Below are 110,889 nucleotides of genomic sequence, written 5' to 3'. Positions count from 1 at the left end.
CGAGCACGTACACTTTCCCCTCGTCGTGGTAGTCGGGGCGGCCCGCCCGGCCGAGCATCTGCTCGAACTCCTGCACTGAGAGCCACTCGATCCCCATCGCGAGCGTGTCGAAGATCACCTGCGAGGCGGGGAAGTCGACGCCCGCGGCGAGCGCTGCGGTGGTGACGACGGCCGCGAGTTCCTGGTTCCCGAACTTGCGCTCGACGGTCTTGCGGCGCTTGTAGTCGAGGCCGGCGTGGTATGGCGCGGAGTCGTACTCCAGCTTCCGGGATATCTCGTGACAGCGCCTGCGAGAGTTGGTGAAGATGATCGTCTGCCCCCGGTACCCCTTCGACGACTTCGTATCGAACTCGCGTTTGACGAGCTTCTTTTCGATCTCGACTTTCTCACGCTCGTCGGCGAAGGTGACGTGGCGCTCGATGGGCACGGGGCGCTCCTCGAACTCGATGAGCGTCGCGCGGAGGCGCTCGGCGAGGAACTCGGGGTTGCCGACGGTCGCCGAGAGGTACACCCACTGCGCCGAGGAGTTGCGGTTCTCGGAGTAGTGCTTGAGCCGCGAGATCATTCCGTCGAGGCGGTGGCCACGCCCCTCCTCTTTCAGCGTGTGGACCTCGTCGATCACGACGGTGCCGATGTCACCCATGTCCTTGCCGGTGCGCAGCGCGTGGTCGATCCCCTCGTAGGTGCCGACGATCACGTCCGCGTTCGGGTCGAAGCGATTGCCGTCGTCGTTGATCCGGGAGGCGCCAACCCGGATGGTCACGTCGAGCACGTCGCCGTAGCGGTCCTCGAAGTCCTCGTGCTTCTGGTTGGCGAGCGCGACGAGGGGAACGAGAAACAGCAGCTTCCCCGTCCCGTTGAGCGCGTTGTTGACGCCAGCGAGTTCGCCCACGAGCGTCTTCCCGGTCGCCGTCGCGCTCACGACGAGCTGGTCGTCGCCGTCGAACAGGCCGTTCTCGACCGAGAGGCTCTGCACCGGCAGCAGCTCGTCGAAGCGGCCCTCGACGTGTTCTTGAAGCGCGGGGTGGAGGCTCAGTTCGTCCGTCCGGACGGCGTCGATCTCGTCGGTCGTCGCCGAGATGGTGTCGAACTTCGTGAGATCGGGGTCGAGGTTCCCCTGCAGCAGGTTCGTGATGCGGCCCAGGTCCTGTACCTCGAAGAGGAGGTCTTCGAGGCGCTCTTGGGCGTTTCCGGTGAACTGCCCCTTGTAGGAGAGTTCGCGTTCGAGTTCGCGTGTCGCGCAGTCGGGGCAGATCCAGTCGCGGTCGGCCTTCACCGCCGTGTCGGAGGTGATCGGGGAGTAGCGCCCGGCGTTGGCGCAGTAGCGGCAGGTGCGCACCTGCTTGGCGTCGAGTTGGTACGCCGAGAGCATCTCCGTGAGCCGGTCGCGAGCGCGTGCGCCGGTCTGTTCTGAGATGCGGATGCGCCGCGCGCTGCGCGCGAGGTCGACGAACTGGTCCGGCTGGCGGGGCTCCTCGCCGCCCTTCTGTTTGACGCGGAAGCGACGCGGGCGCGGGCCGGCGTCGGCTTCCTTGAGTTCGAGGACGCCCTGAAGGACGCGCGAGTCGTCGCGCTCGACGACGACGGTGAACTCGTCGGCGGCGTCGCGTTCGTGGAGGAACAGGGTGTCGACCTGCGGGAGTTGCTCGGACACGGTGATCGCTTGGTGTGGGGTAGGCGGATGCGGTATTTCAGGGATTCGGCTTCCGTGTGGGGGCGTGCGTCGTGATCGCTGTCGGGGCTGTTGTCGAGCAGTCGACGAGCCGTCGAGGGATCGGACGGGGACGAAGAACGGCCTACTGCTCGTCGATGACGCGGATCGTGTCGTCGCCGTGGGGAACCACACAAATGAACGCAGCCGGCCTGTCGCCGTCGTTGCGGTACCAGTGTGGCACGCCCGCGGGGATGAGCAGCGCGTCGCCCGCCGCCACCGTGTGCTCCTCACCATCGAGCCCCACGGTGTACTCGCCGGCGAGCACGTACTGCTCGTGTTCGACCTCGTTGGTGTGGTTCGGGACGTGCGCGTCGGGCGCGAGTTCGAACCGCCGCATCGCGAAGTGCGGCGCGCCGTCGGCGTCGTCGATGAGCACGCCCTTCGACATTCCCCCGCCCGCGTCGACCTCGCTCATCGCGAGGGCGTCGCCGCGCTTCACCACGGGCTCAGTTGTCGGTCCGTCCGCCGTCGCATCGGTCTCGCTCATGGCTGCCGGTTTCGCGCGGTAGACGATAAAGCTCGGCGACCGGGTTTATACGCCATGGGGAACTACTCCGAGGTATGCGAGGAATCCGTGTCGGACGGGTCGCCGGTATCCCGATCCAGTTGAACTGGACGTTCCTCCTCATCCTCCCGCTGTTCGCGTACCTCATCGGGAGCCAAGTGGGGGAGTTCGCCGGGATCGTTGGCGATACGTTCGGCGTCGCCATCCCCGCGGCCGCGCTGACCGGCGGGAGTCTCCCGTGGGTGCTCGGTACGGCCGCGGCCGTCGGACTGTTTGTCTCCGTTCTCCTCCACGAGTTCGGTCACTCGCTCACCGCGATGCACTACGGCTACGAGATCGAGTCGATCACGCTGTGGCTGTTCGGGGGCGTCGCCTCCTTCGAGGAGATGCCCGAGGACTGGAAACAGGAGTTCACCGTCGCGATCATGGGCCCGGCGGTCTCGGTCGCGCTCGGCATCGTCGCCTACGCCGTGCTCGTCGGCGTTAGCCTTCCGCCGACGGTCGCGTTCGTCGTCGGCTACCTCGCGTTGATGAACCTCGTGCTCGCGGCGTTCAACATGCTGCCCGGCTTCCCCATGGACGGGGGACGGGTCCTCCGCGCGCTGCTGGCCCGCAAGCGCCCCCACGCCCGCGCCACCCAGATCGCCGCCGAGGTCGGGAAGGTGTTCGCGTTCCTGCTCGGGCTGTTCGGCCTGTTCGGCGGCAACTGGCTCACCGTCGGGCTCGCCTTCTTCATCTACATCGCCGCCTCCAGCGAGGCCCAGCAGACCACGATGCGCGCCGCCTTCGAGGGCGTCTCCGTCGACGACATCATGACGCCGCGCGAGAATCTCCACACTGTCTCCCCCGACGACAGCGTCGCCGAGTTGATGGAGCGGATGTTCCGCGAGCGCCACACCGGCTACCCGGTCTTAAAGAACGGAACTCTCGTCGGGATGGTCACCCTCGAGGATGCCCAAGGCGTCCGCGAGGTCGAGCGCGACGCCTACACCGTCGAGGACGTGATGGAAAACGACATCGCGAGCGTGACGCGCGAGGCGGACGCGGTGACGGCACTCGAGACGATGCAACAGCGTAGCGTCGGCCGGCTCGTCGTCGTCGACGGCGACGGGGCGCTGGTCGGCCTCATCTCCAGAACTGACCTCATGACCGCGTTCAACATTATCCAACAGGGCGGGCGTGAGTCACTCGGTATCGGCGGCGACGCCGGCATCCTCCCCGACGTGGGCGGGCGGAGCGTGTGAGCGGCGTGGTCGCTCGCCCCAGTGTCACCCATTCCCGCGGTCGCTTCCCCCGATTCGCTGGGGAACGGGAGTCCTCAAACGGAGGGAACATGAGGGTCGCTCCGATCGCTCCGCGGCTAGCTTGGCCAGCGTTCGTCTGCTGATCGAACCGGAGTCGGCCACGCGTCGACAAGTAAGAAATTTGAAACAGTCCAGGTGCGAGAATTGAACCCGCGTCTCAGCCTCCACAAGGCTGAAGGATAGTCCACTACCCCAACCCGGACACGCACCCGTAGGTAGCCCGGTGTGAGTGAAATACGTTACGACTCCGCGAGTGTGCCTGCGTGGGACACACACGCACTGTGTGACGGCGGTCGAGCGACGACGGACCGCCGGCAAGGCGCTGGGTGATTCACAGCGGATCGGCGGGTGGGTCGCCCCCTCCAGCGACCGTCGCGCTTTTCTCGGCCCCGCGACTACGATCGGGTAGCAGTGGCCATCACGGACAAGATCTATCTAAAGAACCACCGGCAGATCGCCTCCCAGCTCGACGCCAACATCCCGAAGAGCGCGTTCGCCGGGGCGACGCTGGACCTGGTGTTCTCGGGCGACGGGCTCGCCGAACTCGACGAGGCGACCCGCGATCGCGTGTTGGAGTTCGCCGAGGACTTCCTCGACTGCGGCTGCGACGACGCCCCGTACTGCGGGCACCCCGAGCGGAAGTTCGTTCGCTACCTTCTGGAGTTGCGCGCGCAGGGGCTCGGCCCCGACGCCATCGTCGACGTGATGGGCGACGACTACATGCTGTACGCCTACCCCGGCGACGTGCTCTCGTTTCTCGACAGCGCCGTGCGCACGCTGGAGGCGACGGAGTCGCTCGCGGCCGTCGAGGGCGACGAGGAGGCGAGAGAACGGGCGCGCGAGGCGCGGGACGCGCTGGCTCGGTAGGCGGCTGACCGGGCCGTTCCACCGATCCGCGGCCGCAGACCCGAATCCGGACAGCCGACCCGCAGACGGGGCGCGTCGGCGAAAGCGGTCGGAGCCGCTGCCCTGACGAACTCCATGGTAGCGACTTCCTACCGATCGAATCGAAAGACTGCATCGACTTAATGCGCCTAAATTCACATTTGTAAGTCATACATTTTACTCTCGGGAGAGCCATAGCAGTGGGTATGTCCGACGGTGAAACCGGAGACGACGAGCGCGGCGACGAACTCTCGGGGTGGTCCCTTCCCCCGAGCGCCCTCGTCGTCGACCGGGTCGCGGCGGCGGAAGGAACGGAGCCCGTGGACCTTCGGGCGCGCCTGTACGACGTCGTCGATCCGGAGGCGCTCGACAGGATCGTCGAGCGGGGGGCGCCGGAGCTGACGGTGGAGTTCCGGTTCAACGGCTACCGCGTGACCGTCGACGGCGACGGAACCGTCCTCGCGTCCGATGCGGCACGAGAGTAGCCGGGAGCGACCGAGGCGCGCGCGTTACCCGAGCTGGTAGGGCTCGTCGTCGTTGCGCTCGCGGTCCCCGTCGAGTTCCTCTAAGAACACCACGTCCTCGCCGTCGTCCGCTTCGGCCAGCCTGTCCTGCAGGTACGTGACGAACGCCTTGTACTCGTCCAGCTGCTCGCGGAGGTGCTCGGCCTCCAGCTCCAGGCGCTCGTGCTCGCGCACGAAGCTCTTGGGTACCTCCACCGTCGGCGGAAACGACTCGCCGTCGGCGTCGGTCTCCTCCACCCGGTTCTCGGGGACGACCTCTACTTGTCCGTCGTGGGCGACGAGGGTGTCCACGTAGTCGCGGAACACCGCCGACAGCGACAGGTCGCGCTCGTCGGCGATCTCGCGCAGCGCCTCGAAGGCGTCCTCGTTGACGCGGAACGAGACCGTCTTGTTCTTGCTCCCCATTGCCGGCTACTCGCTCGCGCCGCCACTTAATCGTTCGTCAGACGTTCGCACGGCGCTCGCGCCGACCGACCGCGAAAACGGAGGTCTGAGGACGGCTTACGCGGGGGCTTCGCCCTCGCCCTCGAGTTCGTCGGCGTCGTCGAGCGACTGCAGCGCCGCGACGGCGGCGTCGCGGTACTCCTCGACGGGCAGGTCGTACTGCTCGCGGGCCATCCGCGCGTACTCGTTGCCCTCGTCGTCGAACGCTTCGATCCGGTCGAGCGTGCGCGCCGCGGTCTCGGCGACCCAGCGGTCGCGCGTGGCGGCGCCGACGGTCGTGATCGATTCGGGGCGAACGGAGACGTTCACGCTGCCGTCGTCCGTCTCGTAGGTGCGCGGCTTGCCGACGACGGCGACGTACGCGGGCGGCTCCAGTTCCCGGAGGGCGCTGGCAGCCTCGGGCTGGTACTGCCCGGCGTATGTGAAGAACGTGCCCGTCGGGTCGACGATGCGCCCGCGCCAGTACTCGCTGTCCTCGCCGACGTCCTCCTTCTCGGTGAGGGTGCCCACGACGAACACGCGGTTGGCGCGTTCGCCCGTCGGGAGGAGCAGGTACAGCGGCGCCCGCTCGTCGTCGGACTCCTTGAACGTGTAGCTGGCGTCGTTGTACTCGGCCGCGAACACACGGCGTGCGACCTCTCGGGATGGAACGGACTGGCTCATTACAGGGACCTCGCGCGGATCAGCAGCGATTCAGCATCGACCGTGTCGTCGGTGCCGGACAGTTCCTCGAACTCGTCGGCCAGCACGTACCGGCCCAGCGTCGGGCCGCGCACGCGGTAGTAGCGCCCGACAATCCGGTCGGCCATCTCCTCGCCCACGACGGTCGTGTCGAGGGCATCCTGTGCCATCTCCTTGGCCTCGTCGAGACCGATGCCGGTCAGCTCGGCGGTCGCCTCCTCGTTGAAGATGACCTCCTGGACGGCGTCGCCGTCGTCAAGCACCGCCTTGATTCGGAGGTCGAACTCGCCGTCGACCTGGCCGTGCTCGCTGCAGCGGCCGTTCTGCAGGACGCGCGTGCAGTCGTCCTCGGGACAGCGTTTGATGAGGCCCGAGCCCGACTGGATGTCGACGAGGGCGCCTTCGACCTCGTCGCTGTCGTCGCCGACCTCGATCTCCTCGTCGAGTTCGGTGATCGTGGTCGTCCGGTTGAGCTTCACCGAGTAGTTGCCCTGGTACTCGTCGGTGACGACGTTCGAGAGCGCGTAGCTCGTGCCCTCCTCCAGTTCTTCGAGTTCGCTCGTCGAAAAGGAGACGAACTTGATCGTTCCCGATTCGTCGCCGAGCAGGCCCACCTGTGCGATGGAGTCGTGGTTGGGGTCCCACAGGTCGGCCACCTTCACGCGAAGGTCGACCCACTGCTCGTCCTCATCGATGTCGCCGACGAGCGCCTGCTCGGCGCCGCCGGAGCCGATCTCGTCGCGCTCCAGCCCCGCCTCGTCGAGGTAGGAGTTGACGACGCTCCGGCGCGCCTCGTCGACGGGGACGCTGTATTCGTTCACCAGGGACGCGAGGCGCTCCTCGACGTCCTCGACGGTGAGGTCCAGATGGTCTGAAAACTGCTCGTGTATCTCTTCCGCGTGGGTTTGCAGGTCTGCCATGGTTCTCCTGCCTCCGGGTATGTGTTCAGTGGGAGGCGTACGATGATTGGTTCGGGATCGTATTTAGTATTCCGTCACCGCGGTGGAAGTGGAGCCGCGAGACGGCTCGGGGTCGTCAGCCGAGCGGCCGACGCGGCGGATCCGCGACGAGCGTCGCGGCGGGCGTCGCCCGTGCGGGCGACGGCGACTGAGATCGCACGCCGGGGATCGCACGCGCCGGCAACGGACTGATAGTCGGGGGCGCCGGAGGTGAGGGCATGGGACTGGGCGACAGGCTCCGGCGAGTGGTCCGCCAGCAGGCGCGCAAGGCCGGCCGCGAGTACGCCCGCGGCAAGCGCGCCTACCGCGAGGGCCGCGAGTGGGGCGAGAACCACGCCGACGAGTTCGACCTCCCGACCGACGAGGAGGACCGCGCGCGGATCGTCTGTCGCCGCCACGCCGAGAAGCGCCGGGCGGCCGTGAACGCCGATGGGGAGCCGGCGTGCTTCGAGGCCGGTCATCCCGACTGCGAGGGCTGTGCCGAGGACGTGGGGGATGGGCGGGTCCAGACGTGGTGAGCGCGGTCGGATGAGCGGAGCGAACGAGACCGCAAAAGCGAACGGGGAGTGCGGGGCGCGAGCGAAACGAGCGCCCCGAGCAGTCGAGCGAGGAGCGAAGCGACCCGCGAGACGGCGACGCGACCCGTGAGCAAGGCGGGACGCGACCGCAGGGAGGCCTCGGCCCCGCGGCGGCGAGGTCTGCGTGCCGAGCCGCCCAAACCAGGCCCACACCGAGCGAACGGTCCGAGCGGTTGGGTGGACGGACAGGCAGACGACCGGACGGACCGCCGGCGGCGATCGCTTTTCACCGTCGGCCTCGTCTCGCCGGTATGAACCGCCCCGTCGTCGCCGTGATCCTCGCCGGCGGCACCGGCTCGCGTCTCTACCCCGCTTCCCGCAGCGACCGCCCGAAGCAGTTTCTCGCGCTGGGGGGCGACGACGACCGGAGCCTCCTGGCCAGAACCGCCGCCCGTACGGGCTTCGCGGACGCGACGCTGGTCGCCACGCGCCCGGAGTTCGCCGCCGAGGTGCCCGAGCACGCCCCCGACGCCGAGGTGGTGGTCGAACCGGTGGGCAGGGACACCGGCCCCGCGGCGCTGTACGCGACCCACCGCGCACGCGAGGCGGTCGACGGCGACCCGGTCGTCGTCGTCCTCCCCGCCGACCACCACGTCCCCGACGCCGACGCCTTCGAGGCGACGATGGCGCGCGGGGCGCGCGTCGCCGGCGACACCGGCCGGCTGGTCGCCTTCGGCGTCGAGCCGACCCGCCCCGCCACCGGGTACGGATACATCGAACCCGGCGAGGAGCGGGGCGGGACCGGATCCGCGCCCGCCTACCGCGACCTCGCCGCGTTCCACGAGAAGCCCGACGCCGACACCGCCGCTGAGTACCTCGACGAAGGCCACTATTGGAACGCGGGTATCTTCGCGTGGACGCCCGCGGCGCTGTTCCGGGAGGCGCGCGGCACGCCGCTCGGGCCGCTCGCGGATGCGCTCGATGGCGACGATCCTGACCCCGAGGCGGGGTTCTGGGCGGTCGAGCCCGTCAGCGTCGACTACGCGGTGATGGAGCGGGCCGCCCGCGCGGCGGTCGTCCCCGCCGACTTCGCGTGGGACGACCTCGGGTCGTGGGACGCGCTGGAGCGCGTGCTCGACGCCGGCGACCCCGATGGCGACGGGACCGACGCCGCGGACAACGCCGTCGCCGGCGACGCCGAGGTGCTCTCCGTCGACGCCGCGGACAACGTCGTCGCCGGCGACGACAAACACGTCTCGCTGGTCGGCGTCGAGGGGCTGTGCGTCGTCGCCTACGACGACCGCGTGCTCGTCGTCCCGAAGGAGGAGGCGCAGCGCGTACGCGACGCCGTCGACCGGCTGAAGGAGGCCGGGGAGTTCTGAGAGCTGCGACCGCGCGGCCGCTGACGGGGCTTACGAGCGCAGGCGCCCGCCGTCGACCGGCAGCGCCGCGCCGTTGACGAACGACGCGCGCTCAGAGGAGAGGAACGCGACCACGTCGCCCAGTTCCGTCGGGTCGCCGATGCGGTTCAGGGGGATGTCGCTGGCCCAGTCTTCGACGCCCTCATCGTAGCTGTCGTATTCGCCGCGGGCGAGCGCGTCCTCGACCAGTTCCTCGATCCGGGCGGTCTCGTGTGCGCCGGGAAGGACCGCGTTCGCGCGCACCTCGGGCGCCCACTCCCGGGAGATTGTCTTCACGAGACCGATGACTGTCCGGCGGACGGCGTTCGAGAGCACGAGGCCGTCGATGGCCTCGCGGACCGACGTGGAGGTGATGCACGTCACGGTGCCCGCGTCGCTGTCGGCCAGGTGCGGACGGGCCTCGCGAAGCGTCCAGACGGCGCTCATCACGAGCGTGTCGAAGGCGCCGTACCACTGCTCGTCGGTCGCGTCGTCGAAGGCGCCCGGCGGGACGCCGCCCGCGCTGGTGACGACGTGGTCGAGCCCTCCGAACTCGTCGACGGTCGCCTCGACGAGCGCCGCCACGTCGTCGCGATCGGTCACGTCGGCTTCGACCGCGAGCACCTCGCCCGGCTCCGCTCCGAGTGCCGCCTCGGCCTCATCGAGTCGCTCGGGCGTCCGACCGCATATCACCACGTTCGCTCCCGCTGCGGCCAGGGACGCCGCCGAGGCGAAGCCGAGGCCGCTCGAGCTGGCCGTCACCAGCGCGGTGTTGCCGTCGAGTCGTAGGTCCATATCGGTCGCTGCGAGCGTGAGCTACAAAAAGCCGCGAGAGACGGCAAGGAGGCGACGGGATTCGCGCGCTTACTCGATGTCAGCATGCTCGGAGCGCCGGACGCGAACGGCACCGGTGCTGGTGATTCCGACGAGGATCGGGTCGACCACCTTCCGGCCCTGGACGGCGTCGCCGGCGTCGTCGCTCACGAGCTTCATTAGGTCCGGGGCGGTGTGGTTCACCTTCACGTCCGCAGCGTCGCACGCGTCGTACACCCGGTCTGGCACGTCGTAGAGGTCGGTCTCGGCGGCGATCTCGATCCGCACTGGCGCCGACAGCGCCTCGGCGAACGCGACCGTCTCGCGCGCCTTCTCGACGTTGTCGCGGGCGGACGACTCGACGCTGGAGACATTGGCGCGCGACGTACCCAGCAGGTCCGCGATGTCCGCCTGCCGCACGTCGCGCTCGCGCAGCGCGAGCACCTCCGCCTGTCGGCGGGTGAGAACGCTCTGGTCGGCATCGAACCCGGCGCGGTCGAGCAGCTCGGCGACATCGACCGCGTCGACGCTCCCCTCGTTAGCCATACCGTGAACTCGGACCCGAGCGCACAAAAAGCATAGTACGGACTGTCCGGCCGCGACGCCCGGGGCGGGTCGGTCCTACGAGCCCCAGAAGTTGTCGCGCGATCCGAGGCGTTCGCCCCGCTTCGCTTCCGTCTCCTCTTCGATCTCGGGGTTCTCGCCCTCGCCGTCTGCGTCCTCGTCGTCGCCCTCCGGTTCGTCGGGGAGCCGCTCGACGACGCGCTTCGCTTTCGCGTGGTTCTGCTTCACGCGGTCGATGCGGACGACCGCCCGCGCGGGCGGGAGCAGCCCGTCGACCATGACGATGAAGCCGTCCTCGGTGCGGCCGACGCCGGCGCCGCTCTCGTGAATGTCGTCGACCTCGACGACGACCTCCTCGCCGGGTTTCACCGGCTGCTGTTTCAGGTCCGAGATGGGCATGTTGTACTCGTTGCACCACTCGGCGCCGCCGCGGTCGCCGTAGTGCTGACAGCCCATGCCCTGGATCCGCTCGGAGAACCGGGGGCAGTCATCCGCAAGTGGACAGTCCGCCATGCGGAGCGGTACCTTCGGCACGGTCTAAACGCTTCCGTCTGGCCAGACACCGTCGCGCACGGCGAATGCGGTCGCTCCCGGAGCGACGAGGGGCTTTTGCTCGACCCCGTCGTACCGACACCGTGAACCGCCGAACCCCGGAACTCGCGCTGCTCACCGGTCTCCTCTTGGCCGCGCCCGTCGGCGCGTTCGCCCTGTGGGCGACCAGCGACCTGTCGCGGTCGCTGCTCACCGGCGTCGGCCTCCTGTATCCGTTCGCGGTGTACGCGGTCCACCACGACGACGACCCGACGGCGGTGCTTCCGCCGCGAGCGGTCGCCGCCGCCGGCACGCTCGTCGGCGGCCTCGTCGTCGCCGACGCGGTCGCGACCGCGGCGCTCGGGAGCGGGGTCGCGACGCTCCGCGGGGTCTTCTTCGGCCTGCTGGTCGCCGCGCCGGCGTGGGCGTACGCCGTCGGGTACGCGCCACGCCGATCGCTTCCGAACGGCCGAGCGCTCCTCCTCGCCGGCGTCGTCGCCGGGGCGGCGCTGCTTGTCGCCGGCCTGTTCTTGGAGACGCCGTTCGGCGCGGCGGCCGCGCTCGTGCTGTGGATCGCCGGCGCGCTCGCCGCCCGCAGTGCCGGGTTCGCCGCGAGCGCGGACGCGCGGCTTGGGGCCGTCGCTGCCGGCGTCGTCCTCGGCGTCGCCATCCTGTTCGCCGCGCTGCTCGTCGGGTCGGTGTCGTCCGCGGCCGTCCTCTCGGCGGTGGCGCTCGCGCTCGCGCCGGCGGTGTACTACGGGGTCACCGTCGAGACGGCGTCGTTCGAGTGACCGTCGCTCGACCCCAATCGACCGGGGCCGCCGCAGTCGGCGCCTCCGGGGCGATCAGAGGAACTCCGCGACCTCGGAGTACCACATGTCGTGGTGGTCGACGCGGTTGACGCGGTCGGCGATGTCGACCGCCAGCGCGTGCCAGCAGCGCTCGCTCGGGTCGGAGGTGTCGAGGTTGTAGGTGGCGTCCCGGCAGTCGCAGCCGCCGTCCTCGACGACGTGTTCGTCGCGGTAGCCGACGACGACGGTGAAATCGCGGTAGCGCTTCACCCGTCCCTCGGCGACGGCCTCGATTGCCCGACTGCCGCGGTCGCCGTGGACGGTGATGATCTCGGCGACCACGGGCGGGCGGAGTTCGCCGGCGGCCGCGAGCGCCGCCCGCCAGTCCTCGGCCGCCAGGTCCGCGAGTTCACCGGGGGTGAACTCGCCGCCCGTCCCGGTCGCGTCGTCCGTCGGTCCCGTGCCGGCGTCGGCCGCCGTGGCGTCCGTGTCGGCCGAACCGGCGGCTGACGGTGTCGCGTCCGGCTCGCCGCCGCCGTCCCCGCGGGTCACGTCGCGGCCGTTCGCGTGGCCGCGGCAAAACGCTTCGGTCCCGGGCGGTCCCGAGCGGTCCGAGTCGCCGCCGGCGACCGGTCACGCACCGATTCCACGCCAGTTAACCACGCGGGCGGCGCACGTCCGGCAACGATGGAGGTCACGGAGGGCGGCGTCACCGTCGAGGTCGAAGGCGCGCGCGACGGCGCGAGCGAGGGCCGCGCCGACGAGGTGTTCTACAACCCCGAGATGGAGTTGAACCGCGACGTGACCGTCGCCGTGCTGCGGGCCTACGCCGAGCGCGAATCGCGCGCGGAGACGTACCTCGACGCGATGGCGGCCTCGGGCGTCCGCGCCGCGCGCGCGGCCGCCGAGGGGTACGACGCCACCGCCGCCGACGTGGACGACGACGCCGTCGCGCTCGCCGGGCGCAACCTCGCGCCCTACGGCGGCGAGGCGCTCCAGCGCGACGCGAACGCGCTGCTGCACGAGGGGTTCTTCGACGTGGTCGACGTGGACCCGTACGGCTCGCCGATGCCGTTCGCCGACGCCGCCGTCGCGGGCACGCGGAACCTCCTGTGCGTCACCGCGACCGACACCGCGCCGCTGTGCGGCGCCCACTTCGACTCGGGCGTCCGCCGCTACGACACGGTTCCTCGAAACACCGAGTACCACCCCGAGATGGGGCTTCGCGTGCTGATCGGCGCGCTCGTGCGCCGGGCGGCCAGCCGCGACAAGGCCGCCGTCCCGATCTGTTCGCACGTCTCGCGCCACTACGCGCGCACCTATCTCGAGTTGGAGGCGAACGCCACCGACGCGACGGCGACGCTGGAGGAACTGGGCTTCGTCCACCACTGCGAGGACTGCCTCGAACGCGATCACGAGTTCGGCCGGCTGCCCGACGTGCCCGAGGACTGCCCGCACTGCGGGTCCAATCGGGTCCTCACCGCGGGGCCGATCTGGCTCGGGCCGGTCGCGGACGCCGGCTTCACCGAGCGCGTCGCCGACGAGGTGACCGACGACATGGGCGAGGCGGCGCGCGCGCGGTCGATGTTGCAGACGGTCGCGGCGGAGCTGGACACGCCGACGCACTACGACCAGCACCGCCTCTGCAAGCAGTGGACCCGCCCCGCGGTCGGCATGGACGAGTTCGTCGCGGCGCTTCGCGAGGCCGGCTTCGCGGCCTCCCACGCGCACTACTCCGGGACCGCGTTCAAGAGCGACGCGACGGTCGCCGAGATGCGCGAGGCGACTGCCGAACTGGGGTGAGCGACGGTCGGCCACGGGGAAGCGCCGACGATATCCGGGCGACGCTGCCGTCGCACCCGTGGGATCCGACCGGGGGCTTTTCTCGCCCTCGCGCGAACGGGGCGGTGTGGTGTCACGACGCCGTTCCGCGATGGACGCGGTCGGACGCGCAGTCGCCGCCGCGAGGCGAGTCGCCCGCGTGACCAGCGACCAGAACGTGACCTTTCTCGCCGCCGGCGTGGCGTACTACGCGTTCGTGTCGGTGCTCCCGGCGGCGGTGTTGGCGCTCGTCGTCGCCGTCGCCGTCGGCGGCGATCGGCTCGCGACGGCGGTCCTCGAGGCGAGCGCGGGCGTGCTGACCGAGACGGGCCAGCAGGTGGTGATCGACGCGCTCGTCGCCGGCGCCGGGCAGGGGTCGGTGACGCTCATCAGCCTGCCGCTGACGCTGTGGGGCGCGCTGAAGGTGCTCCGCGGGCTCGACATTGCATTCTCGACCGTCTACGGCGCCGAGGGACCGGATGGGCTGCTCGATCAGATCCGGAACGCGCTGCTGGTCGTCGCCAGCGTCGGCGGCGGCCTGCTCGCGGTGGTCGCGGTCGCGGGCGTCGTCGCCGCGCTTGACGTCGGCGTCGTCGCCGAACTCGCGGGGCTGATCGCGCTCCCGGTCGTGCTGACGACGGCGTTCCTGCCGATGTACTACGTGTTCCCGGGCACGGATGTGACCGTCCGGGAGGCGCTTCCGGGCGCCGTCTTCGCGGGGGGCGGGTGGACGCTCCTCGGGGCCGGGTTCCAGGCGTACGTCGACCTCCAGGCCGCCGGCGACGGCGGACAGGCGGCGGTGTACGGCACACTCGGGGGGATCCTGCTGTTCGTGACGTTCCTCTACTTCGGCGCGACGCTCGTGCTCGTCGGCGCCGTCGTCAACGTCGTCCTCGGGGCCGACGAGCCTGGCGGTGACCCCGCCGACGACGGAGACGATCCGACCGAATCCACGGGAGAGACCGGCAACATAAAGGGACGGACACGCGTGCGAAGGGACGAATGAGCGGCGAGACCGCGAACGCCGAGACGGAAGCCGGCGACGAGGAGGACGACGGCCGTCCGGCGCCGGACATCGGGGAGTTAGACGAGCGCGTCGCCGAGCTCCGCGCGGACCTCGACGCGATTGACGATCGGACCGTCCGGAAGCCGGCCCTGGAGGCCGAGCTGAAGCGGTACGTCCGCAGCCGGATGCGCCGCGGCCACGCCCGGGGGTGGGGGCCGTACCTCGTGTTGCTGTACGGCACCGTGATGACGCTCGGCGCGTTCTACTTCCTCGAAGGGTGGGTGGCGATCGCCGCGATGCTCGTGCTGTTCCTCTCGACGCTGGGACTGTACACGCTGTTCGTGCTCGTGGGCGTCGGGCTGAACCTCGTGTCGGTTCCCGGACGCGCGATCGACGCCGTCCGGGACCGGCGATGAGGTGAGCGGATGGTCCGCACCATCACCGCCGGTGGGGCCGCGCTGCCCGACTGGGTGGTCGCGGTCGCGGCCCTCCTCACGCAGTTGGGCGACGCGTGGTTCCTCTACCTCGGGCTCGCGCTGTTGTACTGGATCGCCGACGATCGGCTGGCGGCGAACCCCCGTCGCGTCGGCGCGACGGTCGTCGCCGTCGGCCTCGGTGCGCTCGCGGTCACCGTCGGCCTCAAGAGCCTGTTCGCGCTCCCCCGGCCGCCCGGCGCCGGCGAGGCGACCCTCCCGCCGTGGCTCCCCGACCTGCTCAGCGGCGTCTACGTCGACGCAGCCACCGGGGACGGGTTCGGCTTCCCCTCCGGCCACGCGATCGGTGCGACGATGGTGTACGGCGCCCTCGCGACGTTCCTCGACGTGGGGGCGCGCCGGCAGCGCCTCCGGGTCGCCGGGCTCCTTATCAGCGTCATCGCGCTCACCAGGCTCGCGCTCGGCGTGCACTACCTCGCGGATGTCGTCGCCGGCGTCGCCGTCGGCGTCGCGGGGCTGTGGCTGTTCGGACGGGTCGCACGCTCCGGGTTCCGGCCGAACCCCGACCGGGCGTTCTTCCTCGCGGCCGTCCTCGGTGCGGCGGCGGCCGCGATCGCCGCCGCGGGCGGTCACGGCGGCGAGGTGCTCGAAGCGGTGATCGCGCTGGGCGGCGGACTCGGCGGGTACGCCGTCTGGCGGATCCGCGGCACGGAGCCGGCGCCCGTCGGCGTCCCCGGAGTCGTCGGCGGACTCGCGGTCGTCGCCGCGGTGTTCGGCTCGGCGTCCCTCGTGGCCTCGGCCGGGCTCCCGTACGTCTTCGGCGTCGTCCCTGACACGACGCCGTTCCGCCTGCTCGCGGTCGCGCCGCTGTCGTTCGCGGGCGTCGCGCTCGTCGTCGTGTGGCCGACGATCGTGGACCGCGCTCGGACGGCGCGAGGGGACGAGGCGGAGGAATCGTCGGTCGGGGATCTCATTACCGAGGCCGAACCGGACGGCGAATCACCCGGGTCGGAGCGGTCCGACTGAGTGATTCGACTGAGCGGGCTGGAAAGACGGCCATCAAAAAAAAAAGAACGCGGGCTATCGTCGGGGCCTCAAAACTTCTCGAGGTAGCGGTCGAGTTCCCACTGGGAGACGTCGATGCGGAACTCGTCGTACTCCTCGGTCTTCGCCTGGATGAACTTCTCGGTGACGTGCTCGCCGAGCGCGTCCTGGACGACCTCGTCCGTTTCGAGCGCGTCAACCGCCTCGCCGAGATTCGAAGGGAGCGTGCCGATGCCGTGCTCCTCGCGCTTGGCCTCGTCGAACTCGTAGATGTTCTCGCGGACCGGGTCGGGGCACTCCATGCCCTCCTCGATGCCGTCGAGGCCGGCGTGGATGAGCGCGGCGAACGCAAGGTACGGGTTACACGAGGGGTCGGGGAAGCGCGCCTCGATCCGGGAGGCGGCCGGTACGCGCGCGGCCGGCTTGCGGATGAGCGCCGAGCGGTTGCGGTCGGACCAGGCGACGTAGACGGGCGCCTCGTAGCCGGGCACCAGCCGCTTGTAGGAGTTCACCGTCGGGTTCGTCACGGCCGCGATGGCGGGTGCGTGTTCGAGGATGCCGGCGGTGAACTGCTTGGCCTCCTCGCTCAGGTCGAACTCGTCGTCGCCGTCGTGGAACGCGTTCTCGCCGTCCTCGGTGAACAGCGAGATGTGGGTGTGCATCCCCGAGCCGTTGATCTTCGGGATCGGCTTGGGCATGAACGTCGCGTGGAGGTCGTGCTGGGCCGCGATGGCGCGCACGACCGTGCGGAAGGTGCCGACGTTGTCGGCGGTCGTGAGGGCGTCGTCGTACTCGAAGTTGATCTCGTGTTGACCCTCTGCGACCTCGTGGTGGGACGCCTCGATCTCGAAGCCCATGTCCTCCAGCCCGTAGATGATGTCCCGGCGCACGTCCTGTGCGAGGTCCTTCGGTGCGAGGTCGAAGTAGCCGCCGGCGTCGTTGGTCTTCGTCGTCGCGCGACCGTCCTCGTCCTCCTCAAACAGGAAGAACTCCGGCTCGGGGGCGGCGTTGACCTCGTACCCCATGTCCGCGGCGCGCTCCAGCGCGTCCTTCAGGACGCGGCGGGGGTCGCCCTCGAACGGCTCGCCCGTCGAGGTGTTGATCACGTCGCAGATGAGACGCGCTGCGCCGCCCTCGTCGCCCTCGCGGGTCCGCCACGGGAGCACCGCGAACGTCTCGGGGTCGGGCTTGAGGCGCATGTCGGACTCCTGAATCCGTACGAAACCGTCGATCGAGGAGCCGTCGAAGTAGATACCCTCGGTGAACGCCTTCTCCGCCTGCGTCGCCGGGACGGAGACGTTCTTCACCGTCCCCAGAATGTCCGTGAACTGGAGGCGGAGGAAGTCGATCCCCTTCTCGTCGATCTCGTCGATAACGTCCTGTTCGACGGCGCTCAGCCCGCCGTCCGGCTTGGTATGTCCGTCCGTCATGTTGTGACGTTTGACTCGATACACTCCCGGTATATAGGAGTTGACGGTCGGTGCTATTTTCCCCTTCGAAGCTTCTCGGGTGGACATCCGTCAAATTCTAATGGGTGGCGACCGTCGCCGACTGTAATGACGTACGAAAATCTCGACGCGAGGCTGGTGAATGCGCTCTTGGGCAACGGTCGCGCCAGCCTCCGCTCGCTGGGGGAGGATCTGGACGTGTCGGTGACGACAATCTCGAATCACCTCCGAGATCTGGAGGACGCGGGCGTCATCGACGGGTACACGCCGCGGGTCAACTACGACCGGCTCGGCTACGACGTGACCGCGATCGTCCAGTTGAAAGTCGAGGGGAGCGCGCTGCCTGACATCGTCGACCGCCTGCGCGAGCAAAAGCAGATGGTGTCCGTCTACGAGGTCACCGGCGACTACGACGTTATCGCGATCGGGAAGTTCCGCGACACCGACGAGATGAACGAGGGGATCAAGGGGCTGCTCGCCGACCAAGACATCCGCGAGACGAACACCTCCGTCGTGCTCAACACGGTCGTCGAGAACGCCCAGTTCGACCTCGACGTCGAGGAGTAAACCGTCGTTCGCGGCGGTCGCTAACGCGGAGCGAGTGAAAACTGGCGTCGAACCGGTCGAACGCCGGGGTCAGACGATGAACTCGGTCACGTTTTCCATGTCCGTCCGACAGAACGGACAGCGGTATCGGGTCGAGAAGCCGCCGGACTGCGCCGTCGTCTTCGCCTCGAGTTCGTGCATTCCGATCTGACGGCCGCAGTCGGGACAGTTCACCTTGGGCACACCTGAGTGACACGGTCACACACGGATAAATCCCGGTACCGCGCCGAGGAGAGAAATCTATTAGTACACGTACTTCCGTGAAGGTTGTCGATTCGACGTTCTGCGGCGTCGTGAATGCCATCGTGGCGAGGGGATGTGACTAGTTCTCACAAACTCGCTCTCGGCGGCTCCGGACCTGACCCCATGAGTTCCGGTGGAACCTGCGTGGCGAACCGCGTCCGGAGCGGCACGCTCGGTTCGGGGCACTCGCCCCGTTCGCGTCCCGCCTGCTCGGTGAGCGGCTCGGGCCACACGACCTCCCTTCGATCGACCGTGCACACCTCGCCGCCGTCCGTCCGAGCCCTCGTTCACTCCCCCTCGCCGTCCTCGAACGTGAACGTCCCGTCACGCTGCACCACCTCGCCGTCCAGTTCGATCACGGAGTCCTCGCTCATGTCGACGATCATGTCGACGTGCTCGGCGGATTCGTTGACCTCGTTGCCCTCGCCGACCGTCTCGGGGTACGCCGAACCGACGGCCATGTGGACGGTGTCGCCCATCTTCTCGTCGAACAGCATGTTGTACGTGAAGCGGTCGATGGCGCGGTTCATGCCGATGCCGAGCTCGCCGAGGTAGCGCGCGTTCTCGTCGGTGTTGAACACGCCCTCGAGAACCTCCTCGTTGCGCTCGGCGGAGAACTCCTCGACGCGGCCGTCCTCGAAGGTGAGGCGCACGCCCTCGATCTCGCGGCCCTGCCGGTACAGCGGGAGGTCGAAATACACCTCGCCGTTCACGCTATCTTTGACCGGCGCGGTGAACACCTCGCCGCCGGGGAGGTTCGCCTTCCCGTCGTCGTTGAGCGCGGTGTTGCCCGCGACCGACATCGTGAGGTCGGTCTCCTCGCCGGACTTGATGCGGACCTCCTCCGCGTCGTCGATCAACTCGACCATCTGCTGTTGGAACTTCGCCTGCGCCTCCCAGTCGATGCTGACGGCGTCGTACACGAAGTTCTCGTACTCCTCGGTGCTCATGCCCGCCAGTTGGGCGTGCCCGCTCGTCGGGAACTGCGTGAGACACCACGTCTTCGAGAGCCGCTCCGTCTGGACCGGCCGGCGCGCGCGGTTGTAGTCGGCGGTCGTCTCGGGATCCACGTCCGCCTTCTCGGAGACGTTGCCGCCGCTACGGGCGATGACGAAGGCGTCGGCCGCCTCGTAGAGGGCCAGCTCGTGCTCGGGCAGCTCGAAGTCGTCTTCGCGCGCGCGGAGGTACGCGCGGGCGGCGCGCTGGGAGTTGTTCAGGTAGACGGGGTTCGCGCCGATGTCGCCGGCGTACTCGTGGAGGGCGACAGCCAGGTCCTCGGCCTCGGCGGGGAGCTGGATGACGAGGTCGTCGCCCGCCTCCAGTTCGATGGAGTGGTCGACGATGGTCTCTGCGTGTTCGCGGATGCGCGGGTCCATGTGCGCCGCTTGGCCGGCGGGCGAGTAGGAGTTTCGGTCGCGGGCGGAAGAGGAGTTTCGGTCGCGCCGGGGCGACCGCGAGCGTCGGGCCCGAGCGGGCCGGGAGCGCCGAGCTACGGCCCGCCGTACCCCTGCTCTGTCGCCCACTCGCGGAGCTCGGCGTACACGTCGTCGCGGTCGTCACGGTCGCCCGACGCCAACACGCGGTAGCGTTCGGCCTCGCGATCCTCAACGACGGCGTACGACCGCGTCTCGGTCGTGATCAACAGCGCCGGCACGACCTCGGTCCCGGACCGCTGAGCGATCACCTCGTGGTGCGCCTCGACGATCCGGTCGGCGTCGGTGAGGCTCCGCACCGCCGCGGCGCCCATCGGGTACGGGAGCGCGTCGATCAGCGACATCGAGGCGGGGACTCAGGCCTCCAGCTTCCGCCGGAGGACGTCCGGCGCGTCGTCGAGCGCGTCGTCGAGCGCGTCCACGTCGGGGCCGCCGCCCTGGGCGAAGTCGGGGGGGCCGCCGCCGCCGCCGCCGACGCGGCCGGCGAGCTCGCCGACGACCTCGCCGGCGTTGACGCCGACGCCGTCGGGGACGCCGACGACGAACGTCGCGGCGCCGTCCGCGCCGGAGCCGAGCACGGCGATCCGGCCGTCCTCGACGTGGGCGTTGGCGGTGGCGCGAAGCTCGTCGGTGTCGGCGTCTATCCGCTGGACGACCGCGACGGCGTCGCCGATCTCGACCTCCTCGCCGTCCGCGGCGGCGCGAAGCTCCGCGAGTTCCTCCTTCAGGCGGTCGATTGTCTTGCCGCGCTGTTTCCACTCGCTGAAGAAGCGCTCGGCCGTCTCGGGCACCTCCTGCGGGTCGACCGAGAGTACGTCCGCGGCGTCGTACAGGGCGTCCTCCGTGCGGTGGGTCGCGTCGAGGGCGGCCTCGCCGGCGGCGAACACGAGCCGTTCGACGCCGTCCTGTACCGGCTCGGTCTTCAGCAGCTTGATCGCGCCGATGTCGCCCGTCCGGGAGACGTGCGTGCCGCCGCACGCCTGCACGTCGTCGCCGACGCGGACGAGCCGGATCTGTTCGCCCGGTGGGATCCCGCCCTGATAGAGGTCGAAGCCGTGCTCGGACTCGGCCTCGTGGCGGTCGGGCCACTCCTGTTTGACTGGGACGTTCCGACGGACGAGCTCGTTGGCGACCGCCTCGATCGCCTTCACCTGCTCGCGGGTGACGCGGTCGTAGTGGGTCACGTCGAGGCGGGACGACTGGAGGCCCTTCTGGGCGCCCGCCTGCCGCACGTGGTCGCCGAGCACCTGCCGGGCGGCGTAGCCGACGATGTGGGTCGCGGTGTGGTGGCGCATCAGCCGACGGCGGCGCTCGCCGTCGACCTGCCCGGTGACGAACTCGCCTTTCCCGGGGTCCTCGTCGGTGCGGTGGAGCACCACGTCGCCGCGGATCTGCACGTCCTCGACCTCGACGGTGGTGTCGTCGGTGGAGAGCGTCCCGCGGTCCGCGGGCTGGCCGCCGCCCTCCGGGTAGAACATCGTCTGGTCGAGCACCACGTCGTAGCCGTCCGCACGTTCGAACACGTCGAGGACGACCGCCTCGAACTCCGTGCGCTCCTGGTCGTCGTAGTAGAGCCGCTCGGTCGCCGGGAGGTCCGCGAGGCGCTCGTCGGCGTCGTCCTCGCGGTCGAACGCCTGTGCGGAGTCGTGCCGGGAGGCGACGAGCCCGTAGAAGTCGTCGGGCACCTCAACGGTCGCGCCGCGCTCTGCGGCGATGTCCTCGACCATGTCCGGCTGGATGCCGTGAGAGTCGTACAGCTCGATCAGCTCTTCAACGGGGATGGGCTCACCGGTGCCGGCGTACTCGTCGGCCAGCGCCTCCACCTTTCGACCGCCGCGGTCGAGCGTCTCGCGGTACTTCTCGACCTCGGTGCGGACCATGTCGCGGATCGTGTCGCGGTTCTCGTAGCCGAGGCGGTCGGCCTGCATGTCGACCAGCTCGTCGAGCGGGGCGTCGACCCCGACCTCGTCCACGAGGCGCTTGGTGCGGCGCAGCACCATCCGCGCGAGGTAGCCCGTGCCGACGTTCGAGGGGACGATCTCGTCGCCGAACATGTACGCGAGCGTCCGGCAGTGGTCGGCGATGGCGTAGATGTTCTCAAGCGGCTCCAGCAGGTCGGTCAGTTCGTCAGTGTCGACGTCGAGTTTGTCCGCGATGTTGTCGCGGGCGGCCTCGATGTCCTCGGCCTCGTCGATGTCGAGGTGACCCGCCAGCGTGGAGGCGCGGCGGACGAGGTCTGCCTCCTCGTCGGTGAGGTCGATCCCGGCGTTGTCCTTCAGGAACTCGATGGTGTCGGGGTAGATGGCCTCGTAGACGGTCGGGGTGCCCTGGCTCATCCAGGTCCACCGCTCCAGCCCGTACCCCGTGTCCACGATGTACGTGTCCATCTCGGAGTAGGTGTTGCCGTCCTTCAGCTCGTAGTCGCCGTCCGGGCTCTGCTCCAGCGACATGAACACGAGCGTGGCCAGCTCCGCGCCCTTGTAGATGACCTCGATGGCGGGACCGGCGTTGCCGCCGCCGACCCACGGGTCCTCGATGTACGTGATCTCCGAGAGGTCCGCCCCCATCTCCTCGAACAGGCCGTCACAGAGCCGGACGGTCTCGTCCTTCCAGTACACCTCCCCGGAGTAGGCGTACTCGTCGCCGACCTCCTCTTTGGCGTTGAACGCGTGGTGGGCCATCATCTCGAAGGCCATCGTGTGGCGGCCGGTTTTCCCCACGTTGTCGATGTCCTGCATCCGGATGCACGGCTGGCTGATGGTCAGGGGGTTCGCCGGCGGCGGCGTCTCCCCGGAGGTGACCAGCGGCTGGAAGTCGTAGATGGACGCCTGGGTGAGCAGCACGTCGTCGCGCCAGCGGTTCGCCGCGACCGGGTACGGCTCGACGCGCTCGTGGTCGTGCGCCTCGAAGTACGAGAGGAACGCCTCGCGCATCTCCTCAAGCGAGTACGCCTCGTCGAACCCGGGCTCCCCGATGAACGAGTAGTCCTCACAGGGCGGCTCCCCGCACAGCGTCCGCTCCTCGTCGCGGGTCCAGAAGTGGTCCCCGCAGGAGGAACACTCCCGTCGGGAGAACCCCTCCTCCTCGAAGTAGTCGAGGCGGTACTCCGCGGTAAGATCGCTCATTACCACGTTGTGCCCCGTCGTCGCGCAAAAGGGTTCCGGGCCGCGTTCGACGCACGTCGGGTCCCCGTTACTCTTAAACCGAGAACCGACAACACTGAGTAACTATGTCGGGGTCCGTCGCGGAGCCGTCGCCCTCGGTCCTCCTCGTCGCCGATGACGGGGTGTCGATTTCCGAGGAGTTCACCGTGGCGCTGGGCGACTCCGTCGACGGCGACACCGAGACGACGACCCCCGCTGGGCTCGAACGGGCGCTCGACGGCCGAGACCGCCCGGGCGCGGTCGTGCTTGTGGACGGCCCGCAGGTACCCGCGGCCGCCCGCGAGGCGCTCGATGTCGCGACCCTGCCGGTCGTCGCCTACGCCGACCGGGAGCCGACCGAGGCGTACGTCGACGGGTACGTCGATCGGGGGAGCGATGCCGAACGCCTCGCCGCCGAGATCGAACGGGCCAGGGACGGGGAGACGAGACGGCAGCTCCGCGCGGCCCGCCGTCGCGTGACGCGGCTCCACGAGGCGACCGCGGAGATCGCCGCCGTCGACAGCGTCGACGGATTGTTCGAGCTGACGGTCGCCATCGCCGGTCGCGTGCTCTCGTTTGACCACTGCGCGATCGGCATCGAGGAGGACGGCGAGCTCGTCGCACACGAGCGGTCGACCGACTGGCTCCCGGCCCAGGTCCCGATCGAGGGGACGCTCGCCGGGCGGGCGTACCGACGCGGCCAGACGATGTACGTCGCCGACGTGGAGGCCGAGGAGCTGTCGAACTCCGAGGCGACCGGGTCGAGCATCACCGTCCCGTTCGGCGACGACGCCGTCTTCCAGGCGGTCGCGCGTCGCCCCCACGCCTTCGACGAGACCGATCGGGAGCTTGCGGAGCTGCTCGCCATGCACGTGGGGCAGTCGTACCGACGACTGCGCGCGCAGGCGGACCTGACCCGCCGCGAGCGCGTGATGACCGAGCTCCACGAGGCGGCCCCGCGGCTCGTCGACGCCGAGCGCGAGACAGAGCTGTTCGAGCTGACCGTCGAGATCGCCGAGCGCGTGCTCTCGTTCGACCGCTCGGCCGTGTACGCCGCCGAGTCCGACCGGTTCCGCCGGTGTGCGGCCTCCGACGACGACCTGCCCGCCGAGCTCCCGCGCGAGTTCGGCGCGATGGCGGTCACCCACGACGAGGGGCGGTCGATCCTCGTCGACGACATGATCGGCCACCCGGTCGCACAGTCCCACGACGGAGAGTCCCGGTCGCTCATCTCCGTGCCGTTCGCCGGTAACGCGGTCTTCCAAGCGGTCAAGAACGAGCCGGGCGGGTTCGACGAGGGCGATCTGGAGTTCGCGGAACTCCTCGTCTCGTACGCGACGGTGACCCGCGAGCGGATCCGTTCGGAGGCGGCGCTCCGGGCGGCCCGCGAGACGACAGAGCGGCTCCACGTCGCCGCGACCGACCTCGCGGCCGCCGAGTCCGAGGAGCAGCTCCTCGACCGGGCGGTCGAGGCCGCCAGGGACGTGCTCTCGTTCGACAAATCAACGATGTCGCTGCGCGAGGGAGAGATGCTCGTGCCGGTCATCGACTCCGACGGCAGCCTCCCGAACGGCTCGCGACCGATGGATCTCGACGAAGGGATCGCCGGCAAGACGTACCGGACGGGCGAGTCGATCCTGATCGAGGACGTGGCCGACCGCGACGACGCCGTGCCCGTCCGCCGGGAGTACCGGTCCGCGGTGTCGGTCCCGATCGGGGACCTCGGGGTGTTCCAGGCGGTCGCCACCGAGCCCGGCGCGTTCGACCGCGACGACCTCACCAACGCGGAACTCCTGATGGCACACGTCGCGGTCTCGCTCGTCCGAGTCCGCGCAGAGGCCGATCTCCGCGCCGAGCGCGACCGCCTGTCGGCGCTGTTCGAGAACGTCCCCGACGCGGCGCTGTCGTTCGAACTCGTCGACGGCGAGCCGATCATCGTGGCGATCAACAGCGCGTTCGAGGAGACGTTCGGCCTCGGTGAGGAGGTGCTCGGGGAGTGCGTCGACGACCACATCGTCCCCGAGGAGGCCGAGCCGGAGGCCGCCGAGTTCAACGACCGCCTCGCGAACGGCGAGAGCATCAGACAGGAGGTCCGACGCGAGACGGCCGACGGGCTCCGCGACTTCCTCATGTACGTCGTGCCGCTGGAGCTGGACGCCGAGAACCTCGGCGGCTACGCCATCTACTCGGACATCACCGAGCGGCGCGAGCGCGAGCGGACGCTCCAGCGACAGAACGAGCGCCTCGACGAGTTCGCGAGCGTCGTCTCCCACGACCTCCGCAACCCCCTGTCCGTCGCCGAGGGGTACCTCGAACTGGCCCGAGAGACGGGCGACACCGACCACCTCGACACCGTCGCCGACGCGGTCGAGCGCATGCGCGACCTCGTCGACGACCTCCTGCGGCTCGCCCGCGAGGGTCGGGTCGTCGGCGACACGGAGCGGGTGGATGCGGCGGCGGCCGCCCGCGCGGCGTGGAGAGGCGTCGACACGGGCGACGCGACGCTCACCGTCGAGGATGACCTCGCCGTCGAGGCCGACGAGGAACGCCTGCGCGAGCTGTTCGAGAACCTCTTTCGCAACAGCGTCGAGCACGCCGGCAGCGCGCCGACGGTTCGCGTCGAGTCGGCGGCGACCGGGTTCGCCGTCACCGACGACGGCCCCGGGATCGACCCCGAACGCCGCGAGGAGGTGTTCGACGTCGGCGTCTCCAGCGTCGAGAACGGCACCGGCTTCGGCCTCGCCATCGTCCGTCGCATCGCCGAGGCGCACGGCTGGTCGGTGTCGGTGACTGCCGGCGACGACGGGGGGGCGCGGTTCGAGTTCGTGACCAGGTGACCGCCAGACTGGACCCCGGCGAAACCGGGAGGCGACTCAGGCCTCGTCGACGACCGACGCGATGCGGTCGAGCGCCTCCGCCACGTCGTCGCCGTCCACGTCGAGGTGGGTGCACAGCCGGCAGGTGTACTCGCCGAAGGCGCTGAACGAGACCCCGGCGTCCTTACACGCGGCCGACAGCTCCTCGCCGGTCATCCCGGCGGCCTCGCTGTCGACCATCACGATGTTCGTGTCCGGCGCGGGCGCTGACAGCCCCTCGATCTCGTTCAGGCCCTCAGCGAGGCGGGCGGCGTTGGCGTGGTCCTCGGCGAGCCGGTCGACGTTCTCCAGCGCGAGCAGCCCCGGCGCGGCGATCATCCCTGCCTGCCGCATCGCCCCGCCGAACAGCTTCCGAACCCGGCGGGCGCGCCGGATGAAGTCGGCGTCGCCCGCGAGCATCGACCCGACGGGCGCGCCGAGCCCCTTCGAGAGGCAGAACATGACGCTGTCGACGTGCTCGGTCATCTCCGCGGGCTCAGTGTCGAGAGCGACGCAGGCGTTGCAGAAACGCGCACCGTCGAGGTGGACCGGGACGCCGAGGTCGTGGGCGGCCGCCGCCGCCTCGTCGAGGTGGTCCGTCGGAACGGCGACCCCGCCGCGGGAGTTGTGCGTGTTCTCCAGGCACAGCAGGCCCGTGCCCGGGCGGTGGAGGTCCTCCTCGACGTATCCGTCGCGCACCTGCTCGGGCGTCGGGACGCAGCGGTCGCCGCAGTCGAGGATGCGCGGCTGGACCCCCGAGAGCTGCGGGATACCGCCCAGCTCCCACTTGTACACGTGCGCCTGCTCGTCGCACAGCAGCTCCTGCCCGCGGTCGGTGTGCATGCGGACCGCGATCTGGTTGCCCATCGTCCCCGAGGGGACGTACAGCGCCGCCTCCATCCCGACGAGGTCGGCCGCGCCCGCCTCCAACTCGTTGACCGTCGGGTCATCTGCGTACACGTCGTCGCCGACGGCGGCGTCGCGGGCGGCGTCGCGCATCTCGTCGCTGGGGCGGGTTACCGTGTCCGACCGGAGGTCGATCGTCGTCATGTGCGTCGGGTCGCTCTCGCCGGGGAAATACGGTCCGGTCACCGGCGATGGCGGCGATCCGACTCACGGCGGAACGCCGCCGCCGAGCCCGTCCCGGCCGTCGGCGACGCCGAGCGCACGGCTGGGAGCGACCACCGGGATTGACACCCCGCGACGGCGAACGATAGCGCGTGCCCTACGCAGCGAACGGAAGCGTGGACCTGTACTACGAAGTCGACGGCGAGGGCGGCGACCGCGAGGTCGACGCCGTCGCCCTCTGCGGGGAGATCGGCTACGGCCCGTGGCAGTGGGGGTGGCAACACGCCACGGTCGCCGGCCCGTATCGGGTGATCGTCCCCGCGACTCGCGGCACCGGGGACTCCGACGCGCCGCCGGGACCGTACACCGTCGGGCGACTCGCCGCGGATCTGGACACCGTGCTCGCCGACGCGGGGGTCCGGTCGGCGCACGTCGTCGGGGTCGGGCTGGGCGGGATGGTCGCGCTCCACGCGGCGCTGCACTCCGGGCGGGTCCGGAAGCTCGCGCTCGTCGGCACCCCGGCGTACGGCGGGGGAGTGAACCCCGACCCGCTGTGGGCCGACCCCGCCGATCCCGAGGCGCTGGAGTCGTCGCTGCGGGCCGCCGTCACCGACGAGTTCCTCGACTACCAGCCCGACATCGTCTCGCAGATCGTCGAGTGGCGCGCCGCCGAGGACGCCGACCGCGAGGCGTGGAAGGCCGCCCGCGCGGCCGTCCGCGAGTTCGACATCGCCGATCGGCTGTATGAGGTGTCGAACGAGGCGCTCGTGATCCACGGGCGCGAGGATGCCGTCTGTCCGCGCGCGAAGGGGAAAGAGCTCGCCGAGGGGTTACCCCGGGGGGAGTTCGTTGAGGTCGACGGCGCGGGCCACCTCGCGAACGTGGAGGCGAGCCGCGAGGTCAACGACCGGATCTTGGAGTTCTTCGACGACGACGCGTGAGACGACCGCCCCCGACCCGCCCGCGTCGCCGGCGGAACTCGGTGGGGGCGCAAACCCTTTGACCGCGAGCGACCCAGTGACGCCAATGACACGGCCCCGGCTCGCGCTGCTCAACGCGGCCCACGACGGCGCCAACACCGCCCGGAACTTCCGGCGGGAACTCGACGCCGACCTCGTCGAGTTCGACGCGAACGCACAGCAGCTACCGGATCACTTCGAGTTCGACAACGACGAGGGACCCTCGTCGAGCCGAACGGCGTCGCCGTTCGATGGCGTAGTGATCACCGGATCGCGCTCTTCTGTCTACTGGGACGAGGAATGGATCCCGCCGCTGATCGAGTGGACCGCCGAGGCCGCCGAGCGCTGCCTGCCGATCCTCGGCGTCTGTTACGGCCACCAGGTGCTCGCGGAGGCGCTCGGCGGTCGCGTCGGCGGCATGGACGACTTCGAGATCGGCTACAACGAGGTCACCCACCGCGGCGACGACGAGCTGTTCGCCGGCGTCGACGAGGCGTTCACCGTCTTCACGACCCACGGCGACGCAGTCGTCGAGCTGCCGCCGGGGGCGGAGCTGCTCGCGGAGAACGAGTACGGCGTCCACGCGTTCCGGAAGGGCCGCTGTTGGGGCGTGCAGTTCCACCCCGAGTACGACCTGGAGACCGCAGAGAGCGTCACCGAGGGCAAGCGCGAGCGCATCGGCGACGAGCGCGTCGACGAGGTGCTCGCGGCGATCTCGCCCGAGCGCTACGAGGCCGCCTGCGAGGCCAAGACGCTGTTCGAAAACTTCACCGCCTACTGCCGTCGCGTCCGCGACGACGGCGTCGACGGCGATGCTGGCGACAGTGCCGCAAGGACCGTGACAGGAGGCGAAGCGGGACGCTGACTCCCCTCTCCGGCGCGAGCGGTCGAAACCACTATCCCCCCGACTGTCGCATCCGCGGGCATGAGCGTAGTCGACACGCTGGTCTCGGCGGTGGCGGCAAATCCCGTGCTGACCGCGATCCTCGTCGTGCTGCTGGCGCTGGTGTTCGGCGGCTACCTGTATCTGCGGAAGATCGTCGTCAGCGTGGCCGAGGGGTACGACGAAGGGCGACGGTGAGCGCCCCGCGGCCGCGCGACCCGACGGTCGGCCGGCACAGAACCCAACAACGACTTAGCTCCGGGGGGTGACGCCCGGGTATGGTCGCAGCCGGCACCCTCGCCACGCTCCTCGTCGCCGCGCTCGCCTCGCTGTTCATGGCCTGGGCCATCGGCGCCGGGTCCTCGGGATCGACCCCGTTCGCGCCGGCCGTCGGCGCCAACGCCATCTCGGTGATGCGCGCCGGGCTGATCGTCGGAGTGCTCGGCTTCTTCGGCGCCGTCCTCCAGGGCGCGAACGTCACCGAGGCGGTCGGTACCTCGCTCATCGTCGGCGCTCCGATCACCGCGACGGCCGCCATCGTCAGCCTCGTCACCGCCGCCGTCCTCGTCGCAATCGGCGTCTTCGCCGGCTACCCGATCGCCACCGCCTTCACCGTCACCGGCGCGGTCGTCGGCGTCGGTCTCGCGCTCGGCGGCGACCCCGCGTGGGCCAAATACCGCGAGATCGTGGCGCTGTGGGTCGCCGTCCCGTTCGTCGGCGGGTCGATCGCGTACGGCACCGCGCGGCTCCTTCGGGCCGAGCGCGTCCCCGAACGCGTCGCCGTCCCGACGCTGGCCGGCCTCGTCGCCGCGATCGTCGCCAACATCGGTTTCACCGTCCTCGGCCCGCCGGGCGTCCAGCGGTCGCTCGCGGGCGCTGTTGCCGCCGCTCTCCCCGCGGTCGTCGTCGCCGGCGTCGACACCGGCCGGATCGCCGTCACTGTCGCGTTCGCGGTCGTCGTCGCCCTCGCGCTGTTTCGCGACATGACGCTCGACGAGGCGCGCGGGCAGCGGCGCTTCCTGCTCGCGCTCGGCGGACTCGTCGCTTTCTCCGCGGGCGGGTCGCAGGTCGGCCTCGCCATCGGCCCGCTCGTCCCCCTGCTCGGCGGCGAGGGCGCGAGCGTCCAGATCCCGCTGCTCGCCGTGCTCGTGGGCGGTGGCCTCGGGCTGCTCGCGGGGTCGTGGACCGGCGCACCGCGGATGATCAAAGCGCTCGCGCAGGACTACTCCTCGCTGGGGCCGCGCCGCTCGATCGCGGCGCTCATCCCCAGCTTCGCAATCGCCCAGACCGCCGTCGCGTTCGGCATCCCCGTCTCGTTCAACGAGATCATCGTGAGCGCGATCATCGGATCGGGGTACGCCGCCGGCGGCGCGGGCGTGAGCACGCGGAAGATGGCCTACACCGTGCTGGCGTGGATCGGCTCGCTGGCGCTGGCGCTGGCGGTCGGGTACGGCGCGTTCACCGCGGTCGATGCGGTGGTGTGAGCGCGGACGGCACGCGGGACGAAAAGTCGGAGTGACGGAACGGACGAACGAATCGGACAATCGGACGGGCCGCGAACGGAACGGCGCCGGCGCGCTCAGTTCTCGACTTCGGCTTCGTCGCTCTCCTCATCGTCCGTCTCGTAGTACTCGTCGGTGACGGTGACGCGGGCGCGCATGATCCGCGTGTTGTCGACCTCCTCGATCCGGATCTTCACACCCTCGTAGTCGATCTCCTCGCCCTCCTCGACGAGGCGGCCCGCGCGGTTGAACACGAAGCCGGCGAGCGTCTCGAACTCCTGGCCCTCGGGGAGGTCGATCTCCAGCACCTCGTTCACCTCGTCGATGTTGACCTCGCCGCGCACGAGGACGGTGTCGTCGTCGACGAACTCGAACGGCTCCTCCTCGTCACCCTCGAGGATCTCGCCGACGATCTCCTCGACCATGTCCTCCAGCGTGAGGATTCCCTCGGTGGTCCCGAACTCGTCGATGACGACGACCATCTGCATCCGCGACTCTTGCATCTCTTCGAGCAGCTCGTCGGCGTTCTTCGACTCGGGGACGTGCAGGGTGGGCTGGACGACGCCCGCGAGGTCGGTCTCGCCCTCGCCGTAGTAGCGGGCGCGGACCAGATCCCGGATGTTCACGACGCCGATGATGTTGTCGAGGTTCCCCTCGTAGACGGGGACGCGCTCGTGGTCGGCCTGCACGCACGTCTCGATGGCCTCGTCGACGGAGGCATCCTTCGGCACCGCGTTCACGTCGAGTCGTGGGGTCATCACCTCCTTGGCGATGGTCTGGTTGAACCGGAAGATGCGGTCGAGCATCTCGCGCTCCTCCTCCTCGATGACTCCCTCTCGCTCCCCGGTCTGGATCATATTCTGGATCTCATCGCGGGTGACGTAGGAGGTCTCGATGGCCGACCGGCCGCCGGTGACCTTGTTGACGACGCGCGTGAGGTAGTCGAAGGTGACGACCAGCGGGAGCAGCAGGTACTCGGACAACTGGAGCGGCCGGGCGATCCGCAGCGCCCACGACTCGGTGTTCTCGACAGCGTAGCTCTTGGGCGCGGACTCCCCGAACAGGAGCACGAGCGAGGTGATCCCGAACGTGGAGATGAGGACGGCGACGCCCGCGCTCTCGACGTAGACGCCGACGAGGGCCGTCGCCAGCGACGACATCGCGATGTTGACGAGGTTGTTCCCGACGAGGATCGTCACCAGCAGCCGGTGCGGGTCGGACTTCAGTTCGGCGACGGCGTCGGCGCCGCGGCGTCCCTCCTCGACGAGGTGGTCGATCCGGTGGGCGGCCAGCGAGAACATAGCGATCTCCGAGGAGGAGAAGAACGCCGAGAGAGCGATAAGGACGGCGATAGCTGCGACGCCACCGATCGTGACGGTGGCGTCATTGATCGGCACCACGTTCGTGAGCCCGCCGAACTGCGCGGGTGCGACTACTGGAGCGTGTACCGGCGACAAACCCATGAGATACGGGGGCTTGACCGTCCCCCGAATTAAGCGTTGTCCTCGGCTGACTCGACCCCGTCGATCGTTCCGGGTTCGGATCGCGTCGCCGCCCTGTCGCCTCGAATTCCGCGGGCGAAGGGATTACCAGATCCGCGGTCCTACTGCCAGGTATGTCAGCGCCCGACATCACCCTGTACCGGCTCCAGGCGTGCCCCTACTGCGAGCGCGTCGTTCGGAAGCTACAGCAGTACGGCCTGGAGTACGAGTCGCGATTCGTCGAACCGATGCACTCCGACCGGAACGCAGTTGCTCGACTCACGGGCAAACGCTCGGTTCCCGCCATCCGCGACGAGAACACGGGCGTCACGATGTCCGAGTCCGGCAACATCGTCGAGTACCTCGACAACTCGTACGGTCAAAGCGGTACCGCTGGGGGGGCCTGAATGGTCGACTTCGACGTCGTCGACCTCCCCGAGGCGGACCACGTCGCCGAGGGCGAGCGGGCGCCCGAGTTCACCCGACCGCTCGTGGGCGCGGAGTACTGGACCGACACCGCGCTGTCGGATCTCGATGGGCCGGTCGCGCTCGTGTTCTTCCCAATGGACGGCGCGTTCCCCGCGACGTACGTCTGGAACGAGATCCGCGACCGCGAGTGGGGGGTCGACGAGGATCTCACCGTCGTCGGCGTGTCGATTTCGACGCCGTACGAGCACAAGACGTTCGTCGAGGAACGGGGAATAAGATACGAACTGTTCTCGGACCCGTCGGCCGAGATCGGCGACCGCTACGGCGCCGTCCAGGACCTCGATGGGATGACCGGCGTCCGAGAGCACCGCCCGGCCGTCTTCCTGCTCGACGAGGACCGCACCGTCGAGTACGCGTGGGTTGCCGACCAGTGGCCCGACTTCCCCGACTACGACGAGGTCGAGGCCCACATCGACAACCTGTAACCGTCCCGATGCCCGTCGACAGATCGGACGACGAGCCGGGCGGTGAGACCGGCGTCGGCCGGATCGACGACAACGAGGTCGCCCGTGCTGCCGCCGCGATCCGCGACGGCGAGTCGGTCGTCTATCCCACCGAGACGGTGTACGGTCTCGGCGCTGACGCGACCGACCCGGCCGCCGTGGAGCGCGTGTTCGAGTTGAAGCGCCGGCCGCGCGACAAGCCGCTGTCGGTCGCGTTCGGGAGCGTCGACGCGGCGCTGTCGCTGGTGCCCGCGAGCGACCGCGCCGCTCGCTTCGCCCGGGCGGTTCTCCCCGGTCCCGTGACCGTTGTCGTCGACCGGGGCGACGCGCTGCCGGGCGAACTCACAGGGGGTGAGCCGCGCGTCGGAATCCGCGTCCCGGACCACGAGACGGCGCGGGCGCTCGCCGACGCCGCCGGCCCGATCACCGCGACGAGCGCGAACCGGTCGGGCGCCGGGAGCGTCCGCCGGGTCAGCGATCTCGATCCGCAGGTCCGTGACGGCTGTGCGGCGGTGCTCGACGGCGACGAGACGCCCGGTGGCGAGAGCACCGTCGTCGACCCCGACCGCGGCGTCATTCACCGCGCCGGCCCGCTGGCCGACGAGATCCGCGAGTGGCTGGCGAGCGAGCCCTGATCCGGATGCCCCCGACACGAACGCCGAAGGCTACAGCCCGATCACGCTCCGCAGACTCCGCGTTTTCACCCCGCAGTTCGTCCGGTGCCGGCACTCGCGGCACTTCGCGCTGCCCGACAACCGCGCCGGCGGGCCGTCCATGTCGCGCACCGACCGGAGCACCCGACGGTACGTCCCGGAGCGCCGGACCGACAGGGAGACCTCGCGGACGACCCCGTGAGCGGGGTACTCGACGAGCGCGCGCCGGATCCGTCGCTCCTCCTGCCACGAGAGCGCGTGCATCGCCGCGACCGCCCGGACCGACTGCGGCTCCCAGACGCCCCGCTCGGGCGGCTCGCCCGGCGAGACGATCACCGGAACGGGCGGATCACCCGTGGGGGTTCCGCCGTCGTCGCGCGGCGCGTCCGCGCCGATCGCGCCGAGCACCTTGTGCGCGACGCCGCGTGCGTCCCTCCCGTCGAGGAAGACGCGCGTGTGGGTCGGACTCGACAGCGACTTCCAGTCCGCTCGGTCAGCCAGCCGAGCGAGCACCGCACGGTACTCTGCGGGCGGGCGATCGATCGGCTCGGCCGCCAGTGCCGCGTCGTCCAGATCCCGCAGTTCGGGATAGCGAAAGGCGAGGTCGATCTGGACGGTCGCCTCCGGCGGCGGTTCGCGGTCGTCCTCGCGTCGGTCGTAGTACAGTTGGCGCGGACAGTACGTCGCCGTCGCGAGGTCCGTGAACGACACCTTGTCGCGGGGCACGTGGGTGGTAGTGTCGGGTTCGTATTTGAACGTTCACCGTGGGGAAAGAAAACGAGGCGAGTGTGTGCGGAGGCGGTGCGGTCGCGGCCGCGGCGCGGAGCCACTGCCGGTTGTACCGCGAGCGAGCCAGCCGACAGGCTGGCGAGCGAACGGGAGTTTTGTCATGAACGGGTTTTCATCGGGGGGTTCCCGCAGCGAGCGCCGCACGCGCGAGCGAGGAACCCCCTCGACAGAAAAGCGGTTCAGAAGGAAACGTTCGTCTCGATGTCCTCGGCCGCCTCGCGGAGGCCGTCCTCGCGGGCGTCCTCGGTGTGACCCTTTTTGAGGTCCGACTCCGCGAGCAGCTCGGCGAACTCGTCGCGGAATCGGTCGTTCGCCCGCGTCGACCGCGCGTCGGCGGCGACGACCGCAGAGTAGTGGGCCACCGTCTCCTCGTCGGCGTCCAGTTCGGCCGCGCGGTCGGCGAGGGGAACGTCGTCGACGGACAGCGACCGGAGCCGGGTCAGGTCGAACGGCGCGTCGCGGTCCGACTCGCGCACGAGGTGGAGGTCCATCCGCGCGTCGAACACCGCCTCCGCCGAGACCCCGAGTTCGTCGGCGATGTCGGCGTCTGCGGCGTCGTCGAAGTACAGCCGGACGAGGCGAACGAGGTCGTCGTCCGGGACATCGGAGGCGAACTCGTAGCGCTCGCGCATCCGCGCGACGAGCTCTGCGACCCGCTCGTCGGCGTCCGACTCAGCCGCCAGCGAGCCGTGGCCCTCCTCCTGCCGCTCGGTTACGGTGTCACCCCCCGTCGTGTCGAGGAAGATATCGCGGAGTTCCTCGGTCTTCTCGTCCATAGACCGAAAAGGTAGTCGTGACGGGCAAAAAGGGTGTTGGGGGCGGCGGCGCGGCTCGCGCCGCCGCCCGGACGACCCTCGCCGAGGGAGCGTCCACCGGGGCAGTGAACCGCCCGGCTGCGGGCGCACAGCGATCGTTCACACACGATAGTGTGAGAAGATTTAATCGGAGGCGGCGACGCGGTAGGCACATGCAAGCCGACGTGACGCGGGAGACCTTCTGGACGATTGGTCCCGTCGGGAAGGCCGCGTTCTACTACCTCGCGGCGGTCGCGATCGGGGTGTTCCTCTACGGCACGTACGCGCGGTTCGCGCGCTACGCCGCCGGCGAGGACGACTGGTTCGACCGCCTCGACGACCTGCCGCGCCGGGTGCTCGAGGCCGCTCGCATCGTGGCGTCGAACCGCAACCAGTTCGACCGCGACCTGTACGCGGGCGTGATGCACTCGTTCGTCCTCTGGGGCTTTCTCACTCTCCTGATCGGGACGACGATCCTCGGCATCGACCTCGACTTCTGGCGTCCCGTTACCGGCGAGTCGTTCTTTGTCGGCGACTTCTATCTCTCGTACTCGTTCGTCATGGACGCGATGGGGCTGCTGTTCGTCGTCGGCGTCGGCATGGCCATCTACCGGCGCTACACCGAGCGCGAGGGACGCCTGTGGGGCAAACACACCTCGCTGGAGGACGACGCGTTCGTCTGGACGCTGCTCGCGCTCGGTGTGGGCGGCTACGTGCTGGAGGCGTTCCGGATCATCGGCTCCGCCGAGTTCGTCGCCTTCGAACGCGTCTCGTTCGTCGGCTACTTCCTCGCGGGCGTGTTCTTTGAGGCGGGCGTCGACGCCGCGCTCGCGGAGACCCTCTACCACTGGACGTGGTGGAGCCACGCCCTGCTGGCGTTCGCGTTCGTCGCGCTCATCCCGTACGCCAAGCCGTTCCACATGATCTCCTCGTTCGCAAACGTCGTCACCCGCGACGAGAAGGCGGGCGTGCGCCTGCCCGGCGTGCCGGCGGACGCCGGTCCCGACGAGATCGGCTACGGCTCCATCGAGGACTTCTCGTGGCGCCACGTTCTTGATCAGGACGCCTGTACGAAGTGCGGTCGCTGCTCGTCGGTGTGCCCGGCGAACGCCTCCGGCCGCAACCTCGACCCGAGGGACGTGATCCTCGACTTGAAGCAGTACCGCGAGGACCTCGACGCCGGCCGCACCGAGGAGGTCGAGATCGTCGCGGACGGCGGCGACTCCGTGATCGCCGCCGAGTCGATGGAGTCGTGCATGTCCTGCATGGCCTGCATGGACGCCTGCCCCGTCGACATCGAGCACGTCTCGGAGTTCACCCAGATGAACCGCCGGCTCACCGAGACGGGCCAGATGGACGAGATGGTGCAGGACGCGATGATGAACGTGTTCCAGAACGGCAACACGTTCGGCGACCCGGCCCGCAAGCGACCCGATTGGACCGACGACTTGGACTTCGAGGTGCCCGACGCCCGCGAGGAGGACGTGGAGTTCCTCTGGTACGTCGGCGAGTACCCCAGCTACGACGAGCGCAACCGGCGCGTCGCCCGGTCACTGGCGACGTTGTTCGAGCGCGCGAACGTCTCCTACGGCATCCTCTACGAGGACGAACAGCACGACGGCAACGACGTGCGCCGCGTCGGCGAGGAGGGCCTCTTCGAGATGCTCGTCGAGGACAACGTCGAGGCGTTCGAGTCGGCGACCTTCGAGAAGGTGGTCACCACCGACCCGCACTCGATGAACACCTTCCGCAACGAGTACCCCGAGGTCAGCGAGTTCGACGACCCCGTCTTCCATTACACCGAGGTCGTCGAGAACCTCGTCGAGCAGGACCGGATCGGGCTGGACGGTACGGAACTCGACTACACCGCGACGTACCACGACCCGTGCCACCTCGGCCGGATGAACGACGTGTACGAGGCGCCCCGCGACCTGATCCGCGCGACGGGCGTGGATCTCTACGAGATGCCGCGGAATCGCTCGGACTCGTTCTGCTGCGGGGGCGGCGGCGGGGGCCTCTGGATGGACCACGAGGAGGAATCCAAGCCCAGCGAGGAGCGTCTGCGCGAGGCGCTGGAGGACACCGACGCCGGGAGCGAGGTCGAGAAGTTCGTCGTCGCCTGTCCGATGTGTGGGACCATGTACGAGGACGGCCGCAAGACGGGGAACTTCGAGGACGACATCGAGATCGTCGACATCGCGGAGCTGCTGTGTGAGGCGCTGGCGGCGAAGGACGGCGTCGCGGTCGACACGCCGGCGGACGCTGATGCCGACGGAGACACGTCGCCGGCGGCGGCCGACTGACGGATCCGAGTCCGATCTCCGGGAGTATCGGGTGGCGGAAACGTTGAACTTCCCCCGATCGTGAGTCAGGGTATGAGCGACGATTCGCTCGCCGCGCTGCGTGAGGAGTTCGACGACGTGGAGGCGACGGTCGAAGAACTCGCAGAGAGTGCGCTCGAAGAGGCACTCAACGAAGTCAGCGAGTGACCGATCCCTGGAAACTCAACCCACAGCGCGAAAGCAACGGAAGCTCCAGGCAATGCTTCTCGTTCTCAGGAAATGAAGCCCACTTTTCGCTTACGACCGCGAGGCGTCCACGTCGATGGCGTCGACCGGGCAGATGTCCACACAGAGCATGCAGTCGATACACTGGTCCTCGCGGGTCGGCTCGACCTTCTTTTCGCTTTCGGGGTGGTCGGGCGTATCGACCCAGTCGAACACGTCGACCGGGCAGTTCTCCAGGCAGGCGCCGTCGGCGATGCAGATGTCGTAGTCGACGGCGACGTGGGCGCCGTGGATACCCAGCTTCTCCGGCGGATCGACCGGCCCCCACACGTCGAGACCGTTCTCCTCGCCGACGTGCTCGCGGTTGTCGTCGAAGTTCGGATCGATTCCCATTACCGGTGCTTACCGCGACACGTACAAAAACGCCGGCATCCGGGGACCGCGGGACCGTCGCCGACACGGTCGCGACGGGCGACGGCGAACGCGTGCGCGGTGGACAATACGATTATGGTCGACGCGGACGACTTCCCCGCGTGGATCGCGTCAACGCCGACGACCTCGACTGGGAGGAGACCGACCGCGGCGAGTCTGTCGGCTGGCGCCGGAAGAAGCTGGCCGCGGCCGCCGGCGGCGAGGATCTGGGGTGTAGCCTGTATGAGCTCTCGGCGGGCAAGCGCGCGTGGCCGTACCACTACCACGCGGGTAACGCGGAGGCGCTGTATGTCCTGTCCGGGGAGGGGACCCTGCGCCACGCCGACGGGGCGAGCCCGCTGTGTCCGGGTGACTACGTCTCGCTCCCGGCAGGCGAGGACGGCGCCCATCGGGTCGTCAACGACTCCGAGGGCGCCCTCCGATACCTCGCGGTCTCGACGATGCGCGAGCCGGAGGTGCTCGTATACCCGGATTCCGACAAGGTGGGCGCGATGGCGGGCGCGGCACCGGGCGGCGAGAACGAGCGCGACGTGGACGCGTACTTCCGCCGCGGCGACGCCGTCGACTACTGGGAAGGCGAGGAGGAATAGCGGGACGGGCGAGTCGACCCGCCCGAAGCCACATGTCCGCCGAGCCCGTAGGCCGGGTATGTCCGTCCCCCGCCTCGTGTACGACGACGACTGCGGGTTCTGCACGTTCTGCGTCTCACACGCGCTGGAACTGGGCGAGTTCGAGGCCGTCGGCTTCTCCGAGTTGGCCGATGACGACGACCTCCGCGCGCGGCTTCCCGACGACTACGAGGAGTGTATGCACCTCGTCACCGACGCCGCGGTGTACTCCTGCGGCGAGGCGCTCGAGCAGATCGCGAAGCGCACCGGCGCCGCCGGCTGGTGGCTCACCGCGGCCGCGAAGGGGCTCCCGAAGTACCCGGAGGCGCGGGACACGTTCTACCGGTGGGCCGCCGATCGGCGGGCGCTGTGGGGACGATTCGCGCGGCGCGACTCGCTGTCGAATGAGAACGGCTCGGCGTAGCGTCAGGGCTCCGGAATCTCGGGAGTGCCGGTCTGTCGTAAGGCCGCCCGCCCGGGCGCCAGATCCCGTGGGGGTGCGCGCCGAAGGTACGCCTCGAGCGCCCGACGAACGACCGCGGTCTCCTCGGGACCGAACCGCTCGCGCCCGTCCTCGATTGCCGTCAGCGCGTCGAGTTCGGGGAACCCTTCCGAAGAATCGCCCGCTTCGACCGCCGTGCGAACCCGGTCGAGGAGCGCGGCGTGGACCACCCACGCCTCCTCGCGGGAGAACGCGAGCGTTCGCCACCTGTCTTCGACTGGTTCAGCCATCTCGGTTGGCGCCTCAGAGTCCACCTACTTAGCTATGATCATGGTTCTCACGCCATCAGCGCGGCGAGTACGGCGTCGTTTCGGGGCGACGGCCCCGCGCCGTCGCGGCCGCGGCCGGAGCGATCGCCCGACGTGACCGGTAAGTCGACGACTACCGGTGCGTGACGCCCCCCGCGTCACGAGAAGGCCGTGACCCCGGTCGCTGACCGGGCTGTCGACACGACTCGCGTCGCTATCGCGTCACGAGAAGGCCGACAGCCCGGTCAGATCCTCCCCGAGGATGAGCGAGTGGATGTCGTGCGTTCCCTCGTAGGTGTACACCGTCTCCAGGTTGCTCAGGTGCCGCATCGGCGAGTAATCCGTCGTGATCCCGTTGCCGCCGAGCATCTCGCGGGCAACGCGCGCCTGATCGCGGGCCATCCGGACGTTGTTGCGCTTGGCCATCGACACCTGTTGGGGCCGCAGGTCGCCGCGCTCCTTCAGGTCCGCGAGGCGGTACGCGAGCAGCTGCGCGAGGGTGATCTGCGTCGCCATCTCGGCGAATTTCTCCTGTTGGATCTGGAAGCGGGCGATGGGGCCGCCGAACTGCTCGCGGTCGGTCTGGTACTCGCGGGCTGTCTCGAAGCAGTCGCGAGCGGCGCCGACAGCGCCCCAGGCGATACCGTAGCGAGCCTGTGTGAGACACGACAGCGGCCCCTTCATCCCCGTCACGTCGGGGAGAATGTTCTCCTCGGGCACGCGCACGTCGTCGAGGACGATGCCGCCGGTGACGGAGGCGCGCATCGAGAGCTTGTCCTCGATCTTCGGGGTTTCCACCCCGTCGCGGTCGGTCTCGACGAGGAACCCGCGGACGGGCGATCCGTCGTCGGAGGTGAGCTTCGCCCACACCACCGCCACGTCGGCGATGGGGGAGTTGGTGATCCACGTCTTCTCGCCGTTCAGGACGAACCCGTCGGCGTCCTCGGAAGCGACGACTTCCGAGGGGTCAGCGGAGGTCCCCTCCGCCGAGTCCCGCTCGGCGCGGGTCTCCATCCCCGAGGGGTTCGAGCCGTGCTCGGGCTCGGTCAACCCGAAGCAGCCGACGGCCTCTCCCTGCCCGAGCGCGGGGAGCCACTCCTCCTTCTGGGCCTCGCTGCCGAAGGCGTGGATCGGGTACATCACGAGCGCGCCCTGCACGCTCGCCATCGAGCGCAGGCCGGAGTCGCACGCCTCCAGTTCCTGCATCAGCAGGCCGTACGCGCGCTCGGAGACGTTCGGGGAGCCGTACCCCTCCAGGTTCGGGGCGTAGAAGCCGAGTTCGCCCATCTCGGAGATGATATCCGTCGGGAACGTCCCGGCCTCGTAGTGGTCGGCGATGTCGGGGGCGACCTCCTCGGCGACGAACTCCCGGGCCGTGTCACGGATCAGCTTCTCCTCCGCCGAGAGGTCCGCCTCCAGACCGACGTAATCCAGCATACGAGGACTCGGTAACACATCAACAAAGGAGTGTCGGGATCTGCCGGATCCTTCGTGAGGAACGCGGTCGGGCGGCCGAGGGCCCCGGGCGGATCCCCCAGTGGGACCGCCCCCGCGAGCGCGGCGCACGGAAGGCTTACCACCACCACCGAGAAAGAGGGACGACGAATGGCCGACATGCCCTCCTCCATCCCGGGGATCGGCGGGCCGTGGTCCCGCGGCGACGACGACGGCGACCGCGACCCGCGGGTCATCGGCGTCGACGGGGACGACGCCGACGACGTGCTCGCGGCGCTGTCCTCGGACACCGCCCGCGCGATCCTCTCCGCCCTCCACGACAGTCCCGGCCCCGCCAGCGACGTGGCCGACCGCGTCGACTCGTCGCTGCAGAACACCCAGTACCACCTGAAGCGCCTGCGCGAGGCGGGCGTCGTCGAGGTGGTCGACACCGTCTACTCGCAGAAGGGCCGCGAGATGGACGTGTACGCCCCCGCCGACGGACCGCTCGTGCTCGTCGCGGGGCCCGAGTCGCAAGCGTCCGGCATCCGGGCGACACTCAGCCGACTGCTCGGCGGGATCGGCGCGGTCGGCCTCGGCGCCGTCGTCGTCGAGACCGCCCTCGGCGGCCCGTTCGCGCCGTCGATCGGGTTCGGGGCGTCCGGCGGCGCCGGCGGAGGCGCCGACAGCGCCGAGACGGGCGAGACCGACGTGAGCGTCCAGTCGACGAACGCGACGGCAGCGGAGACGACCGGCGGCGACGCGACGACGCCGACCGAACCGGCGACCGAGGCCGCCACCGAGACCGCCGCCGACGGCGGGATCAGCATCGCGGAGGCGACCGAGACGGCCACGAGTGCCCCAACCTCGACACCGACCTCGACGCCAGCGGCGACGCCGACGCCGGAGCCGACCGCGACCGAGCTGGCGCGGGAGACGACGTACGCCGTCGCCAGCGACGCCGGGCCGACGCTGGTCGACCAGCTCGCCGCGTCGCCGGGGTTCCTGTTCCTGTGCGGCGGGCTGCTCGCGCTGGCGGTCGTCGCGCTGGCCGCCCGCCGCCGCGGCGGAGCGTGAGCCGGCGCCGCCGGACGCCCCGCCGCGGCGCCATCGCCAGCGCCGTTGCCGTCGCGGTGACTAAAAACGGCGTTTGACCATAGAGAAAGTACTTGACACGAGCGCCGGTACAGACTGGTACCGGTTCCCGGTGACGCGCCGGCCCTCCGACCGCGGTTCCCGCACCGGCTCTCCACCCGCGGCGGCCACCGCCGATCGACGGCCACCACTTCCCTCCCACCCGCCGGTCGGCGGGCGGCCGGCCGACCGTTCCGGGAATCCGGGTCCCCGCTGACGCGACGCGTGCGGCACCGCCCCCATCCACCCGTTTGCTCCCTCCGGCCCCACTCGCGGCCGCCCGCTCGCTCCGAGCGACGCTTACGGCTCGCGCACCGGCACCGAGAACGTCTCGAACACCTCGCCGTCGGGCGTCACGAGTTCCCCGGAGAGGCCCTCAGCCGTCCGCGTCACCTCGGCGTGGGCCGGCCGGTTCCCCCGCGGCTGGGCGTGGCTCCCGGGGTTGAGCAGCGGCACCGCGCCGGAGTCGTCGAACTCCGGGCGGTGGCTGTGGCCGAAGACGACCAGGTCCGCGTCGCGCTCGCGGCCGAACATGACGAGGCCGGTCGCGCCGCTCCCGCTGCGGTGGCGCACCGCGACGGTCGCGCCCTCGTAGCCGACGACGCGCTCGCGCGGGAGTCGGTCGCGCAGCGCCGCGTCGTCGTTGTTTCCGGTGACGCCGTACACGACATCGACCTCGCGCTCCACGTCGTCGAGCACCGCCTCGCGGGAGAAGTCGCCGGCGTGGATCACGGCGTCGGCCTCCCGGACCGCATCGAGCGTCCGTCCGCAGAGCCGGTGACCGTCCGTCGCGTGCGTGTCGGAGATGACGACGAGCATACCGGCGTGAGGAGGCGGACGGTTCTAACGCTTCGGACGACTGACCGACCGACAGCGACCGGCGGACGGCCTGTCGGGGCCGGACTCCACCGGGCTTGATTACGGTCCGGCGAGAGGCCCCGCCAATGGCTGGCAGCAGGTCCGTCGTCGTCGCCGCGCTGATCGCCAACGGCGCCATCGCGGTGCTGAAGTTCTTCGGCTTCCTGCTGACCGGGTCGCCGTCGATGCTCTCCGAGACGTATCACTCCGTCTCCGACACCGGGAACCAGGTGTTCCTCCTCGTCGGCATCCGCTACTCGAACAGGGAGGCGAGCCGCGCGCACCCGTTCGGCTACGGGAAAGCGCAGTTCTTCTACTCGTTTCTCGTCTCCGTCCTCCTGTTCGGTATCGCCGGCTGGGAGTCGCTGAAACACGGCTACGAGGCGGTTATGCACCCGGCGCACGGCGGCGAGCGCGCCGATGTGATCCTCGCGGGCGTCAACTTCACCGACCTCGTCCCGGTGGACCCGTTCTGGATCAACGTCACGGTGCTTGTCGGCGCCATCGCATTCGAGTCGTACGCGTTCGCGAAGGCGCGCGCCGAGCTGAATCAGCAGATGGAGACGTACGGCTGGTCGGGCATCCGGGAGGCGTTCTCCAAGACCAGCGACGTGACAACGCTCACCGCCTTCACCGAGGACACCATCGCGCTGTCGGGTGCCGGCATCGCGCTCGTCGGGATCTCGCTGGCGCGGTACCTCGACATGCCGGTGTTCGACGCCGTCGCCTCCTTGGCCATCGGCGCGCTGCTCATGGGGTTCGCCGTCGCGCTCGCCTGGGAGAACAAGCGGCTCATCCTCGGGGAGTCGCTGCCCGCCGATGTGGAGGCGACGCTCCGGTCGGCCATCGCCGAGCACGAGGGCGTCGTCCACATCGACGGCTTCCGCACGGTGTACGTCGGGCCGGAGAACGTGCTCGTCACCGCCGACGTGAGCTTCGACGGCGGCGCAGAGACGACCGACATCGACGAGGATATCACGCAGATCGAATCGAAACTCCGCGACATCGACGACCGTGTGCGGATCGTCTACATCGAGCCGGAGGTGTAAGTTACCTACGACTGAAGTGGTGGGCGTTCCCCGCACGGAGTTCCGGCCCACACTTCGTCCTCCGTCGAGGGCGGGTTGCACGGCAGAAGGTTGGGCACACGGAGGGGTGTCCTGCGTGGTGTTCCGACCCGTGGTCTGCGTCCGAATCTGCCCCATACCGCTTCAATTATTGGTGGACTCCCACCACTTCACTGTCGCGAGACGCGACAGGAGAGGCAGTGCGTCATTCCTCCCCGAGTTCAGGGCCTACCTACGGAGGCCCATCCACAGTCAACGCAGTTGGCTGACTGGGAGTGTACTACAGTCAGAGAACCGTTGATAATTACCCCATCGGGTGACGAAACTAGTCGTGCTATCGGCAGTTGTGGAGGACTGTCAGATTCCTCCCACGGCTAAACCCGTGGCCTTCCTCCTCGGATCGTGTGAACGACCGCGGTGGCGCGGGGTCGGCTCGCAGTTGCGGTCGCGCGCCGCGGGTGACTACTCCTCGGCCAACGCCAGCGACGCCAGCAGCGCCTCCAGTTGTACCTGCTCGTTCGCACCCTCGGTGATCCGGAAGTCGGTCTCCCCGATGTGTTCCATCAGCCGCACCGCCTCCCGGTCTGAGAGGCCGAACTCCCACACCGACCGGTGGAGCTGGTCGATGATGTCGCCGCCGGCCATCCCGGTCTCGGTGAGCAGCGTGTCGAGCGTCGCCCGCGACTTCGAGAAGTCGCCCGCGAGCGCGTCCTCGACCATCGCCTCGATCTCCTCGGGACGCGCGGTCGCGGTGATCTCGTAGACGGCCTGCTCGTCGACGATCTCCCCCGTGGTCGCGGCCGCCTGCAGGGAGTTGATCGCGCGGCGCATGTCGCCGTTGGCGGCGTACACCAGCGCGTCGAGTCCGTCGTCGGTGATCTCGATGTCCTGGTCGGCGGCGATGTCGCGAACCTGTGCCTCGACGGCCTCGTCGGAGAGGGGCGAGAAGCGGAACACCGCACACCGCGACTGGATCGGGTCGATGATCTTCGAGGAGTAGTTGCACGAGAGGATGAAGCGCGTATTGTCGGAGAACTGCTCCATCGTCCGCCGAAGCGCCGACTGGGCGTCGTCGGTGAGGGAGTCGGCTTCATCAAGGAATATTATCCGGTAATCGTGTCCGCCGAACGACGAGCGCGCGAAGCTCTTGATCCTGTCCCTGACCACGTCGATCCCGCGCTGGTCGGAGGCGTTGAGTTCGAGGAAGTTTGTCCGCCAGTCGTCGCCGTAGATGGTCTTGGCGATGGCGACGGCGCTTGTGGTCTTGCCCACGCCCGCCGGCCCCGCGAACAGGAGGTGCGGCAGGTCGTCCTGCTCGATGTAGCTGCGGAGCCGCGAGACGATCTGCTCGTGGCCGTACACGTCCTCCAGCGTCTGCGGGCGGTACTTCTCGATCCAGACCTCCCGCCCGGACGCGAGGCCGGCGGCCTCGTCGTCGGCCCCCTCGCTCGCCTCCGCGTCGTCGGCCTCGCTCATGCCCGACGGTGGGCGGCCCGGGGGGATAAACGCCCCGAGATGTCGCCCCCGCGGGGGCGACCGCCGGCGGGAGCGCTCCCTATCGCCCGCCGAACCGGAGGAGCCCGGGGTAGTCGGCGATGAGGCCGTCGACGCCCGCCCCGGCGAGCTGCTCGGCCTGATACCACGTCGCCACCGTGTAGACGTTCACGTCGCGCCCCTCCTCGTGGGCGACCGCGAGGAGGTCGGTGTCGCTCCAGTCGGACCCCTCGGTGTAGTACGGGTCGGCGTAGAACGGCGTCCCCCGTATCATGTTGTACGGCGGGTGGACCGCCTCGGCGTCGTGCTCGCGAGCGATCGCGAGGCCGGCGTCGATCGAGTCCCACAGCAGGGGCGCGACCGGCAGGGTCGACAGCTCGCGGACGGTCGCCAGCGCCGCCTCGTAGAACGACGACACCAGGACGTCGTTGCCGTGCTCGTCGAGGACGGCGAGCACGTCCTCCGTGAAGGGGCGCCAGCGCTCGCGCTGGGCATCGAGCGCGTCGCCCGAGAGGTTCTCGGCGAACCGGAGGTCGAACGTCCCCGGGTTCTTGAACTCGACGTTGACCGCGACGCCGTCGGGGATCGCCGCCATCACCTCCCCCAGCAGCGGGACCGTCTCCCCGCTGTCGAGCACCTCGGCGCCGGTGACCACGTCGGTCGGCGTCTCCCAGACGACGCCGTCGGCGTCGGTCAGCCCGCGCTCGCCCCCGTCGCGCGAGGAGAGCCGGGCGTCGTGGAACACGACCACGTCCCCGTCGCCCGTCGGCATCACGTCGATCTCGATCATGTCGGCGCCTCGAACGGTCGCCCGCTCGCTCCGACCGCCCCGCGAGGCGGCCTCGACCGCCGCGACCGTGTTCTCCGGATGGCGCCCGGCGAACCCTCGGTGGGCGACGATCGACGGGGACGACCGGTCCTCTCCCCTGCTCTCCCCCGAGTCCTCGTCCGGATGCGCCCCACGCGAGCCCGCGTCCCCGGTCCCGCGGGCCGACGCGCGTGCGCCGCCGGCCCCGACGCCGACCGCCGCCCCGGCTCCGGCCACGAACGTCCGCCGTCCCATGGTCGCGTCCGCGATACCCCGCTCGTCGTTCCCTCTGTCAGTCGTCATCGCGTCCGGAGCGTCCACGCCGAGCGGCATAGGCGCGTATATTTGTTATATATGTCTCTAAATCTAGCTCCGAAAGATATGGATGGAATCGGAACGGACCTCCCCGGGGGCGGTCGACGGCGCGGCCGGTCGGTGGCCCGCGGCGACGCAAGAGCGAAACCGTTGGCGGACCGACCGACGGGCATGGACGTGACCTGCGAGGTCGTCGGCGAGGGCACCGAGACCCTCTTGCTCGCCGACGACGCGACCTACGCCGACGTGTGCCGGGCGACCGGCTACTCACCCCACGAGGTGACGGTGCTCGTCGACGGGAGCCCCGTCCCGGAGGACGCCCCCGTCGAGTCGAGCGAGGTCAAGGTGCTCAGACTGATCAAGGGCGGATGACCGGCGACGACGGCGACGACGGCGGCGACGCCGAGTCGAACCGAGATGCGGACGCCGGCACCACCCCCGACGCCGACACCGTCTCCGATACCGACGTGTCGATCCGGACCGCCCGCGACGGCGAGACGGACGCCATCAGGCACCTCCTCGACGCGGCGATGTTGACCGTTCCGGCGAACCTCCCCGAGCGCGTCGCCGGCGGCGACGCACTGGTCGCAGTGGCGGGGGACATCGGAACCGAATCGGCCGACGTGGTCGGCACGCTCGTACTCGACGGCACCCGCGTCGAGGCAGTCGCGGTGCGCAAGCGCCGGCGGGCCGACGGCGTCGGCACCGCGCTCGTCGCGGCGGCGGCCCGGCGAACCGACGCGCCGCTGACGGCGACGTTCCGAACACAGGTGCGGCCGTTCTACGAGGCGCTCGGGTTCGAGGTGGAGGAACGCGACGACCGACTGTTCGGGACGCTCCCGCCCGACGCGGACGCGACGCGGTGATCGACCGCGGTCAGGTCACGTCCGACAGCGGCGCGGCCGCGAACGGGGTCAGCATCTCCGCGGGCGTCAGTCCGCCGTGCCAGCCCACGTAGTCGAGCTTCCCCGGTTCGTCGCCTCGCCAGACCGCCTTCCGTCGGTGGACGAACACCACGTCGCCGCAGCGGCGGCGGAAGCGGTCGGAGGCGCCGCGGTCGCCGAACAGCCCCCGGTCGAACGCTTCCTCGCGGGTGAACGCCCGACCGTCGAACGTCCGGTCGAGGTAGTCGATCACCTCCTCGGTCGTCCCCGGACGCAGATGGAGGTGGACGTTGCGCGCGCCGCCGACCGGCGGGAGCGGGTCGCCCCCGTCCCCCGCTCCGTTCCAGTCTCGGTCCTCGTCTCCCCCTCCCCCTGCGAGCGGGTACTCCGGCGGGGCGCCCGTCTCGTAGCGGCGCATCCGCTCCGTGAGGTACTCGTGGGCCCAGAGGTCGACGTTGGTCTCGTGGTCGGTGTCGACGTGACCGTGGTCGGCGGTGAGCACGAACAGGGTCGACGCGGCGACATCCTCGGGAACCGCCGACAGCGCCGCCTCGACGGCCTCGGCCACGGCAGTGAGCGTCTCGCGGTAGTGCGCGGAGTCGGTGCCGGCCTCGTGGGCCGCGCCGTCGACGTCCGAGAGGTACGCGTAGCAGTAGGTGCCCGGGTCCGAGTCGGCCACCGCCTCGGTCAGCAGCGACCTGAAGCCGTCGAGGTCCTCGTACCCGCGGGAGTCGGCGCCGGCGAGCGCGTGCGCGGAGTACGCGCCCGTCGCTGCCTTCGTGGGCTGTACGGTCACCGAGTCGATTCCCTCGGCCGCCAGCGTCTCGTACACCGACCCGCCCGCGAAGAGGTCGGCGGCGTCGACGCCGGACGCCTCGTCGGCCGCCTCGCCGGACTTGGTCGTGAACGGCAGCGTCTGGATCACGCGGTCGACCTCGGGCAGGTACATGTCCCAGCCGATCACGCCGTGTTCGACGGGGGTGCGCCCGGTGTGGACCGTCGTGATCGCCGCCGCGGTCTCCGAGGGATAGACGGACGTGAGTGGCCTCACGCGCGCGGTTTCCGCGAGGTCGGCGAGCCACGCGGGCGCCCGGTCGGCGGCGACCTCGCGGCGCCACTGCTCGTAGCCGAAGCCGTCGACGAGCACGTGACAGACGCGGTCGTAGTCGGCGTCGTCGCCGGGGGCGGTGCCGGCGAGGCCGGGCACGTCAGCAACGACGCCGTCCGGGAGCGGGTCGCCAGGGAGGTCGACGCCGAGCACCCCGCCGAGGGTCGCGGGGACGCCGGCGAAGCAGTACCGGCCGTAGTCGGGGAACAGATAGCCGTCGCGCTCGCGGTCGTCGCGGATGCGGGCGGCGATCTCGTCGTCGAACATACCGGCCGTAGCGACGACCCCGCCCTCAAACCCCGGGATCCGGGGCCGGCGCTCGATCGGGGTCGACGGGCTCCTCGCCCGTCTGCAGGGTCCCGCGTCACACCAGCGGCTCGACCAGTTCGCGGCCGTCAGCGAGGATCGCGGCGGTGTCGGCCTCAGAGCCGGACTCGGCGTACACGCGCATCTTCGGCTCGGTCCCCGAGGGACGCACGAGCAGCCACGAGCCGTCGTCCAGCAGGAGCTTGAAGCCGTCGACGGTCACCACGTCCGCGACCGCCTCGCCGGCGACCTCGTCGGGGATGTGGTCGGCGAGGTCGTCGATGACGCGCGCCTTCTCCGCGTCGGGGCAGTCGATGCTCACCTTGTCGGCGACGATGCGGCCGTGTTCGGCGGCGAGGCGGTCGACGCGGTCGTCGTACGACTCCTCGCTCGCGGCCGCGGCCGAGAGCAGCGCCATCAACACGCCGTCCTTCTCGCGGACGTGCCCGCGCACGGAGAAGCCGCCGGACTCCTCCCCGCCCATCAGCGCGTCGTGCTCGCCCATCGCGTGCGCGACCCACTTGAATCCGACCGCAGTCTCGAACACCTCCTCGCCGTGCGCCTCGGCGATGCGGTCGATGAGGAACGTCGTGGAAACGGTGCGGATCGCCGGCCCCGAGTCGCCGTCGAGGAGGTGATCGTACGTCGCCGCGAAGAAGAGGTTCTCGTCGAGGTGGCCGCGCTCGGGCGTCACGATCGCGAGGCGGTCGGCGTCGCCGTCGTTGGCGATCCCCAGGTCGGCGTCGCTCTCGGCGACACGCGCGACGAGTTCCTCCAGGTTCTCGGCTGATGGCTCCGGCGACCCGCCACCGAACTCGGGGTCGCGCTCGCAGCGCAGGCGCTCGACCTCGGCGCCGGCGGATTCGAGCAGGGCGTCGGTGACGCCGCGGCCGCTGCCGTGCATCGCGTCGTAGGCGACCGTCAGCCCTGAGAGGTCGAGCGTCCCTTCCCCGCCGGCGACGAGGTCGCGCGCGCGCTCGGCGTGGGGCGTCGCGAGATCGACGCGGCTGACCTCGCCCTCGTCGGGGGTTCCAGCGGCCGTCAGATCGGGATCGCAGAGGTTCGCCTCGATGCGCTCGGTGACCTCGGGGAGCGCGGGCGCGCCGTCCTCGGGGATGAACTTCACGCCGTTGTACTCCGGCGGGTTGTGCGAGGCCGTCACCATCAGCGCGCCCGCGGCGTCGCGCTCGACGATGGCGTGTGCGACCAGCGGCGTCGGGCAGTCGCGCTCGGGGAGGAGCACGTCGAAGCCGTTGCCCGCGAGCACTTCCGCGAGCGATTCGGCGAAGCCCTCCGAGGTCGGCCGGGCGTCGTAGCCGACGATCACGGGGCGCTCCGGCGTGTCCTCCGCGGCGTCGTCGACCCCGGTCTCAGCGAGCGTGTCCGCGACGGCCTGTCCGACGATGCGGACGCGGCGGTCGGTGAACGTGTCGAGGGGTGCGCGCCACCCGTCGGTTCCGAAGGAGATCTCGTCCATGCGGGACCCGTCGGCTCGGGGTGGCAAAAATCCGGGTGCCCGCGGCCGGACCGCGCGCGAGCCCACAGCGAGCGCGACCGGCACCGACGGGCTTTTGCGCGCGCTCGGGAACCCTCGGGCATGTCGGAGACGCCCACCGTCGTCGCCGTGAACGGCTCGCGGCGCGACGGGAGCTACGGTCGGGCGACGCTGCAGTACGCCCTCGACGCCGCCGTCGAGTACGGCGCCGAACCGGACTTCATCGATCTGGGCGACCCCGCCCTGGACGTCCCGCTGTACCACCCGGACGTGGACGAGGCCGACGCCGGCGACGTGCCGGACTTGCTCGCGCGGATGCGCCGGGCCGACGGCGTGCTGCTTTGTTCGCCGGTGTATCACGACTCGTACTCCTCGGCGTTTCGCTCGTTTCACGACTGGTGCAGCTTCGACGAGTACGAGGACACCGTCGTCGGGCTGTTCGCCGTCGCCGGCGGCGGCTCCTACGGCGGCACGCTCGAACACATGCGCGCGACGATCCGGGGCGTCCACGGCTGGGTCGCGCCCCTTCAGGTCGGGATCCGCAACGCGCGCAACCGCTTCGAGCCGTGGGAGGACGGCGAGCGCCCGCCGCCAGGGGCGACGGGGTCGGGGACGCGCTACGAGTTCGTCGACGACGGCCTGCGCGAGCGCACAGAGAAGCTGGGTCGCCGGATCGCCCACTACGCCGGCCACAAGAACGAGTTCCTCGACGTTCCGGAGTAGCGGCCCGACGGAGGGCCCGCCGTGGCGGGAGGCCGGCCGAGTCCTCCCGCCGACCGGCCGGGAACTACTCGACCAGCGACTCCTTCTCCCGGCGCGACCGCTGTTTGATCGCGTACTCCCGGCTCATCGCCGCCGACTTCGAGTCGAACGCCTCGACGTGGACCAACTCGACGGGCGTCCGCCCGCGGGTGTACTTCGCGCCGTTTCCGGCGTCGTGTTCAGCGACGCGGCGGGCCACGTCGGTCGTGTAGCCGGTGTATAATGAGCCGTCGGTACACTCGAGGACGTACACGTAGTGGTCGGCCGCCGGGACGGCGACGCCGTCGACGCGGTCGGGATCGTCGCCGCGGTCGGGGTCATCGCAGAGGTCGGGATCGTCGCCGGGGGCGGGGGCATCGCCGGCGCCGGCGGCGGTCGGATCGCGATCGCTCACGGGGAGCGGTTCGGGGTTCGGGTCAAAAACGGACGCGATGCGGCACGGAGCCGCCGGTCCCGAGTCCCGCGGGGGAACAGGGGACGGATGGGTGGTGGCCGTCGCGGCGCGGTGAGGTGGTCGCAGAGCGGTTCAGTCGTCTGCGCGGGTCCGTTCTCGTGCCGCTTCGGCGATGCCCGCGTTCGCAGAGCAGGACGGGCACGCGTTCAGGTTCCCGCGTTCGTCGCTGAACACGCGGGCGAAGCGGTCAGATACGTGCGACCCGCAGTGGTCGCAGCGTGGCATGTGGTCGTCCGGCATCCACCGCTGCCGGTAACACGTATACGGCTGCATGACACATATACCCTTTCACAGCGCACACGGCGGGCAGCGACGGGCAACGGCGCCGAATCGACCGGTCAGCGATCCGACTCGTCGGGACCGCCGTCGACGCCGAGCGCGATCAGTCCGGCCTGCGTCCCGGCGACGAAGCCAGCGTCGACATTCACCACCGACAGCACGGTACACGACTGGAGCAGGCCCAACAGCGCCGCCTTGCCGTCGCCGCCGACGCCGTAGCCAGTCGACGTGGGGAGGCCGATCACGGGCGCGCCGACCAGTCCGGCGACGAGCGTCGGGAGCGTCGCCTCCCGGCCGGCGGCGACGACGAGCACGTCGGCCGACCGGAGCGTCTCGATCTCGTCGAGGACGCGCGTGAGGTTCGCGACGCCCACGTCCTCGATCGTCTCGACGCGAGGACCCGCCTCGCCGGCGACAACGGCCGCCTCCCGCGCGGCGGGCGCGTCCGCGGTGCCGCCGGAGACGACGACCACGTCGGCGTCGACGCCGGACGGTTCGTAATCGGCGGCATGGATCACGACGGTTCGTGCGCGGGCGTCGCGTTCGACCGTTGCGTCGGGGTGCTCCTGGTCCATGTAGGCGCGCACCTGTTCGGCCGTCTCGTCGTCGGCGCGCGTGACGAGCGCCCGGCCCGTCGAGTCGACGGCGGCGTCGGCCATCGCCGCCACCTCGGCGGGCGTCTTCCCCTCCGCGAGGATCCCCTCCGGGATCCCGCGGCGGTGCTCGCGGGCAGCGTCGAACCGCCCGGCCTCCGTCGTCGCGTAGCCGCGTAGCTCCGCCTCCGCCTGTGCGGGCGTGAGGTCGCCGGCGGCGACCGCCTCCAGCGTTTCGCGCATAATCGACCCTCGGGGGCGGGCCGACTCGAACCCTCCGACCGGGAACAGTATATAAATCCGGAGTCGGAAACCCCCGCGAACGGCCGCGAGGGGCCCCACCTCGCTGGTTAACTTGGGAAACCTTATAAGGAGGCGTCGGGAAACCCCGGTTGCATGGCAGACCTCATCGTCAAGGCAGCCGTCAAGGAGTACCTCGAGGAGAAGAACGTCGCGTCCGATTTCTACGACGCGCTCGACGGGGAAGTCGAGGAGCTGCTCGAGGACGCCGCTCGTCGCGCCGAGGAGAACGACCGGAAGACGGTCCAGCCGCGCGACCTGTAAACTCGGCCGACGTTCCTCCACTTCTTTCAGCGACCGCGTAGCCGCGGCGCCGTCGCGATCGGCGGCCCGTCGGGGCCGACTCGACCGTCACGGCGTCGTGTAGGTCACGGCGATCTCCGAGTCACGTCGCCGTCGTCGCCGCCGACGAACACGGCATCGGCCATCCCGACGAACAGGCCGTGTTCGACGACGCCGGCGATCCCCGACAGCGTCCGCGCCAGCGACGCCGGCTCCGCGATCGTTCCGAAGTCGCAGTCGAGCACGAGGTTCCCGTTGTCGGTGATCACCGGTCCGTCCTTGCGCTCGGCGTCCCGCAGCGCCGGGTCGCCGCCGGCGTCACGGACCGCCCGCTCGACGCGGGCGACCGCGTCCGGAAGCACCTCGACGGGCACCGGGTGGTCGAGCGGGTCGGCGAGCTTCGAGCCGTCGGCGACGACGAGGAACTCGTCGGCCGCCGAAGCGACGACCTTCTCGCGGGCGTGGGCGGCGCCGCCTCCCTTCACGAGCGCGTTCGCCCCCGTCGCCACTTGGTCGGCGCCGTCGATCGCGAGGTCGACGCGAGCCACGTCCGACAGCGACAACAGGGGGATCCCCGCCTCCCTCGCGAGCGCCCGCGACTGGTAGGAGGTGGCGACGCCCTCGACGGCGAGGCCGTCCGCAACGCGCTCGCCCAGGTCGCAGATCGCGTGGGCCGCCGTCGACCCGGTTCCGAGCCCGACCACGTCGCCGTCCGCCACCGCGGCGGCGGCCGCCTCGCCCGCCGCCCGCTTCGCCGCCTCCGTCCCCTCGGTGTTCTTCATGTGCGGTGGGTCCGCCGGGGGGCGCAAAACGCTTGCTCGTCGGGGCGGCCCAAGCTACTTATCGCCGAGCGACCCATCGCTTGCCGTGTCCCCCGCACCGATCCCTCCCCGTGTCCTCCGTCTCGTCGCCGTCGGCCTCGTGGCGTCGGCGCTGGTCGCCGCGGTCGTCCCGGCCGACGGCGCCGCCCGTGCGCCGCCGGAGCCCGCCTGTGGCGTCTGCGTCGACGGCGCGCTCGCCGAGGCAGCGGAGCGTCACGGCGTCGCCGTCGAGGTCGTGCACGCCACGCTCGACATCCGGGTGTTCGAGGACGGATCGACCCGCTGGGTCGCACGCCTCCACCTGTCCGACGGGGCCGAAGCGCTCCGGAACGACTCGCTGCGGGCCGCGGTCGTCGACGCCGCGACCGCCTCGGACGACGGCGACCGAACGAGCCGGATGGACGGCGACACGCTGGTCGTCGAGCGCCGCCGCGACGACGCCGCCGAGCGCGAGGCCGGCGCGGTCCTGTTCACCACCTTCCACGCCCACGACCCCGTGGTTCCGTTCGCCGCCGGCGGCGAGGGGAGCGTCTATCCCGGCGCGGACGTGCTCGTCCTCCACGCGCCGGAAGGCCACGTCGTCGCCGGCGGGGTTGGGGACGGGGCGGTCGACGGACGGACCGTCGTCTGGCGCGGCCAGGAGGGCGGCGCCGACGGGATCGACCGCGACGCGGTGCCGACGTTCGTCCCCGAGGACGCGACGGCCCCGGGCGTCCGGGGCACACTCGCCAGGCTGCTCGCGGGCGTCGCGTGATCAGACCGCTCCGTCTGGGTACGGAACGCCGGTTCCGGAAACCGTCATGTGGGAGGCGTCCGACGGGCCGGTGTGCGCGCTCCCTCCGGCGACGCCGGCGACGGCGACACAGACGACAACGACCGCACCGGCGACACAGACGAAAACGACCGCGACGGCGACCCGAGGCCGCCGAGAACCGTCCTCGTCGCGGGCGTCGGCGAGTCCCTCGGCACCGGCCTCGCCCGCGCGTTCGCCGACGCCGGCGACCGCGTCGCGCTGCTTGCACGCTCGCCCGAGTACGTCGAGTCGCTGGCGGCGGACCTCCGCGACGCGGGGGGCGAGGCCGTCGCTGTGACCGCGGACGTGACCGACGACGGCGCCCTCGAGGAGGCGGTCGGCGCGGTCACAGACGCGTTCGGCCCCGTCGATGTCGCGATCCACAACGCGAACGACCGCGGCGGCGGGCTCGACGACGCGGAGTCGTTCCGGCGCCCGTTGCGGACCCGTGCGGAGGGTGGCGCGGCGCTGGCGCGGGCGACGCTTCCGGGGATGCGCGAGCGCGGCGACGGAACGCTGCTGTTCGCGGGGACGACCCACGCGTTCGACGGGAGCGAGCGCCTTCCCGGGTGGGGTGCAGCCGCGTTCGCGACCCGCGGGCTCTCGCGGTCGCTCGCCCGACGCGCCGGTCCCGACGGCGTCCACGTCTGTTACGTCGCCGTCGGCGGGACGATACCGCCGGCCGACGCCGAGTTCCGACCGGCGGGCGCGATGGACGCTCGGACCGTCGGCGAGCGGTTCGTCGCCCTCGCCGACCAGCCCCCCGCGGCGTGGAGCCACGAGGTCGATCTGCGCCCCTCGGGTCAGCCGCCGTGACCTCGTCCCGGCGGTCGAGGGCGACGACGGGGACGAAGCCGGTATTAGCCGCCGCGACCACGGTCTGAGTATGCACGTCGAGTTCGACCGTGACACCTGCGTCGGGATGTACCAGTGCGTGGCCGAGTGGGACGCCTTCGAGAAGGACCGAGACGCCGGGAAGGCGACCCTCGTCGGCGCCGAGGAGACCGACGAGGACGTGTTCTCACTGGAGGTGCCCGAGGGCGCGGAGTTGGACGCGAAGTTCGCCGCCCGTACCTGCCCGGTCGACGCCATCCGCCTGTACGACGACGACGGCGAACAGCTGGTCTGACCGGACGGGACCGGGACCGGCGACGCCGACACCGGAACCGAGCGGTAGCCGTCGCGGCTCTCACGAGTGATTCACGCGGGCACGACCTTATGCCGCCCCCCGCCGTTCGTCGAGTATGACTCGGACGCGCGGACGGGAGAGCGACGGCGTGGGGAGGCGCCGGTGACGCTCACCTACCTCGGCGTGCACGCGGTGTTCGTGCTCCCGGTGCTGGCGTTGCTGCTGTGGCGGCGGCCGACGCTACCAGTCGAGCGTCGCCGACCGGCGCGGGCGGCGCTCCTGCTCATGGGGACCGTCGCGTTCGCGTACACGACGCCGTGGGACAACCTCCTCATCGAGCGCGGCGCGTGGGCCTACGGCGAGGGTCGGGTGGCCGCGCGCGTCTGGGCGGCGCCGGTCGGCGAGTATCTCTTCTTCGCGCTCCAGACCGCGCTCATCGGACTGTGGCTCCACCGAATCGGCTTCGACCCGACGCCGGTCGAGGGGGACACGGCGCGCCTGCCGCGGGCGCTCGGCGCGCTCGCGTGGCTGGCGGTGGCGGGCGTGGGCGGCTGGCTCGTGCTCGCGGGCCCCGAGCGGTTCCTCTACCTCGGGGCGATCCTCGCGTGGGCCTGTCCCGTGCTGGCGCTCCAGTGGGCTGTCGGCGGCGCGTTCCTCCTGCGCCGTCTCCGCCCGATCGCCGTCGCGGTCGGCGTCCCGACGCTGTACCTGTGGGTCGTCGACCGGATCGCGATCGCCGACGGCGTGTGGACCGTCGCCGCCGAGACCTCGACGGGCGTCCACCTCCTCGGGCTCCCGATCGAGGAGGCCGTGTTCTTCCTCGTCGCCAGCGCGCTCGTCGTCAACGGACTCGTGTTGTTCGAGTGGGCGCTGTTGCGCTTCCGCCCACGCCCCGCGGGGAGCACGGGGAGCGATCATCCCCGGACCCCCGACGACGGCACCGACCCCGCTCCCGGAACCGCCCTCGGCACCGACGACGGCACCGTCGACGCCGCGACCGATCACGATCCGACCCCGATAGCCGACTGATGGCGGTGTCGGATCGCTCCCGGTCGGGAACGGCACTGGCCGGCGCCCTGCACCGCTGGGGCGTCCGCGCGCCGTGGGTCGGGCTGGCGCTCGCGGTCCCGTTCGGGCTGCTCGCGCCGTCGCTCCCGCTCGGGGTCCGGTATGCGCCGTTTCTCGCGTCCGTGCTGCTGTTCGGGTTCCCGCACGGCGCCGTCGACCACCTCGTTCCGGCACGCCTCGCGGGGATCGGCCTCGGACGCTCCGTGGGAGCCGTCGTCGCGGTCTACGCGGTACTCGGCGTCGGCTACGGCCTCTGGTGGCTGTTCGCCCCGGCCTCGGCGTTCGTCGCGTTCATCGCGATCACGTGGGTCCACTGGGGACAGGGCGACGTGTACGCCCTCCTCGCGCTCGCGGAAGCCGAGCACCTCCCGACTCGACCCGAACGCGCGCTGTCGCTCGTCGTTCGCGGCGGCCTCCCGATGCTCGTTCCGCTGGTCGGCCATCCGGAGGCGTACCGTCGGGTCGCGGCCGCGCTGGTGGGACTGTTCGCCGGCGACGTGACCGCCCTCGACGCGGCGTTCACCCCGGCCGCCCGCGTCGCCGTCGCCGTCGGCTTCGGCGCCGTCACGTTGCTCGCGCTCGCGACGGGCGCACGCCGGGTCAGCCGCGGCGACGCCGCCCGTCGACCGTGGCTCGTCGACGCCGGCGAGACCGTGGGGCTGTGGGCGTTCTTCCTGCTCGTCTCGCCCGTACTCGCGATCGGACTGTACTTCTGCCTCTGGCACGCGGTGCGCCACGTCGCGCGGCTCGAACTGCTCGACCCGGACGCCCGCGAGGCGCTGGTCGCGGGCGAGCTGACCGGAGCGCTCCGGCGGTTCGCCCGCGACGCCGCGCCCGCGACTCTCGGCGGCCTGCTCGTCGTCGCCGCCGTGTGGGCGCTCGCGCCGCGCCCCTCCGCGGGCCCCGAGGGGCTGCTCGCGGTGTACCTCGTCGCCATCGCGGTGCTGACGCTGCCGCACGTCGCCGTCGTCACGTGGATGGACGCGCGACAGGGCGTCTGGTGAGTCACGAGGAGTGAAACCTCGACCGGATCTCCCTAAGAAGCGGCCGTCCGCCCCCGAGCGCGTGAGAACGCGAGAAACAATTATCACGGACTCCCGTGTTGGGTTGACCGATGCCAGTATCCGAGCGCTGTCACATCACGGAGTGGGCCGCGCTCCTCGAGGAGTCCGTGCCCGAGACGGCGTGCGACGAGCGTCGGCTCGAGTTTCGGCCGCGCGAGGAGCGCTGAACTGTCCGTTCGAGTACGGAGGCGGTCGTTTTCACTTCCGCCGCGGTTCGCGAAGGTTTACCCCGCATGAGGCGCAAGTGTGAGCGATGGCCGAGGCCGCCGCGGAGACCGAGTACGTCGATCACCCCCTGCTCGTCGAGGGGTTCATCGAGAACCGTCGCTACCAGACGGAACTGGCCGCGACCGCCCGCGAGGGCCACACGCTCGTGTGTCTCCCGACCGGCCTCGGGAAGACGACCGTCTCGCTGCTCGTCACCGCCCACCGGCTGTACGAGACCGGAGGGAAGGTGCTGTTCCTCGCGCCGACGAAACCGTTGGTCCAGCAGCATGCCGACTTCTACCGCGAGGCGCTGGACATCGCCGACGAGGAGATCGTCGTGTTCACCGGGGAGGTGCGCCCCGACGACCGCGCAGAGCTGTGGGAGAGCGCGAGCATCGTCATCGCAACGCCGCAAGTCGTCGAGAACGACCTCGTCGGCAACCGCATCTCGTTGGCGGACGTGACGCACCTGACGTTCGACGAGTGTCACCGCGCGAGCGGCGACTACGCGTACGTGTACATCGCGGAACGCTACCACGCCGACGCCGAGAACCCGCTCGTCACCGGGATGTCAGCCTCCCCCGGCGGCGACCGCGAGGAGATCGCGGCCGTCTGTGAAAACCTCGGAATCGACCAAGTTGAGGTGATGACCGAGGACGACGCCGACGTGGGCGAGTACACCCACGACACCGACGTGCAGTGGGAGCGGATCGACCTCCCCGACGCGATCGTCGAGATCCGCGACGCGCTCAACGAAGTGATCACGGACAGGTTGGAGAGCCTGAAGGAGTTGGGCGTCACGAACACCACCCAGCCGGACGTCTCCCAGAAGGACCTCAACAAGATGCGCGGGGAGCTTCAGCGGATGATGGACGGCGGCGACTCCGACGCCTACACCGGGATGTCGGTACACGCGGAGGTGATGAAGCTCCGCCGCGCCGTCGAACTCGTCGAGACGCAAAGCGTCGAGGCGCTGCGCCGCTACTTCGAGCGCCAGCGCAACGCCGCCCGCTCGTCGGGCGCCTCGAAAGCGAGCCAGCGGATGATCTCCGAACCGAAAGTGAGAGAGGCGATGCGCAAGGCCGAGTCGTTCGACGACCTCCACCCGAAGTTCCGGCGCACCAGAGTCCTCCTCGCGCAGACGCTCGGCATCGGCGGCGGCGAGCGCGTCATCGTGTTCACGGAATCGCGCGACACCGCCGAGGCGCTCACCGAGTTCCTCTCGGCCTCCTTCGACACCCGGCGGTTCGTCGGGCAGGGCGACAAGGAGGGCTCCGACGGCATGACCCAAACGCAGCAGCAGGAGACGCTCGACGCCTTTCGCGCCGGCGAGTTCGAGGTGCTCGTCTCCACCAGCGTCGCCGAGGAGGGGCTGGACGTGCCCGAGGTCGATCTGGTCCTCTTCTTCGAGCCGGTCCCGACCGCGATCCGCTCCATCCAGCGGAAGGGTCGAACCGGCCGGCAGGCGGAGGGCGAGGTTGTCGTCCTTCTCGCGAACGACACGCGCGACGAGGCGTTCTTTTGGATCTCGCGGCGCCGCGAGAAAGAGATGGAGAACGAACTGCGCGAACTGAAGGGCGTCGCCGACGAGCTGAGCGACGAACTCGACGACGGCCAGGCCGGGCTCACTGAGTTCGACGGCGAGGGCGAACAGCATGATGGCGACGAGAGTGGGAGCGCGGAAGCAAACGAAAGCGACGACGACGCGACCACCGCCGCCGACGAATCGCAGCCCGGCCTGACGGACTTCGATCCCGATCCGGCGGACGGAAACGACAGTGAGTCGGCCGAAAGCGAGGGCGGCCTCACTGACGATGGTTCCGACGGAACGGACAGTAGCGAGGACGACACCGGCGACATCGATGACACCGACGGCACCGGTGATACCGGCGACACCGACGACGGCGTCGTCGCCACCGCCAGGAGCGACGGGGGCACCGAAATCGTCATCGACCAGCGCGAGCTCGAATCGACCATCGCGCGTGACCTCTCGACGCGAGAAGGGATCACCACCCGGCTGGAGACGCTGGCAGTCGGCGACTACGTGCTCTCCGACCGCGTCGCCGTCGAGCGCAAGTCGGTCGCAGACTTCCTCGACACGCTCGTCGGCGGCGACCGCTCGATGTTCGAGCAGGTGAAAGACACCGCCCGTGCGTACGCCCGACCCGTCGTGATCATCGAGGGCGAGGACCTCTACGGCGAGCGCAACGTCCACCCGAACGCGGTCCGCGGTGCGCTGTCGTCGCTGGCGATCGACTTCGACGCGAGCGTCCTCCGGACCGAGGACGAGGCCGACACCGCCGACCTGCTCGAGGTGATCGCCCGGCGCGAACAGGAGGAGAACAACCGCGAGGTGTCCGCCCACGGCGAGAAGGGGGCGAAGACGCTCGCTGAACAGCAGGAGTACGTCGTCTCCGCGATCGGCGACATCGGCCCGGTGACGGCGCGAGCGCTGCTGGAGCACTTCGGCACCGTCGAGGCAGTGATGACCGCCCGCGAGGAGGACTTATTGGAGGTGCGGGGCGTCGGCGAGGTGACTGCCGAGCGCATCCGCGAGGTGATCGGCAGCGAGTACCCGGAGTAGCCGGCGCACCGTTCCGAGCGTAGCGCGGCCGGTCGATGAGGAGGCCCACCGGCTCAGGGAACGACTGTCACCGGCACCGTCGCGTTCCGCACGACTCCCTCGGCCGCGGACCCGAGGATGGCGCGCTCGACCACGCCCGCGCCGTGGTGGCCCATGAACACGTGGTCGAATCCCTCATGCTCGACGAGGTCGAGCAGTTCCTTCGCGACTTCTCGGTCCGTCGGGAGTGTCATTTCGATCACGTCCAATTCCACGTCGGCGTCGCTGTCGACGGCAGCGAGCACGCGTTCGGCGTGGGCGATGACCCGCTCGGTGGCGGTGGTCTCGCTGTCGGAGACGTGGACGACGTGCAGTGCGGCGTCGTAGCGGTCGGAAAACTCGGCGGCCGCTCGGATGGCGCGCTCGCAGTTCTCGGAGCCGTCGACCGCGACGAGGACATCCATACCGAATCCGTGCGCGTCGAGAGCGTAAAAATCGTCGGGCGGGGCGACGCGCCGCCGCCGCGTCAGCGACGCAGCGTTAGCGGCGCAGCGCCGCGAGCGCCTCGGCCGCCTCCCTGGTCGCTTCGAGATGCGCGGTCACCGTTCGAGGGTCGCTCGCGTCGCGGGCCGCCTCGGCGTGGCGCCGGAGCGTTTCGATCAACGCGTCGCGGGCGGCGGCGATGTCGTCCCCGGCGTCGGCGGGGTGCGTCGGCGGTGCGGCGGCGGCCGAGGGGGTCGCCGGCGACTGCGACGCGTCGGCTGTCGGCCGCGATCCCGCGTTCGCGCGCTCGTTCGCGCCGGACGCGTCGGCGCCGGCGGCGCCGGCGGCGTCGTGAGTCACCCCGTCGTGAGTCGCCTCGGCGGAGGCGTCCGCCGTCGCGTCGACCGGGGGAGACCCGCCCGCCCGCGCGGTCGTCTCCGTCCGGTTGGCCGATCCCGCCGTCCCGTTGGCCGATCCGTCGGCCGCGCCGGTCTCGGCTCCGCCGGCGTTCGCCGCCCCGGAGGTCGCTCCGTCGGTCACACCGGCGTCCGCCGCCCCGCCGGCATCCCCCGGCACCGCCGCGGCGCCGTCGCCCGATGGGCCGTCGCACTCCGGACAGAACTCTTGGCCGTCCTGTCGGAAGATGGGCGACCCGCAGTCGTCGCAGTGGGAGTTCGTCATCGTCGCGCCCTTGAGCAGGAGTTCGCTCATCCGGCGGGTGGACTCGCGCTTCTCCTCATCGCGTGCGAACTTCTCGCGGAGCTTCTCGCGTTCTGCCTCCTTGTCGAAGTCGGAGTCGTCGGAGACGTCGTCGCTCATGTTCGGACGGTGGACGCGGGCGGCGAAAAAGTCAGCGGCGAAGCGTCACCTGTCAGCGGCGGCGCGGCGACGTGAGCGCGCTTCGGACGCCGCGGCCACCGCTGGCGACGGGTACGGCTGCGTTTCACATGCACCGCGGCACCCGTAGGTTCAAAGCCGATGAGGCGAAAGACCGTGTGTGTCGACGACGGACGGCCATCTGCGCTTCTTCCCGTACGACGAGCCGTATCCGAACCAGGAGGAGGCGATGGATCGGATCTCGAACTCGCTGGAGCGCGGGCAGGACGTGCTGTTCGAGGGAGCGCCGGGGACCGGAAAGACGCTCTCAGCGCTGGTTCCCGCGCTGCAGCACGCCCGGGATCACGATCGGACCGTCGTCATCACGACGAACGTCCACCAGCAGATGCGGCAGTTCGTCGAGGACGCCCGCGCGATCCACGAGACCGAACGCATCCGTGCGTCCGTATTCAAAGGGAAGTCGTCGATGTGTCACATCGACGTAGAGTACCAGGAGTGCCAGACGCTGCGCGACACCACGCGCTCGCTCGTCGAGGACCGGTCCGATAAGGAGCAGTTGGAGCAGCAGCTGGACGACCTCACCGACGAGATGCGCGAGGGGGGTTCGGAAGGCGGGGGCACCACAGGCGGAGACGCCGCGAGCGCCGCAGAGGCCAGACAGGCCGTCCAAGAGGAGTTGGAGCGCCTCGACGAGGAGATCGACGACGAGGCCGCCAACACCTGCGAGTACTACCTCCAGAACCTCACGGGCGACACCGACGAGTTCTTCTCGTGGTTATTCGACGACGTGCGCACGCCCGACGAGGTGTACGAGTACGCCGGCAGCCGCGGCTTCTGCGGCTACGAGCTGCTGAAGGAGGGGATGGAGGAGGTCGAACTCGTCGTCTGCAACTACCACCACCTGCTCGACCCGCAGATCAGAGAGCAGTTCTTCCGGTGGCTCGACCGCGACCCGAAGGACGTGATCACCGTCTTCGACGAAGCGCACAACATCGAGGACGCCGCCCGCGACCACGCCTCGAAGGCGCTCACCGAGAACACCCTGGAGTCGGCGCTCAGCGAGTTGGAGGAGACAGACGACTCCCGCGCGGAGCCCGCGGAGAACGTCCTTCGGGCGTTCGCCGAGGCGCTGCATGACACCTACGACGACAAGCTCGGCTTCGGCGCGCGCGAGCAGGTCGGCGAGAACTGGGAGGACCTCTCGGTGACCAACGAGGACCGCCGCGACGACCTGACGCTCGCCTTTCTCGACCGCTACGAGGGACAGGGGATCCGCGCGGAGTGCGATCTGGCGCTCCAACTCGGCAAGCGCCTCGACGAGGAGTACGAGGAGGCGTACCGCGACGGCGAGACCACCACCCGCCGGGAGTGTCAGACCCTCCAGGCGGCCGCGTTCGTCTCGGCGTGGATGGACGGCGGCGGAGAGTTGGGCCAGCATCCGGTCGTCTCCGTCCGGCGCGACGCCGGCACCGACGAGGTGTACGGCCGTGCAGAACTGTACACCTGTATCCCCCGTGAGGTGACCGAGGAGCTGTTCGACGAGGTGTACGCGAGCGTCCTCATGTCGGCCACCCTCCGGCCGTTCGACGTGACCGAGGACGTGCTCGGCCTCTCGGACCCCGCGACGCTGGCGTACGGGATGGAGTACCCCAAGCAGAACCGCCGGACGTACTCGGTCGCGACGCCGGCGCTGTTCGCCTCCGAGCGCGACGACCCCGCCACTCAGGAAACCATCGCCGCGACGCTCGCGGATGTCGTCCGGTTCACGCCCGGCAGCTCCCTCCTGTTTTTCCCGTCGTACGCGGAGGCCGAGCGCTATCACGAGCTGCTCTCGGGCGATCCGAACCTCGGCACGCTCCTGCTCGACGGCTCCGATCCCGACACCGAGCAACTCCGTCGGCGACTCGTCCGGAGCGACGACGCCGCCCTGTTCACGTCGCTGTGGGGGACACTCGCGGAGGGCGTCAGCTTCGACGGCGACGACGCCCGCGCGGTCGCCGTCATCGGGGTGCCGTACCCGCACCTCTCCGAGCGCATGGAGGCGGTCCAGGAGGCGTACGACCGCGCGTTCGCCGAGCGCTCCCGGGAGGCCGGCTGGGAGTACGCCGTCGAGATTCCGACCGTCCGCAAGACCCGGCAGGCGCTCGGCCGCGTGATCCGCTCGCCCGACGACTTCGGCGTCCGCGCGCTGCTCGACAAGCGCTACACCGCCGCGGACATGGGGAAGTACTCCGTGCGCGACGCGTTCCCAGTCGAAGAGCGCGAGGAACTGATCGACATCGGCCCGGAGAAGCTGAAGTTCGCGATGCTGAACTTCTTTACCGACCACGACGCCTACGACGGGTCGCCGCCGGAGCCGTAGGCGGCCGAGCGGGCGGCGGATGCCCCGACCCGGCACGGCGTGGCGGTCAGCGGTCCGTGTCCGTGCCCGACCCGTCGACCGGATCCCCCAGGGCGTCGTGGGAGCCGACCGGACCGTGCTCGGGACAGGTGCCGGCGATAGGCGTGGCGTTGAGACAGCAGGCGCGGCGGCCGCTCGCGACGAGGCCCGTAGAGAGGGGTCGGCCGCAGCGACGACAGCGGAGCGGGTCGCTCATGCCGCCGAATACATCCGCCGCGAGCATAGCTCCTGTGGCGACATCGCGTCGCCCCGGTAGCCGCGACCGCGACGCTACGCCAGCAGCTCCACCAGCAGTCCCTTCTGCGCGTGCATCCGGTTTTCCGCCTGCTCCCAGACGAGCGAGCGCTCCGACTCCAGCACCTCGTCGGTCACCTCCTCCCCGCGGTGGGCGGGCAGGCAGTGCATGAACGCGGCGTCAGTGCCGGCGAGCAGCTCCTCGTTCACCTGGTAGCCGTCGAAGGCGGGGAGCTTCTCGGCGCGCAGGTCTTCCTCCCCCATGCTCACCCACACGTCGGTGTAGACCACGTCCGCGTCGGCGACCGCCTCTTTGGGGGAGTCGACGGCGGTCGGCTCGGTCCCGAGTTCGGCGCAGCGGTCGTACACGTCGTCGCCGAGACCGTAGCCGTCGGGCGTGGCGACCGTCAGATCGAGGCCCGCCAGGGCGGCGCCGACGGCGAACGAGCGCCCGACGTTGTTGCCGTCACCGACCCACGCCGCCTGCACCTGGCTTAGGTCGCCGACCGCCTCGCGGATCGTGAGGAGGTCCGCGAGCGTCTGGCACGGGTGGGCGTCGTCGGTGAGCCCGTTGATCACCGGGACGCCCGCGTACTCCGCGAGCGTCTCGGCGTTCTCGTGGGCGAACGTCCGGACCATGATGGCGTCGGCGTAGCCGCCGAGCGCGCGGGCGGTATCCTTCAGCGGTTCGCCGTGGCCCAACTGGATCGCGTCGGGGCCGAGGAACATCGCGTGGCCGCCCAGCTGAGTCATCCCCGTCTCGAAGCTCGCGCGCGTCCGGGTCGAGGGCTTCTCGAACAGCATCGCCAGCGTCGTCCGCGGAAGCTGCGTGAGGTCCTTCCCGGCCTTCAGGTCGGATGCGCGCGCGAGGACCGTGGCGAGTTGGTCGGTCGTCAGGTCGTCGATGTCGAGGAAGTCGCTCGGGAACTCGTCTGCGTCGTCCGGCGTGGTCGAGGTCGTGTGGGTGCTCATCGTGATCGGTGATCGTGGGGTGTGGTGTCGGTCGCGTGCGGTGGGTCGGTGGTCGTGTGAAGTGTGTCAGGACGGGGCGGGCGACGGTCGGAGCCGCCGGGGCCGCCGTGGGTCAGTCGTCGGTTCGGTCTCGCAGTCGTCGCGAGGCGTCGATTAACACCTCGACCGCGCGGTCGAACTCCCGCAGGGGGAGCCGTTCGTCGGGCGCGTGGTCCAGCGAGGAGTCGCCGGGGCCGTACGTCGCCATCGGCACGTCCCACGCGCCGGCGAAGATGTTCACGTCTGCGGTGCCGGTCTTGCGGAGCAGGCGAGGGTCGCCATCGGCGCGGCGGATTCCGCCGCGGACAGCCGTCGCGACGAGGTCGCGCGGGCTTCCCATCACGGGCGGGATCGGCTCGTCCCAGTGGACCGTCCCGGCCTCCAACTCGGCGTCGGCGCGCTCGCGCACGTCCTCGGGGTCCAGCGACGGCGGCACCCGGAACTGCACGTCCATCGTCGCCTCCATCGAGAGGCCGTCCTCGGAGAGGCCGCCCTCGACGGCGACGGGCTTGGCCGTCACCTGCTCGAAGACGGCCCCGTAGTCGTAGTAGTCGAAGGCGCCCTCGACGCGCTGCCACCAGTGCATCGCGTGCTGGACCGCGTTCGAGTCCGGCCGTGAGGTGTGACCGGACTCGCTGGTGGCGACGTAGGTGCCGGATATCAGCCCGCGGTAGCCGAGCGTCACCGCGTCCCAGCCGGACGGCTCGCCGTTGATCACGGCCTCGGGCGCGTCGCGGGTCTCGACGAGGTGTCTGGCGCCGCGGGAGTCCGTCTCCTCGCCGGTCACGCCGGCGAACGAGACGCCCGTCTCGACGGCCGCGACGGCCATCGCGGCGAGGGAGCCGGTGGCGTCGACGCTGCCGCGGCCCCACAGCACGGGACCCTCGGCGTCCAACTCCTCGTCGCCGTCGGCGATCTCGACGGGGATGTCGCCCGGGACGGTGTCGACGTGGGAGGTCAACAGGAGCGAGTCGTCGCCGGGCGCGCGGACGTTCCCGACCTCGTCGGTGTACGCCTCCCGACCGTGCTCCTCGAAGAACTCGACGAGGACGGCCGCGGCGTCGGCCTCCTCGCCCGAGACGGAAGGCGTTGACACGAGGTCATACAGCAGCCGGCGGCCCTCGGTGTCGAGCGCCTCCGTCGGGTCTACGGGGTTGTGCACGGCCATCACTCGGTCCCCCCCACGCTCACAGCACCTCCGTCAGCGCGTCGACGACCTCGCGGGCGTGCCCCTCGTTGATCACGAGCGGCGGGAGCAGACGGAGCACCGACCGCCCCGCCGGCAGCGCGAGGATCTGGTGGTCCATGGCGAGGTCGCGCAGGTAGCGGTTCGCCCCGCGCTTCACCTCGATGCCGATCATCAGGCCCTCGCCGCGAACGTCGCGCACGGGGAGGTCGTGCTCGGCGACCGCCTCCTCCAGTTGCGTGGTGAGGTAGTCGCCGACCATCGTCGCGTGGCCAGGCACGTCCTCGGCGACCAGTTCCTCCAGGGTCGCGTTGGCCGCGGCAGCGACGACCGGGTTGCCCGAGAACGTCGAGCCGTGGCTGGCGGCGCCGTCGGCGATCCAGTCGGCGCACAGCGTCGCGCCCAGCGGGAGGCCGGAGGCGACGCCCTTCGCCGTCGTCAGGATGTCCGGCTCGACGCCGGCGCCCTCGCAGGCCCACAGGTCGCCGGTCCGACCCATCCCGGTCTGGATCTCATCGAACACCAGCGCCGTGCCCGCGTCCTCGGTGAGGTCGCGCGCCGACTGCAGGTAGTCGGGGTCGGCGGGGTTAATGCCGCCCTCGCCCTGCACCGGTTCGAGGAACACCGCGGCCGTCTCGTCGTCGACGGCCTCCGCCAGCGCCTCGCTGTCGCCGTAGTCGACGAACTCGACGCCGCCGGCGACGGGCTCGAAGGGGGCGCGGTACTTCTTTTTCCACGTCATCGCAAGCGCGCCCAACGTCCGGCCGTGGAAGCCGCGCTTCGTGGCGACGATCTTCTCGCGGCCGGTCGCCGAGCGCGCGAATTTCATCGCCGCCTCGTTCGCCTCCGTCCCGGAGTTGCACAGCCACACCTTCGAGATGTCGCCGGGGGCGACCGCGCCGAGCCGCTCGTACAGCTCGGTGCGGGCGCCGTTCGGGTACGACGCCTGCACGTACAGCAGCTCGGCCGCCTGCTCTTGTACCGCGTTGACGACCGCGGGCGGGCAGTGGCCAAGCGGCGTGCACGCGTAGCTGGCGCCGAAGTCGAGGTACTCGGTGCTGTCCTCGGCGGTGAGGTGGACGCCCTCCCCCGATTCGATCTGGATCGGCTTCTCCGAGAAGACGAACCCCTCGCCCGCCTCCGCGGCGTCGTCGAAGACGCTCATCCGTCCACCTCCGTCTCGGCGACGGCGTCGCCATCCCCGCCCGCGTTCTCGTCCACTACCGCCGAGCGCTCGATGCGCGTCCCCGCCTCGTCGAGGGCAGCGAGGATGGGGTCGCGGACGTTCGCGTCGGCGACAGTGACCGCCGCGGCGCCGGACTCCAGCGCCTCGGTCGCCGCCATCACCTTCCGGGTCATGAAGCCCTCCGCCGCGTCGGTGAGCGCGTCGTACGCCGCCTCGGTGGCGACCGACTCGATCAGGGTGTCGGGGTCGTCCGGGTCGGCGTACACGCCGGCCACGTCCGTCAGGATCACCAACTCCGCGCCGAGTCCGCCAGCGACCGCCGCGGCCGCGCGGTCGGCGTCGGTGTTCACCGGCGTCCCCTCGCTCTCGGACTCCATGCCGAACATCGGCGGGGAGACGACGGGCGTGTAGCCGTCCGCCAGCAGCGTGTCGAGCAGGCCGTCGTTGACCCGTTTGGGGGTGCCCGAGTGGTCGCCGCGTTTGATTTTCTTCTTCCCGTCTTCGACGACGCGAACCGCCGACTTGCGCGGCCCGGTGAGGAGGCCGCCGTCGACGCCGGAGAGGCCGACCGCGTCGACGCCGGCGTTCTTCATCGCGGTGACGAGGTCGGTGTTCACCTGCCCCGCCATCGCCATCGTGAACGCCTCCATCGTCTCGGCGTCGGTGAAGCGGCCGGTGACGCCCGAGGGCGTCTCGACGTACTCCGACTCGATGCCGAGGCGGTCAAGCAGGTCGTCGACGGCGGTCGACCCGCCGTGGACGACGACCACGCTGCGACCGTTGGCGACGAGGTGGGCCACGTCACCGACGGCGCCCGCGGGGTCGACCGCGCGCGCGCCGCCCAGTTTCACGACCACCGGGGGAACCTCGCCGGAGCCGTCTGCCAGCGGCGCCGATCCGAAACCGGTCACGGCGCGCCCACGGGGTGGAGCCCCTGGAACTCCAAGCCGGCCGTCTCGTCGAGCCCGAGCGCGACGTTCGCGGCGTGGACCGCCTGCCCCGCCGCGCCCTTGATCACGTTGTCGATGGCCGAAAACGCGACCACGCGGCCATTCGCGGGGTCGAGCTCGAAGCCGACCTCGGCGTAGTTCGTCCCGGCCACGGCCTTCGGCTCGGGGTAGCGGTACACGCCGCCGCCGCCGGCGACGAGGCGGACGAACGGCTCGTCGTCGTACGCCTCGCGGTAGGCGCCCCACAGGTCGCCCGTGGTGACGCGATCCGCGGGGAAGGCGTGGCACGTCGCCGCCGCCCCGCGGGTCATGTCGACCGCGTGGACGGTGAACGACAGCGACAGGCCCAGTTCCTGCTGAATCTCCGCCTCGTGGCGGTGCCCCGTCGGCGCGTACGGGCGCACGACGCCCGACCGCTCCGGGTGGCTGGAGGCGGCGCCGCCGCCGGCGCCGCCCTCCGAGGAACCGACCTTCAGGTCGGCGACCACCCGGTCGTCGGGCGTGATCACGCCCGAATCGACCAGCGGCTTCAGCGCCAGCATCGTCGCCGTGGCGTTGCAGCCGCCGGAGGCGATGAGGTCAGCGCCCGCGAGCTTCTCGCGGCCCAATTCGGGGAGCGCGTACGCGGCGTCCGCGAGGTGCTCGGGCGCGGTGTGGCCGTCATACCACTCGTCGTAGTCTGCCTCCTCCTCCAGCCGGAAATCCGCCGAGAGGTCGACCACGGTGCCCGCGGCGTCGCGGAAGGCGTTGATGTGCTCCATCGAGACGCCGTGGGGGGTGGAGGCGAACAGCACATCCACAGAGTCGAGGTCCTCGGGCGAGGAGAAGCGTACGTCGACGCCGCGGAGGTTGGGGTGGACGTAGCCGAGCGTCTTGTTCTCGTACTCGCGGCTCGTCGCCTGCGCGAGCTCGAAGTCGGGATGGCCGGTCAGCAGGCGACACAGCTCGCCGCCCGCGAAGCCGGACGCGCCGACGACGGAGGCAGTGAGTTGGTCGGCGTCGGTCATACCGCCATCACGGCTTCGTTCGCCGCCTCCGCCTTCAGTTCGAGCCAGTCGACGACCGCCGCAGGCACGTCGACCGCGCTCGCCTCGTTCAGCGCCTTGAACTCGACCGTGTGGTTCACCTCGTGAACGGTGTACTCGCCGTCGGCCGTCTCCATGAGATCCACACCCAGGAGGCCGCCGCCGACCGCGTCGCTCGCGGTCGCCACGAGTTCCTTCGCCTCGTCGTCGAGCTCGAACTCGGCCGTCTCGCCGCCCTTCGCGGCGTTGGTGAGCCAGTGCTCGGAGGTGCGCGTCATCGCGGCGACGGGCTCCCCGTCGCAGGCCAGCACGCGGATGTCGCGGCCGGGCTTGTCGACGTACTCCTGCACGTAGAACACCTTGTGCTCGTAGTGGCCGAGCGTCGCCTTGTGCTCTAAGATCGCCTCGGCGGCGTTCTCGGAGTCAATCTTCGCCATCAGCCTGCCCCACGAGCCGACGACCGGCTTGATCACGCACGGGTAGCCGAACTCCTCGATAGCGTCCATCGCGGCCTCCGTCGTGAACGCGACCTCCGTCGCTGGCGTCGGGATGCCCGCCGCCTCAAGCGCGAGGCTGTTTTTCACCTTGTCCGCGCAGACGGCGGCGGTCTCGGGACTGTTGATTACCGGGACGCCGTACGCCGACAGGAAGCGCGTCGCGTACAGCGAGCGCGAGGTGGCGAGACAGCGGTCGATCACCAGGTCGCAGTCGGCGACCTCCGCGGTCGTCTCGTCGAGGCCGAACCGCTGCGTGCGCACGTCGATCTTCGCGACCTCGTGGCCGCGCTCGCGGAGCTCCGAGAGGAGGAGCTTCTCGTCTTTCCGGATCCGGGAGTAGAGCAGGCCGATCTTCATCTTACTCCCCCCAGTCCTCTTCGAGCTCCGGGGCTCGATCGAGGACCGGCGGGGAGACGTCGACGACCTCCAGTTCGGCGCCGCACGTTTCACAGTCGACGATCTCTCCGATCTCCAGGTCGTCGTGCAGGGCCACCGTGCCCCCGCACTCGACGCATTCGGCTTCGGTCATGGTGTACTCACCAGTACCTCGCTATCGGACTTTAATCCGTCGATTTTATAAGAGAAAAATAATGCCGCAGTCGTCGCTATCGGGCGGGAGCGGACGGGTCGGCGCGGATCTCGAATCCGGTGTTCGAAATCTGTGTGGTTGAGGCCCCGAGAGGGGCCGGCGGGGCCACCGCCGCCGGCGGGCGGGGGGCGGTGGCCGGGACCGGACGCGGCGACGGTCGCGGTCGGATACCCCCTCGCGGTCGTCGTCGTGGCCGTCGCGGGAGTCGTGACGGTTGCGGCGGTCGACCACTCGACGGAGCGGCCGCTCGCGGTCGGGCGAGCGGTCGGCGTCGGCGGAGGCGGGTCATGGATGCGGTGTCGGTGTGGGCCGTGGTATGTCGTGGTATCGTCGCGGTCAGGTGTACGCGTTGACCGCGTCGGTCAAATCCGTTTCGGCGGCCGCCAGCGCGTCGTGGCGAGCCGCGAGCGCGGCCTCGTGGTCGTCGTGCGTCTCGGTCATGCGCGCGAGAGAGTCGGCCACGGCGTCGGGCGCGGGGCCGCCGTGCGAGGCGCGGGCGGCGACGCTCCCGACCGGATCGAGCGCGGTCGACAGGTCCTCGCGGCTCACGCGCTCGTAGAGGGACTCCCCGAGTACTTCCTGTGCGGCCGTGTCAAGATTTGCGGCGAGCGTCTCCGGATCCGCGTCGTCGGGCGCGCTGGCGGCGGCCTCAGCGACGACCTCGTGGGCCGTCCGAAACGGGATGCCCGCCGACGCCAGCGCGTCGGCGACGCCCGTCGCCGTCGAGAAACCGGCGCCCGCGTCGGCGGCGCACGCCTCCGCGTCCCACTCGCCCGTCGCGACCGCGCCGGCGACGACCGTAGTCGCCTCGGTCGCGTCGTCGACGGCGTCCCAGGCGTGGGGCGTCGCGCGCTGGAGGTCACGGTTGTACGCGCGCGGGAGGCCCTTCAACGTCGTCAGCAGCCCCGCGAGGTCTCCCGACACGTCGCCCGTGACCGCGCGGGCGAGTTCGAGCGTGTCGGGGTTCACCTTCTGGGGCATGATCGACGAGGTCGAGGCGTAGTCGTCCGATGGCACGAAGTAGCCGTCCTTCGCGTGCTCGATCAGGTCGGCCGACAGCCCCGACAGCGTCGCCGTCAGGGTCGCAAGCGCGGCGGTTCCCTCGACGAGGAAGTCGCGCGCGGAGCCGGCGTCGGTGGCGTTCTCGACGACGCCGTCGAATCCGAGCAGCTCGGCCGTCCGCTCGCGGTCGATGTCGAAGGTGGTGCCCGCGAACGCCGCGCCGCCCAGCGGCGACTCGTTCGTCCGGTCGAACGCCGCGAGCAGGCGGGCCGTGTCCCGCTCGACCGCGCCCGCGTACGACGACAGGAAGTGACCGACGGTGACGGGCTGGGCGTACTGCCGGTGGGTGAACCCCGGCATGACCGTGTCCGTGTGCTCGGCCGCCGCCTCCAGCAGCGCCTCGCGCAGCGCCAGTGTCGCCTCTGCGGCGTCGAGGAGGTCCGCGCGGTAGCGGTGGCGGATGCAGGTCGCGACCTCGTCATTGCGCGAGCGCGCGGTGTGCATCTTCCCGCCGACGGCGCCGACCTCGGCGACGACCGCGCTCTCGATGGCCTCGTGGACGTCCTCCCCGTCGGGGAGGGCGCCGTGGCCGGCGGCCTCGACGGCGTCGAGCCCAGAGAGGATCTCGGCGGCCTCGTCGGCGGCGACGATATCCTGCTCGGCGAGCATCACCGTGTGCGCGCGGTCGACCGCGAGGTCGGCGGCGAAGATGCGCTCGTCGGCCGCGAGGCTCGACATGAAGCCGCGGGCCGGGCCGCCCGCGAAGCGGTCGCGGCGGACGACCGTCTCGGCGTCGGCGGCATCACCCGCTGTCGGTTCCTCGCCGTCGGTCATCGATCACTCCTCCGGTTCGTCGCCGCTGCCATCGGCCGCCAGCGTCTCGCCGTTCTCGCCGGTCTTCACGTTCTCCAGCACGCGGTTCGCGAGGCGCTCCTGGAAGCCGTGATACTTGGCGACGCCCGTCGCGTCGGCCTGCTCGATGCCGTCGACCGTCTCGGTGTTGAAGGAGGCGGCCGACTCGGAGTAAACGCCGTAGTCGGAGTCGCGCGCGACCGGGCGGCACTGCCCGCCCTGCAGCTTGACAGTGACCGTGCCGGTGACCTTCTCCTGGCCGGCGTCGAGGTAGCCCTCCAGGGAGTTCACGAGCGGGGAGTTGACGAGGCCCTTGTACCCCTGCTGGGCCCACTGGTCGTCGATCTGCTGCTTGAAATCGCGCTCGCTTTTCGTGAACACGAGCTGTTCGAGCGCCTCGTGGGCCGTCAGGAGGACGGTCGCCGCGGGGTGCTCGTAGTTCTCACGCACCTTCAGCCCGAGCATGCGGTCTTCCATCATGTCGGTGCGGCCGACGCCGTACGCGCCCGCGATCTCGTTGAGTTCCTCGATGAGCTCAACCGAGTCGACCGCCTCCCCGTTCAGCGTGACCGGGTACCCCATTTCGAAGCCGATCTCGACGAGCTCCTCGCCCTCGACCTCGCCGGGCGTCGTCGTCCAGTCGTAGATGTCCTCCGGCGGGACGTACGTTGGGTCCTCGAGGTCGTCGCCCTCGACCGAGCGCGACCAGAGGTTCGTGTCGATCGACCACGCGCCCTCGTTGCCGCCCTCGACAGGGAGGCCCTTCTCGTCGGCGTACTCGATCTCCCACTCGCGGGTGAGGCCGAGTTCGCGAACGGGCGCGATGACTTCCTTGTCGGAGGCGCGCCACACCGTCTCGAAGCGCAGTTGGTCGTTCCCCTTCCCGGTACAGCCGTGGGCGAGGGCGTCGCAGTCGTGCTCCTCGGCGACCCCCAAAATCGCCTCCGCGATCACGGGGCGCGCGAGCGCCGTCCCGAGCGGGTAGCCCTGGTAGGTCGCGTTCGCGCGCACGGAGTCGAAACACAGCTCCGCGAACTCCGTCTTCGCGTCGACGACGTAGTGCTCCAGGTCGAGCGCCTGCGCGGTCTCCTCGGCCTCGTCGAACTCCTCGGCGGGCTGGCCCACGTCGACGGTGACGCCGACGACCTCGTCGTAGCCGTACTCCTCCTCGAGGAGCGGGACGCAGACAGTCGTGTCGAGTCCACCGCTGAATGCGAGCGCAACGCGTTTCGTCATACTCCACGCTCGAACGCGGACACCCATAAATTCGGCGCTTGATAGCTACGAAAATTAATTGCGGACTGCACGCTACCCGGAGGAAGGCGAGCGGGTCGGACCGACGAGAGGGTGATGGTGTGTGGGCCTAGCGGCCCGGTCGTCGCGGCGCGGAGACTCGGCTCCGGGCCGCGGCACCGCGGACGCGTCGCTCGAAGGAGGCGCGAACGTGAGCGACGGCGTCCGCTGTCATACTCGATCGTTCCTCCTCCACCGGTAAAAACGATACCGGTCCGGCGAAGGTTGCGATGGTGCGGAGCGCGGAGTGACTGTGCGACGGTGGCGTATCCCGCTGTGTTGGCGAAGCGAACCCGTTTTCCCCGGCGGCGCCGGAGTTTCGGGTATGACAACCGGGACGCTGCGGCTCGCCACCCGCGGTTCCGACCTCGCGCTCCGACAGGCGGCGGGCGTTCGAGACGACCTCTCGACGCGCCGACGCGACGTGGAGTTGGTCGAGGTCGAGACGCGGGGGGATCGACTCGACGAGGACCTCATCACCGAACTCGGCCGCACGGGCGCGTTCGTGCGCGCGCTCGACGAGCGCGTGCTCGCTGGCGAGGTCGACACCGCTGTCCACTCGCTGAAGGACATGCCCACCGAGATGCCCGACGGGCTCGTCGTCGCCGCCGTCGGCGAGCGCGCGCCCGCCGGCGACGCGCTCGTCACTCGCGAGGGCGGCGACCTCGCGGACCTCCCGCGCGGCTCGGTGGTCGGCACCTCGTCGCTGCGACGCAAGGCGCAGGTGCTCGCCGAGCGCCCCGACCTGGAGGTCCGTCCCCTCCGCGGCAACGTCGACACGCGGCTCCAGAAGCTGATCGCGCCCGATCTCCAAGCCGAACACGAGGCCCGCGTCGAGGCCGACGCCGACCACAAGGGAGACCCCGGCGCACGGGAGGAGGATCGCGAATACGAGCGCACCGTCGAGGAGTGGTTCGACGACCTCACCGAGTTCCAGCGCCGCGCGCTCGAACACGAACTCGACCACGAGTACGACGCGATCGTCCTCGCGGAGGCCGGCCTGCGTCGGTCGGACCTGTTCTACCGCGACGAGTACGAGGTCGAACGCCTCGACCGCGCGACGCACGTCCCCGCACCCGGCCAGGGCGCCGTCGCCGTCACCGCCAGCGACCCCGAGGTGATCGAGACGATCCGGTCGGCGATGGACCACGAGCCGACCCGCGTCGCCACCAGCGTCGAGCGCACCGTCCTCGCCGAGCTGGGCGGCGGCTGCATCGCGCCGATCGGCGTCAACGCGCTCGTACAGGGCGAGCACGTCAGCACCCGCGTCCGCGTGCTGTCGGGCGACGGCGACACCGAGGTGGCGGCGACGCGCGACCTGCCGCTGCGCACGTACCGCGAGGCCGCCGCGGAGTTCGCCGCGTCGCTGCGCGAGCAGGGCGCCGCCGAACTCATCGCCGCCGCCGAGCGCGCCGCCGAGACCGAGACCGCCAAGCGCGCCGAGGAGGGCGAGGGCCAGCGAGGCGACGACGCAACCCGTGAGCGCGGCGCCGAGGACGACGCGACGGAGGGCGACGAGTAGATGAGCCCCACCGACGACGCTCGGCCCGACGGCGACGGGATCGACCGCGAGGGCGGCTTCGTCTCGCTGGTCGGCTCCGGCCCCGGAGACCCCGAACTGCTCACCGTGAAGGCCCGGCGGCTGCTCGACGAGGCCGACGTGGTCCTCCACGACAAGCTCCCCGGCCCCGAGATCCTCGGCTCCATCCCCGAGGACACGCGCGAGGATGTGGGCAAGCGCGCCGGCGGCGAGCGCACCAGCCAGGAGTACACGAACGACCGGCTCGTCGAACTCGCCAGCCAGGGCGACCACGTCGTTCGCCTGAAGGGCGGCGACCCGTTCGTCTTCGGCCGCGGCGGCGAAGAGGCCGAACACCTCGCCGACCACGGCGTCCCGTTCGAGGTCGTCCCCGGCGTCACCTCGGCCATCGCCGCCCCCGGCGTCGCGGGCATCCCCGTGACCCACCGCGACCACGCCTCTTCGGTCTCGTTCGTCACGGGCCACGAGGACCCGACGAAAGACGAGTCGGCCGTGGACTGGGACGCGCTCGTGGCCACCGGCGGCACCATCGTCGTGCTGATGGGCGTCGGGAAGCTCCCGCTGTACACCGACGAGCTGCTCGACGCCGGGATGTCCCCCGCCACGCCCGTCGCGCTGGTCGAGCGCGGCACCTGGCCCGACATGCGCGTCGCCACCGGGACGCTCGCGGACATCGTCGACGTGCGCGACGAGGCGGGGATCGAACCGCCCGCGATCACCGTGATCGGCGCGGTCGCCGGCGCGCGCGAGCGGGTGATCGAGTTCCTCCGCGGCCGTGGGGACGCCGGCGCGACCGCGGGCGTCGATGTCGGAGGTGACGACGCATGAGCGGTACCGGCGGCGGGGACGCCGGCAGCGACGGCAGCGGCGACGCCAGCGGGGACGATCGCCCGCTCGTCGCGGTGTTCCGCCCCGACGACGAACGGCTGACCGAGGCCGTCGAGACGCTCGACGCGCTCGGCGTCGAGGCCCTCGCGGACCCGATGCTGGAGGTCCGACCGACCGGCGCGGTGCCGGAGGGCGCCGACTGGGTCGTGTTCACCTCGAAGACGGGGGTTGAGTTGGCCGAGGGGGCCGGCTGGTCGCCCGGCGACGCCGTCGACGATGACGACAGCGACGCCAGCGACGCCAGCGACGGCTCGGAAGGGGAGCCTCTCGGTCGAGGGGTCGGTCCCGCCATCGCGTGCATCGGCCCGTCGACGGCCGACGCCGCCCGCGAGGCCGGCTGGGCGATCGAGCTGATCCCCGAGGAGTACTCCTCGACGGGGCTCGTGGCCGCGTTCGATGCGCTCGGCGTCGGCGGCGTCCGCATCGAGGTCGCTCGGTCGGACCACGGGAGCCAGGTGCTGCTCGACGGCCTCCGCGACGCCGGCGCGACCGTCCGGGAGACGGTCCTGTACGAACTCGTCCGCCCCGAGGGGAGCGGCGAATCCGCCGAGGTGGCGGCCGCGGGCGACCTCGACGGCGCGTGTTTCACCTCCTCGCTCACGGTCGAGCACTTCCTCGACGCCGCCGACGAACGCGGCGTCCGCGAGGAGGCGATAGCGGGGCTGGAGGAGGCGGTCGTCGGTTGCATCGGTCACCCGACGCGAGAGACCGCCGAGGACCGCGGCGTCACCGTCGACGTGGTGCCCGCGGAGGCGACGTTCGAAGCGCTCGCCGAGTCCGTCGTCTCCGATCTGGACGGCTGATCGTCGCGCGGCGGCCGGCGGATCCGATCCGCGTTCGAATCGCCGATTTTCATCCCGAGTTTGGAAGCGCGCGAGCGATTTCCACGAATAGTTCGGGAGTTCGCCCACATATGACAGATACTATATACTATGTTCGTCAACAGCGAGTACAATAATTGCCACGTATGCGACGGGTTTACATCCTTATATGACCTATATTCACCCGAAGATTCGACGTGCGTCTGAATACGACCTCGAAAAGTTCTATCTTTCAACTCTAATCTTTATGTGTATCCAGGTCAGGCTATCGAGCGTCGAAATGTACCAGAACGACACGGAATTCGCGGCACTGCTGAACAGTTGTGGATCGATCGAGGTGGGGCAGTGACGCTCTTGCAGGTCGACCCCGCGGTCCTTGCGGAGGGCGTGAACATGCTGTGGGTGCTGGTGGTCACCTTCCTCATCTTCTTCATGCACGCCGGCTTCGCGATGCTGGAGGCCGGACAGGTGCGGTCGAAGAACGTGGCCAACCAGCTGACGAAGAACCTCCTGACGTGGAGCGTCGGCGTGACGGCGTTCTTCCTCGTCGGCGCGGGCGTCTCCGCGCTCGTCGGCGGGATCACCGGCGGCGGGAGCTACTCCGTCGCCGAAGCGTTCGGCGTGTTGACCACGAGCGACTCCGGCGACTGGGTCGGGTGGCTCTTCGGCGCCGTCTTCGCGATGACGGCCGCGACCATCGTCTCCGGCGCCGTCGCCGGTCGGATGAAGCTGCGCGCGTACGTGAGCTACACGGTCCTGCTGGCGGCGGTCATCTACCCGGTGGTCACCGGCCTGACGTGGGGCGGCGGCTTCCTCTCGGCGCTCGGCTTCTCAGACTTCGCGGGCGGGATGATCGTCCACGGGATGGGCGGCATCGCGGGCCTGACGGCGGCGTACGTCGTCGGCCCCCGTCTCGGTCGCTACAACGAGGACGGCTCGGTCAACGTCATCCCCGGCCACTCGCTGACGTTCGCGGTGCTCGGCACGCTCGTGCTCGCGTTCGGGTGGTACGGCTTCAACGTCGGCACGGCCGCCTCGGTGTTCGCCGTCGAGAACGGCGAACTGACGCTGGGAGCGTTCTCATACGTGGGCCGCGTCGCGCTGACGACGACGCTCGGCATGGCCGCCGGCGCCATCGGCGCGGGCGCGCTCTCGCTGTACAAGACCGGGAAGGTCGACACGCTGTACGTCGCGAACGGCCTGCTCGCCGGGCTGGTCGGCATCACCTCGAACACGGACGCGATCGTCTGGCCCGGCGCCATCGTCATCGGTCTGCTCGCGGGCGCCCAGCTCCCAGTGGTCTTCGAGTTCGTCGAGAAGCGCCTGAAGATCGACGACGTGTGTGCGGTGTTCCCGGTCCACGGGTCCGCCGGCGTGCTGGGCGCGGTGTTGCTCCCGTTCTTCGCGGTCGACGGCTTCACCGTCGCCGCGCTCGTCTCGCAGGTCGTCGGCGTCGTCGTCATCGCCGCATGGACTATCGCCGCCACGGCCGCGGTGTTCGGCGCGATCAAGGCCATGGGTGAGATTCGCGTCACCCGCGACCACGAGATCGAGGGGCTCGACTCCTCCGAGCACGGCGTCGACACCTACCCCGAGTTCGGCCGCCCCGACACCGCCGCCGACGGCGGCCGCGTCGTGGACGGCGTCAGCGACGAGAGCGGCATCGTCCGCCCCGACGGCGGACAGGCCAACGACGGCGAGATCAAGATGGTCACGGCGTTCATCCGCCCGGATAAGCTCTCGGCGGTCAAGACCGGCCTCGCGGAGATCGGCGCGCCCTCGCTGACGGTGACGAACGTCTCCGGCCGCGGCAGCCAGCCCGCCAAGAAGGGCCAGTGGCGCGGCGAGGAGTACACCGTCGACCTCCACCAGAAGGTGAAGATCGAGTGCGTCGTCGCCGACATCCCGGCCGCGGACGTGGCCGAGGCCATCAGCGACGCCGCAAGCACGGGCGAGAAGGGCGACGGCAAGGTGTTCATCATGCCCGTCGAGCAGGCGTACCAGATCCGGACCGGAGAGGTGGGTCGCGAGGCGGTGTAGGCGAGGACGGACGCCCGAATCGAATCCGCATCGCTCGCCGCCGACGCTCGTCGGCAGGCGAACCGCCGGACGCCCGCTTCGCATGCGGCGCGGACGCGGCCGCCGGGGGCACGCGACGGAGGACCCCACTGGTACTGGTGCTCACCTCCGCGCGCCCGCCACCGTGTCACGTTCCGTGTCACCGCCCCCGCGGCCGCCGCAGCTGCCTGCCGGGTGACGCGTCCGGCTAGGCCCGCGACGGGCCGCCACCCCCTCGCGGGTCGTCACCCGTCTTCTGTCCCGGACACGACGACGAGAGCGGCCGCGCCGGGGCGCGATCCCAGAAACTACTTTCGGGGTCACACCCGAATGGCGGCGTATGAACCACGACCGCTCTCGGGAGCTGTACGACCGCGCGCTCTCGGTGCTCGCCGGCGGGGTGAACTCCTCGGTCCGCGCGACGCGGCCGTACCCGTTCGTGATCGAGCGCGGCGACGGCGCCCACGTGATCGACGCCGACGGGAACCGCTACCTCGACTACGTGATGGGGTACGGCCCGTTGCTGTACGGCCACGACGCCCCCGAGCAGGTGCAGTCGGCGATCCAGCGCCACGCCAGCCAGGGGCCGATGTACGGCGGGCCGACCGAGATCGAGGTCGACCACGCGGAGTTCGTCGCGCGCCACGTCCCGAGCGTCGAGATGCTACGGTTCGTCAACTCCGGCACGGAGGCGACCGTCTCGGCGGTCCGGCTCGCCCGTGCGTACACCGGGCGCGACACAATCGTCGTCATGCAGGGCGGCTACCACGGCGCCCAGGAGTCCACCCTCGTCGAGGCCGGCGACGACCCGTCCCACACCCGCCCCTCCTCGCCGGGGATCCCGGAGAGCTTCGCCGAGCACACGATCGCCGTCCCGTTCAACAACGAGGCCGCGATCCGCGAGGTGTTCGAGGAGCGCGGCGACGAGATCGCGGCGGTGCTGACCGAGCCGATCCTCGCGAACTACGGCATCGTTATGCCCGTCGACGGCTACCACGAGACGCTTCGGGGGCTGTGTGACGACCACGGCTCGTTGCTGATCTTCGACGAGGTGATCACCGGCTTCCGCGTCGGCGGCCTCCAGTGCGCCCAGGGGAAGTTCGGCGTCACGCCCGACCTCACGACGTTCGGGAAGATCATCGGCGGCGGCTTCCCGGTGGGCGCGATTGGCGGTCCCGCGGAGATCGTCGAGCACTTCACCCCCAGCGGGGACGTGTTCCAGTCCGGCACCTTCTCGGGCCACCCGGTGACGATGGCCGCCGGGAACGAGTACCTCCGCTACGCCGCCGAGCACGACGTGTACGACCACGTGAACGACCTCGGGGACCGCCTCCGCTCGGGGATCCGAGACATCTGCGAGGACCAGGCCCCCGAATACACCGTCGTCGGCACCGACTCGATGTTCAAGACGGTGTTCACCCGCGAGGCGCCCGGGGCGTTCGAGAACCACTGCGGTGGCGGCTGTCGCCAGCGTGAGTCGTGCGAGCGCTTCGAGACCTGTCCGAAGACCGGCGCCGACACCGCGGCCGCAGCCACCGAGCGCTGGGAGCGCGTGTTCTGGCAGGAGATGAAAGAGCAAGGCATCTGGCTCACCGCCAACCAGTTCGAGTCGCAGTTCGTCTCCGACGCCCACACCGAGGCAGACATCGAGGAGACGCTCGAGGCGTACAAGGAGGCCCTGTAGACAGGCTGGGGCGCGCTAGGCGCGCGCGGCTCACCCGAGGAGCTTCTCGCGGATGGTCCCGACCAGCCGCGTGAGGAGTCCTCGGGTCGTGTGCCGCTCGGGCACGTCGTCCCACAGCGCGAACGCCGACACCACGTCGGCCTCGCGGCTCGCGACCGCCACCTCGCGCTCGGGCGCGACGACGCCGAGATTGATCTCGTAGTGGCCGAAGTAGCCGTACTTCAGGAGCTGTCGCTCGCGGAAGTCGACGACGTACCGGCGGACGTCCTCGGGGATCTCCGGAACGACGAGGACGAACGAGAGGTCCGTCCCGTAGTGCTCTTCGTCGCCCTCGACGCGCTCGTCGGCGAGCGCGTGGCCGAATTCGACGAGCCGCTCCAGCTCCCGAACCGTCACCGAGGACTGCCGGCGGGCGAACAGGTACTCGTCGCTGTGGTGGTCGGCGTACCCGAGCGAAGGGTGGAAGAACTGTTTCTGCGACTCGATGCGCATCAGCCCGGCGAGGTCGAACGCTTCCCCGCGGACGCGGTGGTCGCGCTCGAGGTCGTAATTGAATATGAGTCGGTCGCTCACGCGGTCGAGGTACTCGTCGTCCCACGTGGGGACATCCTCGTAGGCGGCGCCGTCGAGGATCCGGCCCTGCTCGTCCGTCCGGGGCTCTTCTCCCTCGCCGAACGCGGCGTCGCTGGCCGTGGCCGGATCGACGCCGCCGCCGGAGCCGTCGGACTCGGCGGGGCGGTCCCCGCCCGCCACGCCCTCCTCGCGCATCTCACTCCTCCGGCTCGTACGGGTGCACGTCGTCGACGGCGGGCGCGCCGACCGCAAGCGTCGTGACGGGGGCGTCGGCGTCGGCGGGGTTGTGCGCCCGCTGGGGGCTGTCGGGTTCGACGGCGAACAGCGACCCCTCGGCGACCTCGTACGTCCCCTCGGGTGTCTCGACGTGGAGGGTTCCCTCGATCACGTAAAACAGCTCCTCCTGATCGTCGTGGTAGTGGTACGCCAACGGGATGTCCTCACCGGGGTCGGCACGGAACCAGTTGACCGCCATCTGTTCGAAGCCGGCGGCCTCCGCCACGCGACGAAGCTCGCACGGGCGGTCCGGAACTGACTCCAGCTGGTCGGGGTCGACGACGTGGTAACTCATATCTCGCGCGAGGACCACCGAGGTCAAAAGCTCGTCGTCCCACGCCGATGCGACCGGAGCCACCGGAGCCGAGGATTTATCATCGTCGTCCACAACGTTGCGACCGACTACCATGGGATTTGGCGATCGCGAAACGTGCGGCCGATGTTCGATGACGACCGTCGTGGACGCGACCGAGGACGGCGAGGGGGAAGCCGACCGCGACCCCTTCGGCGACGAACGGATCGAACTCGACGGCGACGAGCTTCGGCGAACCTCGCCGAGCGCGTGGCTCGAAGGCGTCGTCGCCGCGATCGACGACGTGGGGGCTCGCCTCACATACGGCCGGCGCTGAGGCGTCGGCCGTCGTCGCCGTCACTTGTCGTCTTCTCTGTCGACTCGCCGTCTTCGCTCCATCCACCCGCCGTCTTCGCTCCATCGACCGACAGGAGTCGCGTCCGGAGTTCGCGGGGCCAGGGAGGGATGCTTATACGGCTCGGGGGCGTAGGCGGCTTTCAATCGCATGGAAGAGAGCATCTCCGGGTTCAAGCTCCGCGGAGAGTGGGGAGACGCCGTCGAGCACGGTGAGCGCATCACCCGCGCGCTGCACGACGCCGACGCCCCGGAGGAGTACCCCGATGCGTTCGAGACGTGGGACGAGTGGCGTCCCAAGGCCCACGAACGCCTTGGAAAAGACGTGAACGAGAAGACCGCCGAGCAGGCGAGCGTCGCCGAGGGGAAAGGCGAGCAGGAGGGGGCAACCCCCGAGGACGACCTCCAGACCGCCGGCGAGAAGCTCTCGGAGTCGTACGAGCGCGTCGAGGACGGCGACAACGGCGCCGCGCTCGATTCGTGGCGGGACTCCATCGACCACGTCGCGCGCGCGGCCGACTCCGCCGGCCGCAAGGCCGTCCGAAAGCTGGAGAACACCGTCTACCAGCGCGTGATGACGCAGATCGCTCCGTACTACTTCGACAACGAGTTGGTCTCCGCGAACATCCAGAAGTCCACCCGCGGGGAGGGCGGCCCCGAGTTCGTGTTCGAGGTGAACGTCAACGACGACGATCTGAAGGAAGCGGTGTCCGAGCGGCTCGCGTCCTACGAGAACGACATCGACCGCTGGCACGTCGACACCCCGAAGGTCGTCGACTCCGCCGAGGCGGCGGAGGGCGCGGAGGCCCCCGTCGAGACGGTCGAAGACGGGAACGACGGAGCGTCGAATCCGACGCAGAACTAGCGCGTACATCGCGTCGGCCCGGCTCGCGGTCGGCTGCGTGTCGCTCCCTCACGCCGCCGGCTCCTTCAACTCCACTCGGTAGCCGAACGGGTCGCGGACGTACACCGCGGCGGCCTCGCCGGTCGCGCCGAGGGGATCGGCGAGCTCTCGTTCCACCTCGATCCCGGCGTCAGCGAGGGTCGCCTTCACCGCCTTGACGTCCTCCTCGACGACGATCGCGAGGTGGTCGTAGTTCGTCGCCTTGGGCGCGTCGAACTCGTCGGTGGGCCACAGGTGGATCACGTGCTCGGGCGCGAGCCGCACGTCGAAGAAGGGCTTCTCGCCGGCCTCGAAGCGGTCGACGCCCGCCAGCTCGAAGCCGAGCGCGTCGGCGTAGAACGCCTGGGCGTCGGCCAGGCCGTCGGCGGGGATCCGGAGGTTGACGTGGTCGATGGTGCGAGCGTGCACGACTGAGGCTCGCGGCCGGGAGACAAGAAACATTACGACGCATCGCCCATGCCCGCGTATGACACCGCTCGAAGTCGACGCCGGCGAGCTCACCGCCGCGGAGATCATCGACGCGCTTCAACAGGGACAGCGCGTCGTCGTCACCGCCGACCTCTTCGGAAGCGAGCAGACGCTTACCCTCCGCCACGACGGCGAGACGTACTACTGCGACACGCCGACGCGGCTACACAAACACGACGACGAGGCCGGAATGATCGGCTGCATCGAGAAGATGGGCTACGCCAGAGACGACGCGGAGAGTCCCGACCACGAACGCGAGCACTAGTCGGCGACGACGCGGCCGCCGCCGCGACGGCGAACCGCCGGAGCCGGCCCGCGAGCGACGCCGAGGCCGGCGACGCGGCGCGTCACGTCGGGGAAGACGCCGGGACCGCCGGGGTTTATTCGCCACGCCGCCGTCCGTTGAACCGACATGAGCGACGCGCCGGACATGGAGGACCTCATCGAGACGAACGACCCCAGCTTCGGGCACGTGATGGCGTGCGTCTTCGGCATTCAGGAACACGAGAGCCGGACGTACCTCCGCCTGCTCGATAACCCCGGGAGCACCGTCGAAGAGCTCGCGAGCGTCCTCGACCGCGACCGCTCGAACGTGAACCGTTCGCTCACGACGCTGCTGGAGAAGGGGCTCGCCCGGCGCGAGCGGCGACTGCTCGACCCCGGCGGCTACGTCTACCAGTACACCGCAACGCCGCTTCCGGAGGCGAAGGAGTTGCTCCACGCCGCGCTCGACGAGTGGGCCGAGACGGTCCACGAGGTCATCGAGACGTTCGACGACCGAAACGAGGTCGACGGCGAGTAAGCGGCGACCGAAACGAGGTCGATCCCCCTCCGCTCGCGGGTTCCTCCCCGTCGGCGCATCCGCCACGCTCACTCCGTCGGCGCCCCGGTTCGCTCGACCCGCTGGCACTACCCGCCACGAACGGCCGACTTTTAGGCCGCGAGGTCGATTCACACCCATGAGCCTCTCCCTCGGCGCGCCCGCGCAGGACGCCCCCGCGGTCGCCGACGACGGCGTCTGGCTGGAGTGCATCTCCTGCGGCGGGCAGTTCGCGCCGTTCGACGACATCCGATTCACCTGCGACGACTGCGACGGGCTGCTCGAAGTCCGCTACGCCGACCCGCCGACGTGGGACGACTTCTCCGGCGAGGGCGTCTGGCGGTACTCCGCCGGCTTACCCTTCGAGGAAGGCGTCTCGCTGCCCGAGGGCCACACGCCCCTCCACGAGGTGCCGCGCCTGCGCGAGGACATCGGCGTGAACCGCCTCCGCGTGAAACACGAGGGGATGAACCCCACCGGGTCATTCAAGGACCGCGGGATGACCGTCGGCGTCCGGGTCGCCGAGGAGCTGGGCGTCGACCGCCTCGCGTGCGCCTCGACGGGCAACACCTCCGCCGCCCTCGCCGCCTACGGCGCCCGGGCGGGCCTGGAGACGCTCGTGCTGCTCCCCGCCGGCAAGGTCGCCGCCGGCAAGGTCGCGCAGGCGAGCCTCCACGACGCGCGCATCCTCGAGGTGGACGGCAACTTCGACGCCTGTCTCGACATCGTGCAGAACCTCGCGAACAAGGGGGAAGTGTACCTCCTCAACTCGCTGAATCCCTTCCGGCTGGAGGGCCAGAAGACGATCGGCTTCGAGATCCTCGAGGAGTTCCGCGACGACTACGGCCGCTTCCCCGACCGCATCGTCCTCCCCGTCGGCAACGCGGGCAACACCGCGGCGCTGTTCAAGGCGTTCCGGGAGCTCGTCGCCGCCGGCGCGATGGACGCCGACGAAGTGCCGGCGCTCACCGGCGTGCAGGCCGCCGGGGCCGCGCCGATGGTCGAGGCGATCGAGAACGGCGCCGACGAGGTGCGCCGCTGGGAAGAGGTGGAGACGCGCGCGACCGCCATCCGCATCGGCAACCCGGTGAACGCGCCGAAGGCGCTGCCGGGCATCCGCGAGACGGGGGGCACCGCCGTCGCCGTCGACGACGAGGCGATCACCGAGGCCCAGCGCGACCTGGCCCGCGAGGGCGTCGGCGTCGAACCCGCCTCCGCGGCCTCGGTCGCCGGCCTGCGGACGCTCCGCGGGCGGGGCGTCGTCGACGCCGACGAGGACGTGGTGTGTCTCACGACCGGCCACCTGCTGAAGGACCCCGACGCGGCCTACGAGGCCGGCGGTGACCCCGAGCCGGTGGCGAACTCGACGAGCGCGGTGCTTGAGCACATCGGCGCCGAGTAGGCCGAGCCCACACCGACGGTGGGCGCGCGGGCGAGTCGCGGCGGTCGCGAACGGGATCGGTCACCTGTCCGTCCGACGAGACTTTTTGCGGCTTCGCGCGGTACGGTGTAGCATGGGGGATGAGCGTGCGGCCCGCGGCAGCGACAGCGCAAGCGGGCACGACCGAGACGACGAGCGCGCACGGCCGCTGGTGGTGACGCGGCTGCGACGGGAGAACGAACGCCTTCGCGAGCGGCTGGCCGAGCGGAGGCGCGAGCGCGAACGGATCGTCGAGCGCTACGAGACGCTGCTCGACGCTGCGCGCGGCGACGGCGATGTGCGGCGGTCGATGGTCGCGCGGCTCATCGACAAGCTCCGCCGGACGTGACTCGCGAGCGCGCTGGGACCGGAACCCACCGGCGGCAGAGAAGCTAAAAAACCGTCGGCGCAGTCGGGCGTTTCAGCGCTTGCTGTCGGCGCCGTCGAGGACGATCCGGTCGACGGAGATGATCCGGTCGTCGGCGAGGAGTCGCTCGACGGCGTCGTCGGGGAGCCGGTCGTCGAGGTTGTACACCGTCAGCGCCTCGCCGCCGATCGTCTCGCGGGCGTTGAACATCCCGGCGATGTTGACGCCGGCGTCGCCGAGCACGGTGCCGATGAGGCCGATGACGCCCGGCTCGTCGCGGTTGCGCGCGACGAGCATCTGGCCGTACGGGCGCGCGTCGACCCGGTAGCCGTCGATGCGGACGATCCGGGGATCGTCGCCGGCGAACAGGGTGCCGCAGACCGACAGCTCCGTATCGCCGTCTTTGACGGTCACCGTGACGAGGCTCTGGAAGTCCTCGGCCTGCCGCGTCTTGCTCTCGGTCACCTCGATGCCGCGGTCCTCGGCGAGCTGCGGGGCGTTAACCGCGTTCACCTCGTACTCCAGCGGCGAGAACACGCCTTTCAGGGCGCTCGCGGTGACCAGGTCGACTTGCTCGTTCGCGATGTCGCCCTCGTAGTGGACCTCGACGCCGGAGATGCGCTCGCCCAGCAGTTGGGCGGCGATCTTCCCGGCGGTGTCGGCCACGTCGAGGTACGGCTCGATGCGCGGGAACGCCGACTCGTCGACCGAGGGGGCGTTGAGCGCGTTTACGACCGGCTCGTCGTTGAACGCCGCGAGGACCTGCTTTGCGGTGTCGACGGCGACGTTCTCCTGGGCGGCCTCCGTGCTCGCGCCGAGGTGCGGCGTGACGATGACATCGTCCACGTCGAGCAGCGGGGAGTCCGCGGGGAGCGGCTCCTCGGCGAACACGTCCAGCGCCGCGCCAGCGACCGGGCCGTGCTCGACGGCCTCCGCGAGGGCGGGCTCGTCGACGATGCCGCCGCGCGCGCAGTTGATCAGGTAGGCGTCGCCCATCGTCTCCAGCTCCTCGGCGCCGATCATCCCCTCCGTCTCGGGGAGTAGGGGCGTGTGGATGGTGACGAAGTCGGCGCGTGCGAGGCAGTCGTCGAGGTCGTCGACGAGCTCGGCGCCGAACTGCGCAGCGCGCTCCTCGTTGATGTACGGGTCGTAGACGACCAGGTCCATCCCCAGCGAGTCGAGCCGCTTGGCGACCTCCTGGCCGACGCGTCCGAGACCGACGATGCCGAGCGTTTTGTTGTTCACCTCGCGCCCGAGGTAGTCCCCCTTCGCCCACTCGCCGTCTTTCAGGCGGCTGTGAGCCTGCGGGATGTCGCGCGCGACCGCGAACGTCATCGCGACGGTGTGCTCGGCGGCGGCGCGGACGTTCCCCTCGGGAGCGTTCGCGACGACGACGCCGTGGTCGGTCGCCGCCTCGATGTCGATGTTGTCGACGCCGATGCCCGCCCGACCGACGATCCGGAGGTCAGGCGCCGCCTCGAACACCTCGGCGGTCACCTCCGTCCCGGAGCGGATGATCAGGGCGTTCGCGTCGGCGACGGCGTCCAACAGCGCGTCGCCCTCGATGTCGTAGGCCGTCTGCACCTCGTGGCCGGCGTCTCGGAGCGTTTCCAGCCCCGCGTCCGCGATGGGATCCGTGACGAGTACTTTCATGCGCGACCGGAGTAACGGCGCGGGGTAAAGACTTTCCACGTCGGCCGTACTCGCCCGACAGATCGATCCACGCGTGTGGTTATGTAACCCCTCCGTTTCGACTGGAAGAACCACATTCGTGCGTCACTCGGCCGAGGGCCGGGTCGCCGCGGGGCTGCGCGAACCGCAGGAGTTGAACCCCGGGCGCGCCAACGGGGGCGCATGACTCGACTCGTGGCGTTCGATTTCGACGGGACGCTCTCGGACTCGGAGATGACGGTGCTGCTGGGCGAGCGCTGTGGCGTCGCCGACGAGATGGCCGACATCACCGCGCGGGCGATGAACGACGAGCTCAGCTACGCCGAGAGCCTGCGCGAGCGGGCCGGGCTGCTGGAGCACCTGGAAGAAGCGGAAGCACAGCGGGCGTGGAATCGGGTCGAACTCCGCGAGGGGGCCGCCGACGTGATCGAACGCCTGCGCGAGCGCGGCCACTACGTCGCCATCTTCACCGGTGGCTTCGAGCGCGGCGTCGCCGCCGCGCTGGAGCGGGCCGGCGCGGAGGTGGACGAGGTCGTCGCCAACCGCCTCCCGGTCGAGGGCGGTCGCCTCACCGGCGGGGTGGAGGGACCGCTCATCGAGGGAACGAAAGACGAGCAACTGGCGCGCGTCGCCGACGAGCAGGGCGTTCCGATGACCAGAACGGTCGCCGTCGGCGACGGCGCGAACGACCTCCCGATGCTGGAGGTGGCGGGCCTGGCGGTCGGCTACGAGCCGAAGCCGGCGGTCGAGCCGTCCTGCGACGCGGTCGTCGAGTCGATGTTCGAGCTGGCCGACCTGTTCGAAAGCGAGGGGATCCTCGTCGGCGGCGGCGCGGGGGACGGCGACGAGGAGTAGCGGCGGACGGCGTCCGACTCGACGGGCGCGCCTACCGCTCCGACTCCGAGCCCGACCGCTCCTCCGTGTCGGATGTCGTCGCCGACCCGAAGTCGAACGCCGCCCCCTCACGCTCCTCTTCCGGGGTCACGCCGCCGTCCTCCAGCGCGACGGCCGCGGTCGAGTCGCCGCCCGCGGCGGCGGAGCCGGCGGCGTCGGTCCCGCCATCTCCGGGCGCCTCGTCGCCGTCGGACACGTCGAACGCTCGAAGCAGGTCTTGGAGGTGCGTCGCCTGCGTCGACAGCGCGTCCGTCTCGGCGGAGACGGCCGCCATCGACTCCGCCTGATCGCCGGCGGTTTCGGCGGTCGACTCCGCGTCCTCGGCCGTCTGTCGGCTGATCTCCGTCACCGGTTCGATCATCGCGACCGCCTCCTCGGTGCTGGCGGCCTGGTCTTCGGTCGCGTCGCTGATCTCCTGGACTCCGTGGTTGGTCTCCTCGGTGTTGTCCGCGACCGTCGACAGCGCGTCGGACACCTCTTCGACGGCCGTCGCGCCCTCGCGGATGGACGCCTCCGCCTCGCGGACCTCGCTCACCGTCGCGTCGGTCCGCGACTGCGTCCGCTCGATGAGCGCCTCGATCTCGGTGGCGGCCTCCCGCGTCTCCTCGGCGAGCTGTTTCACCTCGTCGGCGACGACGGTGAAGCCGTTGCTGTCGCCGCCGTGGCCCGCGCGGGCGGCCTCGATGCTGGCGTTGAGCGCGAGCAGGTTCGTCTGGTCCGCGATGTCGCCGATGAGGTCGACGATCTCGCCGATCTCGTTCATCTGCTCGTCGAGCGACTGGACGTTCTCGACGGTGGAGTCGATCGTCTCCTCGACCTCGTCCATGTGCTCGATCGCGTCGGTGGCGGCGTCCTCGCTGGATTCGGCAACGCGGGCGGTCTCCCGCGAGGTCTCCGCCACGGATTCCGCCGAGGAGGCCACCTCCTCGATGGTCGCCGAGAGCGTGTTCATCTCGCCGGCGACCTCCTCCAGCAGGCCGCGCTGTTCGGCCGCGTCATCGGCGATGCCGTCGACCGACTCGCTCATCCGGTCGCTGGCGCGCGTTGCCTCGACGACGCCGGTCGAGGCCTCCTCGCTCGCCTCTCCGACCCGCCGCGAGACGGCCTTGATTTCGCGGACGGCCGATTCGATGTCGTCCATCATTTCGTTGAACGCGGCGGCGATCTCGGCCATCGCCTCGCTCTCGGCGTCGTCGTCGATGCGGACGGTCAACTCGCCGTCGGCCGCACGCGCCATCGTCGCGCTGTAGGCGTCGGCCTTCGCCTCGAGCACCTCGTTGAGTCGCTCGACCTCCTCGCGGCGCTCGCGCGCCTCGGCCATCGCCTCCTCGGCGTCGCGGACCTGCGACTGCTGCCGTTCGACCGCGGCCATCCGCTCGGCCGCCTCCTCGCGCGAGCGCTCGATCGAGAACCAGTTGCGCATGAGCGCCGCCGCGAGCATGAGGATGAACGCCGCGTGGATCCCCGCCCACACCCAGGGGTTCTGGATCGCCGCCTGGTGGTTGTAGACGGTCGTCGGGTCGATCATCGAGAACACGACGTGACTGCCCGACACGTACACGAGCCCGAGCGCGAACGGCACCCAGTCCTCGTACAGGGCGACGACCGCCATGACGACGAAGAAGTGGAAGTGCGCCTCGATGTACCCGCCGGAGAACCGGACGAGAAAGCCCGAACTTGCCATCAGCCCGAGCGACGACAGCGCCGTCTGGGTCCGCCGGTCGAATCGCGACCAGTTCGACAGCGCCGCCAGCCCCCCGAGGACCACGACCTGCAGGGCCACCATCCAGGTTGGCGTCCCCGGGATCGTCGCGCCGGTGACGAGCGACTCGGTGCCCTCGTACAACCCCATCGCCGTCAGGAACGGGACGTGCGCGACCAGCGCGATCAGGATGGTGCGGTGGCGCGTGCGCCATTGCTCGTCGGGGATCGTGTCTCCCGACGGCGTGTATCTAATTATTTCGTCGATCTTGGCACGGAACGCGCTTCTCGGGCCCGATCCGGTCTCTCGGGTGCCCCCAGTGTGAGTCATGGGGAGCGAGAGGAATGGTTCTGATAAAAAGGCACGCAGAGAAATATTGGTCGTGATAACCGGACGGGCACGAGTCGCCCCGGGAGCCGGTCACGGCGCCGATCGTCCGACCCGGTCCCGTCCGATGGATTGAGGCGACCGCCGTCCCAACCGCCGCCAATGAGTACGCCCGCCGAGGTCGACGCCGACGACCTCCGCTACGCGGACCCGGACAACCCCTACCTGACGGAGCCGGACACCGACTTCGCGCCCGTCGCGGACCTCGACGCCGGCGACGCCGCCGCGGAGGCCGACCTGCTCCGGGACGCGATCCGCGAGCACGATCACCGCTACTACGCGCGCAACGACCCGCTGATCGCCGACCGGACGTACGACGCGCTGTTCGCGCGACTGGAGGAACTGGAGGACGCATTCGACCTCGAGGCGAGCGACTCGCCGACGCGGCGCGTCGGCGGCGGCACGCTGGAGGAACTCGGCGAGGTCGAACACGCCGCGCCGATGCTGTCGATCGACCAGTCGGGCGAGGCCGAGGACGTGCGCGAGTTCGACGAGCGCGTGCGGCGCGAACTCGACGACGCCGAGGACGTGGCCTACTCCTGCGAGCCGAAGTTCGACGGCCTCTCCGTCGAGGTGGTGTACGAGAACGGCCGGTACGTGCAGGCGGCGACGCGGGGCGACGGCCGCGTCGGCGACGACGTGACCGAGCAGGTGCGGACGATCCGCTCGGTGCCCGAGCGGCTGGCGGGCGATCCGCCCGAGACGCTCGCCGTCCGCGGGGAGGTGTTCATCCCCCGCGACGCCTTCCAGGCGCACAATCGCGAGCGCATCGAGCGGGGGAAGGAGCCGTTCGCTAATCCCCGTAATGCGGCCGCGGGGACGCTCCGGCAGCTCGACCTGGAGGCGGTCGCAGAGCGCCCGCTCGACTGCTTCTTCTACGACGTGCTCGGGTGGGACACCGGCGGGTCGGTGGACGACGACGGCCGCGCGGCGTCCCAGCCCGACACCCACATCGGGGAACTCGACGGTCTCGGCTCGTTCGGCCTGCACGTGAACGACCGGGCCGAGGGGGCCGAGGATATCGAGGCGGCCATCGACTACCGCGACCGCCTGCTCGACGAGCGAGAGGACCTGAACTACGAGATCGACGGCACCGTGATCAAGGTGAACGACCGCGCGAAGCGCGAGGAGCTCGGGACGAAGGCGCGCAGCGTCCGCTGGGCGTTCGCGTACAAGTTCCCCGCGCGCCACGAGGTGACCACGGTGGAGGACATCGTCGTGCAGGTGGGTCGGACCGGCCGGCTCACGCCCGTGGCCCTCCTCGACCCGGTCGACGTGGGCGGCGTGACCGTCTCGCGGGCGACGCTGCACAACCCCGACGAGATCGACTCGCTCGGGGTGAACGTCGGCGACGAGGTGCGCGTGAAGCGCGCCGGCGACGTGATCCCGCAGGTCGCGGAGGTCGTGGAGTCTCACAGCGACCGGCCCTACGAGTTCCCGTCGGAGTGCCCGGTATGCAGCAGCGAGATCGAACGCGAGGGCCCCCTCGCGTTCTGTCCGAACGGGCTCGCGTGTCCCGCGCAGGCCGAACGCGCGGTCGTCCACTACGCCAGCCGCGGAGGCCTCGACATCGAGGGATTGGGCGAGGAGTCCGTCGAGCAACTCCGGGAGGCCGGCCTCGTCGAGACGCTCCCCGATCTCTATCGCCTGTCCGACCGCCGCGAGGACCTCGCGGATCTGGAGGGGTGGGGCGAGACGAGCGCGGACAACCTGATCCGCGAGGTCGAGGCGAGCACCGAGCCCGAACTGGCCGACTTCCTCGCGGCGCTCGGCATCCACGAGGTCGGCGCCGCGACCGCGCGGAACCTCGCGCGCCACTTCGGCACGTTCGAGGCCGTCCGAACCGCCGGCGAGGCAGAGCTGGCGGAGGTGGACGACATCGGCGAGACGGTCGCCCGAACCGTCCGCGACTTCTTCGAGACCGAGCAGAACGCCCGCGTCATCGACGACCTGCTCGACTACGTGGACCCGCAGCCCGACGACACCGAGACGGGCGACGCGCTGGAGGGGGTGACGTTCGTGTTCACCGGGTCGCTCTCGACGGCCCGCAGCGTCGCTCAAGACCTCGTGGAGGCTCACGGGGCGAACGCCACGGGGTCCGTCTCGGGGAACACCGACTACCTCGTCGTCGGCGAGAACCCGGGGACGAGCAAGCGCGAGGACGCCGATGCGAACGACGTGCCCGAACTGGACGAGGAGGAGTTCGCCGCCCTCCTCGCAGAACACGGGATCGGGTGGCCGCCGGGGGACGAGGAGGAGTAGAGGACGGCGGAGGCGCGCGGCGGCGGGCCTCCAGTCACGCGAGCGGTGCGCGGTCTCATTCTATGAGACCGCGATAGCGAACGGCGAACGAGATGAGCCGTGAGCGAAGCGAGTGTGACCTCACGGGACCGGAGATCCCGTGTAGTGCCCGTCGGACGCGCGCGAGGGATGAACGAGGAGCGAACGGAGTGAGCAATGAGTGAATCGGCTGGGGAGGTTGTGGTCGCTGTGCGGTCGTGGTGGGTGGAAATGAAAGGGGGCTTTCTCGGTCGGCGAGCCAGAAACCCCGATGCCGCCGGGAACCGGCGAAACGGAGAAATCGAGAGAGCAGACAGGTGATTGATAGTTTACAGATCGGCGCCCTCGAACCGCCACAGCCCGAGCAGCGGCGGCACGAGCAGCCACGCCGCGAGCATCGCGAACGCCGCGATCTCCATGGCCGTCGCGTACTGCCCGGCGCCGCCCTCGACGCTCGCCTGTCCGGCGGCGAACAGCGTCGTGCTCACCCACTCGCCGGCGACGATCTTGAACGAGCCGGTGGGGTTGAGCAGCCGGAGCAGCCGCAGCAGCTCAGTCCCCGACAGCGGGAGCCACCCCGGAGCGCCGCCGGTGCCGAGGTACAGCCGCAGCGGGAACTGGATCGCCCCCCACAGCGGGACGAACAGGAAGTACAGCCCGACCGCGCCGCCGATCGCGAGGCGGTTCGACGACACCGCCGCCGAGAAGCCGACCGCGATGGCGACGAACGCCGACGACAGCAGCAGCGTCAGCAGGATGTAGCCGAGGAACGTCCCGATCTGTAGCGACAGGGGACCGATCGCCGCCACCAGCGCGGGGAGTAGGAATCCCACCGAGACGGGCACCGCGATGGCGCCCGCGCGGCCGGCGACCTTTCCGAACACCACGTCCGACCGGGAGTGCGGCAGCGCCAGCAGCAGCTTCAGCGACCCCGTCTCGCGCTCGCCGACGACGGCGTTGTACGAGACGACCAGCGCGATGAGCGGGATAAGCGTCGTGACGAGCGCGTCGCGGACGAGGAACGAACCCAGCAGCGCGCTCGTAGGGATCGTCTGTCCCGGTCCCGGGCGCACGAAGTACACGACGACTGAGACGAGCAGGACGAAGAACGCCGTCAGCCCCAGCAGCCACCGCGAACGGACGGCGTCTTGGAAGTCTTTTCGCGCGACGGCCTCGACGCTCACGCGAACCACCCCCGGTGAGTGTGAGCACGGGAGTCGCAGCCCGCGAAGTGAGCGGTACGAGGTCGAACGGAGTGAGACCTCGGTGACGATCGGGGAGCGAAGCGACCCGTGAGCGACGCGAGCGAGCAGGACCGTCTCCCGAAGCTCATTCGGGCACCTCCGTGTCCGCGGCGGCGGTGCTGTCGTCACCGCGACCCGCACCTGCCCCGGTGCCGGTGCCGGTGACGGCGCCAGCGCCCTCCGCGTAGGTGAGGAAGAGATCCTCCAGGCTCGCCTCCTGGGTGGTGAAGTCCTTCACGGTGACCCCGGCGTCTTCCAGCGCCCCGATCACCTGCGTCTTCGCGTCGCTCTCGCACGACACCGTGACGGTGCCGCCGTCGGTCGCCGCCGAGGAGACGCCCGCGAGCGCGCGGACGGCCTCGACATCCTCCTCGCTGGCAGCGTCGACGGTGACGACGAGTTGCTCCTCGCCGCCGACGGCCTCGCGCAGGCCCTCAATGGAGTCCTCGGCGACGAGTTCCCCCTCGCGCATGATGCCGACGCGGTCGCACACCGACTCCACCTGCCCGAGGACGTGACTGGAGAAGAACACCGTCGCGCCGCGGTCGGCCTCGCTGCGGACGATCTCGCGCATCTCCTTGGCGCCGGCGGGGTCCAGTCCGGAGGAGGGTTCGTCGAGGATGAGCAGGTCCGGGTCGCCGACGAGCGCCATCCCGAGGACGAGCCGCTGGCGCATCCCCTTGGAGTAGCCGCCCGCGCGGCGGTCGGCGGCGTCGGCGATGCCCACGCGCTCCAGCATCGCCTCTGCGTCGCCGTCGACTTCCTTCGAGCGCATCGCGAACTCGATGTGTTTGCGGCCGCTGAGCCGCTCGTACACGTCGTACCCCTCGGGGAGGACCCCCGTCCGGCGGCGGACCGCGACCGACTCCGCCTGCGCGTCCCGCGAGAGCACCCGGACGGTGCCGCTCGTGGGACGCACGAAGTCGAGCAGCATGTTGATCGTCGTCGACTTCCCCGCCCCGTTCGGGCCGAGGAAGCCGAACACCTCGCCCTCCTCGACCGCGAGGTTGAGGTCGCGGACGGCCGTTACGTCGCCGTATCGCTTCGTGACGCCGTCCAACTCGATGGCGGCCATATACCGCCCGCTTCCGCCGGTCTCCGCTTTAGACTTTGGGAGTTCGTGCGGCAGCCGGCAGACGTTGCCGTAACTCGCGTGCATATCCGTTTGTGTGGATATGCCCGTAGTACATGACCGACGACGCCGACGCGCCGGCGGGCGAGTGGGGCGCACGGACGCGAGCGCTCCACACCGGCTGGACGGGCGACTCGGCGACCGGCGCGCGAGCGCCGCCCATCTACCAGACGACCTCCTACGCGTTCCCCGACGCCGACACCGCTGCCGATCTGTACGCCCTCGACCGCGAGGGCGACGTGTACACGCGCATCTCCAATCCGACGACGCGGGTGCTGGAGGAGCGACTCGCGGACCTGGAGGCCGGCGTCGACGCCGTCGCCACCGCCTCTGGGATGGCCGCCCTCGACACCGCGACGAGCCTGCTCGCGCGCACCGGCGACAACGTCGTCGCCAGCGCCGACATGTACGGCGGCACGAGCGCCTACCTCGCGCACATGGGCTCGCGGCGCGGCGTCGAGGTGCGAACCGTCGACACGACCGACTACGCGGCGTACGAGGACGCCGTCGACGAGGACACGGCGTTCGTCCACGTCGAGACGGTCGCGAACCCCTCGCTCGTCACGCCCGACTTCGGGCGGATCGCCGAGATCGCGCACGACCGCGCGGTCCCGCTCGTCGTCGACAACACGTTCGCCACGCCGGCGCTGTGCAACCCGATCGACCACGGCGCCGACATCGTGTGGAACTCGACGACGAAGTGGATCCACGGTGCGGGCACGACCGTCGGCGGCGTCCTCGTCGACGGCGGCACCTTCCCGTGGGACCACCCGGACGCCGACTACCCCGAGCTGTCGGGGGAGAACCCCGCCTTCGGCATCGACTTCTCCGAGCGGTTCGGCGAGCGGGCGTTCGCACAGGTCGCGCGCCACCGCGGCGTGCGCACGCTCGGGAACCCGCAGTCCCCCTTCGACGCGTGGCAGACGCTCCAAGGGCTCTCGACGCTCCCGATCCGCATGGAGAAGCACTGCGAGAACGCGCGCGTCGTCGCCGAACACCTCCGCGATCATCCCGAGGTGGCGTGGGTCACCTACCCCGGCTTCGAGGACCACCCGACGCACGACGCCGCCGCCGAGTACCTCGACGGGTTCGGCGGCATGGTCGTGTTCGGGCTGGACGAAGGCTTCGCCGCCGGCAAGCGCGTCTGCGAGGAAGTGGAGCTGGTGTCGTTCCTCGCGAACATCGGCGACGCCCGCTCGCTGATCATCCATCCGGCGAGCACGACCCACGCGCAGTTGTCCGAGGCGGAGCAGGCGGCCGCGGGCGTGAGTCCCGACCTCCTCCGGCTCTCCGTCGGGATCGAGGACCCCGGAGACATCGTCGCGGACCTCGATCGGGCCATCGCGGAGGCGACGCGATGACGGCCGTCGAGTCCGTCGGCGAGTTCCGGTTCGAGTGCGGCGAGTCGATCGACGACCTCCGGCTCGCCTACGAGACGTACGGCGAGTTCGACGGGGACAACGCGGTCCTCGTCTGTCACGCGCTCACCGGGAGCCAGCACGTCTCGAACGCGCCCCGCAGCGAGGACCACGAGCCCGTCACCGACGGTCCTGACGGCGGCGCCGAGGCGGCCGACGCGGACGCAGACGCGGACGTGGGGACAGGCGTGCAGACCGCCGGCCAGGCCCGCGCGTGGTGGGACGACGTGGTCGGCCCCGGCAAGGCGATCGACACGACCGAGTACTACGTCGTCTGCGTCAACGTCCCCGGCTCCTGTTACGGCTCCTCGGGGCCGCCGTCGGAGGGACCGGACGGCGAACCGTGGGGGACAGAGTTCCCGCCGGTGACGGTCGGCGACTGGACCCGCGCGCAGCGACGGCTCCTCGACCGCCTCGGCGTCGGCCGCCTCCACGCCGTCGTCGGCGGGAGCGTCGGCGGGATGAACGCCGTCGACTGGGCGAAGCACTACCCAGACGACGTGCGCCGCGTGGCCGCCGTCGCGACGGCTGCGCGGCTCGACACGCAGTGCCTCTCGCTCGACGCCATCGCCCGCCGCGCGATCACCACGGACCCGAACTGGAACGGCGGCGACTACTACGGCGACGACCGACCGAATCCGGACGACGGGCTGGCGCAGGCGCGCCGGATCGGTCACGTGATGTACCTCTCGAAGGCGTCGATGGGCCGGAAGTTCGGCCGCCGTGCGGCCGGCCGCGGCGCCTTCGGCGACGCGCCCGCCGACCCGACGGACCGGTTCTTCCCGTACCGCGAGGTCGAGTCGTACCTCGATTACAACGCCGACTCGTTCACCGCACGCTTCGACGCCAACAGCTATCTCTATCTCACGCGGGCGATGGACGAGTACGACCTCGCCGCGGGCTACGGCTCCGATACGGAGGCGCTTGCGGCGTTCGAGGGGGAACTGCTCGCACTGTCGTTCACCGGCGACTGGCACTTCACCGTCGAGCAGTCCCGCGCGCTCGCGGCCGCAGCCCGCGACGCGGACGTGCCGACCGCGCACCACGTCGTCGAGTCTGACCACGGACACGACGCGTTCCTCGTCGAACCCGAGTCCGTCGGCCCGCCGTTGCGCGACTTCCTCGCCGACGGCGTCGACGGGCGCGCCGTCCGCGACGAAAGAGAAGAGAGCGACGGGAGCGACGGCTCGGGCGGCCACTCCGGCGGCCCCGACCGCGCGCCGGTCCACGCGAGCCTGTTTCCCGGGTAGCCCGGCGGCGGCCGACCGCGACGCGTCGTCCTGCGTCGTCGACAGCGGCGAGTTCAGCGCTCGGCGGCAGCGCTTAGAGAGCGGTGTCCGTAGGTGGAAACAGTATGGCAGAAGACGATACCGACTACGGCTTTTGGACTCGCAGCGTCCACGACGGCGCCGACCCCGATCCGACGACCGGGGCGCGCGCGCCGCCGATCCACCAGACGACCTCCTACGTGTTCGACGACGCCGACCACGCCGCGCGGCTGTTCGCGCTGGAGGAGGAAGGGTACATCTACAGCCGACTGCTCAATCCGACGGTCGCTCGCCTGGGCGAGCGCCTCGCGTCGCTGGAGGGCGGCGTCGGTGCGGTCCCGACGAGTTCCGGGATGGCAGCATTCGACCTGGCGACGTTCCTGCTCGCGTCGGCCGGCGACAACATCGTCTCCTCGTCGTCGCTGTACGGTGGCACCTACACCTACCTCACCCACACCGTCGAGCGACGCGGTGTCTCGACCCGGTTCGTCGACACCCTCGACTACGAGGGGTACGCCGACGCCATCGACGAAGACACCGCGTTCGTCCACCTCGAGACCATCGGGAACCCGGCGCTCGTCACGCCAGACATCCAGCGCATCGCCGACATCGCCCACGAGCACGGCGTCCCGCTGTTCGTCGACAACACGTTCGCCACGCCGTACCTCTGCCGGCCGATCGAACACGGCGCGGACCTGGTGTGGGAATCGACGACCAAGTGGATCCACGGTTCCGGCTCGACCATCGGCGGCGTGCTCGTCGACGGCGGGTCGTTCCCGTGGGGCGAGCACGCCGACCGCTTCCCGGAGCTCGGCGGCGACAACCCCGCGTACCACGGCGTCAACTTCGCCGAGCGCTTCGGCGAGGCGGCACTCACCTACGCCGCCATCGCGCGCGGGCAGCGCGACCTCGGCAGCGCCCAGTCGCCGTTCGACGCGTGGGCGACGATGCAGAAGCTGGAGTCGCTCCCGATGCGAATGGAGCGCCACTGCACGAACGCCCAGCACGTCGCCGAGCACCTCGCTGACCACCCCGCCGTCGACTGGGTGACGTACCCGGGGCTCCCGGACCACGAGACGCACGCCGAGGCGTCGGAGTACCTCGACGGCGGCTACGGCGGGATGATCGCGTTCGGGCTCGACGGCGGCTACGAGGCCGCACGCGACACGGTCGAGGGAACCGAACTGGCGTCGCTGGTGGCGAACGTCGGCGACGCGAAGACGCTCGTCATCCACCCAGCGAGCACGACCCACCAGCAGCTCACCGAGGAGGAGCAACTGGCCGCCGGCGTCACCGGCGACATGATCCGCCTGTCGGTCGGCGTCGAGAACCCCGAGGACATCGTCGCCGACCTCGACCGCGCGATCGACGCGGCGACGCGGTAGCTACGGATCGGAGAGGGCTGACAGGCGGCCTGTGTGCCCCGATCGACACCGCGATCGGTCGGACCACGTCCGCGCCGACGGTCGGACCGCGCACCCGTCTCGCCGTCGGCGGCAGTTCTCAGCGTCGCATCGGTGGCGCTGGTCCCGGCTTCGTATATGAAGGTTCGGTCGCGGCGGCAACGTTTTACTCCCGGTCGGCCGACGCGTGAAGTATGAACTACCGAGCGGTCGAGGTCGCCGGCGAGTACGTGGCAAGCCTGGACAACGGCGCCGACTGGCGCGAGGAGATCGAGTCGCTCGCCGACAAGGTCGAGGCGGACGCGGCGTGGTTCAACGCCATGGGCGCCGTGCAGGACGCCGAGGTGTGGTTCTACGATCAGGACGACCAGGAGTACCGGTCGGTCGCGTTCGACGAACCGCTGGAGGTCGCCGCCTGCGTCGGCAACGTCGCGCGACTGGACGGCGAGCGCTTCGCCCACACCCACGCCGTGCTCTCGCGGCGCAGCGGGCAGGCGCTCGCGGGGCACCTGAACGCCGCAACGGTGTTCGCGGGAGAGGTGTACCTCCGCGCGTTCGAGGAGCCGCTGGAGCGCGAGCACGACGAGGTCACGGACCTCGACCTCTGGCTGTAGGGCCGGCCGGGCCGACCGACGTGGCCACGAGCGAACCCGTGGTCGCAGGAGACGCGAACCGCTTATCACCCTCCCGCGCACAGGGAGGTGACGTGCACCGACGACCCCGACACGCGAGCCGAGGCGGCGCGTTCGTCGCCGCCGTGAACGCGGCTCCGGGGTCGGTACCAACGATACGACTGCAACCCGAGCAGGGTCGGTGGGAGCGACGGCCCCGGCGGGGAGACCCGCGCCGGCGGAGCGGACGCCGCGGCCCGACGACGGAGGCGACGCAATGAGACCGGACGACGAGCGCTACTTCGCACGGATCGAGGACAGGTTGGACGAGGCGTTCGAGCGCGCGGAGGCGGCGAAGGCACAGGGGAAAGACCCGGAGACGGAGATCGAGATCCCGGTCGCCCGCGACATGGCCGACCGCGTCGAAAACATCCTCGAGATCCCCGGCGTCGCCGAGCGCGTCCGCGAACTGGAGGGGGAGATGTCCCGCGAGGAGGCGGCGCTGGAGCTCGTGACCGACTTCGTGGAGGGCACCGTCGGCGACTTCGACTCCCGCGCGGGCAAGATCGAGGGCGCAGTCCGGACGGCGGTCGCCCTGCTGACGGAGGGGGTCGTCGCCGCCCCCATCGAGGGGATCGACCGCGTCGAGATCCTGGAGAACGACGACGGCACCGAGTTCATCAACGTCTACTACGCCGGACCGATCCGCTCTGCGGGCGGGACGGCGCAGGCGCTGTCGGTGCTCGTCGGCGACTACGCCCGCGCGCTGCTGGGCATCGAGGAGTATCGCGCTCGCGACGACGAGGTCGAACGCTACGCCGAGGAGGTCGGCCTCTACGACAAGGAGACAGGGCTCCAGTACACGCCGAAGGACACGGAGACGAAGTTCATCGCCGAGCACATGCCGATCATGCTCGACGGGGAGGCCACCGGCGACGAGGAGGTCTCCGGGTTCCGCGATCTCGAGCGGGTGGACACCAACAACGCCCGCGGCGGGATGTGCCTCGTGCTCGCAGAGGGGATCGCGCTCAAGGCCCCCAAGATCCAGCGGTACACCCGTCAGCTCGACGAGGTCGACTGGCCCTGGCTTCAGGACCTCATCGACGGCACGTACTACGGTGATGGCAGCGAGGAGGCCGCGGGCGACGACGGAGACGGCGACGGCACCGAGGACGAGACGAACGACGGCGCGGAGAGCGAGGGGGCGGGATCGGCCGAGGGGGACCCGGACGCCCCGATTGAGCCGACGCGGGCCGACTCCTCTCAGAAGTTCCTCCGCGACCTCATCGCCGGACGTCCGGTCTTCGGCCATCCCTCCGAGGCGGGGGGCTTCCGACTGCGCTACGGCCGTGCGCGCAACCACGGCTTCGCCACCGCCGGCGTCCACCCCGCGACGATGCACATCGTCGACGACTTCCTCGCGACCGGCACCCAGATCAAGACCGAACGCCCCGGGAAGGCCGGCGGCGTCGTCCCCGTCGACTCGATCGACGGACCGACCGTCAGGCTGGCGAACGGTGACGTGCGCCGCATCGACGATCCGAAGGAAGCGAAGGAGGTCCGCAACGGTGTCGAGGAGGTGCTGGACTTAGGCGAGTACCTCGTCAACTTCGGCGAGTTCGTCGAGAACAACCACCCGCTCGCGCCCGCCTCGTACGTCCGCGAGTGGTGGGAACAGGATCTCGCGGCAGCGGGCGCAGACCTCCAGGCGCTGGAGGACGACCTCACGGTCGATCTCGACGAGCCCGACGCAGGCCAGGCGCTCGCGTGGGTCGACGAGTACGACGCGCCCCTGCACCCCGCCTACACCTACTGCTGGCACGACATCTCGGTCGACGAGTACGACGCGCTCGCGGACGCCGCGGCCGACGGCGAGGTGACCGGCGACCTCCTCGTCGTCGAGCACACCGACACCGTCCGCCGTGCGCTGGAGAAGCTGCTCGTGGAGCACACGCAGACCGAGGACGCGATACGGATTCCCGACTTCCGACCGCTGCTCCGGCAGGTGGGAGTCACCGACGGCCTGCGCCGCGAGTGGGACCGGACGGCCCTGTCGGCGGAGGCCGAGGGGTGGGACGGCGGCGAGAACGCGATCCGCGCGGTCAACGAGGTGGTCGGCTTCGAGGTGCGCGAGCGCGCCCCCACCCGGATCGGCAACCGGATGGGCCGGCCGGAGAAATCCGAGAGCCGCGACCTCTCGCCGGCGGTCCACACGCTGTTCCCGATCACGGAACTCGGCGGCAACCAGCGATCCGTGGGCGAGGCCGCCCGCAACCGCACGGACAAAGGGAAGGGGGTCTACGACGTGCTCGTCGGCGAGCGCGAGTGCCCCGAGTGCGGCGAGCACACGTTCAAGCCGCAGTGTCCGGCGTGCTCGGCCCACACGGAGCCGTACTACGAGTGCGAGGAGTGCGGCACCGTCTGTGAGCCCGACGAGTCCGGACGCGTCGAGTGCCCGCGCTGCGAGCGCGATGTCGAGAGTCCCGACTGGCACACGATCGACCTCAACGACGAGTACTGGTCGGCGCTGGAGGCGACCGGCGAGCGCGAGGCGAGCTTCGACATCCTAAAAGGTGTCAAGGGTCTGTCCTCATCGAACAAGACGCCCGAACCGATCGAGAAGGGGGTCTTCCGCGCGAAACACGGCGTCACGTCGTTCAAGGACGGTACCGTCCGCTACGACATGACCGACCTCCCCGTCACGTCGGTCCGGCCACAGGAACTCGACGTGACCGCCGACCACTTCCGGGAGCTGGGCTACGAGACCGACATCGACGGCGAACCGCTCGTCCACGACGACCAGCTCATCGAGCTGAAAGTGCAGGACATCGTCCTCTCGGACGGCGCGGCCGAACACATGATGAAGACGGCCGACTTCGTCGACGAACTGCTCACGGACTTCTACGATCTGGAGCCGTTCTACGAGGTGAACGAGCGCGACGACCTCGTGGGCGAACTCGTGTTCGGGATGGCCCCCCACACCAGCGCCGCGGTCGTGGGGAGAGTGGTCGGCTTCACGAGCGCGGCCGTCGGGTACGCGCACCCGTACTTCCACGCGGCAAAGAGGCGGAACTGTTTCCACCCGGAGACGAAGCTCTGGTATCACGACGAGACCGACGAGTGGCACCACGGACGGATCGACGAGTTCGTCGAGGAGCGGTTGGACGATCCGAGCGAGGACGACTTCGGGACGCTCGTGTCGGAACTGGACGGCGACGTGTTCGTTCCCTCGGTGACCGAGGACGGCGAGGAGGTGCTGAAGCCGGTCGAGGCGGTTTCGAAGCACATCGCGCCGGATCACATGGTTCGCGTGGAGACGCGGAGCGGGCGAGAGATCACGGTGACGCCGGATCACCGGCTCTGCCGATGGGACGACGGGATCGAAACGATAGAGGCGACCGAGTTGACGGTCGGAGACGAACTCTCGATCCCGGCCACGACGCCCGACGACCGCGTCGCCTCTCGAGAGGGTCCCCCGGTGGCCCGTGCCGACGGCGGCCGAAGCGTTGATGAGATCACGTCGGTCGACTACGCCGAGAGCGACACGAGTCACACGTACTGTCTCACGGTCGAGGAAACGCACACGCTCGTTGCAAACGGGATTCACTCAGCGCAATGCGACGGCGACGAAGACTGCGTCATGCTCCTCATGGACGGCCTGCTAAATTTCAGCAAGTCGTTCCTCCCGGACCAGCGCGGCGGGAGCGTAACCGAGGACTCGCGGCTCGTCGCGGTCGGTCCCGATAGAGAGGTTCGGTTCACTACCTTTGGAGAGTTCTGGGAGGAACTGGAGAGCCCAATCGAGGTCGATGGGAAGTTCCGGAAGCGCACGTGCCGGTGGGAGGGATGGAAGACGTACGCGTTCGACGAGAATCACGAGGCGTCGCTGAAACCCATCGAAAAGGCGATCCGGTACCGGGCCGACGAGGATGAGTCGCTCGTTCGCATCGAGACGCAGTTCGGCCGCTCGCTCGAACTCACAGAACACCACAGTCTGTTCCGATACGATGACGGGATCGAGGAGGTGGCGGGTGGCGATCTGAGGGAGGGCGATCTCGTCGTTGCTCCCCAACGGCTGGATATCGAACCGGAGTCGACGACGATCGACGCGATCGATGCCGTCGAGGATCCGTACGTGTTCGTCGATGAGGAAGTTGAGGCGTACTTGACCGACGTATGGGAGGGATCTCGCCGAGGTGACGAGACACGCGTCGCATTCGATGGAGGACTCTCCTACCGGCTCTCGAAACGGAAGCTGTCCGCCGAGACGTTGAAGACGATCGGTGAACGGTCGGACACCGATCCTCCGGAGGCGGTCAGTGTCGGACTGAGGGGGTCTTCGGACGGGATCGATCGGTCCGTCGACGTGGACGAGGAGTTCGCGTGGTTGCTCGGGATGTTCGTCGCCGAAGGATCGCTCTCCGGGGTCCGACCGACGATCCACAACGCAGACGACGAACTAATCGATCGAGTCGTCGAGGCTGCGAACGCGTCGCTCGGATGCGACCCCGCGGTGAGATGGTCGAACAAGGCGTATGAAGCAGCGTTCCCCGCGGTCGTCCGCGAGATCCTCTACGAACTCGGCTTCGAGGACAGGGACGAATGCACGTCGAGCGAGAAGATCGTCCCGAAGTGTATACTCCGCGCCCCTGACGACATCGCACTCGCCTTCCTCCGGGGGTTCATCGCCGGCGACGGAAGCGAAACGAGTGACGACAACCACACAACGATCGCGTTCCACACGACCAGCGAGGACGTGAAGGACGGCGTCGTGTTCCTGCTCCACCGGTTCGGACTCGTCGCGAACGTCTCCCGACGCGAGCGTGACGAATCGCGCCAGCCGATTTTCACGGTCACTGTCTCAGGTGGAGCGTCCGACAACCCCCTCGGTCGTCTCCTCGACGGGAACGAGCCGTACCAACCGAAGAGCCTCGTCGTGTCGGTCCCGGACGCGTTGATGCGAATTCGGGAGATGGACATTCCCGGCGTGAAGCGTCTCGTGCCGGAGTATTTGAAGCGGCGCGAACACATCTCGCTGGAGAAACTCCGCGACATCGTTAGCGCGCTCGACGAGCGGGAACTCCCCCAGGCTGCGGCTTCCAAACTCGACGAGGTCCGCCCGATCGTCGACGGGGACCTCTCGTACCTCCGGGTGCAGAACGTCGAGCGCGTCGATTACGACGGGTTCCTCTATGATCTACAGGTCGGGGGCGAACCCGTCTTCACCGCGAACTGGCTGTACGCCCACAACTCCATGGACGCCCCGCTCGTCATGTCCTCGCGCATCGACCCCTCCGAAATCGACGACGAGGCGCACAACATGGACATCGTCCGGCAGTACCCCCGCGAGTTTTACGAGGCCACCCTCGACATGGCCGACCCCGGCGAGGTGGAGGACCTGATCCAGATCGGTGAGGACACCCTCGGCACCGACGACGAGTACCGCGGCTTCGACCACACCCACGACACGACCGACATCGCGCTCGGCCCCGACCTCTCGGCGTACAAGACGCTCGGGTCGATGATGGACAAGATGGACGCGCAGTTGGCGCTCGCGCGGAAGCTCCGCGCCGTCGACGAGACGGACGTGGCCGAGCGGGTCATCGAGTACCACTTCCTGCCGGACCTGATCGGGAATCTCCGGGCGTTCTCCAGACAGGAGACGCGGTGTCTCGACTGCGGCGAGAAGTACCGTCGGATGCCCCTCACGGGCGACTGCCGCGAGTGCGGCGGCGACATGACCCTCACCGTCCACCGCGGCTCCGTGAACAAGTACATGGACGTCGCGCTGGAGGTCGCCAAGGAGTTCGGCTGCCGCGAGTACACTATCCAGCGGCTGGAGATTCTCGAACGCTCGCTGGAGTCGGTGTTCGAGAACGACAAAAACAAACAGGGATCGATTGCGGACTTCATGTGACCGTCGGCAGTCGACCGAACGCTTGGGAGAATCGTCAGCGAGTATCGATCTGATCGCCACGTGGGTCGCATTCGAGAGCGATTCGGAACGCGATCGGAACGCGACGGATCGCCGATTCGCGGGATAGGTTAACACGATGAGAGACGTACAGCCTCCATGGCCACCGAACAACGCGAAGGGGTGGAGTTGGCGGACATCTCGGCCGGACAGTCCGTGTACGACGCCGACGGCAACGAACTCGGGACTGTTCGCGGCGTCGACGACGCCGGCTTCTACGTCCTCGCCGGCGAGGAGACCGGGGCAGTGACGCTCGATGAGGCCCGCGACATCTTCGGCAAGGCGTACGTGATGTGGCGCTGTTGGGAGTGCGGAGCGATGGGCCAGATCGAAGGCGACCTCCCCGAGAGCTGCCCGGACTGCGCCGCCTCGCGAGAGGAACTGTACTACTGGGCCGAGGACTGACTCCACCCGGGAGGCAGCGCCACTCAGCGATCGCCGCCGTTCCAGCGACCGCCCGCCGAGTTTATCGTGCTCGCAGCGAAACTGTCACTTATGAGCGATGAGCGACCAGCGATCGGCGTCGGCCAGCGCGTGTACACCGAGTCGGGGAGGGAACTGGGCACAGTTCGCGGGTTCGACGAGGGCGGCTTCTACGTGAGCACGCGCGAGGGAATCGTCTCGCTGTCTATCGAACACGAGCGGACGGGCCACGAGTTCGGCGAAGGCGAGTTGATGTGGCGCTGTTCCGACTGCGGCGAGATGGGTGACCTCAGCGACGGCATGCCGGAGGCGTGCCCGAACTGCGACGCAGCGCGTGAACAGATTTACTACTGGATCGAAGACTGACCGGAGACCCACGACTCGACGGATATCGACCGAGGCCGCGACCGAACCGCTCTTTTCGTCTCCCGCGCACCCGCAGGCATGGAGATCGTCGTGTTCGGCGCTGGCGCGCTCGGGAGTCTGGTCGGCGGGATGCTCGCCCGCGAGCACCAGGTCACGCTCGTCGCACGCGACCCGCACGCCCGACGGATTGCGGGACAGGGGCTGCGCGTCGTCGGCGACCTCGACGCGCACACCCGACCGCGGGCGACGACCGATCCCACGTCCGCGGATCTGACCTGCGACCTCGCGCTCGTGACGGTGAAGGCGTACGACACGGCGACCGCCGCCGAATCCCTCGCGACCGGCGACCCCGCGCTCGTCTGTGCGCTCTCGAACGGCCTCACGGAGGAGACGCTCGCGGAGCGCCTCGGCGACCGCGTGATCGCGGGATCGGCCACCTACGGGGCCGAACTCGTCGGCCCGGGCGAGGTCCGCTGCACGGGCGTCGGGCGGATCCACGTCGGCGAGTTCGCGGACGCCCGCCTCGCGGAGGACGGCGACGCCGCGAGCGACCGGGCCGAGCGCGTCGCCGCTGCGTTTCGCGAGTGCGGACTCGCATGCGAAGCGGACCCCCGGATGTCCCGCCGACGCTGGGAGAAGCTCGCCGTCAACGCCGGTATCAACGCCGTGACCGCGCTGGCGCGCGTGCCCAACGGCGCGCTCGCAGACGAGCCGGGTCGCGCGGTCGCCCACCGCGCCGCCCGTGAGGCGGCCCGCGTGGCCCGCGTCGAGGGCGTCGCCCTCAGCGACGAGGAGGCCGTCGACGCCGTCGACACCGTCGTCGCGGAGACCGCGGCCAACCGCTCGTCGATGCGTCGGGACGTGGAGTCGGGGAGCCGGACCGAGGTCGACGCGATCACCGGCGCCGTCGTCGACCGTGGCCGCGACCGCGGCGTCGACACTCCGACGAACCGGACGATGGCGGATCTGCTGCGGACATGGGAGCGGGATCACAACGGGGGGTGAAACGGGGAGCTTGGAGTCCGGTGACGATGCGCCGATTCGTCGACTCTGCTAACGGTTTTTCAGAAAGCGTGTTCGTTCGAATATCCAACAGACGGGAGTAGGAATCGGAGCTTACTCGACGTATCCCAGATCGCGGAGTCGCTCGGTCGCCTCGTCGTCCATCTTGTCGAGCGAGTCGTCCGTCACCGCGCCGTCGGCGGCGTCGGTCCACGCGCCGCCGGCGGCGGTCTCGAACTCGCCGAGCCGGGACTCGGCTTCGGCGATGCGGTCGTCGTCCTCGTCGCTGCCTGCGGCGCCGGCGACGTTCCGCTCCTCGGCGGGGTCCTCGTCGATCCGGAACGCCTCGTCCGGGATCCGGTCGATACGGACGTACTTCGCGTCCGTCGAGCGGGCCGCGCGCATCCGCGAGTAGAACCGGGAGTCATCGGGGAGTTCGATCCCCGCGCTCGACGCCTTCTCCTCCAACTGTTTCAGCTCCACGACGGGGCGCGAGTACTCCACGAAGCCGAAGTCGCCGTCGGGTGAGGCGCGCTGGCCGGGGTCGCGGTCGGCATCGTCGACGCCCGCGAACTCGCGGTAGTCGGCCGACAACAGCGATCTGGTGCGGTCGAGCGCGACGGCCTCCTCGTCGGCGGCGGCGGCGGGGACGCCGCCCTCGACCCCGAGCGTGTCGAGGACCGTGTGGTAGGTGTCGAGCAGTTCGACGGTGTCCTCGCGGCGGCCCCCGTTCAGGTCGGGATGTTTGACCATGAGCGGGACGTTGATCAACTGGTCGTACAGGCAAAACTCGTGGCCGTAGAGGTCGTGTTCGCCGTGGAGTTCGCCGTGGTCGGCGCAGACGACGACAGCGGTGTCCTCCCAGCGATCGGTCTCCTTGAGCCACTCGAACAGCCGGGTGAGCTGGTCGTCGATGTGGGCGATCTCCGCGTCGTAGAGCCCGCGAATGGCCTCCCACTCCTCGCTGTCGATGTCGCGAGCGCCCGCGTTGTACTCCTTGGAGTTCTGGCACACCGCGGTCGAGTCGACGCCCGGCGCGTACTCGTCGACGTACTCCTGAGGCGGGTGATACGGCAGGTGTGCGTCCATCAGGTTGATGAACGCGAACCAGTCGTCGCCGTCGGCGTCCGCGTCGTCGACGAACGACTTCGTGCGGTCGATCACCGCCGGCGTCTTCGAGTCGGCGCCCTCGCCGCTGGCGAGGTACTCGTGGGCGACGTTGCCCAGCGAGACGAGTTTGTCCGCGACCGTCCGGAGCCCGTCGTTGTCGTTCATCGCCTTCCAGGCGCGCGCGAGCGGCCCCGAGAGGAAGTCGCCGGGCATCACCTCGAAGAAGTTGTCCTGGTCGTCGAAGCCGTCCGTGAGATGGGTATAGGGCGTGATCCAGGCGTTCGAGGAGTAGCAGGCCGTCCGATAGCCCGCCGCCGAGAGCGTCTCCGCCAGCGTCGTCGCTCCCTCCAGATACGGGTTCTCCTGGTCGGCGCCGTGGCGGTGCGGGTACATCCCGGTGAACAGCGACGCGTGCACGGGGAGCGTCCACGGCGCGGGCGCGACGGCGTTCTCGAAGACCGTCGCCTCCTCGCTGAACGCGTCCAGCCCCGGCGTCGTCCCCCCGTCGTAGCCGTACGGCCCGAGCCGATCCTTCCGAACCGTGTCGAGCACGACGAACAGCACGTTCTCGGGCGAGTCGTCGCTCATGTCCTCCGGATTCCCCTCGCCGGTAATCCCTCTTCTGGTCTCTTCAGCGAGAGACGACGGTGCGTACAGGGTCGATCCGGCCATTCGATATCGCGTTATTCGGTGTATAGATGGGATCGAACGCATGCCGGTGGACAGTATGGATCGTGGCGAGACAGCCCTCTCGAATCGAAATACGGAGAAACAGCGAAGAGAATCGAAGCGGTACCGCTCCTCGGCAGCGCGGTCGCTCCGGGAGACGCGAACGGAAACCGACCGCGAGAACGAACGTGGGTCGTCGCTCAGACAGAGTTTCGGAGGATGGGATCTGATGCGTGGCTTATTTTCACACTGTCATCAGATAGATAGGCTTTCATCTGTCGATTAGGGTCAAGTCACGGAGTATGTCGTTTAGAAACGTTTTCTGAGTGATAGAAATGTCGAACCACAAGACTGCTCCTGTTTCACAGATTTAACACATGAACAGAAGGCACACATCAAAACCATCCTCCGAGGTTGGGCTCAGAACGGCGCCTGCGGCCCTTCGTCTTCCTCGCCGTCCGAGGAATCACCGGGGAACGAAGGGGACATCCCGGCGTCGGAGCTACCCATACCGCCGAGGTCGCCGTCGGCGCCCGATCCCATGCCGGTGTCGGCGACGACCTCGTTGATCTCGGGTATCTCCTTGGTCATACGCGATTTGATCGCCTGGATCGTCATCGGCGAGATGCCGCACCCGGAGCAGGCGCCGCCCAGCGAGATGTGGACCTCGCCCGTCTCGCGGTCAAGGTGCTGGATGGCCGCGCTGCCGCCGTGCATCTGGATCTGCGGGAAGTTGCGGCGCAGGAAGTTCGTCACGCGCTCGCGCAGTTCGTCCTCGCCGCCGTCGTCCTGAGAGTCGGCGCTCATTACGTGTTGGTTGGCGGCACGAGGGTTTCAACCTTGTGCTCGCGGGGGTACAGTGTGCCGATTCAGTCGACAGCGGGCGGTTCAACGTCGAACACCCGGTACAGCTCCGACTCGATCTCGGTCACGTAGCGGTCGAGCGTCTGCGCGAGCTTGTCGTCGTCGACGGCGATGGCGGTCAGTCGATCTGTGGGGTTCTCGGGGAGCTCGACGCGGAACGTCTCCGACTCCTCGTCGTAGAACGGTTCGGACTCGTTGAGGATCTGCTGGTCGATGCC

At 70.0% G+C, this 110,889-nt stretch carries 107 protein-coding genes, 1 tRNA gene and 1 pseudogene (2 of these 109 running past the window's edge); 55 read left to right on the top strand and 54 right to left on the bottom strand.

The genetic code is table 11. From position 1 onward, the window contains the following. Nucleotides 1-1,654, bottom strand: the 5' portion of a protein-coding gene (locus tag BUE16_RS09435; RefSeq protein ID WP_073308959.1) for a DEAD/DEAH box helicase. It extends 389 nt beyond the left edge of the window; the window shows 1,654 of its 2,043 coding nt (coding positions 1-1,654); the start codon lies at nucleotides 1,652-1,654; its stop codon lies off the left edge, out of view. Nucleotides 1,655-1,796: 142 nt separating this feature from the next. Beyond that, nucleotides 1,797-2,201 carry a cupin domain-containing protein gene (locus tag BUE16_RS09430; RefSeq protein WP_073308957.1) on the bottom strand — a complete coding sequence of 135 codons (405 nt, stop codon included), beginning with the start codon at nucleotides 2,199-2,201 and terminating at the stop codon, nucleotides 1,797-1,799. A 74-nt stretch (nucleotides 2,202-2,275) separates the two neighbouring features. On the opposite strand from BUE16_RS09430, the gene BUE16_RS09425 reads away from it, so the two are divergent. After that, nucleotides 2,276-3,463, top strand: coding sequence for a CBS domain-containing protein (locus tag BUE16_RS09425; RefSeq protein WP_073308955.1), 1,188 nt, complete (start codon nucleotides 2,276-2,278; stop codon nucleotides 3,461-3,463). A 189-nt stretch (nucleotides 3,464-3,652) separates the two neighbouring features. Here the strand turns inward: BUE16_RS09425 and BUE16_RS09420 are convergent. Beyond that, nucleotides 3,653-3,725: transfer RNA gene (locus BUE16_RS09420), tRNA-His, on the bottom strand. Between the two features lie 209 nt (nucleotides 3,726-3,934). Here BUE16_RS09420 and BUE16_RS09415 point away from each other — a divergent pair. Both BUE16_RS09415 and BUE16_RS09410 read left to right on the top strand, forming a co-directional pair. Further along, a complete protein-coding gene (locus tag BUE16_RS09415) occupies nucleotides 3,935-4,390 on the top strand; it encodes a DUF5814 domain-containing protein (protein WP_073308954.1) in 456 nt (151 codons plus the stop codon). A 224-nt stretch (nucleotides 4,391-4,614) separates the two neighbouring features. After that, nucleotides 4,615-4,893, top strand: a complete 279-nt coding sequence (locus BUE16_RS09410) for a HalOD1 output domain-containing protein (RefSeq protein ID WP_073308951.1) — start codon at nucleotides 4,615-4,617, stop codon at nucleotides 4,891-4,893. Nucleotides 4,894-4,917: 24 nt separating this feature from the next. On the opposite strand, the gene BUE16_RS09405 is transcribed toward BUE16_RS09410, so the two are convergent. The 3 genes from BUE16_RS09405 to BUE16_RS09395 all read right to left on the bottom strand — a co-directional run bounded on the left by BUE16_RS09405 (nucleotide 4,918) and on the right by BUE16_RS09395 (nucleotide 6,977). Then, entirely contained in the window at nucleotides 4,918-5,337 is a 420-nt protein-coding gene (locus BUE16_RS09405; protein WP_073308949.1) for a ribbon-helix-helix protein, CopG family, read from the bottom strand. Nucleotides 5,338-5,433: 96 nt separating this feature from the next. Beyond that, complete coding sequence (locus BUE16_RS09400; RefSeq protein WP_073308947.1) at nucleotides 5,434-6,039, bottom strand: RPA family protein; 606 nt, start codon at nucleotides 6,037-6,039, stop codon at nucleotides 5,434-5,436. Further along, complete coding sequence (locus BUE16_RS09395) at nucleotides 6,039-6,977, bottom strand: replication factor A (protein WP_073308945.1); 939 nt, start codon at nucleotides 6,975-6,977, stop codon at nucleotides 6,039-6,041. Before BUE16_RS09395 ends, BUE16_RS09400 begins: the two co-directional genes overlap by 1 nt. 263 nt (nucleotides 6,978-7,240) lie before the next feature. Here BUE16_RS09395 and BUE16_RS09390 point away from each other — a divergent pair, with 263 nt between their 5' ends. Together BUE16_RS09390 and BUE16_RS09385 are read left to right on the top strand one after the other, a co-directional pair. Continuing rightward, nucleotides 7,241-7,534 (top strand): DUF7091 family protein, encoded by a 294-nt coding sequence (locus BUE16_RS09390; protein WP_073309104.1) that lies wholly within the window; start codon nucleotides 7,241-7,243, stop codon nucleotides 7,532-7,534. 311 nt (nucleotides 7,535-7,845) lie between these two features. Next, on the top strand, nucleotides 7,846-8,916 hold the full coding sequence (locus tag BUE16_RS09385) for a mannose-1-phosphate guanylyltransferase (protein ID WP_073308943.1): 1,071 nt from the start codon (nucleotides 7,846-7,848) through the stop codon (nucleotides 8,914-8,916). 30 nt (nucleotides 8,917-8,946) lie between these two features. Here the strand turns inward: BUE16_RS09385 and BUE16_RS09380 are convergent, their stop codons facing one another. From BUE16_RS09380 to BUE16_RS09370, 3 genes are all read right to left on the bottom strand, one after another. After that, nucleotides 8,947-9,729 carry an SDR family oxidoreductase gene (locus BUE16_RS09380; RefSeq protein ID WP_073308941.1) on the bottom strand — a complete coding sequence of 261 codons (783 nt, stop codon included), beginning with the start codon at nucleotides 9,727-9,729 and terminating at the stop codon, nucleotides 8,947-8,949. Between the two features lie 69 nt (nucleotides 9,730-9,798). Beyond that, nucleotides 9,799-10,293, bottom strand: a complete 495-nt coding sequence (locus BUE16_RS09375) for a Tfx family DNA-binding protein (protein WP_073308939.1) — start codon at nucleotides 10,291-10,293, stop codon at nucleotides 9,799-9,801. 75 nt (nucleotides 10,294-10,368) lie between these two features. Continuing rightward, complete coding sequence (locus BUE16_RS09370; RefSeq protein WP_073308938.1) at nucleotides 10,369-10,824, bottom strand: TRAM domain-containing protein; 456 nt, start codon at nucleotides 10,822-10,824, stop codon at nucleotides 10,369-10,371. A gap of 122 nt (nucleotides 10,825-10,946) precedes the next feature. Here BUE16_RS09370 and BUE16_RS09365 point away from each other — a divergent pair, with 122 nt between their 5' ends. Then, nucleotides 10,947-11,633, top strand: coding sequence for a hypothetical protein (locus BUE16_RS09365; protein WP_073308935.1), 687 nt, complete (start codon nucleotides 10,947-10,949; stop codon nucleotides 11,631-11,633). Nucleotides 11,634-11,687: 54 nt separating this feature from the next. Here the strand turns inward: BUE16_RS09365 and BUE16_RS09360 are convergent, their stop codons facing one another. Further along, a complete protein-coding gene (locus BUE16_RS09360) occupies nucleotides 11,688-12,032 on the bottom strand; it encodes a hypothetical protein (protein ID WP_073309102.1) in 345 nt (114 codons plus the stop codon). Between the two features lie 288 nt (nucleotides 12,033-12,320). Between BUE16_RS09360 and BUE16_RS09355 the strand changes: the two genes are divergently transcribed. From BUE16_RS09355 to BUE16_RS09345, 3 genes and pseudogenes are all read left to right on the top strand, one after another. Continuing rightward, nucleotides 12,321-13,436, top strand: a complete 1,116-nt coding sequence (locus BUE16_RS09355) for a tRNA (guanine(26)-N(2))-dimethyltransferase (RefSeq protein ID WP_073308933.1) — start codon at nucleotides 12,321-12,323, stop codon at nucleotides 13,434-13,436. A gap of 130 nt (nucleotides 13,437-13,566) precedes the next feature. Then, a pseudogene (locus BUE16_RS09350) lies at nucleotides 13,567-14,876 on the top strand (YihY/virulence factor BrkB family protein). Nucleotides 14,877-14,885: 9 nt separating this feature from the next. Continuing rightward, on the top strand, nucleotides 14,886-15,920 hold the full coding sequence (locus BUE16_RS09345; protein ID WP_073308931.1) for a phosphatase PAP2 family protein: 1,035 nt from the start codon (nucleotides 14,886-14,888) through the stop codon (nucleotides 15,918-15,920). Between the two features lie 68 nt (nucleotides 15,921-15,988). Here the strand turns inward: BUE16_RS09345 and glnA are convergent, their stop codons facing one another. After that, on the bottom strand, nucleotides 15,989-17,368 hold the full coding sequence (glnA, locus tag BUE16_RS09340) for a type I glutamate--ammonia ligase (protein WP_073308929.1): 1,380 nt from the start codon (nucleotides 17,366-17,368) through the stop codon (nucleotides 15,989-15,991). 126 nt (nucleotides 17,369-17,494) lie between these two features. Here glnA and lrp point away from each other — a divergent pair, with 126 nt between their 5' ends. Further along, a complete protein-coding gene (gene lrp / locus BUE16_RS09335; protein ID WP_073308927.1) occupies nucleotides 17,495-17,953 on the top strand; it encodes an HTH-type transcriptional regulator Lrp in 459 nt (152 codons plus the stop codon). A 69-nt stretch (nucleotides 17,954-18,022) separates the two neighbouring features. On the opposite strand, the gene BUE16_RS16690 is transcribed toward lrp, so the two are convergent. The 4 genes from BUE16_RS16690 to alaS all read right to left on the bottom strand — a co-directional run bounded on the left by BUE16_RS16690 (nucleotide 18,023) and on the right by alaS (nucleotide 22,793). Further along, nucleotides 18,023-18,175, bottom strand: a complete 153-nt coding sequence (locus tag BUE16_RS16690) for a hypothetical protein (RefSeq protein WP_159435754.1) — start codon at nucleotides 18,173-18,175, stop codon at nucleotides 18,023-18,025. A gap of 347 nt (nucleotides 18,176-18,522) precedes the next feature. Further along, nucleotides 18,523-19,611 (bottom strand): aminopeptidase, encoded by a 1,089-nt coding sequence (locus BUE16_RS09330; RefSeq protein ID WP_073308925.1) that lies wholly within the window; start codon nucleotides 19,609-19,611, stop codon nucleotides 18,523-18,525. Nucleotides 19,612-19,724: 113 nt separating this feature from the next. After that, nucleotides 19,725-20,012, bottom strand: coding sequence for a hypothetical protein (locus tag BUE16_RS09325; protein ID WP_073308923.1), 288 nt, complete (start codon nucleotides 20,010-20,012; stop codon nucleotides 19,725-19,727). 12 nt (nucleotides 20,013-20,024) lie between these two features. Continuing rightward, entirely contained in the window at nucleotides 20,025-22,793 is a 2,769-nt protein-coding gene (gene alaS, locus BUE16_RS09320) for an alanine--tRNA ligase (RefSeq protein ID WP_073308921.1), read from the bottom strand. Nucleotides 22,794-22,897: 104 nt separating this feature from the next. Between alaS and BUE16_RS09315 the strand changes: the two genes are divergently transcribed. Further along, entirely contained in the window at nucleotides 22,898-25,648 is a 2,751-nt protein-coding gene (locus BUE16_RS09315) for a GAF domain-containing protein (protein WP_073308919.1), read from the top strand. Nucleotides 25,649-25,684: 36 nt separating this feature from the next. On the opposite strand, the gene BUE16_RS09310 is transcribed toward BUE16_RS09315, so the two are convergent. Continuing rightward, entirely contained in the window at nucleotides 25,685-26,716 is a 1,032-nt protein-coding gene (locus BUE16_RS09310) for a threonine aldolase family protein (RefSeq protein WP_073308917.1), read from the bottom strand. Nucleotides 26,717-26,886: 170 nt separating this feature from the next. Between BUE16_RS09310 and BUE16_RS09305 the strand changes: the two genes are divergently transcribed. The 4 genes from BUE16_RS09305 (at nucleotide 26,887) to BUE16_RS09295 (ending at nucleotide 30,060) form a co-directional block, all read left to right on the top strand. Then, complete coding sequence (locus BUE16_RS09305; protein ID WP_073308915.1) at nucleotides 26,887-27,675, top strand: alpha/beta fold hydrolase; 789 nt, start codon at nucleotides 26,887-26,889, stop codon at nucleotides 27,673-27,675. Between the two features lie 85 nt (nucleotides 27,676-27,760). Continuing rightward, nucleotides 27,761-28,558 (top strand): type 1 glutamine amidotransferase, encoded by a 798-nt coding sequence (locus BUE16_RS09300; protein ID WP_073308914.1) that lies wholly within the window; start codon nucleotides 27,761-27,763, stop codon nucleotides 28,556-28,558. Nucleotides 28,559-28,618: 60 nt separating this feature from the next. Next, entirely contained in the window at nucleotides 28,619-28,774 is a 156-nt protein-coding gene (locus BUE16_RS16940) for a DUF7859 family protein (protein WP_200778409.1), read from the top strand. 80 nt (nucleotides 28,775-28,854) lie between these two features. After that, nucleotides 28,855-30,060, top strand: a complete 1,206-nt coding sequence (locus tag BUE16_RS09295; protein ID WP_073308912.1) for an inorganic phosphate transporter — start codon at nucleotides 28,855-28,857, stop codon at nucleotides 30,058-30,060. 95 nt (nucleotides 30,061-30,155) lie between these two features. Here the strand turns inward: BUE16_RS09295 and BUE16_RS09290 are convergent, their stop codons facing one another. Further along, a complete protein-coding gene (locus BUE16_RS09290; protein ID WP_073308910.1) occupies nucleotides 30,156-31,541 on the bottom strand; it encodes a hemolysin family protein in 1,386 nt (461 codons plus the stop codon). Between the two features lie 152 nt (nucleotides 31,542-31,693). Here BUE16_RS09290 and BUE16_RS09285 point away from each other — a divergent pair, with 152 nt between their 5' ends. The 3 genes from BUE16_RS09285 to BUE16_RS09275 are packed head-to-tail and all read left to right on the top strand — an operon-like array spanning nucleotide 31,694 to nucleotide 33,126. After that, nucleotides 31,694-31,966, top strand: coding sequence for a glutaredoxin family protein (locus BUE16_RS09285; RefSeq protein ID WP_073308908.1), 273 nt, complete (start codon nucleotides 31,694-31,696; stop codon nucleotides 31,964-31,966). Then, entirely contained in the window at nucleotides 31,967-32,473 is a 507-nt protein-coding gene (locus tag BUE16_RS09280; protein WP_073308906.1) for a redoxin domain-containing protein, read from the top strand. It abuts the gene before it with no gap. An 8-nt stretch (nucleotides 32,474-32,481) separates the two neighbouring features. Then, on the top strand, nucleotides 32,482-33,126 hold the full coding sequence (locus BUE16_RS09275) for an L-threonylcarbamoyladenylate synthase (protein ID WP_079991583.1): 645 nt from the start codon (nucleotides 32,482-32,484) through the stop codon (nucleotides 33,124-33,126). Between the two features lie 30 nt (nucleotides 33,127-33,156). On the opposite strand, the gene BUE16_RS09270 is transcribed toward BUE16_RS09275, so the two are convergent. Beyond that, entirely contained in the window at nucleotides 33,157-33,870 is a 714-nt protein-coding gene (locus BUE16_RS09270; RefSeq protein ID WP_073308904.1) for a CRISPR-associated protein Cas4, read from the bottom strand. Nucleotides 33,871-34,112: 242 nt separating this feature from the next. Further along, nucleotides 34,113-34,709, bottom strand: a complete 597-nt coding sequence (locus BUE16_RS09265; RefSeq protein WP_073308902.1) for a conditioned medium-induced protein 4 — start codon at nucleotides 34,707-34,709, stop codon at nucleotides 34,113-34,115. A gap of 191 nt (nucleotides 34,710-34,900) precedes the next feature. Between BUE16_RS09265 and BUE16_RS09260 the strand changes: the two genes are divergently transcribed. Beyond that, nucleotides 34,901-37,030: a heterodisulfide reductase-related iron-sulfur binding cluster gene (locus BUE16_RS09260; protein ID WP_073308900.1), complete on the top strand. Its 2,130-nt coding sequence runs from the start codon at nucleotides 34,901-34,903 to the stop codon at nucleotides 37,028-37,030. A 276-nt stretch (nucleotides 37,031-37,306) separates the two neighbouring features. On the opposite strand, the gene BUE16_RS09255 is transcribed toward BUE16_RS09260, so the two are convergent. Continuing rightward, a complete protein-coding gene (locus BUE16_RS09255; RefSeq protein WP_073308898.1) occupies nucleotides 37,307-37,627 on the bottom strand; it encodes a 4Fe-4S dicluster domain-containing protein in 321 nt (106 codons plus the stop codon). A gap of 140 nt (nucleotides 37,628-37,767) precedes the next feature. On the opposite strand from BUE16_RS09255, the gene BUE16_RS09250 reads away from it, so the two are divergent. Both BUE16_RS09250 and BUE16_RS09245 read left to right on the top strand, forming a co-directional pair. After that, nucleotides 37,768-38,256 (top strand): cupin domain-containing protein, encoded by a 489-nt coding sequence (locus BUE16_RS09250; protein WP_073308896.1) that lies wholly within the window; start codon nucleotides 37,768-37,770, stop codon nucleotides 38,254-38,256. Nucleotides 38,257-38,314: 58 nt separating this feature from the next. Continuing rightward, the gene (locus tag BUE16_RS09245) at nucleotides 38,315-38,698 is read left to right on the top strand and encodes a thiol-disulfide oxidoreductase DCC family protein (protein WP_073308894.1); all 384 of its coding nucleotides are present in this window, start codon (nucleotides 38,315-38,317) and stop codon (nucleotides 38,696-38,698) included. Between the two features lie 2 nt (nucleotides 38,699-38,700). Here the strand turns inward: BUE16_RS09245 and BUE16_RS09240 are convergent, their stop codons facing one another. Both BUE16_RS09240 and BUE16_RS09235 read right to left on the bottom strand, forming a co-directional pair. Next, nucleotides 38,701-39,006: a DUF7853 family protein gene (locus BUE16_RS09240; RefSeq protein WP_073308892.1), complete on the bottom strand. Its 306-nt coding sequence runs from the start codon at nucleotides 39,004-39,006 to the stop codon at nucleotides 38,701-38,703. 240 nt (nucleotides 39,007-39,246) lie between these two features. Further along, on the bottom strand, nucleotides 39,247-40,461 hold the full coding sequence (locus BUE16_RS09235) for an acyl-CoA dehydrogenase family protein (RefSeq protein ID WP_073308889.1): 1,215 nt from the start codon (nucleotides 40,459-40,461) through the stop codon (nucleotides 39,247-39,249). Between the two features lie 168 nt (nucleotides 40,462-40,629). Here BUE16_RS09235 and BUE16_RS09230 point away from each other — a divergent pair, with 168 nt between their 5' ends. Beyond that, entirely contained in the window at nucleotides 40,630-41,535 is a 906-nt protein-coding gene (locus BUE16_RS09230; protein WP_073308887.1) for an ArsR/SmtB family transcription factor, read from the top strand. Between the two features lie 357 nt (nucleotides 41,536-41,892). On the opposite strand, the gene BUE16_RS09225 is transcribed toward BUE16_RS09230, so the two are convergent. Continuing rightward, on the bottom strand, nucleotides 41,893-42,411 hold the full coding sequence (locus BUE16_RS09225) for a metallophosphoesterase (RefSeq protein ID WP_073308885.1): 519 nt from the start codon (nucleotides 42,409-42,411) through the stop codon (nucleotides 41,893-41,895). 125 nt (nucleotides 42,412-42,536) lie between these two features. Here BUE16_RS09225 and BUE16_RS09220 point away from each other — a divergent pair, with 125 nt between their 5' ends. Beyond that, nucleotides 42,537-43,499 carry a cation diffusion facilitator family transporter gene (locus BUE16_RS09220; protein WP_073308883.1) on the top strand — a complete coding sequence of 321 codons (963 nt, stop codon included), beginning with the start codon at nucleotides 42,537-42,539 and terminating at the stop codon, nucleotides 43,497-43,499. Nucleotides 43,500-43,979: 480 nt separating this feature from the next. On the opposite strand, the gene BUE16_RS09215 is transcribed toward BUE16_RS09220, so the two are convergent. Next, nucleotides 43,980-44,993, bottom strand: coding sequence for a replication factor C small subunit (locus tag BUE16_RS09215; protein ID WP_073308881.1), 1,014 nt, complete (start codon nucleotides 44,991-44,993; stop codon nucleotides 43,980-43,982). Nucleotides 44,994-45,072: 79 nt separating this feature from the next. Next, nucleotides 45,073-46,122, bottom strand: coding sequence for a glycerophosphodiester phosphodiesterase (locus tag BUE16_RS09210; protein WP_073309098.1), 1,050 nt, complete (start codon nucleotides 46,120-46,122; stop codon nucleotides 45,073-45,075). A 183-nt stretch (nucleotides 46,123-46,305) separates the two neighbouring features. Between BUE16_RS09210 and samp2 the strand changes: the two genes are divergently transcribed. Both samp2 and BUE16_RS09200 read left to right on the top strand, forming a co-directional pair. Continuing rightward, on the top strand, nucleotides 46,306-46,506 hold the full coding sequence (gene samp2, locus BUE16_RS09205; RefSeq protein WP_073309096.1) for a ubiquitin-like small modifier protein SAMP2: 201 nt from the start codon (nucleotides 46,306-46,308) through the stop codon (nucleotides 46,504-46,506). After that, the gene (locus BUE16_RS09200; RefSeq protein WP_079991582.1) at nucleotides 46,503-47,000 is read left to right on the top strand and encodes a GNAT family N-acetyltransferase; all 498 of its coding nucleotides are present in this window, start codon (nucleotides 46,503-46,505) and stop codon (nucleotides 46,998-47,000) included. Before samp2 ends, BUE16_RS09200 begins: the two co-directional genes overlap by 4 nt. 10 nt (nucleotides 47,001-47,010) lie before the next feature. Here BUE16_RS09200 and BUE16_RS09195 read toward each other — a convergent pair whose 3' ends face one another. Both BUE16_RS09195 and BUE16_RS09190 read right to left on the bottom strand, forming a co-directional pair. After that, nucleotides 47,011-48,393 (bottom strand): alkaline phosphatase family protein, encoded by a 1,383-nt coding sequence (locus tag BUE16_RS09195; protein ID WP_073308879.1) that lies wholly within the window; start codon nucleotides 48,391-48,393, stop codon nucleotides 47,011-47,013. Nucleotides 48,394-48,490: 97 nt separating this feature from the next. Continuing rightward, nucleotides 48,491-49,909, bottom strand: coding sequence for a phosphoglucomutase/phosphomannomutase family protein (locus BUE16_RS09190; RefSeq protein WP_073308862.1), 1,419 nt, complete (start codon nucleotides 49,907-49,909; stop codon nucleotides 48,491-48,493). Nucleotides 49,910-50,029: 120 nt separating this feature from the next. On the opposite strand from BUE16_RS09190, the gene BUE16_RS09185 reads away from it, so the two are divergent. Beyond that, nucleotides 50,030-50,650, top strand: a complete 621-nt coding sequence (locus BUE16_RS09185; protein ID WP_073308860.1) for an NADPH-dependent FMN reductase — start codon at nucleotides 50,030-50,032, stop codon at nucleotides 50,648-50,650. 64 nt (nucleotides 50,651-50,714) lie between these two features. Here the strand turns inward: BUE16_RS09185 and BUE16_RS09180 are convergent, their stop codons facing one another. From BUE16_RS09180 to larB, 3 genes are all read right to left on the bottom strand, one after another. Continuing rightward, nucleotides 50,715-50,942 carry a GIY-YIG nuclease family protein gene (locus BUE16_RS09180; protein ID WP_073309092.1) on the bottom strand — a complete coding sequence of 76 codons (228 nt, stop codon included), beginning with the start codon at nucleotides 50,940-50,942 and terminating at the stop codon, nucleotides 50,715-50,717. Nucleotides 50,943-51,215: 273 nt separating this feature from the next. Next, nucleotides 51,216-51,368 (bottom strand): DUF7563 family protein, encoded by a 153-nt coding sequence (locus BUE16_RS17565; protein ID WP_348613315.1) that lies wholly within the window; start codon nucleotides 51,366-51,368, stop codon nucleotides 51,216-51,218. Between the two features lie 113 nt (nucleotides 51,369-51,481). Beyond that, nucleotides 51,482-52,258, bottom strand: a complete 777-nt coding sequence (gene larB, locus BUE16_RS09175) for a nickel pincer cofactor biosynthesis protein LarB (protein WP_073308858.1) — start codon at nucleotides 52,256-52,258, stop codon at nucleotides 51,482-51,484. A gap of 153 nt (nucleotides 52,259-52,411) precedes the next feature. Between larB and BUE16_RS09170 the strand changes: the two genes are divergently transcribed. Beyond that, nucleotides 52,412-52,579, top strand: a complete 168-nt coding sequence (locus tag BUE16_RS09170; RefSeq protein WP_073308856.1) for a DUF1931 domain-containing protein — start codon at nucleotides 52,412-52,414, stop codon at nucleotides 52,577-52,579. Nucleotides 52,580-52,683: 104 nt separating this feature from the next. Here BUE16_RS09170 and rpiA read toward each other — a convergent pair whose 3' ends face one another. Next, on the bottom strand, nucleotides 52,684-53,379 hold the full coding sequence (gene rpiA / locus BUE16_RS09165) for a ribose-5-phosphate isomerase RpiA (RefSeq protein WP_073308839.1): 696 nt from the start codon (nucleotides 53,377-53,379) through the stop codon (nucleotides 52,684-52,686). Between the two features lie 85 nt (nucleotides 53,380-53,464). Here rpiA and BUE16_RS09160 point away from each other — a divergent pair, with 85 nt between their 5' ends. The 6 genes from BUE16_RS09160 to BUE16_RS09135 all read left to right on the top strand — a co-directional run bounded on the left by BUE16_RS09160 (nucleotide 53,465) and on the right by BUE16_RS09135 (nucleotide 60,263). Then, a complete protein-coding gene (locus BUE16_RS09160; RefSeq protein ID WP_079991581.1) occupies nucleotides 53,465-54,172 on the top strand; it encodes a hypothetical protein in 708 nt (235 codons plus the stop codon). Between the two features lie 72 nt (nucleotides 54,173-54,244). Continuing rightward, nucleotides 54,245-55,027, top strand: a complete 783-nt coding sequence (locus tag BUE16_RS09155; RefSeq protein ID WP_159435753.1) for an SDR family NAD(P)-dependent oxidoreductase — start codon at nucleotides 54,245-54,247, stop codon at nucleotides 55,025-55,027. A gap of 70 nt (nucleotides 55,028-55,097) precedes the next feature. Further along, nucleotides 55,098-55,340, top strand: coding sequence for a ferredoxin (locus BUE16_RS09150; RefSeq protein WP_073308830.1), 243 nt, complete (start codon nucleotides 55,098-55,100; stop codon nucleotides 55,338-55,340). Nucleotides 55,341-55,502: 162 nt separating this feature from the next. Further along, nucleotides 55,503-56,369 carry a lycopene cyclase domain-containing protein gene (locus BUE16_RS09145; protein ID WP_073308824.1) on the top strand — a complete coding sequence of 289 codons (867 nt, stop codon included), beginning with the start codon at nucleotides 55,503-55,505 and terminating at the stop codon, nucleotides 56,367-56,369. After that, nucleotides 56,369-57,412, top strand: a complete 1,044-nt coding sequence (locus BUE16_RS09140; protein WP_079991579.1) for a Brp/Blh family beta-carotene 15,15'-dioxygenase — start codon at nucleotides 56,369-56,371, stop codon at nucleotides 57,410-57,412. The genes BUE16_RS09145 and BUE16_RS09140 overlap by 1 nt, the downstream gene beginning before the upstream one ends. Before the next feature lie 313 nt (nucleotides 57,413-57,725). Further along, entirely contained in the window at nucleotides 57,726-60,263 is a 2,538-nt protein-coding gene (locus BUE16_RS09135) for a DEAD/DEAH box helicase (RefSeq protein ID WP_073308823.1), read from the top strand. A gap of 53 nt (nucleotides 60,264-60,316) precedes the next feature. On the opposite strand, the gene BUE16_RS09130 is transcribed toward BUE16_RS09135, so the two are convergent. After that, a complete protein-coding gene (locus BUE16_RS09130) occupies nucleotides 60,317-60,706 on the bottom strand; it encodes a universal stress protein (RefSeq protein WP_073308822.1) in 390 nt (129 codons plus the stop codon). 76 nt (nucleotides 60,707-60,782) lie between these two features. Further along, on the bottom strand, nucleotides 60,783-61,544 hold the full coding sequence (locus BUE16_RS09125) for an Sjogren's syndrome/scleroderma autoantigen 1 family protein (RefSeq protein ID WP_073308821.1): 762 nt from the start codon (nucleotides 61,542-61,544) through the stop codon (nucleotides 60,783-60,785). A 178-nt stretch (nucleotides 61,545-61,722) separates the two neighbouring features. Here BUE16_RS09125 and BUE16_RS09120 point away from each other — a divergent pair, with 178 nt between their 5' ends. Beyond that, nucleotides 61,723-63,924, top strand: a complete 2,202-nt coding sequence (locus tag BUE16_RS09120; protein WP_073308819.1) for an ATP-dependent DNA helicase — start codon at nucleotides 61,723-61,725, stop codon at nucleotides 63,922-63,924. Nucleotides 63,925-63,970: 46 nt separating this feature from the next. On the opposite strand, the gene BUE16_RS09115 is transcribed toward BUE16_RS09120, so the two are convergent. From BUE16_RS09115 to BUE16_RS09070, 10 genes are all read right to left on the bottom strand, one after another. Beyond that, nucleotides 63,971-64,159, bottom strand: a complete 189-nt coding sequence (locus BUE16_RS09115) for a hypothetical protein (protein WP_079991591.1) — start codon at nucleotides 64,157-64,159, stop codon at nucleotides 63,971-63,973. Between the two features lie 74 nt (nucleotides 64,160-64,233). Beyond that, nucleotides 64,234-65,169, bottom strand: coding sequence for an ornithine carbamoyltransferase (argF, locus tag BUE16_RS09110; protein WP_073308815.1), 936 nt, complete (start codon nucleotides 65,167-65,169; stop codon nucleotides 64,234-64,236). 112 nt (nucleotides 65,170-65,281) lie between these two features. Further along, the gene (locus BUE16_RS09105) at nucleotides 65,282-66,376 is read right to left on the bottom strand and encodes a [LysW]-lysine hydrolase (protein ID WP_073308814.1); all 1,095 of its coding nucleotides are present in this window, start codon (nucleotides 66,374-66,376) and stop codon (nucleotides 65,282-65,284) included. A gap of 19 nt (nucleotides 66,377-66,395) precedes the next feature. Next, on the bottom strand, nucleotides 66,396-67,559 hold the full coding sequence (locus BUE16_RS09100; RefSeq protein ID WP_073308813.1) for an aspartate aminotransferase family protein: 1,164 nt from the start codon (nucleotides 67,557-67,559) through the stop codon (nucleotides 66,396-66,398). After that, the gene (locus tag BUE16_RS09095) at nucleotides 67,556-68,491 is read right to left on the bottom strand and encodes an acetylglutamate/acetylaminoadipate kinase (protein WP_079991578.1); all 936 of its coding nucleotides are present in this window, start codon (nucleotides 68,489-68,491) and stop codon (nucleotides 67,556-67,558) included. The genes BUE16_RS09100 and BUE16_RS09095 overlap by 4 nt, the downstream gene beginning before the upstream one ends. After that, a complete protein-coding gene (gene argC, locus BUE16_RS09090) occupies nucleotides 68,488-69,537 on the bottom strand; it encodes an N-acetyl-gamma-glutamyl-phosphate reductase (protein ID WP_073308812.1) in 1,050 nt (349 codons plus the stop codon). The genes BUE16_RS09095 and argC overlap by 4 nt, the downstream gene beginning before the upstream one ends. Beyond that, nucleotides 69,534-70,409 (bottom strand): lysine biosynthesis protein LysX, encoded by an 876-nt coding sequence (gene lysX, locus BUE16_RS09085; RefSeq protein ID WP_073308811.1) that lies wholly within the window; start codon nucleotides 70,407-70,409, stop codon nucleotides 69,534-69,536. Before lysX ends, argC begins: the two co-directional genes overlap by 4 nt. Before the next feature lies 1 nt (nucleotide 70,410). Continuing rightward, nucleotides 70,411-70,581 carry a lysine biosynthesis protein LysW gene (gene lysW / locus BUE16_RS09080; protein WP_073308810.1) on the bottom strand — a complete coding sequence of 57 codons (171 nt, stop codon included), beginning with the start codon at nucleotides 70,579-70,581 and terminating at the stop codon, nucleotides 70,411-70,413. Nucleotides 70,582-70,977: 396 nt separating this feature from the next. Further along, nucleotides 70,978-72,477, bottom strand: a complete 1,500-nt coding sequence (argH, locus tag BUE16_RS09075) for an argininosuccinate lyase (protein WP_073308808.1) — start codon at nucleotides 72,475-72,477, stop codon at nucleotides 70,978-70,980. A 3-nt stretch (nucleotides 72,478-72,480) separates the two neighbouring features. Then, a complete protein-coding gene (locus BUE16_RS09070; protein ID WP_073308806.1) occupies nucleotides 72,481-73,731 on the bottom strand; it encodes an argininosuccinate synthase in 1,251 nt (416 codons plus the stop codon). A gap of 382 nt (nucleotides 73,732-74,113) precedes the next feature. Between BUE16_RS09070 and hemC the strand changes: the two genes are divergently transcribed. From hemC to hemL, 5 genes are all read left to right on the top strand, one after another. After that, on the top strand, nucleotides 74,114-75,310 hold the full coding sequence (hemC, locus tag BUE16_RS09065) for a hydroxymethylbilane synthase (RefSeq protein ID WP_073308804.1): 1,197 nt from the start codon (nucleotides 74,114-74,116) through the stop codon (nucleotides 75,308-75,310). Next, nucleotides 75,311-76,156: a uroporphyrinogen-III C-methyltransferase gene (gene cobA, locus BUE16_RS09060; RefSeq protein ID WP_073308801.1), complete on the top strand. Its 846-nt coding sequence runs from the start codon at nucleotides 75,311-75,313 to the stop codon at nucleotides 76,154-76,156. It abuts the gene before it with no gap. Continuing rightward, a complete protein-coding gene (locus tag BUE16_RS09055; RefSeq protein ID WP_073308799.1) occupies nucleotides 76,153-77,019 on the top strand; it encodes a uroporphyrinogen-III synthase in 867 nt (288 codons plus the stop codon). The genes cobA and BUE16_RS09055 overlap by 4 nt, the downstream gene beginning before the upstream one ends. Nucleotides 77,020-77,430: 411 nt before the next feature. Further along, complete coding sequence (locus tag BUE16_RS09045; protein WP_073309085.1) at nucleotides 77,431-79,077, top strand: ammonium transporter; 1,647 nt, start codon at nucleotides 77,431-77,433, stop codon at nucleotides 79,075-79,077. Nucleotides 79,078-79,435: 358 nt separating this feature from the next. After that, nucleotides 79,436-80,779: a glutamate-1-semialdehyde 2,1-aminomutase gene (gene hemL / locus BUE16_RS09040; RefSeq protein WP_073308795.1), complete on the top strand. Its 1,344-nt coding sequence runs from the start codon at nucleotides 79,436-79,438 to the stop codon at nucleotides 80,777-80,779. 30 nt (nucleotides 80,780-80,809) lie between these two features. On the opposite strand, the gene BUE16_RS09035 is transcribed toward hemL, so the two are convergent. Continuing rightward, nucleotides 80,810-81,547: a hypothetical protein gene (locus BUE16_RS09035; protein ID WP_073308793.1), complete on the bottom strand. Its 738-nt coding sequence runs from the start codon at nucleotides 81,545-81,547 to the stop codon at nucleotides 80,810-80,812. A 1-nt stretch (nucleotide 81,548) separates the two neighbouring features. Further along, nucleotides 81,549-81,923 (bottom strand): cupin domain-containing protein, encoded by a 375-nt coding sequence (locus tag BUE16_RS09030; RefSeq protein ID WP_073308792.1) that lies wholly within the window; start codon nucleotides 81,921-81,923, stop codon nucleotides 81,549-81,551. A gap of 151 nt (nucleotides 81,924-82,074) precedes the next feature. Between BUE16_RS09030 and BUE16_RS09025 the strand changes: the two genes are divergently transcribed. Next, nucleotides 82,075-82,257: a hypothetical protein gene (locus BUE16_RS09025; protein WP_394327429.1), complete on the top strand. Its 183-nt coding sequence runs from the start codon at nucleotides 82,075-82,077 to the stop codon at nucleotides 82,255-82,257. A gap of 168 nt (nucleotides 82,258-82,425) precedes the next feature. Next, on the top strand, nucleotides 82,426-83,139 hold the full coding sequence (locus tag BUE16_RS09020) for a DUF5828 family protein (RefSeq protein ID WP_073308783.1): 714 nt from the start codon (nucleotides 82,426-82,428) through the stop codon (nucleotides 83,137-83,139). Nucleotides 83,140-83,187: 48 nt separating this feature from the next. On the opposite strand, the gene BUE16_RS09015 is transcribed toward BUE16_RS09020, so the two are convergent. Beyond that, nucleotides 83,188-83,586 carry a VOC family protein gene (locus BUE16_RS09015; RefSeq protein ID WP_073308781.1) on the bottom strand — a complete coding sequence of 133 codons (399 nt, stop codon included), beginning with the start codon at nucleotides 83,584-83,586 and terminating at the stop codon, nucleotides 83,188-83,190. A 58-nt stretch (nucleotides 83,587-83,644) separates the two neighbouring features. Here BUE16_RS09015 and BUE16_RS09010 point away from each other — a divergent pair, with 58 nt between their 5' ends. Beyond that, entirely contained in the window at nucleotides 83,645-83,911 is a 267-nt protein-coding gene (locus BUE16_RS09010; protein WP_073308779.1) for a hypothetical protein, read from the top strand. Here BUE16_RS09010 and BUE16_RS16685 read toward each other — a convergent pair. Next, a complete protein-coding gene (locus BUE16_RS16685) occupies nucleotides 83,908-84,078 on the bottom strand; it encodes a hypothetical protein (protein ID WP_159435752.1) in 171 nt (56 codons plus the stop codon). The two genes, BUE16_RS09010 and BUE16_RS16685, sit on opposite strands and share 4 nt — an antisense overlap. Between BUE16_RS16685 and BUE16_RS09005 the strand changes: the two genes are divergently transcribed. The 3 genes from BUE16_RS09005 to BUE16_RS08995 all read left to right on the top strand — a co-directional run bounded on the left by BUE16_RS09005 (nucleotide 84,059) and on the right by BUE16_RS08995 (nucleotide 86,235). Further along, nucleotides 84,059-84,448, top strand: coding sequence for a helix-turn-helix domain-containing protein (locus BUE16_RS09005; protein WP_073308777.1), 390 nt, complete (start codon nucleotides 84,059-84,061; stop codon nucleotides 84,446-84,448). The two genes, BUE16_RS16685 and BUE16_RS09005, sit on opposite strands and share 20 nt — an antisense overlap. A 157-nt stretch (nucleotides 84,449-84,605) precedes the next feature. Next, nucleotides 84,606-85,868 carry a threonine synthase gene (gene thrC, locus BUE16_RS09000; protein WP_073308775.1) on the top strand — a complete coding sequence of 421 codons (1,263 nt, stop codon included), beginning with the start codon at nucleotides 84,606-84,608 and terminating at the stop codon, nucleotides 85,866-85,868. A 112-nt stretch (nucleotides 85,869-85,980) separates the two neighbouring features. After that, the gene (locus BUE16_RS08995) at nucleotides 85,981-86,235 is read left to right on the top strand and encodes a hypothetical protein (RefSeq protein WP_073308773.1); all 255 of its coding nucleotides are present in this window, start codon (nucleotides 85,981-85,983) and stop codon (nucleotides 86,233-86,235) included. 72 nt (nucleotides 86,236-86,307) lie between these two features. Here the strand turns inward: BUE16_RS08995 and serA are convergent, their stop codons facing one another. Continuing rightward, nucleotides 86,308-87,906, bottom strand: a complete 1,599-nt coding sequence (serA, locus tag BUE16_RS08990; protein WP_073308771.1) for a phosphoglycerate dehydrogenase — start codon at nucleotides 87,904-87,906, stop codon at nucleotides 86,308-86,310. A gap of 201 nt (nucleotides 87,907-88,107) precedes the next feature. Here serA and serB point away from each other — a divergent pair, with 201 nt between their 5' ends. Then, nucleotides 88,108-88,779 carry a phosphoserine phosphatase SerB gene (gene serB / locus BUE16_RS08985; RefSeq protein ID WP_073308769.1) on the top strand — a complete coding sequence of 224 codons (672 nt, stop codon included), beginning with the start codon at nucleotides 88,108-88,110 and terminating at the stop codon, nucleotides 88,777-88,779. Between the two features lie 31 nt (nucleotides 88,780-88,810). Here the strand turns inward: serB and BUE16_RS08980 are convergent, their stop codons facing one another. Further along, on the bottom strand, nucleotides 88,811-90,850 hold the full coding sequence (locus BUE16_RS08980; RefSeq protein ID WP_073308760.1) for a methyl-accepting chemotaxis protein: 2,040 nt from the start codon (nucleotides 90,848-90,850) through the stop codon (nucleotides 88,811-88,813). A 159-nt stretch (nucleotides 90,851-91,009) separates the two neighbouring features. Here BUE16_RS08980 and ligA point away from each other — a divergent pair, with 159 nt between their 5' ends. Next, nucleotides 91,010-93,169, top strand: a complete 2,160-nt coding sequence (gene ligA, locus BUE16_RS08975; RefSeq protein ID WP_073308757.1) for an NAD-dependent DNA ligase LigA — start codon at nucleotides 91,010-91,012, stop codon at nucleotides 93,167-93,169. 347 nt (nucleotides 93,170-93,516) lie between these two features. On the opposite strand, the gene BUE16_RS08970 is transcribed toward ligA, so the two are convergent. After that, on the bottom strand, nucleotides 93,517-94,371 hold the full coding sequence (locus BUE16_RS08970; protein WP_073309083.1) for an ABC transporter permease: 855 nt from the start codon (nucleotides 94,369-94,371) through the stop codon (nucleotides 93,517-93,519). 145 nt (nucleotides 94,372-94,516) lie between these two features. Next, nucleotides 94,517-95,506 carry an ABC transporter ATP-binding protein gene (locus BUE16_RS08965; protein ID WP_073308755.1) on the bottom strand — a complete coding sequence of 330 codons (990 nt, stop codon included), beginning with the start codon at nucleotides 95,504-95,506 and terminating at the stop codon, nucleotides 94,517-94,519. A gap of 113 nt (nucleotides 95,507-95,619) precedes the next feature. Here BUE16_RS08965 and BUE16_RS08960 point away from each other — a divergent pair, with 113 nt between their 5' ends. The 8 genes from BUE16_RS08960 (at nucleotide 95,620) to BUE16_RS08925 (ending at nucleotide 108,031) form a co-directional block, all read left to right on the top strand. Beyond that, nucleotides 95,620-96,924 carry an O-acetylhomoserine aminocarboxypropyltransferase/cysteine synthase family protein gene (locus BUE16_RS08960; protein ID WP_073308753.1) on the top strand — a complete coding sequence of 435 codons (1,305 nt, stop codon included), beginning with the start codon at nucleotides 95,620-95,622 and terminating at the stop codon, nucleotides 96,922-96,924. Continuing rightward, nucleotides 96,921-98,231, top strand: a complete 1,311-nt coding sequence (gene metX, locus BUE16_RS08955) for a homoserine O-acetyltransferase MetX (protein ID WP_073308751.1) — start codon at nucleotides 96,921-96,923, stop codon at nucleotides 98,229-98,231. Before BUE16_RS08960 ends, metX begins: the two co-directional genes overlap by 4 nt. A 104-nt stretch (nucleotides 98,232-98,335) precedes the next feature. Beyond that, the gene (locus BUE16_RS08950; protein WP_073308749.1) at nucleotides 98,336-99,634 is read left to right on the top strand and encodes an O-acetylhomoserine aminocarboxypropyltransferase/cysteine synthase family protein; all 1,299 of its coding nucleotides are present in this window, start codon (nucleotides 98,336-98,338) and stop codon (nucleotides 99,632-99,634) included. Nucleotides 99,635-99,846: 212 nt separating this feature from the next. Then, complete coding sequence (locus tag BUE16_RS08945; RefSeq protein WP_073308744.1) at nucleotides 99,847-100,266, top strand: PPC domain-containing DNA-binding protein; 420 nt, start codon at nucleotides 99,847-99,849, stop codon at nucleotides 100,264-100,266. Between the two features lie 274 nt (nucleotides 100,267-100,540). Next, entirely contained in the window at nucleotides 100,541-106,180 is a 5,640-nt protein-coding gene (polC, locus tag BUE16_RS08940) for a DNA polymerase II large subunit (protein WP_073309081.1), read from the top strand. 156 nt (nucleotides 106,181-106,336) lie between these two features. Further along, nucleotides 106,337-106,642 (top strand): DUF7130 family rubredoxin-like protein, encoded by a 306-nt coding sequence (locus BUE16_RS08935; protein WP_073308742.1) that lies wholly within the window; start codon nucleotides 106,337-106,339, stop codon nucleotides 106,640-106,642. Between the two features lie 90 nt (nucleotides 106,643-106,732). After that, nucleotides 106,733-107,026: a DUF7130 family rubredoxin-like protein gene (locus BUE16_RS08930; protein WP_073308740.1), complete on the top strand. Its 294-nt coding sequence runs from the start codon at nucleotides 106,733-106,735 to the stop codon at nucleotides 107,024-107,026. 78 nt (nucleotides 107,027-107,104) lie between these two features. After that, nucleotides 107,105-108,031, top strand: a complete 927-nt coding sequence (locus BUE16_RS08925) for a ketopantoate reductase family protein (protein ID WP_073308738.1) — start codon at nucleotides 107,105-107,107, stop codon at nucleotides 108,029-108,031. 111 nt (nucleotides 108,032-108,142) lie between these two features. On the opposite strand, the gene BUE16_RS08920 is transcribed toward BUE16_RS08925, so the two are convergent. The 3 genes from BUE16_RS08920 to BUE16_RS08910 form a co-directional block, all read right to left on the bottom strand. Further along, complete coding sequence (locus BUE16_RS08920; RefSeq protein ID WP_073308737.1) at nucleotides 108,143-109,726, bottom strand: sulfatase; 1,584 nt, start codon at nucleotides 109,724-109,726, stop codon at nucleotides 108,143-108,145. Nucleotides 109,727-110,227: 501 nt separating this feature from the next. Continuing rightward, a complete protein-coding gene (locus BUE16_RS08915; RefSeq protein WP_073308735.1) occupies nucleotides 110,228-110,614 on the bottom strand; it encodes a NifU family protein in 387 nt (128 codons plus the stop codon). Between the two features lie 62 nt (nucleotides 110,615-110,676). Beyond that, nucleotides 110,677-110,889: the 3' portion of a DUF5783 family protein gene (locus tag BUE16_RS08910; protein ID WP_073308733.1), read on the bottom strand. It continues 123 nt past the right edge of the window; only the last 213 of its 336 coding nucleotides appear in the window; its start codon lies off the right edge, out of view; it ends in the stop codon at nucleotides 110,677-110,679.

Origin of the sequence: Halobaculum gomorrense, assembly GCF_900129775.1 — an archaeon.
GTDB classification, from domain to species: domain Archaea; phylum Halobacteriota; class Halobacteria; order Halobacteriales; family Haloferacaceae; genus Halobaculum; species Halobaculum gomorrense.
This window is presented reverse-complemented; position numbering and strand designations above follow the sequence as displayed.

What these genes read in the sequence shown, in the direction of transcription:
- BUE16_RS09020 (WP_073308783.1), top strand. Translation starts at nt 82,426, where the DNA reads ATGGAAGAGAGCATCTCCGGGTTCAAGCTCCGCGGAGAGTGGGGAGAC.
- BUE16_RS08915 (WP_073308735.1), bottom strand. Translation starts at nt 110,614, where the DNA reads ATGAGCGCCGACTCTCAGGACGACGGCGGCGAGGACGAACTGCGCGAG.
- BUE16_RS09215 (WP_073308881.1), bottom strand. Translation starts at nt 44,993, where the DNA reads ATGAGCGAGGCCGACGACGCGGAGGCGAGCGAGGGGGCCGACGACGAG.
- glnA (WP_073308929.1), bottom strand. Translation starts at nt 17,368, where the DNA reads ATGACGGACGGACATACCAAGCCGGACGGCGGGCTGAGCGCCGTCGAA.
- BUE16_RS09200 (WP_079991582.1), top strand. Translation starts at nt 46,503, where the DNA reads ATGACCGGCGACGACGGCGACGACGGCGGCGACGCCGAGTCGAACCGA.
- BUE16_RS09265 (WP_073308902.1), bottom strand. Translation starts at nt 34,709, where the DNA reads ATGGACGAGAAGACCGAGGAACTCCGCGATATCTTCCTCGACACGACG.
- BUE16_RS09030 (WP_073308792.1), bottom strand. Translation starts at nt 81,923, where the DNA reads ATGAGTTACCACGTCGTCGACCCCGACCAGCTGGAGTCAGTTCCGGAC.
- BUE16_RS08945 (WP_073308744.1), top strand. Translation starts at nt 99,847, where the DNA reads ATGAACTACCGAGCGGTCGAGGTCGCCGGCGAGTACGTGGCAAGCCTG.
- BUE16_RS09140 (WP_079991579.1), top strand. Translation starts at nt 56,369, where the DNA reads ATGGCGGTGTCGGATCGCTCCCGGTCGGGAACGGCACTGGCCGGCGCC.
- BUE16_RS09425 (WP_073308955.1), top strand. Translation starts at nt 2,276, where the DNA reads ATGCGAGGAATCCGTGTCGGACGGGTCGCCGGTATCCCGATCCAGTTG.
- BUE16_RS08960 (WP_073308753.1), top strand. Translation starts at nt 95,620, where the DNA reads ATGACCGACGACGCCGACGCGCCGGCGGGCGAGTGGGGCGCACGGACG.
- BUE16_RS09355 (WP_073308933.1), top strand. Translation starts at nt 12,321, where the DNA reads ATGGAGGTCACGGAGGGCGGCGTCACCGTCGAGGTCGAAGGCGCGCGC.
- BUE16_RS09375 (WP_073308939.1), bottom strand. Translation starts at nt 10,293, where the DNA reads ATGGCTAACGAGGGGAGCGTCGACGCGGTCGATGTCGCCGAGCTGCTC.
- thrC (WP_073308775.1), top strand. Translation starts at nt 84,606, where the DNA reads ATGAGCCTCTCCCTCGGCGCGCCCGCGCAGGACGCCCCCGCGGTCGCC.
- BUE16_RS09125 (WP_073308821.1), bottom strand. Translation starts at nt 61,544, where the DNA reads ATGAGCGACGACGTCTCCGACGACTCCGACTTCGACAAGGAGGCAGAA.
- serB (WP_073308769.1), top strand. Translation starts at nt 88,108, where the DNA reads ATGACTCGACTCGTGGCGTTCGATTTCGACGGGACGCTCTCGGACTCG.
- alaS (WP_073308921.1), bottom strand. Translation starts at nt 22,793, where the DNA reads ATGAGCGATCTTACCGCGGAGTACCGCCTCGACTACTTCGAGGAGGAG.
- BUE16_RS09115 (WP_079991591.1), bottom strand. Translation starts at nt 64,159, where the DNA reads ATGAGCGACCCGCTCCGCTGTCGTCGCTGCGGCCGACCCCTCTCTACG.
- BUE16_RS08965 (WP_073308755.1), bottom strand. Translation starts at nt 95,506, where the DNA reads ATGGCCGCCATCGAGTTGGACGGCGTCACGAAGCGATACGGCGACGTA.
- BUE16_RS09325 (WP_073308923.1), bottom strand. Translation starts at nt 20,012, where the DNA reads ATGTCGCTGATCGACGCGCTCCCGTACCCGATGGGCGCCGCGGCGGTG.
- lysX (WP_073308811.1), bottom strand. Translation starts at nt 70,409, where the DNA reads ATGAAGATCGGCCTGCTCTACTCCCGGATCCGGAAAGACGAGAAGCTC.
- BUE16_RS09245 (WP_073308894.1), top strand. Translation starts at nt 38,315, where the DNA reads ATGTCCGTCCCCCGCCTCGTGTACGACGACGACTGCGGGTTCTGCACG.
- BUE16_RS09275 (WP_079991583.1), top strand. Translation starts at nt 32,482, where the DNA reads ATGCCCGTCGACAGATCGGACGACGAGCCGGGCGGTGAGACCGGCGTC.
- BUE16_RS09290 (WP_073308910.1), bottom strand. Translation starts at nt 31,541, where the DNA reads ATGGGTTTGTCGCCGGTACACGCTCCAGTAGTCGCACCCGCGCAGTTC.
- ligA (WP_073308757.1), top strand. Translation starts at nt 91,010, where the DNA reads ATGAGTACGCCCGCCGAGGTCGACGCCGACGACCTCCGCTACGCGGAC.
- BUE16_RS17565 (WP_348613315.1), bottom strand. Translation starts at nt 51,368, where the DNA reads ATGCCACGCTGCGACCACTGCGGGTCGCACGTATCTGACCGCTTCGCC.
- BUE16_RS09130 (WP_073308822.1), bottom strand. Translation starts at nt 60,706, where the DNA reads ATGGATGTCCTCGTCGCGGTCGACGGCTCCGAGAACTGCGAGCGCGCC.
- hemL (WP_073308795.1), top strand. Translation starts at nt 79,436, where the DNA reads ATGAACCACGACCGCTCTCGGGAGCTGTACGACCGCGCGCTCTCGGTG.
- BUE16_RS09195 (WP_073308879.1), bottom strand. Translation starts at nt 48,393, where the DNA reads ATGTTCGACGACGAGATCGCCGCCCGCATCCGCGACGACCGCGAGCGC.
- hemC (WP_073308804.1), top strand. Translation starts at nt 74,114, where the DNA reads ATGACAACCGGGACGCTGCGGCTCGCCACCCGCGGTTCCGACCTCGCG.
- BUE16_RS09190 (WP_073308862.1), bottom strand. Translation starts at nt 49,909, where the DNA reads ATGGACGAGATCTCCTTCGGAACCGACGGGTGGCGCGCACCCCTCGAC.
- BUE16_RS09330 (WP_073308925.1), bottom strand. Translation starts at nt 19,611, where the DNA reads ATGGACCCGCGCATCCGCGAACACGCAGAGACCATCGTCGACCACTCC.
- lysW (WP_073308810.1), bottom strand. Translation starts at nt 70,581, where the DNA reads ATGACCGAAGCCGAATGCGTCGAGTGCGGGGGCACGGTGGCCCTGCAC.
- BUE16_RS09385 (WP_073308943.1), top strand. Translation starts at nt 7,846, where the DNA reads ATGAACCGCCCCGTCGTCGCCGTGATCCTCGCCGGCGGCACCGGCTCG.
- BUE16_RS09400 (WP_073308947.1), bottom strand. Translation starts at nt 6,039, where the DNA reads ATGAGCCAGTCCGTTCCATCCCGAGAGGTCGCACGCCGTGTGTTCGCG.
- BUE16_RS09150 (WP_073308830.1), top strand. Translation starts at nt 55,098, where the DNA reads ATGCACGTCGAGTTCGACCGTGACACCTGCGTCGGGATGTACCAGTGC.
- BUE16_RS08980 (WP_073308760.1), bottom strand. Translation starts at nt 90,850, where the DNA reads ATGACTCACACTGGGGGCACCCGAGAGACCGGATCGGGCCCGAGAAGC.
- BUE16_RS09010 (WP_073308779.1), top strand. Translation starts at nt 83,645, where the DNA reads ATGACACCGCTCGAAGTCGACGCCGGCGAGCTCACCGCCGCGGAGATC.
- BUE16_RS09295 (WP_073308912.1), top strand. Translation starts at nt 28,855, where the DNA reads ATGGTCGCAGCCGGCACCCTCGCCACGCTCCTCGTCGCCGCGCTCGCC.
- argH (WP_073308808.1), bottom strand. Translation starts at nt 72,477, where the DNA reads ATGACCGACGGCGAGGAACCGACAGCGGGTGATGCCGCCGACGCCGAG.
- BUE16_RS09005 (WP_073308777.1), top strand. Translation starts at nt 84,059, where the DNA reads ATGAGCGACGCGCCGGACATGGAGGACCTCATCGAGACGAACGACCCC.
- argF (WP_073308815.1), bottom strand. Translation starts at nt 65,169, where the DNA reads ATGAGCACCCACACGACCTCGACCACGCCGGACGACGCAGACGAGTTC.
- BUE16_RS08930 (WP_073308740.1), top strand. Translation starts at nt 106,733, where the DNA reads ATGAGCGATGAGCGACCAGCGATCGGCGTCGGCCAGCGCGTGTACACC.
- BUE16_RS09345 (WP_073308931.1), top strand. Translation starts at nt 14,886, where the DNA reads ATGGTCCGCACCATCACCGCCGGTGGGGCCGCGCTGCCCGACTGGGTG.
- argC (WP_073308812.1), bottom strand. Translation starts at nt 69,537, where the DNA reads ATGACCGACGCCGACCAACTCACTGCCTCCGTCGTCGGCGCGTCCGGC.
- BUE16_RS09240 (WP_073308892.1), bottom strand. Translation starts at nt 39,006, where the DNA reads ATGGCTGAACCAGTCGAAGACAGGTGGCGAACGCTCGCGTTCTCCCGC.
- BUE16_RS08950 (WP_073308749.1), top strand. Translation starts at nt 98,336, where the DNA reads ATGGCAGAAGACGATACCGACTACGGCTTTTGGACTCGCAGCGTCCAC.
- BUE16_RS09370 (WP_073308938.1), bottom strand. Translation starts at nt 10,824, where the DNA reads ATGGCGGACTGTCCACTTGCGGATGACTGCCCCCGGTTCTCCGAGCGG.
- BUE16_RS09045 (WP_073309085.1), top strand. Translation starts at nt 77,431, where the DNA reads ATGCTGTGGGTGCTGGTGGTCACCTTCCTCATCTTCTTCATGCACGCC.
- BUE16_RS09300 (WP_073308914.1), top strand. Translation starts at nt 27,761, where the DNA reads ATGACACGGCCCCGGCTCGCGCTGCTCAACGCGGCCCACGACGGCGCC.
- BUE16_RS08920 (WP_073308737.1), bottom strand. Translation starts at nt 109,726, where the DNA reads ATGAGCGACGACTCGCCCGAGAACGTGCTGTTCGTCGTGCTCGACACG.
- rpiA (WP_073308839.1), bottom strand. Translation starts at nt 53,379, where the DNA reads ATGAAGAACACCGAGGGGACGGAGGCGGCGAAGCGGGCGGCGGGCGAG.
- BUE16_RS08935 (WP_073308742.1), top strand. Translation starts at nt 106,337, where the DNA reads ATGGCCACCGAACAACGCGAAGGGGTGGAGTTGGCGGACATCTCGGCC.
- lrp (WP_073308927.1), top strand. Translation starts at nt 17,495, where the DNA reads ATGACGTACGAAAATCTCGACGCGAGGCTGGTGAATGCGCTCTTGGGC.
- BUE16_RS09055 (WP_073308799.1), top strand. Translation starts at nt 76,153, where the DNA reads ATGAGCGGTACCGGCGGCGGGGACGCCGGCAGCGACGGCAGCGGCGAC.
- BUE16_RS09395 (WP_073308945.1), bottom strand. Translation starts at nt 6,977, where the DNA reads ATGGCAGACCTGCAAACCCACGCGGAAGAGATACACGAGCAGTTTTCA.
- BUE16_RS09430 (WP_073308957.1), bottom strand. Translation starts at nt 2,201, where the DNA reads ATGAGCGAGACCGATGCGACGGCGGACGGACCGACAACTGAGCCCGTG.
- BUE16_RS09405 (WP_073308949.1), bottom strand. Translation starts at nt 5,337, where the DNA reads ATGGGGAGCAAGAACAAGACGGTCTCGTTCCGCGTCAACGAGGACGCC.
- BUE16_RS09280 (WP_073308906.1), top strand. Translation starts at nt 31,967, where the DNA reads ATGGTCGACTTCGACGTCGTCGACCTCCCCGAGGCGGACCACGTCGCC.
- samp2 (WP_073309096.1), top strand. Translation starts at nt 46,306, where the DNA reads ATGGACGTGACCTGCGAGGTCGTCGGCGAGGGCACCGAGACCCTCTTG.
- BUE16_RS09230 (WP_073308887.1), top strand. Translation starts at nt 40,630, where the DNA reads ATGGCCGACATGCCCTCCTCCATCCCGGGGATCGGCGGGCCGTGGTCC.
- BUE16_RS09260 (WP_073308900.1), top strand. Translation starts at nt 34,901, where the DNA reads ATGCAAGCCGACGTGACGCGGGAGACCTTCTGGACGATTGGTCCCGTC.
- BUE16_RS09170 (WP_073308856.1), top strand. Translation starts at nt 52,412, where the DNA reads ATGGCAGACCTCATCGTCAAGGCAGCCGTCAAGGAGTACCTCGAGGAG.
- BUE16_RS09410 (WP_073308951.1), top strand. Translation starts at nt 4,615, where the DNA reads ATGTCCGACGGTGAAACCGGAGACGACGAGCGCGGCGACGAACTCTCG.
- BUE16_RS09285 (WP_073308908.1), top strand. Translation starts at nt 31,694, where the DNA reads ATGTCAGCGCCCGACATCACCCTGTACCGGCTCCAGGCGTGCCCCTAC.
- BUE16_RS09235 (WP_073308889.1), bottom strand. Translation starts at nt 40,461, where the DNA reads ATGCTGGATTACGTCGGTCTGGAGGCGGACCTCTCGGCGGAGGAGAAG.
- BUE16_RS16940 (WP_200778409.1), top strand. Translation starts at nt 28,619, where the DNA reads ATGAGCGTAGTCGACACGCTGGTCTCGGCGGTGGCGGCAAATCCCGTG.
- BUE16_RS09100 (WP_073308813.1), bottom strand. Translation starts at nt 67,559, where the DNA reads ATGAGCGTCTTCGACGACGCCGCGGAGGCGGGCGAGGGGTTCGTCTTC.
- BUE16_RS09315 (WP_073308919.1), top strand. Translation starts at nt 22,898, where the DNA reads ATGTCGGGGTCCGTCGCGGAGCCGTCGCCCTCGGTCCTCCTCGTCGCC.
- BUE16_RS09135 (WP_073308823.1), top strand. Translation starts at nt 57,726, where the DNA reads ATGGCCGAGGCCGCCGCGGAGACCGAGTACGTCGATCACCCCCTGCTC.
- BUE16_RS09185 (WP_073308860.1), top strand. Translation starts at nt 50,030, where the DNA reads ATGTCGGAGACGCCCACCGTCGTCGCCGTGAACGGCTCGCGGCGCGAC.
- BUE16_RS09255 (WP_073308898.1), bottom strand. Translation starts at nt 37,627, where the DNA reads ATGGGAATCGATCCGAACTTCGACGACAACCGCGAGCACGTCGGCGAG.
- polC (WP_073309081.1), top strand. Translation starts at nt 100,541, where the DNA reads ATGAGACCGGACGACGAGCGCTACTTCGCACGGATCGAGGACAGGTTG.
- BUE16_RS09225 (WP_073308885.1), bottom strand. Translation starts at nt 42,411, where the DNA reads ATGCTCGTCGTCATCTCCGACACGCACGCGACGGACGGTCACCGGCTC.
- BUE16_RS09105 (WP_073308814.1), bottom strand. Translation starts at nt 66,376, where the DNA reads ATGGCCGTGCACAACCCCGTAGACCCGACGGAGGCGCTCGACACCGAG.
- BUE16_RS09210 (WP_073309098.1), bottom strand. Translation starts at nt 46,122, where the DNA reads ATGACGACTGACAGAGGGAACGACGAGCGGGGTATCGCGGACGCGACC.
- BUE16_RS09035 (WP_073308793.1), bottom strand. Translation starts at nt 81,547, where the DNA reads ATGCGCGAGGAGGGCGTGGCGGGCGGGGACCGCCCCGCCGAGTCCGAC.
- BUE16_RS09025 (WP_394327429.1), top strand. Translation starts at nt 82,075, where the DNA reads ATGACGACCGTCGTGGACGCGACCGAGGACGGCGAGGGGGAAGCCGAC.
- BUE16_RS09070 (WP_073308806.1), bottom strand. Translation starts at nt 73,731, where the DNA reads ATGACGAAACGCGTTGCGCTCGCATTCAGCGGTGGACTCGACACGACT.
- larB (WP_073308858.1), bottom strand. Translation starts at nt 52,258, where the DNA reads ATGCGCGAAACGCTGGAGGCGGTCGCCGCCGGCGACCTCACGCCCGCA.
- metX (WP_073308751.1), top strand. Translation starts at nt 96,921, where the DNA reads ATGACGGCCGTCGAGTCCGTCGGCGAGTTCCGGTTCGAGTGCGGCGAG.
- BUE16_RS16685 (WP_159435752.1), bottom strand. Translation starts at nt 84,078, where the DNA reads ATGTCCGGCGCGTCGCTCATGTCGGTTCAACGGACGGCGGCGTGGCGA.
- cobA (WP_073308801.1), top strand. Translation starts at nt 75,311, where the DNA reads ATGAGCCCCACCGACGACGCTCGGCCCGACGGCGACGGGATCGACCGC.
- BUE16_RS09220 (WP_073308883.1), top strand. Translation starts at nt 42,537, where the DNA reads ATGGCTGGCAGCAGGTCCGTCGTCGTCGCCGCGCTGATCGCCAACGGC.
- serA (WP_073308771.1), bottom strand. Translation starts at nt 87,906, where the DNA reads ATGAAAGTACTCGTCACGGATCCCATCGCGGACGCGGGGCTGGAAACG.
- BUE16_RS08925 (WP_073308738.1), top strand. Translation starts at nt 107,105, where the DNA reads ATGGAGATCGTCGTGTTCGGCGCTGGCGCGCTCGGGAGTCTGGTCGGC.
- BUE16_RS09380 (WP_073308941.1), bottom strand. Translation starts at nt 9,729, where the DNA reads ATGGACCTACGACTCGACGGCAACACCGCGCTGGTGACGGCCAGCTCG.
- BUE16_RS08995 (WP_073308773.1), top strand. Translation starts at nt 85,981, where the DNA reads ATGGGGGATGAGCGTGCGGCCCGCGGCAGCGACAGCGCAAGCGGGCAC.
- BUE16_RS09310 (WP_073308917.1), bottom strand. Translation starts at nt 26,716, where the DNA reads ATGACGACGATCGACCTCCGGTCGGACACGGTAACCCGCCCCAGCGAC.